This is a genomic window from Halovulum sp. GXIMD14794 (assembly GCF_054457455.1).
In genome coordinates, this window is sequence record NZ_JBTLNF010000004.1 from 839,496 (window position 1) to 950,252 (window position 110,757).

110 protein-coding genes (2 of these 110 running past the window's edge) are annotated in these 110,757 nt (G+C 67.2%); 54 read left to right on the plus strand and 56 right to left on the minus strand.

Annotated elements, in window-relative coordinates; all coding sequences use genetic code 11:
• Both ACW9UR_RS10730 and regB read right to left on the minus strand, forming a co-directional pair.
• On the minus strand, positions 1-1,150 hold the 5' portion of the coding sequence (locus ACW9UR_RS10730; RefSeq protein WP_458916955.1) for a PAS-domain containing protein. The gene continues 167 nt to the left of window position 1, outside the view; the window shows 1,150 of its 1,317 coding nt (coding positions 1-1,150); it begins with the start codon at positions 1,148-1,150; its stop codon lies beyond the left edge, outside the window.
• A 282-nt stretch (positions 1,151-1,432) separates the two neighbouring features.
• On the minus strand, positions 1,433-2,836 hold the full coding sequence (gene regB, locus ACW9UR_RS10735; protein ID WP_458916956.1) for a sensor histidine kinase RegB: 1,404 nt from the start codon (positions 2,834-2,836) through the stop codon (positions 1,433-1,435).
• A 94-nt stretch (positions 2,837-2,930) separates the two neighbouring features.
• Here regB and ACW9UR_RS10740 point away from each other — a divergent pair, with 94 nt between their 5' ends.
• Entirely contained in the window at positions 2,931-3,557 is a 627-nt protein-coding gene (locus ACW9UR_RS10740) for an SCO family protein (protein WP_458916957.1), read from the plus strand.
• A 22-nt stretch (positions 3,558-3,579) separates the two neighbouring features.
• Here the strand turns inward: ACW9UR_RS10740 and ACW9UR_RS10745 are convergent, their stop codons facing one another.
• Positions 3,580-4,341 carry an SDR family oxidoreductase gene (locus tag ACW9UR_RS10745; RefSeq protein ID WP_458916958.1) on the minus strand — a complete coding sequence of 254 codons (762 nt, stop codon included), beginning with the start codon at positions 4,339-4,341 and terminating at the stop codon, positions 3,580-3,582.
• Positions 4,342-4,423: 82 nt separating this feature from the next.
• Positions 4,424-4,903: an Lrp/AsnC family transcriptional regulator gene (locus ACW9UR_RS10750; protein ID WP_458916959.1), complete on the minus strand. Its 480-nt coding sequence runs from the start codon at positions 4,901-4,903 to the stop codon at positions 4,424-4,426.
• 138 nt (positions 4,904-5,041) lie between these two features.
• Between ACW9UR_RS10750 and cysG the strand changes: the two genes are divergently transcribed.
• The 9 genes from cysG to ACW9UR_RS10795 all read left to right on the plus strand — a co-directional run bounded on the left by cysG (position 5,042) and on the right by ACW9UR_RS10795 (position 14,185).
• Positions 5,042-6,439, plus strand: a complete 1,398-nt coding sequence (gene cysG, locus ACW9UR_RS10755; RefSeq protein ID WP_458916960.1) for a siroheme synthase CysG — start codon at positions 5,042-5,044, stop codon at positions 6,437-6,439.
• A complete protein-coding gene (locus ACW9UR_RS10760) occupies positions 6,439-6,747 on the plus strand; it encodes a DUF2849 domain-containing protein (RefSeq protein WP_458916961.1) in 309 nt (102 codons plus the stop codon). Before cysG ends, ACW9UR_RS10760 begins: the two co-directional genes overlap by 1 nt.
• A gap of 2 nt (positions 6,748-6,749) precedes the next feature.
• Positions 6,750-8,411: a nitrite/sulfite reductase gene (locus ACW9UR_RS10765; protein WP_458916962.1), complete on the plus strand. Its 1,662-nt coding sequence runs from the start codon at positions 6,750-6,752 to the stop codon at positions 8,409-8,411.
• On the plus strand, positions 8,401-9,141 hold the full coding sequence (locus ACW9UR_RS10770; protein ID WP_458916963.1) for a phosphoadenylyl-sulfate reductase: 741 nt from the start codon (positions 8,401-8,403) through the stop codon (positions 9,139-9,141). The genes ACW9UR_RS10765 and ACW9UR_RS10770 overlap by 11 nt, the downstream gene beginning before the upstream one ends.
• Positions 9,138-9,572 (plus strand): DUF934 domain-containing protein, encoded by a 435-nt coding sequence (locus ACW9UR_RS10775; RefSeq protein WP_458916964.1) that lies wholly within the window; start codon positions 9,138-9,140, stop codon positions 9,570-9,572. Before ACW9UR_RS10770 ends, ACW9UR_RS10775 begins: the two co-directional genes overlap by 4 nt.
• A 16-nt stretch (positions 9,573-9,588) precedes the next feature.
• A complete protein-coding gene (locus tag ACW9UR_RS10780; RefSeq protein WP_458916965.1) occupies positions 9,589-10,395 on the plus strand; it encodes a ferredoxin--NADP reductase in 807 nt (268 codons plus the stop codon).
• Between the two features lie 154 nt (positions 10,396-10,549).
• Positions 10,550-11,335, plus strand: coding sequence for a CE1 family esterase (locus ACW9UR_RS10785; RefSeq protein ID WP_458916966.1), 786 nt, complete (start codon positions 10,550-10,552; stop codon positions 11,333-11,335).
• 22 nt (positions 11,336-11,357) lie between these two features.
• Complete coding sequence (locus ACW9UR_RS10790; RefSeq protein ID WP_458916967.1) at positions 11,358-12,593, plus strand: CaiB/BaiF CoA transferase family protein; 1,236 nt, start codon at positions 11,358-11,360, stop codon at positions 12,591-12,593.
• The gene (locus ACW9UR_RS10795; RefSeq protein WP_458916969.1) at positions 12,590-14,185 is read left to right on the plus strand and encodes a thiamine pyrophosphate-binding protein; all 1,596 of its coding nucleotides are present in this window, start codon (positions 12,590-12,592) and stop codon (positions 14,183-14,185) included. The genes ACW9UR_RS10790 and ACW9UR_RS10795 overlap by 4 nt, the downstream gene beginning before the upstream one ends.
• Before the next feature lie 62 nt (positions 14,186-14,247).
• On the opposite strand, the gene ACW9UR_RS10800 is transcribed toward ACW9UR_RS10795, so the two are convergent.
• Positions 14,248-15,393 (minus strand): YeeE/YedE family protein, encoded by a 1,146-nt coding sequence (locus ACW9UR_RS10800; RefSeq protein ID WP_458916970.1) that lies wholly within the window; start codon positions 15,391-15,393, stop codon positions 14,248-14,250.
• 141 nt (positions 15,394-15,534) lie between these two features.
• Between ACW9UR_RS10800 and ACW9UR_RS10805 the strand changes: the two genes are divergently transcribed.
• From ACW9UR_RS10805 to mdoH, 4 genes are read left to right on the plus strand one after another with little or no spacing between them, the layout of a single operon-like run.
• The gene (locus ACW9UR_RS10805) at positions 15,535-16,911 is read left to right on the plus strand and encodes a tetratricopeptide repeat protein (RefSeq protein WP_458916971.1); all 1,377 of its coding nucleotides are present in this window, start codon (positions 15,535-15,537) and stop codon (positions 16,909-16,911) included.
• A gap of 22 nt (positions 16,912-16,933) precedes the next feature.
• On the plus strand, positions 16,934-18,199 hold the full coding sequence (locus ACW9UR_RS10810) for an OpgC family protein (protein WP_458916972.1): 1,266 nt from the start codon (positions 16,934-16,936) through the stop codon (positions 18,197-18,199).
• Positions 18,196-19,737 carry an OpgD/OpgG family glucan biosynthesis protein gene (locus ACW9UR_RS10815; RefSeq protein WP_458916973.1) on the plus strand — a complete coding sequence of 514 codons (1,542 nt, stop codon included), beginning with the start codon at positions 18,196-18,198 and terminating at the stop codon, positions 19,735-19,737. The genes ACW9UR_RS10810 and ACW9UR_RS10815 overlap by 4 nt, the downstream gene beginning before the upstream one ends.
• Positions 19,738-19,742: 5 nt before the next feature.
• The gene (gene mdoH, locus ACW9UR_RS10820) at positions 19,743-21,548 is read left to right on the plus strand and encodes a glucans biosynthesis glucosyltransferase MdoH (protein ID WP_458917181.1); all 1,806 of its coding nucleotides are present in this window, start codon (positions 19,743-19,745) and stop codon (positions 21,546-21,548) included.
• Positions 21,549-21,671: 123 nt separating this feature from the next.
• Here the strand turns inward: mdoH and ACW9UR_RS10825 are convergent, their stop codons facing one another.
• The 8 genes from ACW9UR_RS10825 to gap form a co-directional block, all read right to left on the minus strand.
• A complete protein-coding gene (locus tag ACW9UR_RS10825) occupies positions 21,672-22,052 on the minus strand; it encodes a response regulator (protein ID WP_458916974.1) in 381 nt (126 codons plus the stop codon).
• A gap of 127 nt (positions 22,053-22,179) precedes the next feature.
• Positions 22,180-23,250, minus strand: coding sequence for a protein-glutamate methylesterase/protein-glutamine glutaminase (locus tag ACW9UR_RS10830; protein WP_458916975.1), 1,071 nt, complete (start codon positions 23,248-23,250; stop codon positions 22,180-22,182).
• A complete protein-coding gene (locus ACW9UR_RS10835) occupies positions 23,247-24,077 on the minus strand; it encodes a CheR family methyltransferase (protein WP_458916976.1) in 831 nt (276 codons plus the stop codon). The genes ACW9UR_RS10830 and ACW9UR_RS10835 overlap by 4 nt, the downstream gene beginning before the upstream one ends.
• A complete protein-coding gene (locus ACW9UR_RS10840; RefSeq protein ID WP_458916977.1) occupies positions 24,074-24,532 on the minus strand; it encodes a chemotaxis protein CheW in 459 nt (152 codons plus the stop codon). The genes ACW9UR_RS10835 and ACW9UR_RS10840 overlap by 4 nt, the downstream gene beginning before the upstream one ends.
• Positions 24,529-26,409, minus strand: coding sequence for a chemotaxis protein CheA (locus ACW9UR_RS10845; protein WP_458916978.1), 1,881 nt, complete (start codon positions 26,407-26,409; stop codon positions 24,529-24,531). The genes ACW9UR_RS10840 and ACW9UR_RS10845 overlap by 4 nt, the downstream gene beginning before the upstream one ends.
• Before the next feature lie 3 nt (positions 26,410-26,412).
• A complete protein-coding gene (locus tag ACW9UR_RS10850; protein ID WP_458916979.1) occupies positions 26,413-26,769 on the minus strand; it encodes a response regulator in 357 nt (118 codons plus the stop codon).
• Positions 26,769-27,053 carry a hypothetical protein gene (locus tag ACW9UR_RS10855; RefSeq protein ID WP_458916980.1) on the minus strand — a complete coding sequence of 95 codons (285 nt, stop codon included), beginning with the start codon at positions 27,051-27,053 and terminating at the stop codon, positions 26,769-26,771. The genes ACW9UR_RS10850 and ACW9UR_RS10855 overlap by 1 nt, the downstream gene beginning before the upstream one ends.
• A 127-nt stretch (positions 27,054-27,180) precedes the next feature.
• Positions 27,181-28,182 (minus strand): type I glyceraldehyde-3-phosphate dehydrogenase, encoded by a 1,002-nt coding sequence (gene gap / locus ACW9UR_RS10860; RefSeq protein ID WP_458916981.1) that lies wholly within the window; start codon positions 28,180-28,182, stop codon positions 27,181-27,183.
• Between the two features lie 389 nt (positions 28,183-28,571).
• Between gap and ACW9UR_RS10865 the strand changes: the two genes are divergently transcribed.
• Together ACW9UR_RS10865 and ACW9UR_RS10870 are read left to right on the plus strand one after the other, a co-directional pair.
• Positions 28,572-29,309: a GNAT family N-acetyltransferase gene (locus tag ACW9UR_RS10865; protein WP_458916982.1), complete on the plus strand. Its 738-nt coding sequence runs from the start codon at positions 28,572-28,574 to the stop codon at positions 29,307-29,309.
• Complete coding sequence (locus ACW9UR_RS10870; protein WP_458916983.1) at positions 29,306-30,244, plus strand: OmpA family protein; 939 nt, start codon at positions 29,306-29,308, stop codon at positions 30,242-30,244. The genes ACW9UR_RS10865 and ACW9UR_RS10870 overlap by 4 nt, the downstream gene beginning before the upstream one ends.
• A gap of 218 nt (positions 30,245-30,462) precedes the next feature.
• Here the strand turns inward: ACW9UR_RS10870 and ACW9UR_RS10875 are convergent, their stop codons facing one another.
• The 4 genes from ACW9UR_RS10875 to ACW9UR_RS10890 form a co-directional block, all read right to left on the minus strand.
• Positions 30,463-31,389 (minus strand): LysR family transcriptional regulator, encoded by a 927-nt coding sequence (locus tag ACW9UR_RS10875; protein WP_458916984.1) that lies wholly within the window; start codon positions 31,387-31,389, stop codon positions 30,463-30,465.
• A gap of 137 nt (positions 31,390-31,526) precedes the next feature.
• Entirely contained in the window at positions 31,527-32,438 is a 912-nt protein-coding gene (locus ACW9UR_RS10880; RefSeq protein WP_458916985.1) for a LysR family transcriptional regulator, read from the minus strand.
• Between the two features lie 83 nt (positions 32,439-32,521).
• Positions 32,522-33,094 carry a transglycosylase SLT domain-containing protein gene (locus ACW9UR_RS10885; RefSeq protein ID WP_458916986.1) on the minus strand — a complete coding sequence of 191 codons (573 nt, stop codon included), beginning with the start codon at positions 33,092-33,094 and terminating at the stop codon, positions 32,522-32,524.
• 96 nt (positions 33,095-33,190) lie between these two features.
• Complete coding sequence (locus ACW9UR_RS10890; RefSeq protein WP_458916987.1) at positions 33,191-34,072, minus strand: AEC family transporter; 882 nt, start codon at positions 34,070-34,072, stop codon at positions 33,191-33,193.
• Between the two features lie 115 nt (positions 34,073-34,187).
• Here ACW9UR_RS10890 and hspQ point away from each other — a divergent pair, with 115 nt between their 5' ends.
• The 3 genes from hspQ to ACW9UR_RS10905 are packed head-to-tail and all read left to right on the plus strand — an operon-like array spanning position 34,188 to position 37,166.
• Entirely contained in the window at positions 34,188-34,514 is a 327-nt protein-coding gene (gene hspQ / locus ACW9UR_RS10895; RefSeq protein ID WP_458917182.1) for a heat shock protein HspQ, read from the plus strand.
• Positions 34,511-35,401: a fused DSP-PTPase phosphatase/NAD kinase-like protein gene (locus tag ACW9UR_RS10900; RefSeq protein WP_458916988.1), complete on the plus strand. Its 891-nt coding sequence runs from the start codon at positions 34,511-34,513 to the stop codon at positions 35,399-35,401. The genes hspQ and ACW9UR_RS10900 overlap by 4 nt, the downstream gene beginning before the upstream one ends.
• Before the next feature lie 4 nt (positions 35,402-35,405).
• Positions 35,406-37,166, plus strand: a complete 1,761-nt coding sequence (locus ACW9UR_RS10905) for an ABC transporter ATP-binding protein (RefSeq protein WP_458916989.1) — start codon at positions 35,406-35,408, stop codon at positions 37,164-37,166.
• Positions 37,167-37,271: 105 nt separating this feature from the next.
• Here the strand turns inward: ACW9UR_RS10905 and ACW9UR_RS10910 are convergent, their stop codons facing one another.
• Entirely contained in the window at positions 37,272-38,855 is a 1,584-nt protein-coding gene (locus ACW9UR_RS10910) for a gamma-glutamyltransferase family protein (RefSeq protein WP_458916990.1), read from the minus strand.
• A 268-nt stretch (positions 38,856-39,123) separates the two neighbouring features.
• Between ACW9UR_RS10910 and ACW9UR_RS10915 the strand changes: the two genes are divergently transcribed.
• Positions 39,124-39,474 (plus strand): DUF2794 domain-containing protein, encoded by a 351-nt coding sequence (locus tag ACW9UR_RS10915; RefSeq protein WP_458916991.1) that lies wholly within the window; start codon positions 39,124-39,126, stop codon positions 39,472-39,474.
• A gap of 51 nt (positions 39,475-39,525) precedes the next feature.
• Here the strand turns inward: ACW9UR_RS10915 and ACW9UR_RS10920 are convergent, their stop codons facing one another.
• From ACW9UR_RS10920 to ACW9UR_RS10930, 3 genes are read right to left on the minus strand one after another with little or no spacing between them, the layout of a single operon-like run.
• On the minus strand, positions 39,526-40,365 hold the full coding sequence (locus ACW9UR_RS10920; RefSeq protein WP_458916992.1) for a C40 family peptidase: 840 nt from the start codon (positions 40,363-40,365) through the stop codon (positions 39,526-39,528).
• Positions 40,362-41,756, minus strand: coding sequence for a leucyl aminopeptidase family protein (locus ACW9UR_RS10925; RefSeq protein ID WP_458916993.1), 1,395 nt, complete (start codon positions 41,754-41,756; stop codon positions 40,362-40,364). The genes ACW9UR_RS10920 and ACW9UR_RS10925 overlap by 4 nt, the downstream gene beginning before the upstream one ends.
• 60 nt (positions 41,757-41,816) lie before the next feature.
• Complete coding sequence (locus tag ACW9UR_RS10930; protein WP_458916994.1) at positions 41,817-42,200, minus strand: hypothetical protein; 384 nt, start codon at positions 42,198-42,200, stop codon at positions 41,817-41,819.
• Positions 42,201-42,322: 122 nt separating this feature from the next.
• Between ACW9UR_RS10930 and ACW9UR_RS10935 the strand changes: the two genes are divergently transcribed.
• Together ACW9UR_RS10935 and ACW9UR_RS10940 are read left to right on the plus strand one after the other, a co-directional pair.
• Positions 42,323-42,976, plus strand: a complete 654-nt coding sequence (locus tag ACW9UR_RS10935) for a carbonic anhydrase (RefSeq protein ID WP_458916995.1) — start codon at positions 42,323-42,325, stop codon at positions 42,974-42,976.
• Between the two features lie 512 nt (positions 42,977-43,488).
• Positions 43,489-46,002: a cation:proton antiporter gene (locus tag ACW9UR_RS10940; protein ID WP_458916996.1), complete on the plus strand. Its 2,514-nt coding sequence runs from the start codon at positions 43,489-43,491 to the stop codon at positions 46,000-46,002.
• Positions 46,003-46,005: 3 nt separating this feature from the next.
• Here the strand turns inward: ACW9UR_RS10940 and ACW9UR_RS10945 are convergent, their stop codons facing one another.
• Positions 46,006-47,079 carry a helix-turn-helix transcriptional regulator gene (locus ACW9UR_RS10945; protein ID WP_458916997.1) on the minus strand — a complete coding sequence of 358 codons (1,074 nt, stop codon included), beginning with the start codon at positions 47,077-47,079 and terminating at the stop codon, positions 46,006-46,008.
• 36 nt (positions 47,080-47,115) lie between these two features.
• On the opposite strand from ACW9UR_RS10945, the gene ACW9UR_RS10950 reads away from it, so the two are divergent.
• On the plus strand, positions 47,116-47,604 hold the full coding sequence (locus tag ACW9UR_RS10950) for a glycine zipper family protein (RefSeq protein WP_458916998.1): 489 nt from the start codon (positions 47,116-47,118) through the stop codon (positions 47,602-47,604).
• A gap of 3 nt (positions 47,605-47,607) precedes the next feature.
• Positions 47,608-47,748 carry a hypothetical protein gene (locus ACW9UR_RS10955; RefSeq protein ID WP_458916999.1) on the plus strand — a complete coding sequence of 47 codons (141 nt, stop codon included), beginning with the start codon at positions 47,608-47,610 and terminating at the stop codon, positions 47,746-47,748.
• A gap of 230 nt (positions 47,749-47,978) precedes the next feature.
• Here the strand turns inward: ACW9UR_RS10955 and ACW9UR_RS10960 are convergent, their stop codons facing one another.
• Positions 47,979-49,001: an aspartate-semialdehyde dehydrogenase gene (locus ACW9UR_RS10960; RefSeq protein ID WP_458917000.1), complete on the minus strand. Its 1,023-nt coding sequence runs from the start codon at positions 48,999-49,001 to the stop codon at positions 47,979-47,981.
• 174 nt (positions 49,002-49,175) lie between these two features.
• Between ACW9UR_RS10960 and ACW9UR_RS10965 the strand changes: the two genes are divergently transcribed.
• From ACW9UR_RS10965 to ACW9UR_RS11000, 8 genes are all read left to right on the plus strand, one after another.
• Positions 49,176-49,529: a hypothetical protein gene (locus ACW9UR_RS10965; protein WP_458917001.1), complete on the plus strand. Its 354-nt coding sequence runs from the start codon at positions 49,176-49,178 to the stop codon at positions 49,527-49,529.
• A gap of 138 nt (positions 49,530-49,667) precedes the next feature.
• Positions 49,668-50,675 (plus strand): ABC transporter substrate-binding protein, encoded by a 1,008-nt coding sequence (locus tag ACW9UR_RS10970; RefSeq protein WP_458917002.1) that lies wholly within the window; start codon positions 49,668-49,670, stop codon positions 50,673-50,675.
• A gap of 47 nt (positions 50,676-50,722) precedes the next feature.
• The gene (locus ACW9UR_RS10975; RefSeq protein WP_458917003.1) at positions 50,723-51,529 is read left to right on the plus strand and encodes an ABC transporter ATP-binding protein; all 807 of its coding nucleotides are present in this window, start codon (positions 50,723-50,725) and stop codon (positions 51,527-51,529) included.
• A 79-nt stretch (positions 51,530-51,608) separates the two neighbouring features.
• Positions 51,609-52,373, plus strand: a complete 765-nt coding sequence (locus ACW9UR_RS10980) for an ABC transporter permease (RefSeq protein ID WP_458917004.1) — start codon at positions 51,609-51,611, stop codon at positions 52,371-52,373.
• Positions 52,374-52,379: 6 nt separating this feature from the next.
• A complete protein-coding gene (locus tag ACW9UR_RS10985; RefSeq protein ID WP_458917005.1) occupies positions 52,380-52,940 on the plus strand; it encodes a hemerythrin domain-containing protein in 561 nt (186 codons plus the stop codon).
• Positions 52,941-52,992: 52 nt separating this feature from the next.
• Positions 52,993-54,300, plus strand: a complete 1,308-nt coding sequence (locus tag ACW9UR_RS10990; protein ID WP_458917006.1) for a cytochrome-c peroxidase — start codon at positions 52,993-52,995, stop codon at positions 54,298-54,300.
• Positions 54,301-54,355: 55 nt separating this feature from the next.
• A complete protein-coding gene (xylB, locus tag ACW9UR_RS10995) occupies positions 54,356-55,795 on the plus strand; it encodes a xylulokinase (RefSeq protein WP_458917007.1) in 1,440 nt (479 codons plus the stop codon).
• A 72-nt stretch (positions 55,796-55,867) separates the two neighbouring features.
• The gene (locus tag ACW9UR_RS11000) at positions 55,868-56,182 is read left to right on the plus strand and encodes a DnaJ family domain-containing protein (protein ID WP_458917008.1); all 315 of its coding nucleotides are present in this window, start codon (positions 55,868-55,870) and stop codon (positions 56,180-56,182) included.
• A gap of 54 nt (positions 56,183-56,236) precedes the next feature.
• Here the strand turns inward: ACW9UR_RS11000 and gndA are convergent, their stop codons facing one another.
• Both gndA and ACW9UR_RS11010 read right to left on the minus strand, forming a co-directional pair.
• Positions 56,237-57,631, minus strand: a complete 1,395-nt coding sequence (gene gndA, locus ACW9UR_RS11005) for an NADP-dependent phosphogluconate dehydrogenase (RefSeq protein ID WP_458917009.1) — start codon at positions 57,629-57,631, stop codon at positions 56,237-56,239.
• Positions 57,632-57,658: 27 nt separating this feature from the next.
• Positions 57,659-58,690, minus strand: coding sequence for an L-idonate 5-dehydrogenase (locus ACW9UR_RS11010; RefSeq protein ID WP_458917010.1), 1,032 nt, complete (start codon positions 58,688-58,690; stop codon positions 57,659-57,661).
• A 107-nt stretch (positions 58,691-58,797) separates the two neighbouring features.
• Here ACW9UR_RS11010 and ACW9UR_RS11015 point away from each other — a divergent pair, with 107 nt between their 5' ends.
• From ACW9UR_RS11015 to yghU, 3 genes are all read left to right on the plus strand, one after another.
• Positions 58,798-59,763, plus strand: a complete 966-nt coding sequence (locus ACW9UR_RS11015) for a ribonuclease T2 family protein (RefSeq protein WP_458917011.1) — start codon at positions 58,798-58,800, stop codon at positions 59,761-59,763.
• The gene (locus tag ACW9UR_RS11020) at positions 59,760-60,860 is read left to right on the plus strand and encodes a THUMP domain-containing class I SAM-dependent RNA methyltransferase (protein WP_458917012.1); all 1,101 of its coding nucleotides are present in this window, start codon (positions 59,760-59,762) and stop codon (positions 60,858-60,860) included. The genes ACW9UR_RS11015 and ACW9UR_RS11020 overlap by 4 nt, the downstream gene beginning before the upstream one ends.
• A 164-nt stretch (positions 60,861-61,024) precedes the next feature.
• Positions 61,025-61,885 (plus strand): glutathione-dependent disulfide-bond oxidoreductase, encoded by an 861-nt coding sequence (gene yghU, locus ACW9UR_RS11025; RefSeq protein WP_458917013.1) that lies wholly within the window; start codon positions 61,025-61,027, stop codon positions 61,883-61,885.
• Between the two features lie 80 nt (positions 61,886-61,965).
• On the opposite strand, the gene ACW9UR_RS11030 is transcribed toward yghU, so the two are convergent.
• The 10 genes from ACW9UR_RS11030 to ACW9UR_RS11075 all read right to left on the minus strand — a co-directional run bounded on the left by ACW9UR_RS11030 (position 61,966) and on the right by ACW9UR_RS11075 (position 73,761).
• Positions 61,966-63,693: a SulP family inorganic anion transporter gene (locus tag ACW9UR_RS11030; protein WP_458917014.1), complete on the minus strand. Its 1,728-nt coding sequence runs from the start codon at positions 63,691-63,693 to the stop codon at positions 61,966-61,968.
• A gap of 50 nt (positions 63,694-63,743) precedes the next feature.
• The gene (locus ACW9UR_RS11035; protein ID WP_458917015.1) at positions 63,744-65,432 is read right to left on the minus strand and encodes a bifunctional protein tyrosine phosphatase family protein/NAD(P)/FAD-dependent oxidoreductase; all 1,689 of its coding nucleotides are present in this window, start codon (positions 65,430-65,432) and stop codon (positions 63,744-63,746) included.
• Between the two features lie 57 nt (positions 65,433-65,489).
• Entirely contained in the window at positions 65,490-66,374 is an 885-nt protein-coding gene (locus ACW9UR_RS11040; protein WP_458917016.1) for an MBL fold metallo-hydrolase, read from the minus strand.
• Between the two features lie 26 nt (positions 66,375-66,400).
• Positions 66,401-66,610, minus strand: coding sequence for a YgaP family membrane protein (locus ACW9UR_RS11045; RefSeq protein ID WP_458917017.1), 210 nt, complete (start codon positions 66,608-66,610; stop codon positions 66,401-66,403).
• An 84-nt stretch (positions 66,611-66,694) separates the two neighbouring features.
• Positions 66,695-67,378 carry a Crp/Fnr family transcriptional regulator gene (locus tag ACW9UR_RS11050; protein ID WP_458917018.1) on the minus strand — a complete coding sequence of 228 codons (684 nt, stop codon included), beginning with the start codon at positions 67,376-67,378 and terminating at the stop codon, positions 66,695-66,697.
• A gap of 72 nt (positions 67,379-67,450) precedes the next feature.
• Positions 67,451-67,591, minus strand: coding sequence for a cytochrome bd-I oxidase subunit CydX (gene cydX, locus ACW9UR_RS11055; RefSeq protein WP_458917019.1), 141 nt, complete (start codon positions 67,589-67,591; stop codon positions 67,451-67,453).
• Between the two features lie 15 nt (positions 67,592-67,606).
• Positions 67,607-68,770: a cytochrome d ubiquinol oxidase subunit II gene (gene cydB, locus ACW9UR_RS11060; protein WP_458917020.1), complete on the minus strand. Its 1,164-nt coding sequence runs from the start codon at positions 68,768-68,770 to the stop codon at positions 67,607-67,609.
• A 4-nt stretch (positions 68,771-68,774) separates the two neighbouring features.
• Complete coding sequence (locus tag ACW9UR_RS11065; RefSeq protein ID WP_458917021.1) at positions 68,775-70,388, minus strand: cytochrome ubiquinol oxidase subunit I; 1,614 nt, start codon at positions 70,386-70,388, stop codon at positions 68,775-68,777.
• Positions 70,389-70,492: 104 nt separating this feature from the next.
• Positions 70,493-72,100: an ATP-binding cassette domain-containing protein gene (locus ACW9UR_RS11070; protein WP_458917022.1), complete on the minus strand. Its 1,608-nt coding sequence runs from the start codon at positions 72,098-72,100 to the stop codon at positions 70,493-70,495.
• Positions 72,097-73,761 (minus strand): ABC transporter ATP-binding protein/permease, encoded by a 1,665-nt coding sequence (locus ACW9UR_RS11075; protein ID WP_458917023.1) that lies wholly within the window; start codon positions 73,759-73,761, stop codon positions 72,097-72,099. Before ACW9UR_RS11075 ends, ACW9UR_RS11070 begins: the two co-directional genes overlap by 4 nt.
• Before the next feature lie 195 nt (positions 73,762-73,956).
• On the opposite strand from ACW9UR_RS11075, the gene ACW9UR_RS11080 reads away from it, so the two are divergent.
• Positions 73,957-74,211 (plus strand): hypothetical protein, encoded by a 255-nt coding sequence (locus ACW9UR_RS11080; RefSeq protein ID WP_458917024.1) that lies wholly within the window; start codon positions 73,957-73,959, stop codon positions 74,209-74,211.
• 117 nt (positions 74,212-74,328) lie between these two features.
• Here ACW9UR_RS11080 and ligD read toward each other — a convergent pair whose 3' ends face one another.
• The 4 genes from ligD to ACW9UR_RS11100 all read right to left on the minus strand — a co-directional run bounded on the left by ligD (position 74,329) and on the right by ACW9UR_RS11100 (position 78,918).
• Positions 74,329-75,240, minus strand: a complete 912-nt coding sequence (gene ligD, locus ACW9UR_RS11085; protein ID WP_458917025.1) for a non-homologous end-joining DNA ligase — start codon at positions 75,238-75,240, stop codon at positions 74,329-74,331.
• Between the two features lie 123 nt (positions 75,241-75,363).
• Positions 75,364-76,860, minus strand: coding sequence for a hypothetical protein (locus tag ACW9UR_RS11090; protein ID WP_458917026.1), 1,497 nt, complete (start codon positions 76,858-76,860; stop codon positions 75,364-75,366).
• A gap of 130 nt (positions 76,861-76,990) precedes the next feature.
• The gene (gene ychF, locus ACW9UR_RS11095) at positions 76,991-78,088 is read right to left on the minus strand and encodes a redox-regulated ATPase YchF (RefSeq protein WP_458917027.1); all 1,098 of its coding nucleotides are present in this window, start codon (positions 78,086-78,088) and stop codon (positions 76,991-76,993) included.
• Positions 78,089-78,150: 62 nt separating this feature from the next.
• On the minus strand, positions 78,151-78,918 hold the full coding sequence (locus tag ACW9UR_RS11100; protein ID WP_458917028.1) for a class I SAM-dependent methyltransferase: 768 nt from the start codon (positions 78,916-78,918) through the stop codon (positions 78,151-78,153).
• Between the two features lie 152 nt (positions 78,919-79,070).
• Between ACW9UR_RS11100 and trpA the strand changes: the two genes are divergently transcribed.
• Positions 79,071-79,862, plus strand: a complete 792-nt coding sequence (gene trpA / locus ACW9UR_RS11105) for a tryptophan synthase subunit alpha (protein ID WP_458917029.1) — start codon at positions 79,071-79,073, stop codon at positions 79,860-79,862.
• Between the two features lie 188 nt (positions 79,863-80,050).
• Here trpA and ACW9UR_RS11110 read toward each other — a convergent pair whose 3' ends face one another.
• Positions 80,051-81,253, minus strand: a complete 1,203-nt coding sequence (locus ACW9UR_RS11110) for an alpha-hydroxy acid oxidase (protein ID WP_458917030.1) — start codon at positions 81,251-81,253, stop codon at positions 80,051-80,053.
• A gap of 190 nt (positions 81,254-81,443) precedes the next feature.
• Here ACW9UR_RS11110 and ACW9UR_RS11115 point away from each other — a divergent pair, with 190 nt between their 5' ends.
• On the plus strand, positions 81,444-82,085 hold the full coding sequence (locus tag ACW9UR_RS11115) for a 50S ribosomal protein L25/general stress protein Ctc (RefSeq protein ID WP_458917031.1): 642 nt from the start codon (positions 81,444-81,446) through the stop codon (positions 82,083-82,085).
• Between the two features lie 82 nt (positions 82,086-82,167).
• Here the strand turns inward: ACW9UR_RS11115 and ACW9UR_RS11120 are convergent, their stop codons facing one another.
• Positions 82,168-84,162 carry an acyltransferase family protein gene (locus ACW9UR_RS11120; RefSeq protein ID WP_458917032.1) on the minus strand — a complete coding sequence of 665 codons (1,995 nt, stop codon included), beginning with the start codon at positions 84,160-84,162 and terminating at the stop codon, positions 82,168-82,170.
• Between the two features lie 169 nt (positions 84,163-84,331).
• Here ACW9UR_RS11120 and pth point away from each other — a divergent pair, with 169 nt between their 5' ends.
• From pth to arfB, 3 genes are all read left to right on the plus strand, one after another.
• Positions 84,332-85,024 carry an aminoacyl-tRNA hydrolase gene (gene pth / locus ACW9UR_RS11125; RefSeq protein WP_458917033.1) on the plus strand — a complete coding sequence of 231 codons (693 nt, stop codon included), beginning with the start codon at positions 84,332-84,334 and terminating at the stop codon, positions 85,022-85,024.
• A 79-nt stretch (positions 85,025-85,103) separates the two neighbouring features.
• Complete coding sequence (locus tag ACW9UR_RS11130; RefSeq protein ID WP_458917034.1) at positions 85,104-85,727, plus strand: queuosine precursor transporter; 624 nt, start codon at positions 85,104-85,106, stop codon at positions 85,725-85,727.
• A gap of 279 nt (positions 85,728-86,006) precedes the next feature.
• Positions 86,007-86,426 carry an alternative ribosome rescue aminoacyl-tRNA hydrolase ArfB gene (gene arfB / locus ACW9UR_RS11135; RefSeq protein ID WP_458917183.1) on the plus strand — a complete coding sequence of 140 codons (420 nt, stop codon included), beginning with the start codon at positions 86,007-86,009 and terminating at the stop codon, positions 86,424-86,426.
• A 77-nt stretch (positions 86,427-86,503) separates the two neighbouring features.
• On the opposite strand, the gene ACW9UR_RS11140 is transcribed toward arfB, so the two are convergent.
• On the minus strand, positions 86,504-87,052 hold the full coding sequence (locus ACW9UR_RS11140; RefSeq protein ID WP_458917035.1) for an EF-hand domain-containing protein: 549 nt from the start codon (positions 87,050-87,052) through the stop codon (positions 86,504-86,506).
• 146 nt (positions 87,053-87,198) lie between these two features.
• Between ACW9UR_RS11140 and ACW9UR_RS11145 the strand changes: the two genes are divergently transcribed.
• The 5 genes from ACW9UR_RS11145 (at position 87,199) to ACW9UR_RS11165 (ending at position 91,497) form a co-directional block, all read left to right on the plus strand.
• A complete protein-coding gene (locus tag ACW9UR_RS11145; protein WP_458917036.1) occupies positions 87,199-88,311 on the plus strand; it encodes an S-(hydroxymethyl)glutathione dehydrogenase/class III alcohol dehydrogenase in 1,113 nt (370 codons plus the stop codon).
• A 261-nt stretch (positions 88,312-88,572) separates the two neighbouring features.
• Positions 88,573-89,295 (plus strand): NYN domain-containing protein, encoded by a 723-nt coding sequence (locus ACW9UR_RS11150; protein WP_458917037.1) that lies wholly within the window; start codon positions 88,573-88,575, stop codon positions 89,293-89,295.
• Between the two features lies 1 nt (position 89,296).
• Positions 89,297-90,217: an AEC family transporter gene (locus ACW9UR_RS11155; protein ID WP_458917038.1), complete on the plus strand. Its 921-nt coding sequence runs from the start codon at positions 89,297-89,299 to the stop codon at positions 90,215-90,217.
• Positions 90,218-90,229: 12 nt separating this feature from the next.
• Entirely contained in the window at positions 90,230-91,060 is an 831-nt protein-coding gene (gene fghA, locus ACW9UR_RS11160) for an S-formylglutathione hydrolase (protein WP_458917039.1), read from the plus strand.
• Entirely contained in the window at positions 91,057-91,497 is a 441-nt protein-coding gene (locus ACW9UR_RS11165; RefSeq protein WP_458917040.1) for a YaiI/YqxD family protein, read from the plus strand. The genes fghA and ACW9UR_RS11165 overlap by 4 nt, the downstream gene beginning before the upstream one ends.
• Here the strand turns inward: ACW9UR_RS11165 and ACW9UR_RS11170 are convergent.
• A complete protein-coding gene (locus ACW9UR_RS11170; protein ID WP_458917041.1) occupies positions 91,494-91,934 on the minus strand; it encodes an NUDIX domain-containing protein in 441 nt (146 codons plus the stop codon). The genes ACW9UR_RS11165 and ACW9UR_RS11170 overlap by 4 nt on opposite strands.
• Before the next feature lie 110 nt (positions 91,935-92,044).
• On the opposite strand from ACW9UR_RS11170, the gene hslO reads away from it, so the two are divergent.
• The 3 genes from hslO to ACW9UR_RS11185 are packed head-to-tail and all read left to right on the plus strand — an operon-like array spanning position 92,045 to position 94,855.
• A complete protein-coding gene (gene hslO, locus ACW9UR_RS11175; RefSeq protein WP_458917042.1) occupies positions 92,045-93,031 on the plus strand; it encodes an Hsp33 family molecular chaperone HslO in 987 nt (328 codons plus the stop codon).
• A 1-nt stretch (position 93,032) separates the two neighbouring features.
• Positions 93,033-93,689 (plus strand): CoA pyrophosphatase, encoded by a 657-nt coding sequence (locus ACW9UR_RS11180; protein WP_458917043.1) that lies wholly within the window; start codon positions 93,033-93,035, stop codon positions 93,687-93,689.
• A gap of 47 nt (positions 93,690-93,736) precedes the next feature.
• Positions 93,737-94,855, plus strand: coding sequence for a CCA tRNA nucleotidyltransferase (locus ACW9UR_RS11185; protein WP_458917184.1), 1,119 nt, complete (start codon positions 93,737-93,739; stop codon positions 94,853-94,855).
• On the opposite strand, the gene ACW9UR_RS11190 is transcribed toward ACW9UR_RS11185, so the two are convergent.
• Positions 94,834-95,412, minus strand: coding sequence for an NAD(P)H-dependent oxidoreductase (locus ACW9UR_RS11190; protein WP_458917044.1), 579 nt, complete (start codon positions 95,410-95,412; stop codon positions 94,834-94,836). The genes ACW9UR_RS11185 and ACW9UR_RS11190 overlap by 22 nt on opposite strands.
• A 146-nt stretch (positions 95,413-95,558) precedes the next feature.
• Between ACW9UR_RS11190 and ACW9UR_RS11195 the strand changes: the two genes are divergently transcribed.
• Positions 95,559-95,939: a SnoaL-like domain-containing protein gene (locus tag ACW9UR_RS11195; protein WP_458917045.1), complete on the plus strand. Its 381-nt coding sequence runs from the start codon at positions 95,559-95,561 to the stop codon at positions 95,937-95,939.
• Here ACW9UR_RS11195 and soxR read toward each other — a convergent pair.
• Entirely contained in the window at positions 95,936-96,397 is a 462-nt protein-coding gene (gene soxR, locus ACW9UR_RS11200) for a redox-sensitive transcriptional activator SoxR (protein ID WP_458917046.1), read from the minus strand. The genes ACW9UR_RS11195 and soxR overlap by 4 nt on opposite strands.
• Positions 96,398-96,480: 83 nt before the next feature.
• Here soxR and ACW9UR_RS11205 point away from each other — a divergent pair, with 83 nt between their 5' ends.
• A complete protein-coding gene (locus tag ACW9UR_RS11205; RefSeq protein WP_458917047.1) occupies positions 96,481-96,684 on the plus strand; it encodes a hypothetical protein in 204 nt (67 codons plus the stop codon).
• A 5-nt stretch (positions 96,685-96,689) separates the two neighbouring features.
• Here ACW9UR_RS11205 and hemF read toward each other — a convergent pair whose 3' ends face one another.
• Entirely contained in the window at positions 96,690-97,589 is a 900-nt protein-coding gene (gene hemF, locus ACW9UR_RS11210; protein WP_458917048.1) for an oxygen-dependent coproporphyrinogen oxidase, read from the minus strand.
• Positions 97,590-97,848: 259 nt separating this feature from the next.
• Here hemF and ACW9UR_RS11215 point away from each other — a divergent pair, with 259 nt between their 5' ends.
• The 3 genes from ACW9UR_RS11215 (at position 97,849) to ACW9UR_RS11225 (ending at position 102,398) form a co-directional block, all read left to right on the plus strand.
• Positions 97,849-99,687, plus strand: a complete 1,839-nt coding sequence (locus ACW9UR_RS11215; RefSeq protein ID WP_458917049.1) for an ABC transporter ATP-binding protein — start codon at positions 97,849-97,851, stop codon at positions 99,685-99,687.
• Positions 99,688-99,816: 129 nt separating this feature from the next.
• Positions 99,817-101,658: an ABC transporter ATP-binding protein gene (locus ACW9UR_RS11220; RefSeq protein WP_458917050.1), complete on the plus strand. Its 1,842-nt coding sequence runs from the start codon at positions 99,817-99,819 to the stop codon at positions 101,656-101,658.
• Positions 101,655-102,398 carry a TlyA family RNA methyltransferase gene (locus ACW9UR_RS11225; protein ID WP_458917051.1) on the plus strand — a complete coding sequence of 248 codons (744 nt, stop codon included), beginning with the start codon at positions 101,655-101,657 and terminating at the stop codon, positions 102,396-102,398. The genes ACW9UR_RS11220 and ACW9UR_RS11225 overlap by 4 nt, the downstream gene beginning before the upstream one ends.
• Here the strand turns inward: ACW9UR_RS11225 and ACW9UR_RS11230 are convergent.
• From ACW9UR_RS11230 to trpS, 10 genes are all read right to left on the minus strand, one after another.
• Entirely contained in the window at positions 102,395-103,186 is a 792-nt protein-coding gene (locus ACW9UR_RS11230) for a purine-nucleoside phosphorylase (RefSeq protein WP_458917052.1), read from the minus strand. The two genes, ACW9UR_RS11225 and ACW9UR_RS11230, sit on opposite strands and share 4 nt — an antisense overlap.
• Position 103,187: 1 nt before the next feature.
• Positions 103,188-104,216: an ABC transporter permease gene (locus ACW9UR_RS11235; RefSeq protein ID WP_458917053.1), complete on the minus strand. Its 1,029-nt coding sequence runs from the start codon at positions 104,214-104,216 to the stop codon at positions 103,188-103,190.
• Positions 104,216-105,316 carry an ABC transporter permease gene (locus ACW9UR_RS11240; protein ID WP_458917054.1) on the minus strand — a complete coding sequence of 367 codons (1,101 nt, stop codon included), beginning with the start codon at positions 105,314-105,316 and terminating at the stop codon, positions 104,216-104,218. Before ACW9UR_RS11240 ends, ACW9UR_RS11235 begins: the two co-directional genes overlap by 1 nt.
• Complete coding sequence (locus ACW9UR_RS11245) at positions 105,313-106,896, minus strand: ABC transporter ATP-binding protein (protein ID WP_458917055.1); 1,584 nt, start codon at positions 106,894-106,896, stop codon at positions 105,313-105,315. Before ACW9UR_RS11245 ends, ACW9UR_RS11240 begins: the two co-directional genes overlap by 4 nt.
• A 5-nt stretch (positions 106,897-106,901) precedes the next feature.
• Entirely contained in the window at positions 106,902-107,903 is a 1,002-nt protein-coding gene (locus tag ACW9UR_RS11250) for a BMP family lipoprotein (RefSeq protein WP_458917056.1), read from the minus strand.
• Between the two features lie 136 nt (positions 107,904-108,039).
• Positions 108,040-108,468: a GNAT family N-acetyltransferase gene (locus ACW9UR_RS11255; RefSeq protein WP_458917057.1), complete on the minus strand. Its 429-nt coding sequence runs from the start codon at positions 108,466-108,468 to the stop codon at positions 108,040-108,042.
• Positions 108,458-109,102: a tRNA (adenosine(37)-N6)-threonylcarbamoyltransferase complex dimerization subunit type 1 TsaB gene (gene tsaB / locus ACW9UR_RS11260; protein ID WP_458917058.1), complete on the minus strand. Its 645-nt coding sequence runs from the start codon at positions 109,100-109,102 to the stop codon at positions 108,458-108,460. Before tsaB ends, ACW9UR_RS11255 begins: the two co-directional genes overlap by 11 nt.
• A 7-nt stretch (positions 109,103-109,109) precedes the next feature.
• Complete coding sequence (locus tag ACW9UR_RS11265) at positions 109,110-109,670, minus strand: NifU family protein (RefSeq protein WP_458917059.1); 561 nt, start codon at positions 109,668-109,670, stop codon at positions 109,110-109,112.
• A gap of 90 nt (positions 109,671-109,760) precedes the next feature.
• A complete protein-coding gene (locus ACW9UR_RS11270; RefSeq protein WP_458917060.1) occupies positions 109,761-110,219 on the minus strand; it encodes a universal stress protein in 459 nt (152 codons plus the stop codon).
• Positions 110,220-110,277: 58 nt separating this feature from the next.
• A protein-coding gene (gene trpS, locus ACW9UR_RS11275; RefSeq protein ID WP_458917061.1) for a tryptophan--tRNA ligase crosses the window boundary here: on the minus strand, positions 110,278-110,757 show its 3' portion. The gene runs 573 nt beyond the window's last position; only the last 480 of its 1,053 coding nucleotides appear in the window; its start codon lies off the right edge, out of view; the stop codon is at positions 110,278-110,280.

Here is a 110,757-nt window from a genome sequence, read left to right on the forward strand (position 1 = left end):
CGCTACGCTCGGCCGCCAGCGCGAAGGCCTTGAAGCCCTGCCAGATGCCGGGATCGCGGCATGTCTCGCCCGCCGCCACCGCGAGCGGATCGAGGCCCGCCAGCAGCAACTCGGGCAGGTCGTCAAGTCGCAGCGCTTGGGCAAATGCGTCATTGGTGAACAGCACCCGGCCCGAGCTGTCGAACAGCGCCACCCCCTCGTCCAGCCGTTCGAGCATGGCGTGCCCCAACTCGATCTCGGCACGGTAGCGCTGCTCGAGCGTGACATAGTCCGAGATGTCGTCGAACACGAAGGCCACCGCGCCGCGCGGATGCGGGCGCGCCGTGACCCGAAGGATCCGGCCCGAGGGCAGCGGCCAGTCTTCCTCGTAAGGTGTTTCCGATACGGTGGTCGCCGCCGCCGTGATCCGCTGCCGCCACGCGGCGAAGTCGGTCTGCTCGGGCACCATCCGGCGCTGGCGCAGCGCCTCAAGGAACTCCCGCAAGCTGGGCCGAAGCGCCAGCCCGACCGCATCGAGGCCGAACAGGTCATGCAGCGCCGGATTGAACAGGCTCAGCCGCCGCTCACGGTCGAAAACAGCGAGCGCGGTGTCGATATGGGCGAACGTGTCGGTCAGGGTCGAGGTGAAACTGTCCAGCGCCTCCTCGGCGCGGACCTGAGCGTCGATATCCTCGACGAAGACAAGTTGGCCGCCGCTGTCATTGGGTACCGTGGTGATCCGGCCCCAGCCCATCCGCGTTCCGTCCGAGGCGCAAAGCTGCGAGGCACCATCACCGCTGGCGATCAGGCCGGGGATCGCGCCCAGCCCGCCAGCCATACGGACCATCGGCCCCGCGGCACGGTTGTGCCATGTGATCCGCCCCGAGGCGTCGCTTTCGAAGGCCGGCACCGGCGACAGCTCTGCCCGGCGCGACACGGTTTTCAGCTCGTCCAGAGTTGCAGAAGCCGCCGTCAGCCGATCGTGCAGCGCCAGTTCGCCGGGCGGGGCGGGGGTGATGGTGATCCGCGCGCTCAGCCCCTCGGTCCGTCCGCTAATCCGGCAGAGGCCAAACCCCGCCATGCTGTGATGAGCGACGAATCCGCGTCCCTCGGCGATCAGGGCATCGAGCTGCGCGCAGATCTCAGGGCCGAGACACAGTACATCAGCCAACCCTCCAGCACTGGTGCCAACCAAGGTTCCGGCCCGCCGCGCGGTATTGGGCAGGCTGCCGGTGGCCACGGTGATCCGGTCCCCACTTATCCAAAGGTCGAGTCTTCCTGGCGCAGTGTCCCGTCCACGCAACGGAGAATGGCGCGTCAAGCCTTGCCAGAGGAAAGAAAGGATCTGCACCGGAGCGCTCCTGTGCCGGGATTCGGGAACAGTCCGGCGCAGACTGCGGGCGCAAGGTTAACAACTCGTAAACCCGGAAAGAAATCAGTCGCTTGGATGTAGCTAGTGCGCATCCAGGGGGATATTGTCGCCCAGCGCCGCTCGTGCCTCGCTGCGCGAGACCTCGAGATCCTCGCGCGGCCACACCACCTCGACGATGGCACCGCTGGGCTGCGCCCGCTCCGGCGCCAGATCGGCACCGTGTACGCCGTTAGCGAACGTCAGCCGCGCGCCTGTCCGCTCGAGCAGGGTCTTGGCGATGAACAGGCCCAAGCCCATCCCCGCGTAATCCGGCCGCTCGGGGTCGCGCGAACCGCGCCCGCCACGGCGGCGCAGAAACGGATCGCCGATCCGGCTGATCAGCTCGGGTGGGTAGCCGCGACCATCATCGCCGACCCGCAGGGTCAGCGTGGCCTCCGTCCAATCCAGGTCGATCCAGACCGTGTCCCGCGCGAAATCCACCGCGTTCTGCACCAGGTTGCGGACGCCGTGGATCACCTCGGACCGGCGTGAGATCTCGGGCTGCTCGGCCGGGATTTCTGGATTGCCCGCAACCCGGAACACGATGTGCTTGCCTCGGCTCAGGTGTGGCTCGGCGGCCTCCTCGACCACAGCCGAGAAGGGCGCGTGGCGCAGGTGTACGTCCTCTTTGCCCGACCGGCCCATCGACGCCAGGATGTCCCGACAGCGTTCGGCCTGCGCGCGGATCAGGGCGACGTCCTCGGCCAGTTCGGGGCGGTCGTCCAGCTCGTCACGCAGCTCGGAGGATACCAGCATGATCGTCGCCAGCGGCGTTCCCAGCTCGTGCGCCGCAGCGGCGACAAGCCCGCCGAGAGCGGTCAGTTTCTGCTCCCGCTCCAACGCCAGCTGCGTCGCGGTCAGCGCCTCGGACATCGAAAAGGTCTCGGTCGAGACCAGCCGCGCATAGACCCCGATGAACATGATCGACAGCGACAGCGCCGCCCATGAGCCCACCAGAAGCAGCGGCGGCACCGCCAGCACCTGCCCGTCGGCCAGCGTCAGCGGCAGGTGGAACACCGACAGGAAGGCCACGGCGGCAAGGCTGAACGCGCCAAGGATCACCGTCGCATCCAGCGTCAGCACCGTGGCCGCAATGATCGTCTGCGCCAGGATCAGCGTCGCAAACGGGTTCGCGATGCCGCCGGTCAGGTACAGCAGCGCCGTCAGTTGCCCCAGATCGTAGAGCAGCGTCAGCAGAGCCGCGCGCTGGTTCAACCGCTGATTCTTCGGATTGAGCAGCGTCGTGATGATGTTGAACGCCGCCGAAAGTCCGATCAGCATGACGCAGAGATCGAGCGGAAGGGCGATATCCAGGTACCATGTCGCGACGATGACCGCTGTCGTCTGACCGGCCACGGCCAGCCAGCGCAGGTAGATCAAGGTGCGCATCCGCACCCAGTTGGTGCGCGCGGGGCCGCGCCCGGACAGGCGGTCGAAGATCTCCATGACCATGGGTCATAACGCGCCCGTGCACGCGACAAAATGTTATTTTGCCCCGCCTGGCGTCGGCGCGCGATAAACCGATCCAAAGGAGAAACCCATGACACGCACAATCGCACTGCTGGCTGGCGCGGCGCTCGTCGGCCTGCTGGCCGGCACCGCCACCGTTGTTTGGATGTCGAATTCCGCCGAGGATCGTTTCGCCAGCTGCGGAGAGTCCTCGGTCGCGGGCGGCGGCGCCGCGATCGGCGGGCCGTTCACGCTGGTGGACCAGACCGGCACGGAAGTGACCGAGGCCGACGTGATAGACGGCCTGACGCTCGTCTATTTCGGCTACACGTACTGCCCGGACATCTGCCCGTTCGACATCGCCCGCAACGCCGAGGCGACCGACATCCTCGAAAGCCGGGGCATCATGGTGAAGCCGGTGATGATCACCGTGGACCCAGAGCGCGACACGCCCGAGGTCATGGCAGAGTTCACCGAGTACATGCACCCGCGGATGGTTGGCCTCACCGGCACGCCTGAGCAGGTGAACGTGGCCAAGACCGCCTACAAGGCCTACGGCGCGAAGGCCGCCGGGTCGGAGGGCGACGAGTACCTCGTCGACCACTCGACCTTCACCTACCTGATGGCGCCCGGCGAAGGCCTGCTGAACTTCTTCCGCCGAGATATCAGCGCGGAAGAGATGGCCGACCAGGTCGCCTGCTACGCAGAGAATCTGTAATGATAACCGCCTGACCGCCCGCTCATGCGGTCAGGCCGACCCGCGCGCGGATCGCCTCGTCCCTCAGCGAGACGTCCGTTCCGGCGAATTCGGCGGCATCCGGGGTCGCCAGCCAGACCAGCGCACGCGCAACCCATTCCGCCGGAATGTGCGCCGAAGGGTCGAGTTGGCTGACCGGGTTGATCCCGGACTTGCGGATCTGCACCTGCATCTCGGTCGCGACTGTGCCCGGGGACAGACCCACGACCCGAACGTCGCCCTGCGCCTCGCGGTCGGCGCATTGCGTCAGCATCGCGGCACCGGCCTTGGACGAGCAATAATGGCTCCACCCTTCGAGCGGGCTGTTCGCCGCGCCGGAGGAAAGGTTGATCACCACGCCCGAGCCCTGCGTCTGCATCACTGGCAGCGCCGCGCGCAGGCCGTAGTAGGTGCCCTTGAAGTTGATGTCGGTCGCGTGGGTCCAGGCCTCAGGGTCGGATTTGGCTAGCGGGCCGATGGGTTCGATCACGCCGGCGTTGTTCACCAGAACGTCGAGCCGGCCCCATTCACGCCGCGCGGTTTCCACCAGCGCCTGCACCTCGGCCCAGGACGATACGTCGGCGGCCTGAGCGATGGCGCTGCCGCCGTCCTTGCGGATCTCCCCGGCGATGGTCTCGATCGCCGCGGCGCTGCGGGCCGACAGAAGGACATGCGCCCCGGCCTTGGCGAAGGCCCGTGCGGCGGCCGCCCCGATGCCCCGGCTTGCCCCGGTGATGATGACGGCCTTGCCCGCGAAGTCTGACATGTTCGGCATTCCCTCGGTTATGCGTGACGGCCTTCGGGCCGCCTGAGTCCAGTAAAGAACGGCGCCCGGTGCGCCGCAAGCGTCAGTCCGCGTCGCCGGGGGGCAACGGCAGGACGGTGGTGTTCTTCATCTCTTCCATCGAAAGCGTCGAGGTGACGTTGAAGATGCTGACCTCTTTGATCAGCGCCCGGTAGAAGTCGTCGTATGCGCGCGGGTTCGTCACCCGCACCTTCAGAATATAGTCGATATCGCCGGCCAACCGATGCGCCTCCAGCACCTCGGGGCGGTTCAGGATCGCCTGCTGGAACCGGCCCAGCCACCCGGCGTCGTGTTCCGAGGTGCGGATTAACACGAAGAAACAGGCGTCCAGCCCCAGCGCGTCCGGGTCCAGCACGACGACCTCGCGCCGGATCACCCCAGCCTCTTTCAGCTTGCGGATCCGGTTCCACACCGGGGTCTTCGATGCACCCACTTCGCGGGCCAGCTCCTCAAGCGAGCGTGAGGCATCCTGCTGCAGCGCCTCGAGAATTTTCCGGTCCAGGGCGTCCAGCGCGACAGCCATTCCAAACTTCCTTCCGATCCCGGACAAGCGTCCCTCTGCGCCCAACATAGTGGGACAATTTCCTTATCTTCAAGCCCATATCGCGTTTTTCAGGAACATTTGCCTATATTGAGCCTCAAGAAAGAAGGGATTCCCATCATGCGGCATTTTCCGGTTTTCCTGAACCTTCGCGGTCGGCGTGTCGTCGTGTCCGGCGCAGGGGAGTGTGCCGTCGCCAAACTGCGCTTGCTGATGAAGACCGAAGCGGAGCTGGCGGTCTATGGCACCGACGCCGACCCGCTGGTGCGCCAGTGGGCCGAGGAAGGCCGCCTGACGCTTACCGAGCGCGCGATCCGCGACGGAGACGCCGACGATGCCGCACTGGTCTATGGCGCGAACGAGCATGCGGATGAGGACGCCCGCGCCGTCGCTATCGGCAAGGCCGCCGGTGCGCTGACCAACATCGTCGACAACCTAGACGACAGCGAGTTCATCACGCCCGCCATTGTTGACCGCGATCCGGTGACGGTCGCCATCGGCACCGAGGGCGCCGCCCCCGTGTTGGCGCGCCGCATCAAGGCGGATCTGGAAGAGCGTCTGCCCGCATCGCTGGGCCTGCTGACTCGCATCGGCCAGGCCTTCCGCCCCCGCGCCGAGGCGCTGCCGATGGGCCGCAAGCGTCGCAACTTCTGGTCCCGCTTCTATTTCGAGCGCGGCCCCGAGGCTTTGAAACAGGGCGAGGACGCCGCGCAGCTGGCGCTGGAAGAGCTGCTGTCCGAGGAACTCGCCGCCCGCCCCGAAGAAGGCCATGTCTGGTTGGTCGGCACCGGCCCCGGTGATCCCGAACTGCTGACGCTCAAGGCCCGTCGCCTGCTTCACGAGGCCGACGTGGTGATTCACGACCGCCTGGTGCCGCAGCCGATCCTCGAGCTCGCTCGCCGCGAGGCCACGGTGATCGAGGTCGGCAAGATCCCCTACGGCAAGTCCTGGAAGCAGGAAGACATCAACGATCTGCTGGTCGAGCATGGCCGCACCGCTCAGGTCGTGCGCCTAAAGTCCGGCGATCCGGGCATCTTCGGCCGGCTGGACGAGGAAATGGACGCGCTGGACCGCGCAGGCGTCGCCTTCGACATCGTGCCTGGCGTGACCTCGGCCTCGGCGGCCGCCGCCTCGATCAAGGTCAGCCTGACCAAGCGCGGCCGCAACGGCAGCCTGCGGATCCTGACCGGCCACGACGTGAAGGGCTTTGCCGAGCATGACTGGCGCGACCTCGCCAAGCCGGGCGCGGTTGCCGCGATCTACATGGGCGTGCGCGCCTCGGCCTTCCTGCGCGGGCGGCTGATGATCCACGGCGCCGCCGAGGATACCCCGATCACCGCGATAGAGAACGCCAGCCGCCCCGATCAGCGCGTCATCGCCAGCACCCTGATCGACCTGCCCGAGGCCCTGGAAGCCGCCGCGCCGCAAGGCCCGGTGATGCTGTTCCTGGGCCTTACCCCCCGCGCCGCGGAAATCGCCGCGCGCGAACCCGAATTCCAATTGAGTGAGGCGCTCTGATGGCCCGCAAGTTCCTGCCCAAGGTGGCCACCGCCAACGACCTGTTCGAAGGCGACGTGATCTACCTGACCGCCGATAACACCTGGACCCGCGAGCACGCCGAGGCCGCAGTCGCCGAGACGCCCGAGGCCGCCGACGCCCTTTTGGCCGCCGCCGAGAAGTTTCCGCTTCAGGTCGTCGGGCCGTACCTCGCCGATGCGCAGATCGTCGACGGCCGCCCCGCCCCGGTCCACTTCCGCGAGGAATTCCGCACCCGCGGCCCCTCGAACTACTTCCACGGCAAGCAGGCCGAACAGGCAGAGGTCTGAGCATGTACAGCTACACCAATTTCGACGCCGCCTTCGTCCGCGACCGGGTGAAGGAGTTCCGCTCCCAGGTCGAGCGCCGCCTGGACGGCAGCCTAACAGAGGACGAGTTCAAGCCGCTGCGCCTGATGAACGGGCTGTACCTGCAGCTGCACGCCTACATGCTGCGGATCGCGATCCCCTACGGCACGCTGAACAGCCGCCAGATGCGGCAGCTGGCCTATATCGCCGATACTTGGGACAAAGGCTACGGCCACTTCACCACGCGCCAGAACATCCAGTTCAACTGGCCGAAGCTGAAGGACGTGCCCGAGATGCTGGACGCGCTGGCCGATGTCGGCATGCACGCGATCCAGACCTCGGGCAACTGCATCCGCAACGTGACCGCCGACCATTTCGCGGGCGCCGCCGCCGACGAGATCGAGGACCCGCGCCCGACCGCCGAGCTGATCCGCCAGTGGTCCACCGACCACCCCGAGTTCGCCTATCTGCCGCGCAAGTTCAAGGTGGCCGTGACCGGCAGCCCGAACGACCGCGCGGTGACCAAGGCGCACGACATCGGCCTGCGCATGGTCCGCAACGAGGCCGGCGAACCCGGCTACGAGGTGGTGATCGGTGGCGGTCTGGGCCGCACGCCGATGATCGGCAAGGTCGTGCGGGAATTCCTGCCCAAGCAGGATCTGCTGGCCTATCTGGAAGCGATCCTGCAGGTCTACAACCTGTCTGGTCGTCGCGACAACAAGTACAAGGCCAGGATCAAGATCCTTGTCCACGAGACCGGCATCGACGAGCTGCGCGCGAAGATCGAAGAGACCTTCCAGCGCAACCGCCGCCTGCTGCCCGACGTGGACGCGGCCATCGTCGCCCGGATCGAGGCCGCCTTTGCTGCGCCCGAGTGGGCCGACCGCCCGGTACCCGACGCGCCACGTCTGGACGCGGGTCTGGCCTCGTTCATCGACACCAACGTGGTGGCGCACAAGCGGCCCGACTACGCCATCGTCTCGGTCTCGCTGAAGCCCACCGGCGGCACGCCGGGCGATGCGACGAGCGAGCAGATGCGCGTGCTGGCCGACCTGGGCGAGCGCTACTCCCACGACGAGCTGCGCATCAGCCACGAACAGAACGTGATCCTGCCCCATGTCCACCGCGCCGACCTGCCGGCGGTCTATGCCGCACTGCGCGAGGCGGGGCTGGCAACTGCCAACATCGGGCTGGTCTCGGACATCATCGCCTGCCCTGGCATGGACTACTGCGCGCTGGCCACGGCCCGCTCGATCCCGATTGCCCAGCAGATCTCCGAGGTGTTCGCCGACCTTGACGCCCAGCGCGACATCGGCCCGCTCAAGATCAAGATCTCGGGCTGCATCAACGCCTGCGGCCATCACCACGTTGGCCACATCGGGATCCTCGGCCTCGACCGCGCCGGCGTCGAGAACTACCAGCTGACGCTGGGCGGCGACGGGACCGAGACCGCGACCATCGGCACCCGCACCGGCCACGGTTTCGCCTATGACGAGATCGTTCCGGCCGTCGAGCGCCTGATCGAAGCCTATCTCGATATCCGCGAGACCGCCGATGAGACCTTCCTGGAAACCTACCGCCGCCTGGGCATGGAGCCGTTCAAGGCCGCGCTCTACGGCGAGGAGGAAAAGGCAGATGCTGCTTGAGCCATCCTTTCGCTTCGCGCCCGACAAGGGCGTGGGCGTTCTGAACGAGCGCTACGAGCAGGCGCCGCCCGAGGACGCGCTGCACGCCGCGCTCCGGCTCTATGCCGGGCAGATTGCCGTGGTCTCGTCCTTCGGCGCCGAGTCGGCGGTGCTGCTGCACATGGTCAGCCAGATCAATCCGCACACGCCGGTGCTGATGATCGACACGCAGATGCTGTTCCCGCAGACGCTGGACTACCTGCTGGAGCTTACGGAACTCTTCGGCCTGACCGACGTGCGCCGTATCGGCCACACGACCGAGGAGCTGAAGCGCCGCGACCCCTACGGCGCACTGCACCTCGCCAATCCGGACGCCTGCTGCCACCTGCGCAAGGTCGAGCCGCTGGAGAACGCGCTGAAGGGCTTCACGGCACATATCTCGGGGCGGAAACGCTTCCAGACCGGGCGCCGGGCCGAGATGCAGCTGTTCGAGACCGACAGCGCCGGGCGCGTGAAGGTCAACCCGCTGGCCGCGTGGAAACCCGCCGACTTGGGCGCCTACATGGACCGGCACGACCTGCCCCGGCACCCGCTGGTGAAGGAAGGCTACCCCTCGATCGGCTGTGTGCCCTGCACCAGCAAGGTCGCCGAGGGCGAGGACGCGCGCGCCGGTCGCTGGCGCGGCACAGACAAGGACGAATGCGGCATCCATTTCGGAGAAGATGGCCGCGTGGAAAGGATCGCATCGTGACCCAGATCGTGACCCGCGAGGGCTTCGTGCCCGAAACCTGGCCCGAAACCGGCGTGATCGTCAGCTTCGACTCGCTCTGGAACGGCCAGGACCTGCCCATCGAGCGCCCGATCGGCGTCCGGCTCGAGGTCGACAGCGACCCGGCCGACCTGGTGCCGTGGTTCGACACCATGTCGATGATCGTCGTGCCGTTCCCGAAAAGCGCCGACGGCCGCGGCTTCAGCCTGGCGAAACGGCTGCGCCAGCTAGGCTACGCCGGCACGATCCGCGCCGAGGGCCACGTGCTGGTCGACCAGTTCCGCGCCGCACTGCGCGTAGGCATCGACCAGGTCGCGATCCCGGACGACCAGGCCGCCCGCAACCCCGAAGGCCAATGGCTCGCCGTGCCGCATTTCGACGGCTACCAGACACGGCTCTTCGCCGCCGAATAAGACAGGAATTCCCGCCATGAACGTGCAGACTGCGGCAAAAGCCGCCGCCCCCGTATTGCCCGACGCGCAGACCGTGACCGAGGTCCGCCACTGGACCGACCGGCTGTTCAGCTTCCGCCTGACCCGGCCCCAGTCGCTGCGCTTCCGCTCCGGCGAGTTCGTGATGATCGGCCTGCCCGGCGACAACGGCAAACCGCTGCTACGCGCCTATTCCATCGCATCGCCCAGCTGGGACGAGACGCTGGAGTTCTACTCGATCAAGGTGCCCGACGGCCCGCTGACCTCAAAACTGCAGAAGATCGAGGTCGGCGACCAGGTGATCCTGCGGCCCAAGCCGGTCGGCACGCTGGTCGTCGACGCGCTGCTGCCCGGCAAGCGGCTCTACATGATCGCCACCGGCACCGGCATCGCGCCCTTCGCCTCGCTGATGCGGGACCCCGAGGTCTACGAGAAGTTCGACGAGGTCATCATCACCCACACCTGCCGCCAGAAGGCGGAACTGGAGTACGGCGCCCGGCTCGTCGGTTCGCTGCCAACTGACCCGCTGATCGGCGAGTTCGTCGGCGACAAGCTCAAGTACCTGCCGACGACGACGCAGGAAGACAGCGCCAACACCGGCCGCGTCACGGACTGGATCGAAAGCGGCAGGCTGTTCGACCACTTCGGCCTGCCGGCCTTAGACAAGGCCACCGACCGGGTCATGATCTGCGGCTCGATGGGCCTCAACACCGACGTCAAGGCGCTGCTGGAAAAGGCAGGCCTGACCGAAGGCTCCAACTCTGCCCCCGGCGAATACGTGCTCGAGAAAGCCTTCGTGGGCTGAGCAACACCACCGCTCCGGATCCCGCTAAAGGCGGGGCCGGAGCTGATGGACCTGGCGCGCCAGCGCCTCCGCAGGACAAGCTGCCTCAAGCGCCTGTGACTTCCCAGACCGCGCCCCGCATGCCAAGCAGGTCCTGTCAGAACAGGAGCCGCCCGTGCGCTGGATCGCCGCCCTCTTCCTTGCCGCCCTCGCCCAGCAGGCCCAGGCCTGCGGACGCGCCACCGACTGCGAGACGCCCTCAGGTACCTACCGCATCGCCCTGCCCGACGCCGAACCGCAAGGTGTCGTACTCTATTTCCACGGCTACAACGGCACCGCCGAGGCCGCCGCGCGCCCCGGCGGCCTCGCCGAAGGCCCTCTGTCGGAGGGCCTCGCCTTCGTCGCCCCGCAGGGCATCGGCAAGACCTGGGCCTTCAACGGCGCGCCCCGCGACGGTCGCGACGAAATGGCGTTCCTCGACGAGGTTATAGCCGACCTCAAAACCCGTTTCGACCTGCCGATGGACCGCATCATGGTTACCGGCTTCTCGATCGGCGGCACCATGGCGTGGGAAACCGCCTGCTATCGCGGCGCCGATTTCGCAGGGTTCGCGCCCATCGCCGGCGCCTACTGGCGGCCGCATCCGGACACCTGCCCCTCCCCCGCACCGGTTCTCCTGCACATCCACGGCACCGCCGACCGTACCGTGCCGATGCAGGGACGTCCCATTGGCCCCGCCCATCAGGGAGATGTCCGGCAGAGCATCGCGCAATGGACCTCCCAGGCCGCCTGCGGCACACCGGTCCCCCGCACCGAGGGCGCACTCGCCTGCGAACGCTGGAGCGATTGTTCGAACGGTGTTATCGAGTTGTGCCTGCACGATGGCGGCCATTCGATCCGCTCGGAATGGCTGCTGCGGGGATGGGACGAACTGGCAGAGATCAAGGGCTGGACCGGATGAACATGACCCAGGCAGCGGCCGTATGAGCGCCCCCCTGAACGGACTGCGCGTCCTCGACCTGTCCCGCATCCTCGCCGGCCCCTCGGCCACGCAACTTCTGGCCGATCTCGGCGCCGAGGTGATCAAGATCGAGCGCCCCGGCACCGGCGACGACACCCGCGGCTGGGGCCCTCCGTTCCTGCAGGACGCGGATGGCAACGACACCCGCGAGAGCGCCTACTACCTCTGCGCCAACCGGGGCAAGAAGTCCGTCGCCGTGGACATCGCCGCCCCCGAGGGCCAGTCGATAATCCGCGAGATTGCCAAGACCGCCGATATCCTGATCGAGAATTTCAAGGTCGGCGGGCTGGCCAGGTACGGGCTCGACTACGACAGCCTAAAGGATCTGAACCCGAGGCTGATCTACTGCTCGATCACCGGGTTCGGGCAGACCGGACCGCTGAAGCACCGCGCCGGTTACGACTTCCTGATCCAGGGCATGGGCGGGATCATGTCGCTGACCGGCAGCCCGGACGGCGAGCCGATGAAGGTCGGTGTCGGCATCGCCGACGTGATGTGCGGCATGTACGCGGCCACCGCGATCCTCTCCGCCGTTCACGCGCGCCACGCGTCGGGCAAGGGCCAGTACATCGACGTCGCCTTGCTGGACAGCCAGATGGCCTGGCTGATCAACCAGGGCTCGGCCTTCCTGATGGACGGCAAGGTTCCCCCCCGGCGCGGCAACGAGCATCCCACAATCGTGCCCTACGGGACCTTTCCCGGCGCCGACAAGCCGTTCATCCTGGCTGTCGGAAACGACGGCCAATTTGCCCGATTCTGCGCCATCGCCGGCCGCCCGGACCTTTTCGAGGATCCGCGCTTTGCCCGCAATGTCGACCGCGTCCGCAACCGCGACGTGCTGATCCCGATCCTGAACGGGATCACCGCCGCGCGGCCTGCGGCGGACTGGATCGCCGCGCTCGACGACCAGGCCGTGCCCTGCGGACCGATCAACGACCTCGCCGAGGCGTTCGACCAGCCGCAGGCAAAGGCGCGGGAGATGAAGATCACCCTGCCGCACCCGGTCTCAGGCAGCGTCGATCTGATCGGCAACCCGATCCGCATGAGCGAGACGCCCGTGGACTATGGCAACGCCCCGCCCACGCTGGGCCAGCACACCGCCGAGGTTCTGGCAGACCTGCTGGGCGCGGACGACAAGCAACTCTCCGACTGGGCCGCTTCCGGCGTGATCGGCTCGACTGACAAGGACCAGCAATGACCCAGACCACTGGCGCCGACATCATCGCCCGCGCGCTTGCCGCCGCCGGCGCCTCCCGCGCGTTCGGCGTTCCGGGGGGCGAAGTTCTGGCCCTGATGGACGGGCTCGACCGGGCCGGGATCGGCTTCACGCTGACCAAGCACGAAAACGCCGCCGGGTTCATGGGCGAGGGCCACTGGCACGCGACCGGCGACCTGCCCATTCTGGTCGCCACCATCGGCCCGGGCGTCGCCAACGCGGTCAACGTGATCGCCAACGCCCACCAGGACCGGGTGCCGCTGATCTTCCTGACCGGCTGCGTCGATGCGGATGTGGCCGAGACCTACACCCACCAGGTCTTCGACCACCAGGCGCTGCTGCGCCCCGTGGTCAAGGCCAGCTTCCGCGCGTCGAAAGGCGCGCTGGGGGCGATGATGGCCAAAGCGGTTGCGATTGCCACCTCGGGACAGCCAGGCCCGGTGCACATCGACGTGCCGATCGGCGTGGCCGAAGGCGCGGCGGACGAACCCGAAGCCCCGGCGCAGCCGCGCGCCGCGGCGGTCACGCCCGCCGGAGACACGCTGCACGCCGCACGCACCGCGCTGGCCTCGGCGAAACGGCCTATCGCCATCGCCGGGGTCGACGCGGTCAACGAGGAGGCGGCCGAGGCCATCGCCGCCTTCTGCCGCACCCGCGCGGTGCCACTGATCACCAGCTACAAGGGCAAGGGGCTGCTGGACGAGTCCGACCCGCTTGCCCTCGGCGGCGCAGGCCTCTCGCCAAAAGCCGATGCGATCCTGCTGCCGCTGCTTGCGCAGTCCGACTGCATCCTGCTGCTCGGCTACGATCCGATCGAGATGCGCGCGAACTGGCGCAACCCGTGGCCAGCAGGCGCCACGGTGATCGAGATCGCGAACGCGCCGCGCGTCCACGGCATGCATACAGCCAGCCACCTGCTGACCGGAACGCTGGCAGATACGCTACCACTGCTGGCGCCCGCAACGACCAACGCGCCGAACTGGGCGGCGGACGCGCGCCGCGCGCTGGCCGAAAGCTTCGCGCCCAGCGACTGGGGGCCCGCAGCGGTTTTCGACACGCTGCGCGAGATCGCCCCCGAGGATACCGTCATTACTGCCGACAGCGGCGCGCACCGGATCCTGCTGAGCCAGATGTGGCACTGCTCGGCCCCGCGCGCGATGCTGCAGTCGACGGCGCTTTGTACAATGGCCTGCTCGGTCCCTTTGGCAGCGGGCTACAAGCTGGGCGCGCCGCACAGGCCGGTGATCGCTTTCGTCGGCGATGCCGGGCTGGAGATGGGGCTGGGCGAGCTGGCCACGATCCGCGACCTGCGCCTGCCGGTGGTGATCGTGGTGCTGGTCGACGAAAGCCTCGCGCTGATCGAATTGAAGCAACGCGGCTCGCAACGGCCCAACCTCGGCGTCGACTTCGGCGGCACGGATTTTCCCGCAGTAGCTGCCGCGCTGGGCGGGCACGGGGTCTGGGTGGACGACGTGGACACGCTGCGCGCCGAGACCGAGGTGGCACTGGGGCGCGAGGGGTTCACAATCCTCGCCTGCAGGATCGGGCGGCGCGCCTATGACGGGACATTCTGAGATCCGGCCCTTGCGGGCCGGAGCCTCCGGCGGGGATATTTGAAGAAAGTGGAAGGCGGGCGCTAGGCCTGGGCCGCGCGCGGAACCGGCGGGCGCGGCATGCGCATCCGGGCGACGAGCGTGGAGCCAGCGAATGCGGCGATGGCCCAGACCCAGCCATGCAGCGAGCCCGAAGCGAGTCCGCCGAGGTAGCCGCCGATGTTGCAGCCATAGGCGAGGCGTGCGCCGTAGCCCATCATCAGCCCGCCCAGAACGGCGGTCCAGACCTGCTCGAAGCTGAGCTTCCAGACCGGGGCGAAGCGGCTGGCCATGCCTGCGGCGCCGAGCGCGCCGAGCATGATGCCGAAATCCATGACTGAGGTGCTGTCGGCGAAGACCGAGCGGGCGAGCGTCTGGTCCGACCACGGCGCCATGATCCAGCTTTCACGGGGCACTCCGATGGCGTTGCCGATCTTGGCGCCCCAGAGGCCGAACGCCTGGGTAATGCCCCAGGGACGGTTCAGCACCAGGAAGGTCAGCACGCCGACCACGGCCAGGGTGATCGCGCCGAGCCAGGGCGACCAGGGACCGCACAGGATCGAGCCGGTCTTCCGGGCCTCCTCGAGGCTGCCGTGTTCGCGGCGCTCGTACCAGACGGTGCCATAGGCCAGCGCGCCCAGCACGCCCAGCATGACGACGAGCGCGGGAAAGACGCCCAGGTTCTCGACCAGCGAATAGGTCCCGGCGGAGGGCAGGCCGCGCCAGAACGGCAGGTGCGCGACGCCGATCAGCGTACCGATGATGAAGAAGGTCAGCGTGATCACCATGCGCGTGCTGCCGCCGCCGACGGTGAACAGCGTGCCCGAGCCACAGCCGCCGCCGATCTGCATGCCGGCGCCGAACATGAACGCACCGACCAGCATGCCGACGCTCATCGGCTGCACCCAGGCATAGGCGCCGTACCAGGCGATCATTGGGTAGGAGAACAGGATCGTCAGCCCGATCAGCAAGAACTGCGCCCGCAGGCCTGTGCCACGCCCTTCGGTGACGATGCGGCGCCAAGCGGCGGTGAAGCCGAAGGCGGCGTGATAAAGCCCGACGCCCGCAAGTCCGCCGACCAGCGTGGCCAGCGCCAGCTTGATCCCCGAGGCGTTCCACGCAAGGCCTGCCACGGCCAGAAGGCCGATCGCCGAAATCGCGACCGGGAGGACTTGTTTTCTCTGCGTCATGGCGCAGTTTCTCCATCAAAGCGTACCGAACCACGAATAACAGCTTCGTGACATGACGGCCATGTGAGTTGCTCAAATGTTCGCTCGCCGGAACCCTTAGCCGACTTTCCAGCTTATTGTTCATCGCTGCAGGAGCACGACATGGCGCATACGACGGATCTAGGCGGTTGCGAGACGACGCTTCCAACGGCGGCCGTGACCCCTTGGAACGAAACCGTCCATGCGTTTCTTGCCCATGGCGCGGCGACACCGCAGCACCTGGGACGAACGCTCGAGGCCGCCCCGGACTTCGCTCAGGGGCATGCCGCGAAGGGTCTGTTCAGCCTGCTGCTCGGCCGGCGCGAACTGGTGCAAACCGCCCGCGATTGCCTGTCGGCAGCGCAGGACGCGGCCCGAAGAGTGCCGCCGAACGCGCGCGAGGGGGCCTATGTCACCGCGCTCGAGGCCTGGCTTTCGGGCCGCCCCTCGCAGGCGGCGGCGGTGCTGGAGGCGGTGCTGGCGGGCCATCCGCGCGATGCATTGGCGATGAAATTGGTTCAGGCGATCCGCTTCGTTCTGGGCCAGCCCGAGGCGATGCGCCGCTCGATCGAGGGAATTTCGAACGCCTGGGCCGACCACCCGGCGCTGGGCTACCTGAAGGGGTGCTACGCCTTCACACTGGAGGAGACCGGCGACTATGCCGCCGCCGAGACCGCCGGGCGCGAGGGCCTGCTGCTGGCGCGCGACGATGCCTGGGGGCTGCACGCGGTGGCGCATGTCTACGACATGACGGCGCGGGCGGGCGACGGGCTGTACTGGTTGTCCGGGCAGACCGACGCCTGGGAACATTGCAACAACTTCCGCTACCACGTCTGGTGGCATATCGCGCTGATGCACCTCGACCAGGGTGACTACGCCTCTGCACTGGATCTCTACGATAGCAAGATCCGCGCCGACCGGACCGATGACTACCGCGACATCTCGAACGCGACTTCGCTGTTGTCGCGTCTCGAGATCGAGGGCGTCGACGTCGGCACCCGCTGGGAGGAACTGGCGGAACTGGCCGCGCACCGCACCGACGATGGCTCGCTGGTGTTCGCGGACCTGCATTACATGCTCGCCCTGATCGGCGGCCATCGCGAGCACGCGCAAGCGGAATTGCTGGGCCGGATGGCACGCGACGCAGGCCGGGGAGAATCGGAAATCGAGCGACTCATGGCACGGCCGGGCCTGTCGGCCGCCAACGGGCTCGAAGCCTTTGGCGAAGGCCAGTACGCCGAGGCATTCCTGAACCTCAACGCGGCGCGGCGCGACATGCAATCGATCGGCGGAAGTCACGCTCAACGCGATGTTTTCGAGCGTTTGACCATAGAAGCGGCACTTCGGGGCGGTTACCTTAACGCTGCTGAGCGGATGCTTGCCGACCGGACCCGGAAACGTGGCGGCGCGGTAGATGGATATACATCAAGACGTATGGACTTGATTTGTGCGGCGCGACAAAACGCGCTGCACCGCAATGCTGAAGAGCGGCGCGCCTGAGGGCCGCCGCACAAGGAATAGAATGACAACAACCACTTCCAGACCCCGTGACCCGCGACTGGATTTTTTCCGGGGTCTGGCCATGTTCATCATTCTTCTGGCCCACACGCCGGGGAACGTATGGGCTCTCTGGATCCCCGCGCGCTTCGGATTTTCCGACGCGACCGAGATCTTCGTGTTCTGCTCGGGGATGGCGTCGGCCATCGCTTTCGGCAGTGTTTTCGACCGGGCCGGCTGGCTCATGGGGGCGGTGCGGATCGCCCACCGCGTCTGGCAGGTCTACTGGGCGCATATCGCCACGTTCTTCGTGATCGCGATGTCGATGCTGGCGGTGAACGCCGCCGGGATCGGAACCAAGGACTATGTCGGGCAGCTAAACCTCTGGCCGTTTTTTCGCAATCCCGAGGGGAACCTTCTGGGACTGATGACGTTGTCGTACGTTCCCAACTACTTCGACATTCTGCCCATGTACCTGGTGATCCTTGCAATGATCCCTTTCGCGATCGCGCTTTCCCGGATTTCGGTCCTGGCCGTGTTCGTCGCGATGGGCGCGCTGTGGGCGATGGCCAACGTCGCCGGCGTGGCCGAGGCCGGGGCGACCGCGCTCCAGCCTGCCGCGGACGCGTTATCCTTCCTGCACCTGCCCGCGCAATATTTCTTCGAGCCGCCCAACAACATCCGGGAATGGTTCTTCAACCCGTTCGCCTGGCAGCTGGTCTTCTTCACCGGCTTCGCCTTCATGCGCGGCTGGATCCCCGCCCCGCCGGTGCGCTGGTGGCTGGTCGCGCTTGCCGTCGCCGTGGTGCTGCTGACGATCCCCTTCGCCTGGTTCCGCATCATCCGCGAGGTGACCTGGATCAGCGATTGGCGTTCCGAGTGGGGCTTCCTGTTCGGCAAGACCAACTTCGGCGTACTGCGCTACGTCCACTTCCTCGCGCTGGCCTATGTCGCCTGGGTCTGCGCCGGGCCGGGCGGCGCGTGGCTGTCGATCGGGCGCGCATGGACGGCCGTGGTCGGCGTGATCCGCAAGGTCGGGCAGCAGTCACTGGCGGTCTTCGTGACCTCGCTGGTGCTGGCGCGCTTCCTGGGCATCGCCTTCGACGTGGTGGACAACAATTTCGTCACCGTGACGCTGATCAACCTGATCGGCTTCGGCATCCTGATTGCGACCGCGTACCTGGTTGCCTGGATCAAGGGCCAACCCTGGCGGAGACCGGCGCCTGCACCGGCCCCCGCCGGGACCGCAGGCGCGACCATGACCACGATCACCGGAGGTCGCGCGGCATGAGTGCACTGACTCGACGCCAGGCGCTCGCGCTGTCGGCAGCCTTTGCCGCCATGCCGGGCCTTGCCCGCGCCAACGGCACGGACGAGCCGGGGATGACCCTGGGCGAAGCCTCGCCCTTCGGTCCCGATTTCGTGCTGGAGAAGGCCCACGCGCTGGCCGCCAAGCCCTACGAGGCGCCGGCCCGTGTACCGCAGGAATGGCTGGATCTGAGCTATGACCAATACCGCTCGATCTGGTTCGACACCCGCAACGCCCTTTTCCGAGGCGAGGGGCGTCCGGTGCAGGCCGAGTTCTTTGCGCCGGGGCTCTATTTCCCTACGCCGATCCACGTGCACGCGGTCTCGGAAAAGGGCGATCAGGCGCGGCCGGTACTGTTCGACATGCGCGTCTTCGACAAGACCGACAAGTTCCCCGATCTGCCGGTGGACGAGACGCTGGGCTATTCCGGCGTTCGCTTGCACGCGGAACTGGAGAAGGCCGGGATCTACCAAGAATACACCGTCTTTCAGGGCGCCAGCTATTTCCGGGCGATCGGCGCAGGCCAGACCTACGGCCTGTCGGCGCGCGGGCTGGCACTGAACACAGCCGCAGCCGAAGGCGAGGAGTTCCCCGAGTTCCGCGAATTCTGGATCGAAACCCCCGAGGCCGGACAGCAGGATGTCGTCGTGCACGCTTTGCTCGACAGCCCCTCGGTCGCGGGCGCCTACCGGTTCCGCATCGAGGCGGGCGAGACCACGGTGATGGACGTCTCGGCAACGCTGATTCCACGCCGCGAGCTGGCGAATGTCGGCATTGCGCCGGAAACCTCGATGTTCTTCTTCGACCAGACCAACCGCGACCGGTTCGCCGACTACCGCCCCGCGGTACATGACAGCGACGGGCTGCTGGTCTGGAACGGCGCGGGCGAGCGCCTGTGGCGGGCGCTGGCCAACCCGGCCGAGCTGCAGATCTCGTCCTTCGTCGACGACAGCCCCAAGGGCTTCGGCCTGATGCAGCGCGCGCGCCGGTTCTCCGAGTTTGCCGACCTCTCGGCGCATTACCATCAGCGCCCCGGCCTCTGGGTCGAACCCGCCGAGGGCTGGGGTCCGGGCGCTGTGACGCTGGTCGAGATCCCTACGGATCGCGAGGTCTATGACAATATCGTCGCCTACTGGCGTCCGCGCGAGCCGCTGGCCCCCGGCGCCGAGCACCGTTTCACCTATCGGCTGCACTGGTGCGACACCGCGCCGGTCGAGGCCGACCGGGCACATGTGATCAACACCCGCATGGGCCCCAGTTTCTCAGGCCGGCTGCTGGCCGCGATCGACTTCGCGCCGCATCCCAGACTGCCCGAAGACCTCTCGCGGGTCACGGCGCATGCCTCGACCAACCTCGGGACCGTCAGCGACCCGATCCTGCAACACAACCCCGAGACCGGCGGCGTTCGCTTGGACTTCGGCTTCGAGCCCGACGAGGGCCGGCCGATGGAGCTGCGCGCGCAGCTTGTCACCGACGGCGAGCCGGTCTCGGAAGTCTGGCTTTACAGGTGGACCCAGTGACGCAGATGCCCCACATTCCCACGCCCCCGGAAGACGCTCCGCTGGCAATGCCCCCGCAGGACCTGCGCCGGGCGCCTGCCGCGCCGCGCCTGTCGCGCGACGGCTGGGCCGTGCAAGCGGCGCGGGCCTTCGTCTTCGGCTTCGCGGGCCTGACAACGGCGGCCCTCGGCCTTGTGATCTACGACTGGTTCAAGCTCTCGGGCCTGTCCTGGGTCGAGCTTGCGATCATAACCTGCGGCATGGCGACCGCGTTCTGGATCGCGCTTTCCGTCGCGACCGCGGTGCTGGGCTGCCTGCCCGCCCGACCGCAGCGCGCGCCCGGCCCGGTCGCGCCAATGGACGTCGCCGTCCTCATGCCGATGTATGGCGAGGACGCGCACCAGGTCTGCGGCAACCTGCGGCCCCTGTTGCAGGACCTGTCTCAGAACGCGCGCGGGCATAGGTTCACTCTCTACGTGCTTTCGGACACGCGAGACGAGCAGAAGGTCATCGCCGAGACCCGGGCGGTCGCGCGGCTCGATGCCAGCTTGCCGGACACGACGGTACACTACCGGCATCGGGCGCAGAACACGCGCTTCAAGGCCGGCAATATCGAGGACTGGGTCACCCGCTGGGGCGGTGCGCACGAGGCGATGCTGGTGCTTGACGCGGACAGCGTGATGACCGCCGAGACCGTTCTGGACCTGGCCGACGCGCTGGCCTCGGAACCCGAGGCGGGGCTGGTCCAGACCGTGCCGCGCCTGATCGGGGCGCAGACGCTCTGGGCGCGCACGCAGCAGTTCTCGAACACGATCTACGGTATGACGCTGGGCCGGGGCCTGGCGCTCTGGTCCGGGTCGGCGGCGAACTACTGGGGCCACAACGCGATGATCCGCGTGCGCGCGTTCGCCGACTGCGCCGGACTTCCTGACCTGCCGGGTCGTAGACCTTTCGGCGGGCTGATCCTGAGCCATGATTTCGTCGAGGCCGCGCTGCTGCGCCGCGCCGGCTGGCGTGTGCGCTTCCTGCCCACCGCCGACGGCAGTTTCGAGGAAACCCCGCCGACGCCCATCGGCCATATCCTGCGCGACCGCCGCTGGTGCCAAGGCAACCTGCAGCACCTGCGCCTGCTGGGTGCGGCAGGGCTGCACCCGCTCAGCCGCGTGCACATGCTGCAGGGTGCGGTCGGCTACCTGTCGTCGATCCTGTGGCTGGCGCTGATGATCTGCTGGGTTCTGGTCGGCTCCGGTCAGGGGGACGGGCCGATCCGCTATTTCTCGGACGCGAACCCACTGTTCCCTGCGTGGCCGGACATGGACATCGTCAGCCGGATCCTGATCCTGGCGCTGATCTACGGAATGCTCGTCGTGCCCAAGATCCTGGGCGCGCTGCGCTACTGGGCGACGGATCCGTCGCTGCGCGCGGTCGGAGGCGCGGGCCGGTTCGTCCTTTCGATCCTCGCCGAGATGGCGCTCTCGATCCTTCTGGCGCCGATGATGATGGTCCAGCACGTCGTTGCCGTCACCCGCACGCTGGCCGGGGTCGATACCGGCTGGAAACCGGCGGGGCGCGATGCGCCCGACCTGCGCACCTGCCTGCGCTTTCACGGCGCCGAACTGGCGCTTGGCACGGCGATGTGCGCGCTGTTCGCAATGGGCGAGCTGACCCTGTGGCTGCTGCCGATCGGAGCCTCGCTGGTGATCGCCCCGGTTCTGTCCTGGGCGCTGTCAGGCCAGCCCACCTGGGCACGGCGGCTGTTCCAGACGCCGCAAGAAAGTGCCGCGCGCCCGGCTGGCGAGCCTGCGACCGATCCGGCGTTGGCGGCGGCCTGACCCCGGTCCGCCCCCAATGCGCAACGTGATGGGCCAGCGATCTTCGCACCGTTGGCCCGTTTTCTCAGGAAGGCCGAAGTTGACTGAAGCTACCGTCCTGACGTTGGCCCTAACCAGGCTCCGTCAACTGAGAATCCCCAGGTGTTCCTCCAGCGCGTCGCGCATGTCGTTCAGGCTGAACGGCTTCGCGACAAAATGGTCCACCGCCTCGTCGCTCGCCCGATCCCGGTAGGATTCCGAAGTCGCCACGAAGACCGGCGTTCCTTTCAGCACCGGATGAGCCTTGATCCGTTGCGCCAGCTCCACGCCGGTCATGCCCGGCATGTTCAGGTCCGAGATCACAGCGTCGAACTTTTGCTGCCCCATAACCTCCAGCGCCTGCTCGGCCGAGGCAGCCAGCGCCACGTCGAGCACTCCCAGCCGCTTGAGGCACTGGCGCGCCAAGCCCCGCATGCTCTGCTGGTCGTCGACCACCAATATTCTCAGCGCACTCACCGCCGGCATCCTGCCGCCTCCTTTCGCGTTGACCACCGGAGGCTCCCGCCCGCCGGACTTACTGTTGACTGCCGCGCCTGGGCCTGTGTCCCGTACTTGCGCAGGGGTATCTCACGCCTTCCGTCCAACATCGGGTTCACACCGACGACTGTGGTGCGCGAACATGCGCCCCGGTCAGGCCTCGCAGCCGCTCGGCGATGGCCTCGAGTCCAAGTTCTTCGTGGCTCGCGCCAAGCAGCTTCGCCGCCCTCGGCATGCCGTAGACGACGCAACTCTCCTCGGACTGACCGATGCACCACGCGCCCGCGTTGCGCATCGCGCTAAGCCCCGCTGCCCCGTCGCGCCCCATGCCTGTCAGCAGCACCCCAACAGCGCCGCGCCCTGCGGAGGCGGCCACCGAGTTGAACAGCACATCGACCGAAGGACGGTGCCCCGAGATCGGCCCCGAACCGTCAAGCCGCAGCACCAACCCGATCCCTCGGCGATCGACGCAAAGATGGCGGTCACCGGGTGCGATCCGGACCTGGCCTGCCGCCAACACCTCGCCAGAGCGCGCCTCGGCCACGTCTTGCGGCAACAAGGCATCCAGCCGGGAAGCGAACCGCGCCGTGAAGTTCGCGGGCATGTGCTGCGCGACCACGACCGGCGGTCCGTCCGCGCGTAGTCCCGCGAGTACCGTCGCCAGCGCCGCGACACCACCGGTGGAGGCGCCCATGGCGATCACCTCCGGTCGAACCGTGACGCTGACATGCGCCAGGGGTCCGCTGTCCGGGGAACGCCCCGGCAGCACCCTCGCATCGCGCGCCACCTCGACCATCCGCCGCAAACGCTGAGCGAACGGCGCGATCGCCGCACGACCCGCCGGTTTGGGGATCGCATCGAGCGCGCCGATCCGCAAAGCCTCGAGCGCTGTGTCGGTGCCATGGGCGGTCAAGGTCGAGACCATCACCACCGGCATCGGCCGCAGGTCCATGATCCGTCGCAGGAACGCCAGCCCGTCCATGCCCGGCATCTCGACATCCAGCGTGATCACATCAGGCTCCAGAGCGCGGATCAGGGCGCGCGCCTCGGTCGCGTCGGCTGCGTCGGCGACGACCTGGATCGTCCCCTCGGCCTCGAGCGCTGCGGTCAGCATCCGGCGCATCAGTCGGCTGTCGTCGACCACCAGGGCCCGCACCGGTGCGGTGCGTTGCAAATGCCGGGTCATGGCGTTTCCTCCCTGCGATAGATGGTTCCGCCGCAGGATCGCAGGCCGGGCGTCCGGTCCAGCAGCGCCTCGGCGTGGCCAAGATAGAGATAGCCGCCGGGCACCAGTTGGGCCGTGAACCGTTCCAGCAAGCGGGCCGTGGTCGCGGCCGAGAAGTAGATCATCACGTTGCGGCAGAAGATCGCGTCGAACTGTCCGCGCATCGGCCAGGGTTCGAGAAGGTTGAGCCGCCGGAAGGCGATCGCTTGCAGTGCCGCGTGAGGCGGCGCCTTTCGCCCCCCCGGCGATGCGCGCATCAGCGCCACGTGCCGTTCCTCCATGCCCGTGCAGCGGGTTGAATCGACGGTGCCGGTTCGTGCCGTTTCGACCATTTTGCTGTCGATATCAGACGCCAGGATCCGCGTTCCGGGAGGCATGAACCCCCTTGCGCCCATGACCGTCAGGGCGATGGAGTATGCCTCTTCTCCGCTGGCGCAGCCTGCCGACCAGATCCGCAGGGATGTGCCGGATCGCATCGCCCGGACCGTGCCTTCCAGGTGCGCCAGGTGGTGCGGTTCGCGGAACATCGCGGTCTGGTTCGTTGTCAGGGCGTCGACGAAGGCCTGTAGTTCCGTCCGGTTCGCACGGTCGTCGAGCAGGTCCAGATAATCGCTCATCCGCCGCAGTCCGGTGTCGCGCAGGCGACGTTCCAGCCGGGTGCGGATCATCTGGGCCTTATGCGGCTCCAGCACGATTCCCGCCATTTCCTCGATCCGGCGGGCGATACGGCCGAAGTCGCTCTCGCTCAACGCTGGCGGGGGCGACAAGATCGGGGCGGAGGCGGTCATGCGGGCTCTGCCTGGAAGATGGCTGAAAGGTCGAGCAATGCGATCATTCTGGCGTCGGCGGTCACAAGCCCGGTCACGCCGGCGGCGGCTCGGTCGGGGCCTGGTGGCACGGCCTGAACCTCGGCCTCGGGGATCGACAGAATGTCCGAAACGGCATCGACCAGTACCCCGACCGGGCGCTCCGCGATCCAGGCGATCACGATCACATTTCCGGGCTGCGGGGCGGGTGCCGGAGCGCCGAAGCGAACCCGAAGGTCCTGCACCGGGATAATCGTTCCGCGCAGGTTGAGCAGGCCCAGCATGTGCGCCGCCTGATCCGGCAGCGCGGTTACCGGCGACCATTGCCGGATTTCGCGGACCTCGGTGATCGGCACGCCATAGACGGCATCGCCGACAAGGAAGGTCACGAAGCGCAGCGTCCGGGGTGCGCTGGCGGGGCCCGGGGTCGTGGTCATGATACTGCCTCTGGACTGGGGATCCGCCGATTCAGGATCCGGGCGACATCGAGGACAAGGGCGACCTGGCCATCGCCGAGGATGGTCGCGCCCGACACGCCCGCGATCGGCGTATGCGCCCCTTCGAGCGATTTGAGGACGACCTGTCGTTGGCCAATAAGTTCCTCGACCGCCACGGCCAGGCTGCCACCCTCGCCGGTGTCGATGATCAAGGCTACGCGCTCGTCCGCCCCGCCGCGATTCAGAGCGTCCGCGAGGCTGAAGAGCGGGATGTAGGCACCGCGGCGCTTGAGCATGCGGCTGCCATCGGGAAGCCGGTGTTCCGAGCAGGCGTCGCCCAGCCGGACCGCCTCGCACACGGACGCAAGGGGCAGGACGTATTTCTGTCCGGCGGTTCGGACGGTCATGCCGTCCATCACCGCAAGGGTCAGCGGCAGGGTGATCGTGAACCGGGTACCGCGCCCCGGCGTACTGGAGACGGCGCAGCGCCCGCCCAGCGCGATGATCCGGCGGCGCACGACATCCATTCCGACACCGCGGCCCGAAACCTCGGAGAGATCGCTTGCCGTCGAGAAGCCCGGATGAAAGACAAGTGCGTCGATCTCCTCGGGTGTAGGGCGGTCGCCGGATGTCAGGATGCCCCGCTCCAGCGCCTTCGCCAGCACCCGGTCACGGTCGATACCGCCGCCGTCGTCCGTCACGGTCAAGGTGACGTGATCGCCCCGATGCAAAGCGGTGAGGCGCACCTGCCCCTCGTCCGGCTTGCCGGCGGCGCGGCGTACGTCGCATGGCTCCAGCCCATGGTCCATCGCGTTGCGGATCATGTGCGTCAGCGGGTCGCTGAGTTCGGCGATCACCGTCGCGTCGACCTCGGTCCGGCCACCTTCGAGCGTCAGCCGGGCCGGCTTGCCAAGGCTGCGCGAGAGGTCGCGGACCAATGCCGGCATCCTGCGGAACACCGCGTCCACCGGTTGCGCGCGGATCGCCATCACCCGTTCCTGCAGCTCTCGCAACTGCCGCGAGCTGGTGTCGAGTGCCCGCACAAGGTCGCTGCCGGGCCGAGCGCCGGTGTCGGCCACGCGCTGGGCCAGCACCGATTGCGCGATCAGCACTTCGCCCACGAGGTTTACCAGCCGGTCTATCCGGGCGGTTTCGACCCGCAGGCTGCGCGCCTGATCAGGGGGCGGGGCGGTCGGTGCTGGCTCTGACACCGGTTCGGCAGGTGGCGCCGTGGCTGCCCCAAGGTCGCCCTCGATCCCGGCTCGATCGCGGTAGATCCAGAAGAACGCGTCGAGGTCCTCATCGCCGGTAAACGTGAGCACCCAGGTCAGGCCGGGGCGAGCAGCGTCGAGCCCGGCGGGTGCGGCAAGCACGCCCTCGACCGTCACCTCTGTCAGCCCGCAGGTGCGGGCGGCGCGGATCAGGCGTAGCATGTCAAACCCGGCTTCGTCGAAATCCGGACCGGGGGTGATGCGGACAACGCGGCGCGCTGCAGCAGCGGGATTTTTCCCCACAAGTTCGGCCAAAACGGTTGCCAGGTCCGCCTCTGGCACAGCCGGCCCGCCTTCCTCGGCGTCGAGCAGCTTGAGCAGCAGGTCACCCGCCCGGACAAGCGCCTGCAGAACGTGGGGTGTCGCACCCTCTCCCTCGCGCAGGCGGTCCATCAGGGTTTCCGCCTGGTGGGCGAGGCCGATCAGGCGCTCGAAACCAAAAGCCGCCGCGCCGCCCTTGATAGAGTGCATGGCACGAAATGCGGCGTGCACTGTTTCGGTATCGCCATATCCGGTGTCGAGCGTGCCGATATGGTCCTGGAACGCGTCCAGAAGCTCCCTCGCTTCGGCGAAGAACAGACTGCGGAAATCCTCATCCTCGTCCATCGCTCACCCCAGATGCGCAACAAGCGAGAGGATTTGCGCCGGATCGAAGGGCTTCGGCAGCCAACCGGTCGCGCGCAATTGCTCGGCCCTGCGCCGCAGGTCGGGCGAGGTTTCCGAGGTCAGCAACAGGATCGGTAGTCCTCGTCCCGCGGGATCCCTACGCGCCTTAGCCAGGAAATCGAGCCCGTCCATGACGGGCATGTTGAGGTCGGTAATGACAATGTCCGGGCGGTCCGTGCGCAGAACCCCCAGCGCCTCGTGCCCGTCCGAGGCGGTCGAGACCGTGTGGCCCGCACCCTTCAGGCAGTCGGTGAGCATCGCGCGCAGGGCCAGGGTATCGTCCACCGCCAGGACCTTCATCAGCGGAACTCCATCCGCATCAGGTCGGCATGGAACCCGAGGTCACCGAAGGCTTCGATGAATGGCTCGGACGCGCCGGTGACGGCAACGCCCGCGCCGGATCGCACGGCGGAGACCAGCCAGAGGACTGCTGGTGTGCGGATCCGCTCCACCGCGCTGGCGTCGATCACGAACGGCCCGGCGCCGCCGCGCAGTGCCGCGCCAAGCGCGTCTGCTGCATCGAGCGTCACATCGGCCGGCAGCGTGACCAGCGCATCTGTCCTGGAGAGCCCCTGCTCCGGCACGTTCGTCCCTCATGTCCATGGCGGCCCATGCCGCGCTCAGACCTGAGGTATCGCGCCCGAATCTTGAGGAGAGGTGAATGGCATCCGGGCCGCGCGGGCCCGGATGCCTAAAATCCGATGGATCGGATCAGATCAGCTTGGCCATTGCCCGGGCGGTGTCGAGCATCCGGTTCGAGAAGCCCCACTCGTTGTCGTACCAGCTGAGAACGCGGACCATCGTGCCCTCAAGCACCTTGGTCTGCGGCGCGGCGAAGATCGACGAGCGCGGGTCGTGGTTGTAGTCCGAGGACACCAGCGGCCCTTCCTCGTAGCCCAGCACGCCTTTCAGCTCGCCCTCGGCGGCGGCCTTCATCGCGGCGTTCACCTCTTCGGCGGTGACCGACTTGGAGACGACCGCTTTCAGGTCCACGACCGAGACGTTCGGCGTCGGCACGCGGATCGCCGAGCCGTCCAGCTTGCCCTTCAGTTCCGGCAGCACCAGGCCTACGGCCTTGGCGGCACCAGTCGAGGTCGGGATCATGCTCAGCGCGGCAGCGCGGGCGCGGTACAGGTCCTTGTGCATCGTGTCCAGCGTCGGCTGGTCGCCGGTGTAGCTGTGGATCGTGGTCATGTAGCCGTGGTCGATGCCGAACGCCTTCTGCAGAACATAGGCGACCGGAGCCAGGCAGTTGGTGGTGCAGGACGCATTGGAGACGACGGTGTCCTCGGCGGTCAGGCTGTCGTGGTTGACGCCATAGACGATGGTCTTGTCGGCCTCGGCACCCGGGGCCGAGATAAGCACCCGCTTGGAGCCGTTCTCGAGGTGCATCGCCGCTTTGTCGCGCGCAGTGAAGATGCCGGTGCACTCCAGCGCGATGTCGACATCGGACCACGGCAGGGCCTTGGGGTCACGCTCGGCGGTGACGCGGATCGGGCCGCGGCCGACGTCGATGGTGTCGCCGTCGACTTTCACTTCGCCGGGGAACCGGCCGTGCACGCTGTCATAGCGCATCAGGTGGGCGTTGGTCTCGACCGGGCCCAGATCGTTGATCGCCACGACCTCTACATCGGTCTGGCCGCTTTCGATCAGCCCCCGCAGTACGTTGCGGCCGATGCGGCCGAACCCGTTGATCGCTACCTTGATCGTCATCTGGGATCCTTTCCTGGACTTGCCGTCCGGCGGATGCGTGGCCGGACGTTGTCGCTGAAACATCTCGGGCGCGCCCCTTTCAAAGGGACGCGCCCGACTAACTACACGCTTGTGCGCGTCCTGCAAGCGCGACGCCACAGCGCATCAAAGGCCCTGCAAGGGATGTGTCCGGGGAGAGCCGCACGAGGCACCCCTTGCAGAAGGAAGGCAGCGACCAAGGCCCTGATAAGGCCGCGCCCCCTGTTACTGCCGGGCACGCCCGGCTTTGTTAGCGGTAACATGGCAATCTTTCCGCGCTGCGTCAAATGAAAGTTTCACGACTGGACGGCCGACCCTTTCCAATCCATGTCTGCCTCGCCATGATTGCCTGCAGAGGAGCCGCGATACCCGTGCCGGACACCGCCCAAACTGTTCAAATCGACGCGCCACGCGCCCTCGAGGCGATGGAGCGAACATGGCCGGCCGAACGCCGGACGGCGGTGGCTGGCTGGACCCTTCGCCTCGATCCAGGCGGTGGCAAGCGCGTCTCAGCGGCAACGCCCACGGATCCCGGCGCGAACATCGCAGTTGCCGAGGCCGCGATGCGCGCCGCCGGGCAGCAAGCGCTCTTCATGCTGCGCCCTGAGGACGGCGCCCTCGATTCGGCCCTGGCCGAGCGGGGTTACGCGGTGATCGACCCGGTGACGATCTACGCAGGTCCGGCCGAGGACATCGCAAGCGCCGCCGCGCCGAAGGATCCGGTCATCCGCTGCGATTTCCCGCTGGCAGTGATGGAGACCCTATGGGCTGAAGCAGGGATCGGCCCGGCACGGCTTGCGGTGATGGCGCGCGCCGCATCGCCCCGCTGCTGGCTGCTGGTGCGCAAAGACCATGCTCCTGCCGGGGTCGCCTTCGTTTCGTGCTGGGACGGACTGGCGATGATCCACGCGGTCGAGGTCGCGCCGGAATTCCGCCGCCAGGGACACGGACGCGCGCTGCTCGCGGCCGCAGCGCAATGGGCACTGGACGAGGGCGCAGAGGCCCTGGGCCTGGCCGTCACCGACGTCAACGGTCCCGCGAACGCACTCTATCGCCAGTTGGGAATGCGGCCGGTGACGCACTACCACTACCGCATCGCGCCGGAATGATCCGGACGCTGGCAGCATTGCTGATCACCGTCGGCGCGGTTTCGGCGCAGACTCCGCTCAAACTCCCCGCTGGCGCCGTCCGCACCCATCAGACTGTCGAGGATCCCGGCCAGTACGCCCTTCCAACCGGCCCGATAACCTTCGGCGAGACCTCCGCCGAGCCGCTCGAAGGGCGCATCGAAATTCGCACCTGGCGTCTGCCCGAGGGCGGCGCAGGCACGCTATCCATGATCCGAGCCCTGCGCCCGCAACTCGCCGAGGCCGGGTACGAGATCCTCTTCGACTGCGCGACCGAGGCGTGTGGCGGCTTCGACTACCGCATCGGCACCCGGGTCGTCCCGCCTCCGGCGATGGAGGTGAACCTGACGGACTTCCGCGTTGTCTCGGCCCGTAGCTCCGACGATCCACCGCGCCACATCAACCTGCTGGTCAGCCAGACCGGCGGCGGAGGCTGGGTGCAGGCGATCGAGGTGCTGCCCTCCGGCGCGGCGCCGATCGAATTGGACGCGCCGCCCGCCGAGCCGCCCAGCGGACCAACGGCCGAAGCCGCGCCCGCCATCTCGGACGATCCGCTGGCCGAGACCATCCGCATTCGCGGGCGGGTGGTGCTGGACGGCGTGACCTTCGCCTCTGGCACGCGGACGTTGGCCGAGGATGCCATCGCGGCGCTCGCCCCGCTGGCCGCGGCGTTGGAGGCCGAGCCGGAGCTTCGGATCATGCTCGTTGGGCACTCCGACGACACCGGTAGTCTCGAGCAGAACATCGCCCTGTCCCGCGCCCGGGCGCAGGCGGTTCGGCAGGTGCTTATCGACAGATTCGGAATCGGGGGCGATCGAATCGAGGCCGCCGGCGCCGGTTTCCTCGCCCCATTGGTGCCAAACACCAGCGACGAGGCCCGCGCCCGGAACCGCCGCGTCGAGGCGATCCTGCGCTAAACTGTTGCGCCGCAACATGATTTGCGGCACCGCAACAAACCCACGCCATCGCTGAGACATAAAAAAAGGGCCGCGAATAAACGCGGCCCAAGTCTAGGGAGGAAATGCCCGGAACGGGCACGTCGCCGAAGCGACATAGACTTGATAACAAACGCTGTTCCGGCTGTCCTTGACCGATTGGGAAAACCGGTTGTTCCCTCTCGTCACAGCCCCTTGCGTCAGGCGCTCGCCTTCTCGGCCGGGCGCTCCCACGGGGGAACCTTGCCGAAATGAGCGGTCAGGAAGTCGAGGAACGAGCGGATCTTCGGCGCCATGTTCCGCCGCTCGGGATAGATCGCGTAGATCGCCGAGCTGGTTTGCACATGCTCCGGCAGGACATGCACCAGCCTGCCGGCGGCGATGTCCTCGTTCACCAGGTAGGTCGAAATCCGCGACACGCCCATGCCCGCCAGCGTGGCGTGGTAGACCGCATCGGCGCTGTTCGCCTCGAAATTGCCGGTGACGCGGATCTTGTCCACGTCGCAACCGTCGCCGAAGCGCCATTCGTTCCACTTCTCGACCGTCGACAGCCGCAGGCAGTTGTGCTCGGCCAGGTCGGCGGGGGTCTTGGGCAGGCCATGCCGGGCGATGTAGCTGGGCGCGGCGACGAAGATCCGCCGGTTCGGCGCCAGCTTGCGCGCGATGACCTGGCTGCTGTCGATTTGCTCGGAAAAGCGGATCCCGACGTCGATATCCTCGGTGAAGATGTCCGAGTTGCGGTCGGTCAGTTCCAGATCCACGCTCAGATCCGGTACCTGCGCCAAGAAATTGGGGAGGATCGGCAGGATCTGCGCCTTGCCGAAGGCCACCGTCGCGCAGATCCGCAACTTGCCGCGCGGGCTGGCCGACAGCGACTCGAGCAATTCCTGCGTTTCCGACACGGTCTGCGCCACCTCGGCGCAGCGGTCATAGAAGACACGCCCCTCTTCGGTCAGCGAGATGCCCTGCTGCGTCCGCGTGAGCAGGCGCACGCCCAGACGATCCTCGAGCGCAGCAATCTGCTTGCTGACGGCCGAGGGGGAGTGGCTTATTTCGCGCGCGGCGGCCGAAAAGCTGCCCTTCTCGACGACGCGGGCGAACAGAATCATATGCGATGAAAGTTCCATGACTTTCCTCGGTTACCAGAACGATACGCCGCGCACCCCCGAAACGGCTCTTGGCTCAATTCTTTTTGCAGTGCACAAATTATGGTGCGCCGCAGCGCCGCCGACAAGGGTTCATGCATGACGAATCGGTGAAGAGGTCAAATCGGCCAGTTGTCCGGCCCTCGTCCCTTCAATCGGTCAGCCATGAAATCTATGAATGCCCGTAGCTTGGGCTGGGTGTAGCGACCCGGCGGATAAACCGCATAGATGCCCAGCAGGTCAAGGTCGAGATCGGGCAGGACCCGCGTCAAGCGGCCCGTCTGCAACGAATCTCCCAGCAGGAAGGCGGGAACCAGGGCGATTCCCAGCCCGCTCTCCGCCGCCCGGCGCAGGCTTTCGCCGTTGTTCGCGGTCAGCCGGCCGCCGACTCGGACATGACGCTCGGCACCGTTCTTGGCCTTCAGCCGCCAGAAATTGCCGGTCGAGAGGTTGGAATAGTGCAGCAGCGTGTGATCCGAGAGGTCGTCGATGTTGCCCGGCGCGCCGTTCTGCTCGAGGTAATCCGGGCTCGCCACCAGGAAGGCGCTGCTTTCGGTCAGCTTGCGGGCGCGCAAGCTGCTGTCCTCGAGTTTGCCGATACGGATCGCGACGTCGAACCCCTCGGCGACCAGTTCGACGAACCGGTCGTCCAGCACCATGTTGACCGAAACCTCAGGGAATTCCTTGAGGAATTCGCCGACCAGTCCCGAAACCTGGCTGATCCCGAAGTTTACCGGCGTCGACACCCGCAGCGCACCTCGCGGCGCAGTCTGCATGGCGTTCACCATCTCGTCCGCCTCGGTCGCGCCCGACAGCACCACGGTGGCGCGGTCATAGTAGGCAAGGCCGATCTCGGTCGGGTTCACCCGGCGCGTGGTCCGGTTCAAAAGCCGCGCACCCAGCCGCGCCTCGAGCGCAGAGACGTGCTTCGACACGGCCGATTTCGACATCCCAAGCTTCTTCGCCGCGTCCGTGAACCCGCCCTGGTCCACGACCGAGACAAAGGCCTCCATCTCGCTCAACCTGTCCATAAATCTACCCCGGCGTAACTATCGGGCGATATTTCATGCCGGAGAGGACATTATTCAAGATGGCGGCGACAATTGACGCCGCTTCAGGGACAATACCGCAGCTGTTCCGCGTAGGTGTCGGCCCGGCGCTGGACCTTCGCGGCGACGTTCTGCAGCCAGGCCTTGCTGTTGTAGCTGCCGCGCGCATAGCCGCTGTGCCCCTCGTGATAGGCGAGGTACTGACGGTAGGCGTCGTTCGGGTGCACGCCATTGGTCTTCACGGTCTTGGCCATGTACCAGCCCATGAAGTCCGAGGCGTCGTGGAACTTGTGCCGCTTGGCATAATTGCGCCCGGTCTCGTCCTGGTACCACTCCCACGTGCCGTCGATCGCCTGCGCATAGCCATAGGCCGATGACACGCGGCCCGTCGGAATGAAGCCCAGCGCGTAGGTCCGCGGCGTGCGGGCGCGCGGCTCGAACGAGCTTTCCTGGTAGAATGTCGCCAGTTGAACGGGGACCGGAGCGCCCCAGCGCTTCTCGGTCTTTTCCATCGCCTTGAACCAGGACGGCCGCTCGCGCTTGATCTCGCACGCGTTGTCGGCCCGGCTGGGCGGACCCTGACTAGCATTGGAACAGGCGGTCAAGGCCAGTGCCAGCAACAGGGCGTAACGGGACATCGTCCTCGCCGATTTCTTCGTCATGACTGCTCGATCCGTGCTTTGGTGCACTTGTATGTCCGGCAGAATGCCAAAGAAGCGTGACGTTTTCCAGTCTCAGATGAACATTGCCAGAAGTGCGGGGATCGCGGCGACCGCCATCAGGGTCGAAACCACCACCATGCCGGCGACCTCGTCCGAGTCCGCGCCATACTTCTCGGCCAGCATGAACGAGGTGACGGCGACCGGTGTACACAGCTGGATCACCAGAACTCCCGTGGCCAGAGGCTCCAGCTCGAACCAACGCGCCGCTGCGAGCCCCACTCCGAGGCACAGCGCCAGCTTAGCCGCCGACAGCCATATCGCCCGACCAATGCCGCCTGGGCGCAAGCGGGAAATCGCCACGCCCAGCGTGATCAGCATCATCGGGATGGCGATCTGACCGACGAGGGACAGCGAGTTCACCGTCCATTCCGGCAATGTCCAGCCCTGGATCATGAACAGCCCGCCCAGCAGCGATGCCCAGAGCATCGGCTCGCGCAGGATCCGCGCCGGGTTCGCGCTCCCCGAGACCACCCAGAGCCCGAGGCTGAAATAGATCACTGTCATCAGGGCGAAGATCACCACCGCGTAGTCCAGCCCGATCTCGCCAAAGGCGAACAGCGCCAGCGGCAAGCCGAGGTTGCCAGTGTTGCCGAAAGTGATCGGAGAAAAGAACGTCCGCTGGTTCAGGCCCAGCGCCCAGAGCGTCCCCGCTACGGCAAGCGCGATCACCCCGTAGCTGGCGATCGTCGCGAAGGCCGCGTCGCGCAGGCTGGCGGGGTCGATCTCGGTCTGCATCAGCGAAACGAAGATCAGGCAGGGCATCGCAAGGCTCATTGCCAGGCGGGTTACGAACTCGACGTCGTAGAACAGGCCCATGCGGACCCAGCCCCAACCGATGCCCGCCAGAAGGAACACCGGCGCCACGATCTGTAGCACCTGCAGGACCAGTTCCATGACAGTGTTCCCCATAGTGTTGCACCGCGCCCATTGTCTTCCGGCACGTGGGGGCCGATATGGACTCGGATGCCTTCAAGGTCTAGGAATGAAACACAACCCCACAGGTTTCGAAATGCTGACGTCGCGCGCGAAATTCACCATCGGAGAAGTGGTCCGCCACCGCATCCACCCGTTCCGGGGGGTGATCTTCGATGTCGATCCGGTCTTCAGCAATACCGACGAATGGTACGACTCGATCCCGGCCGAGAACCGGCCGTCCAAGGACCAGCCGTTCTACCATCTGCTGGCCGAGAACGAGACGTCCTATTACGTCGCCTATGTCTCGGAACAGAACCTGGTCCGCGACGACAGCGGCGATCCGGTCGACCACCCCGAGGTGGGCGAGATGTTCGGTCTTCTCAACGACGGCAAGTACGACCTGGACGGATTGCTTCATTGACACTGAGCCCCTCGAGCGAGGCCCTGACCGGCACCCCGGTGCCGGTTCGCGACGCCACGCCGCAGCAAGTGAAACCACAGGCTTCCGGGCCGCCATGTACCCAAACCATCCCGCCGCCAAAGGGGCCCAACGTCGAAAAGCACCGGCTCTGCGAAGCGGCGCACGCCGTCTACAAAGCGAACCCGCGTCACGGCTGGTTCCTGCGCCGCTACTGCCGCTGGCGCCACCACTGGGCTCACGACATGGCCCACCCTCGCGCCCGGCTGTACGCCTATTGCGATCTTCACTTCTCCGATCATGGTTTCGTCCGGGCGATCTGGACCAATCGCGACGAGGTCGCGCCGGGCATCTGGCGCTCGAACCAGCCCTCGCCGCGGCAGCTTCGCTGGCTGTCGGCCCAGGGCCTGCGCACGGTGCTGAACCTGCGCGGTGCCACCTCGATCGGCGCCTACGCACTGGAACGGGAAACCTGCGCCGAGGAAGGGCTGCGGCTGATCGACTTCAAGATGACCTCGCGCGCGCTGCCGACGGTCGAACAGATCCACGGCCTGCGGCGGATCTTCGAAACCGCCGAGCGGCCGCTTCTGATGCACTGCAAGTCCGGCGCCGACCGGGCCGGAATCGCCTCGGCGCTGTTCCTGCTGTTCAACGGCGCCTCCGCCGAGGATGCCGCGCGCCAGTTGAGCCTGCGCTACCTGCATCTCGACCACTCCAAGACCGGCATCCTGGACCATTTCGTGGAATGCTACCGCCAGTTCGACGCCCGCACCCCGACGCCGTTCATGGACTGGGTCGACAACCACTACGACCCCGACGCGCTGAACGCGACGTTCAAGCCCAGCGGGCCGGCGGAATTCCTCAACAGCACGATCCTGCGGCGGGAGTAGCGACATGACCCCGCAGACCGAAGCCGACAGCGCGGGCCTGCTCTCGCGCGTCTGGCACGATTACCTCAAGCGGCACATCCCGATCCTGCTCGTCGCGCTGGCGATGATGACGATCGAGGGCGGCATGCTGGGCCTGCTCAGCTACATGGTGAAGCCGCTCTTCGACAAGGTCTTCGTCGAGGCGGACAGCAACCTGCACCTGTTCATCGTGGTCGCGGTGTTCTTCATGTTCACCGCCCGTGCGATCGCAGGCTACCTGCAACGCTCGATCATCGTCGGCGTCGGCCTGAAGGTCGTGACCCGTATGCAGCGGGACCTAACCGCGCACCTGCTGTCTCTCGATACCTCGTTCTTCCTGCGCAACCCGCCCGGCGGGCTGATCGAGCGCGTGCGCGGCGATGCGCAATCACTGCAACAGGCGGCCTCGACCGCGCTTACCACGACGGGCCGCGACTCGGTCAGCATGATCTCGCTGCTCGCCGTGATCCTCTGGATCGACTGGGTCTGGGCGATTCTGGTCTTTGTCGGCGTGCCGGTGATCGTGCTGCCGGTCATCCTGCTGCAACGGGTGATCCGCGCCCGCAGCCGGTCGGCACGCGAATCCTCCGCCGACATCTCCTCGCGGCTGGACGAGATCTTCCACGGCATCACCGCAATCAAGGTGAACCGCCTCGAGGAACACGAGCGCGAGCTCTTCGGCCGCGACATCCAGCGCTACTACCGCGCCAGCAGCAGCACCCGCCGCGCGCAGGCGGCACTGCCGGCGACGATCGACGTGCTCGCCGCGATCGGCCTCGCCTGCGTGCTGCTCTACGGCGGGCAGGAGATCATCGCCGGCGACAAGACCGTTGGCGAGTTCATGAGCTTCTTCACAGCCGTCGGCCTGCTGCTCGACCCATTACGGCGGCTGTCGAATGTCTCGGGCCAGTATCACGCGGCCTACGCAAGCCTAGAGCGCCTCTACCAGCTGTTCGACACCAAGCCCGAGGTGGTGACGCGACCGCCCTCGACGCCGGGACTGATCCACACGGTGCCGTCGGGTGATATCCGCTTCGAGGACGTGCACCTCGCCTATGGCGGCCAGAAGGTCCTGCGCGGGCTCGATTTCACCGCCCGCCAGGGCGAGACCACTGCCTTCGTCGGTGCCAGCGGCGCGGGCAAGAGCACGGTGTTCAACCTGCTGACCCGGCTGATCGAGCCGCAATCGGGCCGCATCACCATCGGCGGTACCGACATCTCCGAGATCGACGACCAGGCGCTGCGCAACCATTTCGCCATGGTGGCCCAGGACGCCGCCCTCTTCGACGAGTCGATCCGGGCGAACATCCTGCTCGGCGACCTCTCCGCCCCCGATGAGCAGATCGTGGCGGCGGCCGAACGCGCCACGGTCATGGAGTTCGCGAACCGCATGGCCGAGGGGCTCGACAGCCCCGCCGGGCCGCGCGGCGCGAACCTCTCCGGCGGCCAGCGGCAGCGCGTGGCGATCGCCCGCGCGATGCTGCGCGACGCCCCGGTGCTGCTGCTCGACGAGCCGACCTCCGCTCTCGACGCCGAGGCCGAAGCGAAGATCCAGGAGGCGCTGGGCCGGCTGACCGAGGGCCGGACGACGCTGGTGATCGCGCACCGGCTGGCGACGATCCGCGGCGCCGACCAGATCCTGGTGATCGACCAGGGCCGGGTGGTCGAGCAGGGCCGCCATGATGAGCTGCTGGACCGCGGCGGGCTCTACCTCAACCTGCACCAGTTGCAATCCGGCGCCGCCTGAGCCGCCCGGCGGTCGAACAGCGCCCGGGACCCGCGCGCAGCGCGGGCCCGGCCCAACGGGCCGAAGCGATCCGCAGGATCGCGCCCGGCCGGGCGGGAGCCTCCCTCAATAACCCAGCGCGCAGCCGTCCTTGCGGGGATCCGACGCGCCCATCAGCACGCCGCGGGCATGATCTATGAAGATCGCCTGCGCGCCGCCGATGGGCGTGACCGGCACCGTCACACGGTGTCCCTTCGCCGCAAGCAGCGGGTGCTGCGCCGCCGCGTACCCGGCTTCCAGCCGCAACTCTCCGTCCTGCGGGAACGAGCGCGGCGCCTCGATCGCCGCCTGCGGGTCCATCCCGAAGTCCCGCATGTTCGACAGAAAGCGCACATGCCCCGCCGCCTGGTACTGGCCGCCCATCACCCCGAAGGCGGCGCTTACACGCCCGTCCTCGACCAGCATCGCCGGGATGATCGTATGCAGCGGGCGTTTGCCCGGCCCGGCCTCGTTCGGGTGCCCCGGCTCCAGGCAGAACCCCGAACCGCGGTTGTGGAACAGCACGCCGGTCTCCGGCGCCGCGATGCCCGAACCGAAGCTCTGGAAGGTCGAGTAGATCAGCGAGACCACCATGCCGTCGCCGTCGACAACGCACAGGTAAACCGTGTCCTTGTGCGCCGAGCCCGCCGCTTTCGCGGGTTCGGGCAGCGCCCGGTCCGGGTCGATCAACGCAGCCAGCCGCTCGGCAAGGCCCGGATCGGTCATCCGCGCCACGGCTTCTTCCGCCGTTGCCGGATCCGCGACGAACCGGTTGCGCGCGTCATAGGCCAGCTTCGCGGCCTCCGCCTCGAGATGCACCCGCGCCGCGCCCAGCGGATCGAGGCCCGCGAGGTCGAAGTGCTCGAGGATCGCGGCCAACAGCAGTGCCGTCGCCCCCTGTCCGTTCGGCGGCAGCTCGACCAGTTCGACCCCGCGATAGCTGCCCCGGATCGGCTCGACATAGTCGCTCGACTGCGCGGCGAAATCAGCCTCCACATGATCGCCGCCCGCAGCCCGAAGCGCGGCAACCATGTCCGCCGCCGCCGCGCCCTCGTAGAAGGCCGTGCGCCCCTCCGCCGCGATCCGCCGCAGTAGGGCCGCCTGTTTCGGCGCCCGGAACAGCGCACCCTCGGCAGGTGGCTTGCCGCCGTCAAGGAACAGATCCCGCGCGACGCCCTGCAGCGTGCCCTGCGCCTCACGCCAGTCGAAGGCGACGCGGGGCGCGACCGGCACGCCGCCCTCGGCATGGTCGATGGCGGGCGCCAGCACCCGCTCCAGCCCCAGCCGCCCGTAATCCTCGGACAGCCGCACAAACCCGTCGATCGCCCCCGGCACCGTCACCGAGCGCCCGTCACCCGGCGCGATCTCGGTCAGCCCCTCGGCGCGCATCCGCTCGGGGTCGAGCCCCGCGGGCGCCCGCCCGGAGGCGTTCAGCCCTAGAACGCGCTCGCCGCCTGCCGGCTTGACCAGTGCAAACATGTCACCGCCAATGCCCGTCGACTGCGGCTCGCAGATGCCCAGCAGAACCGCCGCCGCGATCGCCGCATCGACCGCGTTGCCGCCCGCCTTCAGCATGTCCAGCGCCGCCAGGCTCGCCAGAGGGTGCGAGGTCGCCACCATCGCCTTGCTGCCATAGACGAGGGACCGGTTCGGCTGGTGAAAATCGCGCATGAAAAGGGCTCCGGGACTGCTGTGTCCCCAGAGGGCTAGCGCATTGCCGCGATCTTGTCAGGAGGAACCGCCTGCCCCGAGCGTTGCTGCCGGTGCCGTCGGGCCACTTGGGGGCCGGACCCGGCGACACCGGTGCGAAGCTCGCTAAAGCAACAGGGGACATATGCACGAATCACTATGGCAAGCGGTTGCTGGAATCTTGGTCAGTTTCGGGCAGATGCACTCCGAAACGCTTGCCAACCGGGCGCGCTTCGGGAAAGCTTTCCCTATGGTCCAGTCCACCGGCGCTCCCGTCACCCGCCTGAACACCGCCCCGCGACAGGTCAGCTTCCACCGAAGCGAGCTGTCCGCGATCCTTCAGATCTACGGCCGCATGGTCGCCTTGGGCGAATGGCGCGACTACGGCATTTCTATGCTGCGCGACGTCGCCGTCTTCGCGATCTTCCGCCGCGCCGCCGAGCACCCGCTCTACCGGATCGAGAAGCGCCCCGCTCTCGCCAACCGGCAGGGGCAGTATTCGGTGATCGGCATGGACGGGCAGATCCTCAAGCGCGGGCACGATCTGCGCACCGTGCTCCGGGTGCTTGAGAAGAAACTCATCCGCGCCGTCGAGGACTGACGCCGGAGCCTCCGGCGGGGATACTTAAAGAAAATGGAAGACGGGTAGCGCTCAGGCCAGCCGGCGCGCCGCACGGACCGGGCCGGTGGAGGTGGCCGCGATCCGTGCCAGCGCAGGCTCGAGCGGCTCGGCCACAACCGCCATGTGGTACGCGTTGGCGTGAAGCAGCGTCGCCTCGTCCATCACGATCGCCACGTGACCAGGCCAGAACAGCAGATCGCCCCGGCGGTGCGGGCCGGTCGCTTCGGTCCCCAGCGCTTCCTGCTGGTCTGAGTCTCGCGGCACCGCGACCCCGGCCGCATCCAGCGACAACTGTACCAACGCCGAGCAATCCAGCCCGGCCTGGCTGCGTCCGCCCCAGAGATAGGGCACCCCGATCAGCCGGGCGGCGATGGAGACGAAATCCTCGGCCTCGCCCACCCGTGCAATGTGCTGCGCCGGACACCAGCGCCCGCAGGAGAGCCGCGCATACCCGTCCCGTTCCTCCGTCACCTGCACCCGGGCGAGCCAGGGCAGCGCGTCGACCGGGGCCTGCTTCAGGCCGGGCCCGGCATAAAGCTGCGTACCGCGCGCCCCGATCCGCGCATCGGAGGTCGCGCCGCCCGCCTCGGCCAGCCCATCGGCGGCGACATAGCCGACATAGCCGTCGGTCGCGTTCTGCACCCAGGCCATGCCGGTGCTCGCGTCGACATCGTAAAGGTCCACCGCCTCGCCATGCAGGAACTGCGTCGTCAGCCCGCCGAGGCGGTCGGGCGCTCCGAACACGTCCAGCAGCGGCGCACGGACCCGCATCGGCATTGGCCGCGCATAGGCCGGCGCTTCCACCACGCCGCGCAGATGCTCGGCCGCGAGGTCGGCGCGCGCCGGGGTGATGCGCGGATCGAGGCTCACGCCGCCGTCCCGTGCCGCCGGATCAGCACTTCGAGCAGCGCCCGCGCGCCTTGGCAGGCACCGCCCTTGGGCCGCGCGGGCTTGGGCGCAGGCGTCCAGCCGTAGACGTCGAAATGTGCGTATGCTCCGGCGCCGGACGTGAAGCGGCGCAGGAACAGGGCGGCGGTGATCGATCCGGCGAACCCGCCCTTCGGCGCATTGTCGAGATCGGCGATGTCGGGCTCGATCATTTCCTCGTAGGGCGCCCAGAACGGCATCCGCCACAGCGGATCGGCCCGCCCCGAGGCAGCCCCGGCCAGTGCGGCGGCCAGATCTTCGTCGTCGGTGTAGACCGGCGGCATGTCCGGGCCCAGCGCCACCCGCGCGGCCCCGGTCAGCGTCGCCATCGAAACCATCAGCCCGGGCTTTTCCTCGGCCCCCAGCACCAGTGCGTCTGCCAGCACCAGCCGCCCCTCGGCGTCGGTATTGTTGATCTCGACCGTCAGCCCGTTGCGGGCGGTCAGCACGTCGCCGGGCCGGAACGCGCCCGCCGAGATCGAGTTCTCGACCGCCGGGATCAGCACCCGCAGGCGCACGGGTAGCTTGAGCCGCATGATCATCCGCGCCAAGCCCAGCACGGTCGCCGCGCCACCCATGTCCTTCTTCATAAGCGCCATCGAACCGCCCGGCTTGATGTTCAGCCCGCCAGTGTCGAAGCACACGCCCTTGCCGACCAGCGTGACGGCCGGCGCGCCATCGTCGCCCCAACGCATGTCGATCAACCGCGGCGCCTTGTCCGAGGCACGTCCGACCGCGTGGATCATCGGGAAGTTCTGCTCCAGCAGATCGTCACCGCGGATCACCGAGATTTCCGCCCCTTCGGCGCCAGCCAAGGCGCGGGCAGCGGCCTCCAGCTCGTCGGGGCCCATATCGTTGGCGGGCGTGTTGATCAGATCGCAGGTCAGCGCGACACCGGCGGCCTCTTCTTCCAACCGGGTCGCATCGACGCCGTCCGGGGCGACCAGCATCGCCTCCTGCGGGGGCTTGGCCGAATAGCGGTCGAAACGGTAGGCCGAGAGCAGCCAGGACAGCGCCGCGTTCTCTAGCGCCGCCGCGTCCAGATCGCCCTTCAGCGCGTAGATCCCGGCCGGTACCGCCGCCGCCACCCCTCCCAGAGGGAACTGATGCCGCGCCCGGTCGTTCGCCGTACCCCAACCCGCGAGAACCATCGCCAATCCGCCCTCGGCCGAGAACAGCAGCCGCACCTCGCCCAGCTTGCCGGAGAAGGGCTGAACGGCCAACTGCGCGCGCAGCGGCGCGGGCAGGCCGGAGGCGAAACCTTCGACGTCTTCGGGCGGCAGGACGTGGATGGAAATGGCGTCGACGGTCTGGGCGGCGAACCGGGCGGTCATGGGAAACTCCTTGAAACTGCCCAGACCCTAGTGATTCCGGCGGATTTGCCAAGCCGCAGTTCAGGGATCGGCGGCCAGCGCCGCGCCCAGCAGCGCGTCCATCACCGCATCGCCGCAACGCGACAGCCGCTGCGCGGTAGCCGCCTGCGCCACCCGGTCGCCGCCCGCATGACAGTCTGCCGCCGCACGCGCCGCCGCCGACAGCTCCAGCGCGCCGATCCCGTCGGACAGCGCCGCGATCCCGCGCGCCAGCCGCGCGGCCCTGCGCACGTCGCCCTCGGCCACCACTCGGTCGAACCGTACCAGCCGGTCGGCGATCTCGAAGGTCGCGTCGGCCACCACCTGGCGGCAGCGCTCCGCCCCGACGCCCGCCCGCAATCGTGCAATCACCCCGCCATCCAGGCGGCCGGTCTCGGCCACGGGCAGAGCCAGTACCAGGGTCATCCACGCCTCCTTCCTCGCGATTTCGGGGAAAGATGCGCGGCAAACCCTGAACAACAGGTATAGAGCGCGGGCCGCGAACGGAAATTCTTGCCACGCGCTCCCGCAAGTGCATATTCCGCCGCATGAAACACGCCGCACGTCCCCTGCCGAAGTACCTGATCCAGCGCTACAAGGGCTGGAAGGCCACCGATTACGCCGACAGCTCCGCCTGGTACCAGCGCCTGGCGGACGAGGGGCAGCGCCCCCGCGCCATGGTGATCTCCTGCTGCGACAGCCGGGTGCACGTGACCTCGATCTTCGGGGCCGAGATGGGTGAGTTCTTCATCCACCGCAACATCGCCAACCTGGTGCCCCCCTACAGCCCGGACGGCAACCTTCACGGCACCTCGGCGGCGGTCGAATACGCGGTCGGCGCGCTGAACGTCGCCAACCTGCTGGTCCTCGGCCATTCGCAGTGCGGCGGCGTGCAGGGCTGCCTCGACATGTGCGAGGGCAATGCGCCCGAACTGGAAAGCGAATCGAGTTTCGTCGGCCGCTGGATGGACATGCTCCGCGACGGCTACGACCGGGTGAAGGGCACGGGCGATCGCCAGCAACAGCTACGCGCCCTCGAGAAAGAGGCCGTGCTGACCAGTCTCGACAACCTGATGACCTTCCCGCAGGTCGCCCAGCGGGTCGAGGACGGCACGCTCGCCTTGCATGGTCTCTGGCACGACATCGGCTCTGGCGGGCTCGAGTGCTACGACCCCGAAACGGACAGCTTCCGCGCTGTCTGAGGCGGAAAGACCAAGGCCCAGAACGCGGCCCTGAGCCGGTCGGCCTCGCGCACCGGCGCACCGCCCCGCGGCCCCAGAGCTTTGCGGACGGCCCGGGAAACCGCGCGTGCGGTCGCCAAGCAACGCCTCGAACTCCCCTGCCAAAGCTCCCATGTCCCGCGCCGCCTCGACCAGCACCTGCGGTGAGCGCACTTACATGCCGCGAATTGAGCCATCCGCTGTTCGGACAGCCCGAGGATCCACCCAATCAACCCCGCCGATAGCGGTCCCGCGACCTCCCCCAGGAAATCCACCTCGTCCGAGAGCCGTGCCCTGAGGCGCGCGCCGGTCGCATGAAGCAGCAAATGAGCCATGAACGCATGCAGCGGGCCGTCGCGAATCCCCTGAACCTCCAGCGTGACCAGCTCCACCTGCCGGGGAGGCCTCTCGGACCGCTCCAAAACAGCGAACCTCCGCCGATGACCGCGGGATCGGCAATGGCGTCCGCCACAAGACCCTGATTATAAGGCCGTATGGAGATCGTCGTCGTCACAGCAATCATCGCCGGGCTGTTCCTGGTGATCGGCCTCGCCGAGCCTTTGGCCGGCCGGCTGCGGCTGCCCTACAGCGTGATCCTCGCTGTCGTCGGCATCGCCATCGGCGGCGGCGCGGCCTTCTTCCTGAACACCGAGCTGACCGACGCGCTCAACTCGGTGGCCGAGGCGATTCTCGACCTGCCGATCCGCGCCAACGTGTTCCTCTACGTCTTCCTGCCAACGCTGCTGTTCCAGGTGACACTGGGCATGGATCTGAGGCGAATGCTCGACGACTGGGTTCCGATCCTGGTGTTGGCGGTTGTCGCGGTTGCGATGGCGACCCTGGTGATCGGTTATGCGCTCTACTGGGCCAGCCCGCTGCCGCTGATGGCGTGCCTGCTGATCGGCTCGATCGTCTCGACCACGGACCCCTCGGCGGTGGTCGGCATCTTCCGCTCGCTCGCCGCGCCCCGGCGCCTCGCAAGGATCGTCGAGGGTGAGAGCCTGCTGAACGACGCCGCCGCAATCGCGCTCTTCGGCCTTTTCATGGGCTTCGTGATGGCGGGCGTGCCGGACCCGACGCTGGGCTCGGCGCTGGGCCAGTTCCCGATGCTGATCCTCGGCGGCGCGGCGGTCGGCTGGTTCGCGGCGCGGCTCGCGGTCTGGCTGATGTCGCTGATGCGCCGCACGCCATTGGCGCAGATCACCATCTCATTGGCGCTTCCCTACCTCGCCTACATCGGCGCCGAGCAACTGGTCGGCGCCTCGGGCGTCATCGCGGTGGTGGCGGCGGGGCTGACCCTGAACCTGATGGGCCCGGGCCGGCTGGAGCCCGCCGCCTGGACCGGCCTGCGCGACACCTGGGACCTGCTGGCACACTGGGCCGGCGCGCTGATCTTCATCCTCGCCGCGCTGCTGATCCCGCGCCTTCTGGGCCAGGTGCGGCCGGTGGACCTCGGACTGATCGCGGTAACGGCGGCGGCGGCGCTCGCGGCGCGCGCGGCGATCCTCTACGCCCTGCTGCCGCTGCTTACGCTGGCGCGGCTCTCGCCCCCGGTCGAGCGGCCCTACCGGACGGCGATCCTCTGGGGCGGCCTGCGCGGCGCGGTGACCCTCGCCCTGGCCCTCGCGGTGACCGAGAACCTGCTGGTGCCGGACACCGTCAAGCGGATGACCGGCATCATCGCCACCGGCTTCACGCTCTACACGCTGCTGGTGCAGGGAACCACGCTGCGCTGGGTGATCGGCCGGCTCGGCCTCGACAGGCTCTCGCCGATCGACGCGGCACTCTCGAACCAGGTCGTCGCCGTCGCGCTCCAGCAGGTGCGCGAGGACGTGGCCAAGGCGACCGAAATCTACGAGCTGCCCCGCGAAACCGTCCGTGCCGAGGCCAAGCGCTTCGCCGAACGGCTCGACATTGCTGTGGCCGAGGCCGAAGCCAGCGAGGAAATCCTCGCCCGCGACCGCGTCACCCTGGGCCTGATCGCCCTTGCCGGGGCCGAGCGCGACATGATCCTCGACCGGTTCCGCGAACGGGTGATCTCGCCGCGCCTGTCCGACGCGATCCTCGCCGACGCCGACCGCCTGATCGAAGCCGCCCGCACCGGGGGGCGCACCGGCTACATGCGCGCGGCGCGGCGCGACCCGTTCAAGGGCAACGCCTTCCGGCTTGCCTGGGTGCTGCGCAACCGCCTGCGCTACTCCCGGCCGCTGGCCCGCATGACCGCCGACCGGTTCGAGATCCTGCTCGCCCAGCGCCTGATCCTCAGCGACCTGCACGGGTTCATCGACGGCCGCATCCGCCGCATCCACGGCCGCCGGGTGGCAGACGTGCTGCACGACCTGCTCGACCGGCGGCTCGAATCCGTGAACCAGTGGCTCGACGGCCTGCGCCTGCAATACCCGGGCTATGCCGAATCGCTCGACCGGCGATTCATCCGCCGCATGGCGCTGCGGCTCGAGGAGCGCGAATACGACACGATGCGCGCCGACGGCCTGATCGGCTCCGAACTGCACCTGACGCTGATGCAGGGCGTGGCGCTGCGCCGGAACCGCGCCGAGAAACCCCTCAGCCTCGATATCGCGGTGCGCAAATCCGACCTCGTGCGCATGGTCCCGCTCTTCGCAGGGATGGAGGACGCCGCCCTCGGCCGGCTGCAACGCGCCCTCAGGACCCGGCGCATCCGCCCCGGAGACGTCATCATGCGCCGCGACGACCCGGCGAAAAGCGTCTTCTTCATCGCCTCGGGCGCGGTGGAACTGCGCGTCGCGGGCCAGACCTGGCGGCTCGGCCGCGGCGAGATGTTTGGCCAGATCGCCATGCTGCAGCAGCGCCCCCGCAAGACCGAGGCGCAGGCCATCGCCCCCTGCACCCTGCTGGAGCTCTCCGAAGACCGCTTCCGCCGCCTTCTCGCCCGCAACGCCCGCCTGCGCGAGGCAGTGCGTGCCAGCGCCGAGGCGCGCGGTCTGGACCCCGACGAAATCCTCGGCGAGATCGAAACCACCGCCTGACCCCTACCCCTGCGGGATGGAGGGCGGGGCGACGCTCCGCAGGAGCGAGCGCGCCCCTCCATCCTCCCCGTCCCGCCAGACCCCCGGCGCCATTCCGGTCCACCGCTTGAAGGCCCGCACGAAGGACGAGGTCTCGGAAAACCCGACCAGGTAGGCCACCTGCCCGACCGCCAGCCTGCGCGCGCCCAGGTAGTCCTCGGCCATCCGCCGCCGCAGCGCATCCAGCACCCCGGCATAGCTTACGCCCTCGTCCCGCAGCCGCCGGTAGAGCGTCTGCCGGCTCATGCCCAGCGCCCCGGCGACCGCCTCCATCGGCACCTCGCCCCGGTGCAGCAGCGGCAACAGATGCGCCTCGACCCGACCCCGCACGGTCGCATCCCGCGCCAGCTCCTCCATCAGCCGATCCGCCTTCTCAGCGAAGATCCCGAAGACATAGGACCGGTCGCCCTCGTCATACTCGATCGCCAGCCACTCGGGGTCCATCAGCATCGCATTGCGCTCGGCCCCAAAGACCACGGGCACGCCCAGGATTTCCCGCACCAGCGCGCCATGCGCGGGCTCCGCATGGGTCATCCGCAACTCCCGCGCCATCGGCACGCCGAACTCGCGTCGAAACTCACCGATGAACCGAGCGAACCCGCTTTCGGTCAACTCGGGAAACGCATCCGGATCGGGCCGCCGGTCGATCAGCCACAGCCCGCCCGCGCCCGGCTCCACCGCGAAACGCGGCCCCTCGGGCATCACGTCGACCTCGACCATCAACCGGCTGTAGCGGTTCAGCTGCGCCATGCTCTCGGCCATCGAGGCGCAGGAATGCACGATCAATCCGACGATCGAGACCTCCTGCAGTTTCGTCCCGCAGCTATAGCGCAGCAGGATCGCCGGATCGCCCGAAGAGCCGGCCGCCGCCCGGATCGCCGCGCGATAGGCCTCCAGCGGCACCCGCGCATCCGGGTCCGAGAGCTCCTGCGCCGCAGCGCCCAGCGCCGCCAGCATCCCGGCACGCGCCGCGCCCCGGCTTTCCGCAAAATCCACGAAGCCGCGCACCAGCCCTGCCGCCACCGATCCCCGTTTCACCGCATCCCCCCGATCGTCCGCCTCCTGATTAGCAGGATGATCCCCAAAGCCAACGCTTTGATCTCCACGGCCATCGGCCCGCAGACCGCGCCGCGCTATCGAGCCGGCATCGCCGCATCGCGCGGCCATCCCGACACAAAGGACACCGCCATGACGTTCCAGCCGTCACTCCACGCCATATCCTTCGCCCTGGTGCTCGGCGCCTGCGCGGACACCGGGGCCAACTACACGCCTATCATCGACGGCAGCAAAAGCCCGGCCTTCGCCTCCGACCTCGGCGCCTGCCAAGGCCTCGCAGCCAGCCAGCGGCAATATGACAACGAAGCAAAGGCCGCAGCCGTTCTGGGCGCGGGCGTCGGCGCACTCGTCGGGCTTGCGGACGGCGGCGAAGCCGACGACGCCCTCGGCGGAGCCGTCGCGGGCGCGCTGATCGGCGGCGTCGCGGGCGGCGTCGAGGCGCAGGACAGGAAGAAGGCCATCGTCATCGCCTGCATGCGCGGACGCGGCCACAAGGTGGTGGGCTGATCCATGCGCCTGCCCTTCGCGATGCCGTTCTCACCGACCCGATGGCTCGAACGCCGGCTGACCCGGCGCAAACCGCCACGGGCGATACCCCGCCGCCCGAACCTGCCACCCAATTTCGACGCGATGGTCCGCCGGGCGGCCTGACCCACCGTCCGGACCAGACCCGGACGGGACGGCGGGCGGGGCGACGCTCCGCAGGAGCGAGCGCCGCGCCCGTCTCGCCATACCCCCGAACGCGAAACGGCGGCCCCTCAGGACCGCCGCTTCACGCGTTTTTCCGGCTTTAACGTTCCATCAAGAAACGTTTCACTTTTTATTTCATGGGCTTAAGGGGGTTTTCACGATGAAATCCCCCGTTTTCACCCCGACGGGCCTCAGCCCTTCTTCAGCACCCGGCGGCCCAGAAGCTCGGCGATCTGAACCGCGTTCAGCGCCGCGCCCTTGCGCAGGTTGTCCGAGACGCACCAGAAGTTCAGCCCGTTGTCGATCGTGCCGTCCTGCCGGATCCGGCTGATGAAGGTCGCGAAATCGCCGACGCACTCGACCGGGGTCACGTAGCCGCCGTCCTCGCGCTTGTCGACGACCATGATCCCCGGCGCCTCGCGCAGGATCTCGCGAGCTTCTTCCTCGTCGAGAAAATCCTCGGTCTCGATGTTGATCGATTCCGAGTGGCCGACGAAGACCGGCACGCGGACGCAGGTCGCAGTCACCTTGATCGACGGATCGACGATCTTCTTTGTCTCGGCGACCATCTTCCACTCTTCCTTGGTCGAGCCGTCGTCGAGGAACACGTCGATATGCGGGATCACGTTGAACGCGATCTGCTTCGGATAAACCTTCGGCTCGACCTCCTGACCCGGCACGAAAATGCCCTTGGTCTGGTTCCACAGCTCGTCCATCGCGTCCTTGCCCGAGCCGGAAACCGACTGGTAGGTCGACACCACGACGCGCTTGATCTTGGCACGGTCATGCAGCGGCTTCAGCGCCACCACCATCTGCGCGGTCGAGCAGTTCGGGTTCGCGATGATGTTCTTCTTGGAATAGCCGTCGATCGCATCCGGGTTCACTTCCGGCACGATCAGCGGCACGTCCGGGTCGTAGCGGTAGAGCGACGAGTTGTCGATTACCACGCAACCGGCCTTGGCGGCGACGGGCGCGTATTTCTTCGTCGCGTCCGAGCCGATGGCGAACAACGCCATGTCCCAGCCGGTGAAGTCGAACGTGTCCAGGTCCTCGGTGGTCAGTGTCTTGTCGCCGAAGCTGCACTCGGTGCCCAGCGAACGACGGCTGGCCAGGGCCACGATCTCGTCCACGGGGAACTGGCGCTCGGCCAGGATGTTCAGCATTTCGCGGCCCACGTTGCCCGTGGCGCCGACGACGGCGATACGATAGCCCACTTTGGTCTCCTGTTTGTGGGAATGAGTGGGCGGACACCTAGCGTTTCCTTCCCGGATTGAAAAGGGCCGCCGCCCAAATCCCTGGTCTTGTCCCGCCGGGATCACGTTTCCGCCACCCCGGCAGACGCATGCGCCCGGGAGCGCTACCCTCACCGCAAACCGATAGGAGGCCCCATGTTCCGCAGCACCCTCGCCCTCGCGCTGATCGCCCTGCCCGCCGTCGCCGGAGAGGCCGAGATCACGCAGGTCTCCGCCAGCAAGTCTGGCGACAACTGGCGGTTCGACGTAACCGTCCGCCACGACGACACCGGGTGGGACCACTACGCCGACGGCTGGCGCATTTTCGCGCCCGACGGCACCGAACTCGGCTACCGCGAACTGCTGCACCCGCATGTCGAGGAACAGCCCTTCACCCGCAGCCTGTCCGGCGTCTCGATCCCCGAAGGTACGACCGAGGTGATCCTGCGCGCCGAGGACTCGGTGCACGGCGCAGGCCCCGATTTCCCCTTCACCCTGCCTGCGGACTGATCCGCACGCCGGAAGAACTGGCGCAATTTCAGGCACCTTACCCCCACCGTTCAGGCCCTACCGCTTACGTCTTGACCCGAACGGCAAGCAAGCGAAGAGTTGGACAAGGCATAACGACCAAAAACAGGGAGCCTTCTCATGCTGAAATCACTGGCGCTCGCCGCTGCCGGCGCGGTGCTGTCCGTCGGCGTGGCCGCGGCACAGACCGAAGTTCCGTTCGCGCTCGACTGGAAGTTCGAGGGACCGTCCGCCGCCTATTTCGCCGCCGTCGACAACGGCCACTTTGCCGAGGAAGGTCTGGAGGTCGAGATCTCGGCCGGGACCGGCTCGCTCGACGCGATCCCCAAGGTCGCGACCGGCGCCTTCGCGATGGGCTTCGCGGACATCAACAGCCTCATCAAGTTCCTCGACCAGAACCCCGGCGCGCCGGTGACGGCGGTGATGATGATCTACGACAAGCCGCCCTTCGCGGTCGTGGGCCGCGCCAGCCAGGGCGTGTCCGAGCCGAAGGACCTCGAAGGCAAGATCCTCGGCGCTCCACCGCCCGACGGCGCCTGGGCGCAGTTCCCGGCCTTTGCCACGGCGAACGATCTGGACATGTCCAAGATCACCGTCGAGCCGGTCGGCTTCCCGACCCGCGAGCCGATGCTGGCCGAGGGCAAGGTGGACGCGATCACCGGCTTCTCGTTCTCGTCCTACCTGAACCTGGTGCGCCTGGGCGTGCCCGAGGACGACATCACGACGATCCTGATGGCGGACTACGGCCTCAGCCTCTATGGCAACGCGATTATCGTGAATACCGACTTCGCCGAAGCGAACGCCGAGCTTGTCACCGGTTTCCTGCGCGCTGTCGCGAAGGGCTGGAAGGACGTGATCGCCGATCCCGCCGCCGGGGCGCAGATGGTCGTCGACCGCAACCCCGCCGCCGATGCGGATCTGGAGCAGCGCCGCCTGCAACTGTCGATCGACGCGAACGTTGTGACCGACTGGACCAAAGCCAACGGTCTGGGCAACATCGACCCCGCCCGGCTTGAGAAGTCGCTGGAACAGATCGCCGAGACCTACGAGTTCCAGAACGCACCCGACGCGAGCCTCTACTTCACCGACGCCTACCTGCCGACCGACGGCAGCTTGTCGCTGGAATGAACCCTGTGCCCGGCGCGACCCACGCGCCGGGCATCCCCGGAGGCCGCATGACCGACACCCCTGAATCGCTGCCGAAGCCCCTGATCGAGCTTCTCGACATAACCCACGCCTACCAGACCCAGGCCGGCCCGCTGCCGGTACTCGATCACCTGACCATCACCGCCGAGGCCGGCAGCTTCACCGCCGTCGTCGGCCCCTCGGGCTGCGGCAAGTCCACCCTGACCCGGCTGATCGCCGGGCTGATGTTCCCCGACCAGGGCGAGGTGCGCCTGCACGGCGAGAAGGTCACCAGCCCACGCAAGACCGTCGGCATGGCCTTCCAGAACCCGGTCCTGCTGGAATGGCGCTCGATCCTCGACAACGTGCTGTTACCGCTGGAGATCGTCGGCAGCGACCTGAGCAAGGCGCAGCGCCGAGACCGCGCGCGCGAGTTGCTGAAACTGGTCGGGCTGGAAGGCTTCGAAGACAAGCGCCCGTCGGAACTGTCCGGCGGGATGCGGCAGCGGGCCTCGCTCTGCCGGTCGATCGTGCACCGCCCCGAGGTGCTGATCCTGGACGAGCCCTTCGGCGCGCTGGACAATTTCACCCGCGAGGACCTCTGGCAGACCATGCACGAGTTGCGCCACGCCGAAAGCTTCACCTGCGTCCTGATCACCCACGATTTGCGCGAATCGCTGTTCCTTGGCGATCAGATCGTCGTGCTCTCGGGCCGACCGGCGAAGGTGCAATACGTCATGGACGTCCCCCTGGGCCGAGAGCGGGCGCTGGATGACCTCTATACGCCCGAGTCGGCGGAGAACCTGCACATCCTGCGCGACCAGATCCGGATCGCGCAGGGGCGAGCGGCGGCATGAGCGGGGCTTGCGTGGCGCGGGCTGAAGCGGGGGCCTCCGGCGGGGATATTTTTCGGAAAGTGGAAGGCGGGGGCGCGCGATGAGCGGCATGCGCAAGGCAATGGTGCCGCTGGCGGCGATCATCGTGTTCCTGCTTTTCTGGGAATGGCTGGTCTGGGTCAACGGCTGGCCGAACTACAAGATGGCGTCTCCGTCGGACCTGGGGCCCGCGTTCTGGAAGTTCCGCTGGCTGTTTCTGGAATACGGCTGGGACACGCTGTGGCGGACAGTCGTCGGCTTGTTGCTGGCCATTGTCGTGGGCGTCGCGCTTGGCGTGGTCATGGGTTTCTCGCGCACCATGCGCGAGGCACTTTACCCGCTGCTGGTGGGGTTCAACGCGATCCCCAAGGCGACCGTGGTTCCGGTGATCGCGCTGATGTTCGTGGGCATGCACGATTTCAACACGATCCTGATCGCCTTCATGATCTCGTTCTTTCCGATCGCGGTGTCGATCTCGATCGGCCTGTCGACGCTGGAGCCGGAGTACCGTGACATCCTGCGGGCGCTGGGCGCCAGCAAGATGCAGATCTTCTGGAAGATCGCCCTGCCCAAGACGCTGCCCGAGTTCTTCGGCGCACTGAAGGTCGCCGTCACGCTGGCCTTCATCGGCACCAACCTGATGGAGATCGTCGAGCCGCATGGCCGCGGCCTCGGCCACCTGTTCGACAGCGGCAAGATCAGCGCCGACTACCCGCTGATGTTCGCGGTTCTGATCGCCTTGGCGTTCCTTGGCATCGTCCTCTACTACATCGTCGTCCTGCTCGAGAAGATCTTCGCCGGCTGGGCGGAGCGCGCCGAGAGCTGAAGGCGGATGGACGAGCTGGCGCTGGACCGTCGGACCGGGCTGCCCGCGCATCTGCGCGTGCTGGCGGACCGCTACCCGCGCGAAATGTGGACGGGGCATCCGAACTTTTCGGGGATGACCAGCTTCTGGCTGGACCGTCACCTGATGTTCCGAGAGTTGCAGGCGCGGTTGGAGCAGGCCGCCGAAGGGTTCCTCGACGGCCAGATCGAGCCACGGGCCTTCGGCAGCGCTGTGCACCGGCTGGGCGGCATGTTCATCACCCAGCTGCACGGGCATCATCAGATCGAAGATGCGCATTACTTCCCGATGCTCGCCGCAAAGGAGCCGCGGTTGCTGGCCGCCTTCGATCTGCTGGACGCGGATCACCACGCCATCGACCCGATGCTGCACGACATGGCGGGCGACGCGAATGCGCTGCTGGCGGCGCTGTCCGAGGGGCGGCCGGCGGACGCGGCGGCGGGCGCGTTCCACGGCCGGGTGCGTGGCTTTGCGAGGCTTCTGGACCGGCACCTTACCGACGAGGAGGAGATCGTCGTACCGGTCATCCTGGAACACGGCGAACCCTGAGGCTTTCGCGCCTCCCGCTCCGCCGCTAGTCTGCCCGGCGGAGGACTTGCCGATGCGAACAGCCGCCCTTTTTCTGGCGCTTGCGGGGCCCGCACTTGCCGGGCCGCCCCCCCCCGTGACCGACGCGATGTATGTCGAGACGCCCGAGGCCGAGGTCGCGCTGGGCCGGCTGCTGTTCTGGGACCCGATCCTGTCGGGCAACCGGAACATCAGCTGCGGAACCTGCCACCATCCGCGCTTCGGCACCGGGGACGGCGTTTCGCTTGGGCTGGGCGAGGGCGGCGTCGGCCTTGGGCCGGATCGGGTGCCGGATGCGGACAACTTGCCCGAGCAGCGGATCCCGCGGAACGCGCCGGCGCTGTTCAACCTCGGTGCGCGGGAGTTCACCGTGCTGTTCCACGACGGGCGGATCGAGGCGGACCCGACGCGCGCCAGCGGGCTGCGCACACCGCTCGAGGACGACATGACACTGGGCTTTTCCGGCGTGCTCTCGGCGCAGACCATGTTCCCGGTCCTCAGCGGCGACGAAATGGCCGGGCATTACAGCGAGAACGAGATCTCCAGCGCCGTGCGGCTGGGCCGGATCACCGGCGAGGACGGCGCCTGGGATCTGATCTCGGCCCGCGTCGCGGCACTCCCCGAATACGCGGTACGCTTTGCCGAGGTCTACCCCGAGATCGCCGACGGGCGGGAGATCGCGTTCACCGACATCTCCAACGCCATCGCGGCCTTCGTCGCCTTCGAATGGCGCTCGGACGGCAGTGCCTTCGATGCCCATCTGCGCGGCAAGGCTCCACTACAGGGCGCGGCTGCCGAGGGCATGGACCTGTTCTACGGCAAGGCGGGCTGCGGCGATTGCCATTCAGGCGCCTTTCAGACTGACCACGATTTCCACGCGATGGCCGCGCCTCAGCTTGGCCCCGGCAAGGCGGCGCGGTTCGAGGATCACGCCCGCGACGTAGGGCGGATGCGGGTGACCGGCGATCCGGCGGATGCCTACGCGTTCCGCACGCCGTCGCTCAGGAATGTCACCGCGACCGGGCCCTGGGGGCATGCGGGGGCGCACTCGGACCTGCGGGCGTTCGTGGTGGACCACCTCGACCCCGCCCGGGCACTGGAGCGTTGGGAGCGGGCGGCGGCGATGCTGCCCGCGTTTGAGGCCGAGGACTGGCGCGTGGCGGACGATCAGGCGGAGCGCGCAGCCATCGCCGGGGCGGTCACGCGCCCGGCGGTTCATCTGAGCGACGCCGAGGTTGATGCGCTGATCGCCTTCCTGCATGCATTGGACGACGAACAGGCATTGCGCGGCCGCCTCGGAATACCCGATACCGTTCCCAGCGGGCTGCGCGTGGATCACTGACCCCGAACCGGGGCTTCCCGTCGGCAGACGGGTTCTAGGGCAAGGAAAGCAAGACATGTTCATAGGCATCGACCTTGGCACCTCCGGCGTGAAAGCCGCCTTGATAGACGTCAATCAATTGCCACTGGCCGAGGCGAACGCGCCGCTCACCGTCTCGCGCCCTCACCCGGGTTGGTCCGAGCAGGCCCCGGCGGACTGGGTCGATGCCGTCTCGCAGGCGCTGGACAAGCTGGCCGCCGCGCATCCGCTAGACGGCGTGCGCGGCATCGGCTTGTCGGGGCACATGCACGGCGCGACGCTGGTCGACGCCTCGGGCGAGGTGCTGCGCCCCTGCATCCTGTGGAACGACACCCGAAGCCATGTCGAGGCCGCCGAGATGGACGCTGATCCGGACTGGCGGCAGGTCTCAGGCAACATCGTCTTTCCGGGTTTCACCTCGCCCAAGCTGGAGTGGGTGAGGCGTAACGAGCCCGAGATCTTCGAGCGCACTGCCAAGGTGCTGCTGCCCAAGGATTACCTGCGCCTGTGGCTGACCGGCGAGGCGGTTGGCGAGATGTCCGACGCCGCCGGGACAAGCTGGCTGGATACCGGCGCTCGAGACTGGTCCGAGGCCCTGCTGGCCAAATCAGGCCTGTCGCGCGATCACATGCCCCGGCTGGTCGAGGGGTCCGAGGTTTCCGGCACGCTGCGCCCGGCCCTGGCCGAGCGTTGGGGCATGACCGGAGAGGTCGTCGTCGCGGGCGGCGGCGGCGACAACGCGGCCTCGGCCATCGGGGTGGGCGTGGTCCATGCCGGGCAGGCCTTCGTCAGCCTCGGAACCTCGGGCGTGCTGTTCGCCGCCTCGGACGCGTACAGCCCCGATCCGGCGACGGCCGTCCACACGTTCTGCCACGCGGTGCCGGGGACCTGGCACCAAATGGGCGTGATCCTCGCCGCGACCGACGCGCTGGAATGGTACGCGAAGCTCACCGGCGCGACAGCCGCCGACCTGACCGGCAGCCTGGGCGACCTGCAAGCCCCCGGCCGCGCGCTGTTCCTGCCCTATCTCGGTGGCGAGCGGACGCCGCACAACGACGCACAGGTGCGCGGCGCGATGATCGGGCTGGAGCATGCCGCAGACCGTCAGGCGCTGACCCGCGCCGTGCTGGAGGGCGTCACCTTCGCCTTGGCCGACTGCCACAAGGCGCTGGCTGCGACCGGCACCCGGATCGACCGGTTGATCGCTGTTGGCGGCGGAAGCCGCTCGGACTACTGGCTCGCCGCCATCGCGACCGCGATGGGCGTCCCGGTCGAAGTTCCGGCGGCAGGTGATTTCGGAGCGGCCTTTGGCGCGGCCCGGCTGGGCCTGATGGCGGCGACCGGCGCAGGTGCCGAGATCGCCACCCCGCCGCAGATCGCCCGCACCGTCGAACCGGTGCAGGCCCTCGCCCCCGCCTTCGCCGACGCGCACGAGCGCTATCGCGCGGCCTACACCGCGCTCAAGGACCTTTCCTGAACCACGACCGCTTGCATCGCCGCCGCCCCGCCACCAAGTTTTCCCGGAAACCACATGGAAGGAGCCGGGGCCATGTCTCACCCGCTCAACAGCGTGATCGACCGGTTCCTGGGGCGGATGGCCGCGAAAGGCGAGCTCAGCGACCTCGAGGGCGCGGGCAAGCCTCTGCCTGAGCGGGGCAACCCGCGGGACGCCGTGCTCAACCGTCTGATGACGGAATCGCGGGTGAAACCAGCGGCCGTTGCCGTGATGGAGCAGATCCGGGCCTCGCAGGCCCGGCTCAAGACCCTGAACGACCCGGCAGAGCGCAAGGCCGAGATGAAGGTGCTGGCCGATTTGCAGATGCGGCTGGCGATGGAGAAAGAGGCCTACCGCCGCTTCGGCTGAGCCCCGATCAGGACCGGCAGCGCCGCGACCGATCCTGCACCGATCCTTTCAAGCTCATCCTGCCCAGGGGCCGTGGTGCGCGCCTTCTGCGTCCAGCCGCTGGAAGCTGTGCAGGCCGAAGAAATCGCGCTGCCCCTGGATCATGTTCGCCGTGCCGCGCGCGGTGCGCATGGTGTCGAAATAGGCCAGCGCAGCGCCCAGCGCCGGGGCCGGGTTGCCCGACAGCGCGGCGGTCGAGACGACCTTGCGCAGCGCACCGTGGCTGTCCTTCAGCCGCTGCGCGAAGAAGGGCGCGAACATCAGGTTCTCGTCCGGGGTCTCGGTCAGTGCGGTGGCCATGTCGTCCAGCATCGACGAGCGGATGATGCAGCCCGCGCGCCAGACCCGCGCCACCTCGGGCAGCGGGATGTTCCAGCCGAACTGCTCGGACGCGGCCGACAGCAGGCCGAAACCCTGCGCATAGCAGGCGATCTTGCCCGCCAGCAGCGCCTGCTCCAGATCGTCCACGATATCCCCGTCGATCTTCTGCGGAGCGGCCCCGAATATCGCCTCGCCCTTCTTGCGCTCCTCCAGCCGCGACGACAGGTTGCGCGCGGCGACGGCGGCCTCGATCGCGGTTGCGGGCGCGGCCAGATGCAGCGCCTCGATCGCGGTCCAGCGGCCGGTGCCCTTCTGCCCCGCGCTGTCGAGGATCACGTCCAGAAGCGGCTTACCCGACGTGGCGTCGGTGGTGCCCGCGACCTTGCCCGAAATCTCGATCAGGTACGACGCCAGCGGCCCCTCGTTCCAGCGCTGGAACACCTCGGCAATCGCGGCTGCATCCATGCCCAGACCATCGCGCATGATGCCGTAGACCTCGGCGATCATCTCCATGTCGGCGTATTCGATGCCGTTGTGCACGGTCTTGACGAAATGGCCCGCGCCATCCTCGCCCATCCAGGTGGCGCACGGCGCGTCGCCGAACTTGGCCGAGATCGCTGTCAGGATGTGCGCAACCCGGTCCCAGCCGGATTTCGCACCGCCGCCCATGATCGACGGGCCATGGCGCGCGCCTTCCTCGCCACCCGAGACGCCGATGCCAAGGAAGGGCACGCCCTGTTCCTTCGCGTCTGCTGCGCGGCGGCGGGTGTCGTGGAAGTTGGCGTTGCCCGCATCGATCAGCAGGTCGTCGTCATTCAGCAGCGGGCGCAGCTGGGCCATCATCGCGTCGACCGCCTCGCCCGCCGGGACCATAAGTATGATCGCGCGGGGGCTGTCGATGGCGGCGACGAACTCTTCCAGCGTTTCGGTGCCGGTCAGCTTGGACGACAGGTCGCCCGCCCCCGCCACGAACTCCTTCGTGACCGAGGTGGTGCGGTTGTAGACGGCGATGTCGAACCCCTTCTCGGCAATGTTCGACGCCAGCGCGGCACCCATGGTGCCCAGCCCTACCAATCCGATCTCGGCCATGTCTTTCCTCTTGGTGTTGTCGCCCGGTCAGGCGAAGTCGATCTGTACCTTCATCGCCTGCGCACGGTCCGAGGCCAGCTCGAACGCCTCGCCGGCGCGGTCCAGCGGCAGGGTATGCGAAATCAGCGGCGCGGTGTCGAGCAGCCCGGAGCGCATCATCGCGACGGCGGTGGCAAACTCGGCATGAAAGCGGAACGAGCCCTTCAGCATCAGCTCCTTCGCGGTGATCTGCTGCATCGGCAGGGCCATGTCGCCGCCCATACCCAGCTGGACGATAACGCCCCGAGGCCGCATCGCGGAAATCCCGGCGGCCAGCGCGGGCGCGGCGCCCGAGCATTCGAACAGTACGTCGAAATGGCCCTTGTCGGCGGTGAACGGCTCCAGCGCGCCGGGCTCGTCTCTGGTATTCAGGGCCAGGTCCGCCCCGGCCTTGCGCCCGTACTCCAGCGCATTGTCCGACAGGTCCGTGACCACGATCTGCGCGGCACCCGCGCGGCGCGCGACAAGGATCATCAGCGCCCCGATCGGCCCGCAGCCGGTGACCAGCACCCGCTTGCCCAGCATGTCGCCCGCCTGTTTCGCCCCGTGCAGGCAGACCGAAAGCGGCTCGGCAGTGGCGGCCTGCCCAGCAGTCAGCCCGTCGGCCTTCACGCATTGTGCGGCATCGGCCACAAGGTGCTGGCGGAACGCGCCCTGGATATGCGGGAACGGCATTGCCGAGCCATAGAAGCGCATGTTCAGGCAGTGGTTCGGCAGACCCTCGGCACAGAACTTGCACACCCCGCAGGGCCGAGAGGGCGACACGGCGACCAGATCGCCGACCGCCAGACCGTCCACCCCGTCGCCCAGTGCCGCGATGTGGCCTGAGACCTCGTGACCCAGGATCATCGGCTCGCGCAGACGCACGGTGCCGAAACCGCCGTGGTTGTAGTAATGCAGGTCCGAGCCGCAGATGCCGCCGGTCGCCAGCGTGACCGAAACCTCGCCCGGTCCCGGCGCGGGCGCGTCCTGATCCTCGATCCTCAGATCCTTGGCGGCGTGGATGACGATGGCGCGCATGGGCTCTCCTGCAAATTCGGCGCGATCCTAGGGCGGCAGGGCGGGACAGGCAATGGCGCGCGGACGCCCGCTGCGCTATGGCTGGCCCGAACCGACCCGGAGAGCCGATGCGCCTGCTTGCCCTGCTGATCGCCCTGATGCCCCTGCCTGCCGCCGCCTTCGAGGCGCTGGAAGGCCAGCTGACCGCCACAGGTGCCTGCGAGGCTTTCCTGTCGAAGAACAAGGGCACCAATCCCGGCGATGTGCGGCTGGAGCCGGGGCAGGACTATGCTCTGCTGGGGCTTAACGCCAAGGGCGGCGATCATTACCAGGTACTGGTGCCGGATGCGCCGACTTCCGAGAAACGCTGGGTGCATGTGGAGTGCGGCACGCGCGAGGCCTCGGCCGCGCCCGCGGCCCCTGCGGCCCCGGACGAAGCGCGTACGCATGTGCTGGCGCTTAGCTGGCAGCCGGCCTTCTGCGAGTACCGCACCCGAGTGCCCGAGTGCGAGCGGCTGAACTCCGGCCGCCTTCCCGATGCTTCGGTGCGGCTGTCGGTCCACGGGCTCTGGCCCGAGGGCGAGTATTGCGGCGTCTCGCGCCGCGACCGCGCCACTGACGAGAATGGTCGCTGGCGCGACCTGCCGCGCCTCGCGATCACACGCGGCACCGCCGAGCGGCTGGTCCGCGCCATGCCGGGCGCCGAAAGCTACCTGCACCGCCACGAATGGATCAAGCACGGCACCTGCCACCGTGCGGCGGGAGGGGCCGAGGAATATTTCACCGATACGTTGCTGCTCTGGGACCAGCTTCAGGCTTCCGAGGTGGCGGATTTCCTCGAGCGCCGCTCGGGCGAATACGTCGAGACCGACGAGTTGCGCGATGTGTTCGACAGCGCCTTCGGGCGCGGCGCGGGCGACCGGGTGCAGGTGGACTGCGACCGCGACGGGGGCCGCACGCTGATCTCCGAGGTCAAGCTGCACACGCGCGGCCGGATCCACGAGGGCGCGGACCTCGGCGACCTGCTGCGCGACGCCCGCTCCGTTTCGCGCGGGTGCCGGGGCGGCGTGCTGGATCGTGCAGGCCTGCAATGAGCTTCGAGATCTTCCTGTCCGCCCCTCCGGGGCTGGAGAAAGCCCTGTGTGACGAGACCCGCGCGGCAGGCTTTCCCGATCCGCAGACCGTCCCCGGCGGAGTGACTTTCCAGGGCGGCTGGCCGGATGTCTGGCGCGCCAACCTGGAGCTGCGCGGCGCGGGCCGGGTCCTGGCCCGTTTCGCAGAGTTCATGGCCTTCCACCCTGCGCAACTGGACAAGCGCGCCCGCAAGGTGGCCTGGGCCCAAGTGCTGCGCCCCACCGTGCCCGTGCGCGTTGAAGTTACTACCCGCAAGTCCAAGATCTACCACGCGGGCGCGGCGCAAAGCCGGATCGAGACGGCCATCGCCGAGACCCTCGGTACCACCATCGCCGCCGATGCGCCCCTGACGGTCCGCGCGCGGATCGACGACAACCGGGTACAGCTGAGCATCGACACCTCTGGCGAGCCGTTGCACAAGCGCGGCCACAAGCAGGCGGTCGTGAAGGCTCCGATGCGCGAGACGCTGGCGGCCCTGTTCCTGCGCGAATGCGGCTACGACGGGGCCGAGCCGGTGCTCGACCCGATGTGCGGCTCGGGCACGTTCCCGATCGAGGCGGCAGAGATCGCGCTCGGCCTGAAGCCCGGCCGCGCTCGCGAGTTCGCCTTCCAGCAGCTTGCCAGCTTCGATCCGGACGCCTGGGCCGAGATGCGCGCCGAGACCACGCCGCGCCAGACCGGCCTGCGCTTTTACGGCTCGGACCGGGACGATGGCGCGATCCGTGCGGCGACGCAGAACGCCGAGCGGGCAGGCGTCGCCCATGTCACCGACTTCCAGCGCCGCCCGGTGGGCGAGATGGTGCGCCCCGAAGGCCCTGCCGGGCTGGTGATCGTCAACCCGCCCTACGGCGCGCGGATCGGCAACCGCAAACAGCTTTTCGGGCTCTACGGCTCGCTCGGGCAGGTGTTGATGGAACGCTTCAAGGGCTGGCGCGTCGGCATCGTCACAAGCGACGGCGGATTGGCCAAGGCGACCGGCCTGCCGTTCCTGCCGTCGGGGCCGCAAGTGGCGCACGGCGGTCTTAAGGTGACACTGCACCGCACCGATCCACTGTAACGCTTACCCATGTAGCAATGTTGACCTCAACGTGAACCGCCGCGCGGAATGCTTGAGCGGTCAATCGGTTGAAAACCGCCCGATCCTGCACAGCTATCACGCGTCAAAGGGCGCGCGTCCGCCGCGTCCGTTCCACAAGATGATCTAGGAAAGCGAAGGCCTGAATGACCGCTAACGACTATACTCCGCCGAAAGTCTGGTCCTGGGAAAAAGCCAATGGCGGCCAGTTCGCCGGCACCAACCGCCCCGTCTCGGGCGCGACCCACGACAAGGAACTGCCTGTCGGCGAGCATGCCTTGCAGCTCTATTCGCTGGCGACGCCGAACGGCCAGAAGGTCACGATCCTGCTGGAAGAGCTGCTGGCAGCGGGGCATGCCGATGCCGACTACGATGCCTGGCTGATAAAGATCGCCGACGGCGATCAGTTCGGCAGCGGCTTTGTCGAGATCAACCCGAATTCCAAGATCCCCGCGCTGGTGGATCGCAGCGGTGACGAGCCGATCCGGGTCTTCGAATCCGGCCATATCCTGCTCTACCTCGCCGAGAAGTTCGGAGCCTTCCTGCCGAAGGACCCAGCCCAGCGCACCGAGGCGATGAACTGGCTGTTCTGGCTGCAGGGTTCGGCCCCGTACCTGGGCGGCGGCTTCGGCCACTTCTACCATTATGCGCCGGTGCGGATCGAATATCCGATCGACCGGTTCTCGATGGAAGTGAAACGCCAGCTGGACGTGCTGGACAAGCTGCTTGCCGACCGCGACTACATCGCCGGGGACGAGTACTCGATCGCCGATATCGCGATCTTCCCCTGGTACGGCCGGCTGGTCCTGAACGAGGTCTACAACGCCGCCGAGTTCCTGTCGGTCCAGGACTACCCGAACCTGCGCCGGTGGGTCGACCGCGTCGCAGCCCGCCCCGCCGTCCAGCGCGGCCGGATGGTAAACCGCCCGTGGGGCGACGAGTCCGAGCAGGTGCCCGAGCGTCACAGCGCCGCCGATATCGACGCCAAGGTCATCAAGGCCGCCTGATCCGCCCATCCGCAAAAACGAACGGCCGCCCTTCCCCCGGGGCGGCCGTTCTGCATGGGCGGCCTGTGGCCGGCACCTCGTCACTCCGCCGCGCGGTTGACGCCCCCAGTACCGGTCAGCTCCGCCCAGGCATCGTATTGCGAGAGGAACACCCTGCCGTTCAGATGCTCCAGGAAGTGCGTGGACTTCAGCCGGTCCATCACCGGGCCCTTCACCTCTGACAGGTGCAGGCCGATCCCCTGCTCGGTCAGCCGCTCGTTGATCGCCTCGAGGCTTTCCAGCGCCGAGAAGTCGATCTCGTTGATGGCCGAGCACATCAGTACGACGTTGCGAATTTCGGGGCCCTCGGCCACACGTCGCACCAGCAGGTCCTCGAGGAACCGGGCGTTCACGAAATAGAGGCTCTCGTCCACGCGCAGGGTCACCAGCGAGGGATCGGTCTTCACCTTGTGCCGATTGATATTGCGGAAATGCTGGCTGCCGGGGACCAGCCCGACCTCGGCCACATGCGGCTTTGAGGTCTTCAGCAGGTGCAGGATGATCGAGGCCAGCACGCCCGCCGACACGCCTATCTCGACCCCGAAGGCCAGCGTCAGCGCGATGGTCGCGGCGACGGCGGTGAAATCGGCCTTCGAATAGCCCCAGGTCTTCTTGAGGATCGACAGATCGACCAGGCTCAGCACGGCGACGATGATCGTCGCGGCCAGCGTGGCGTTCGGCAGGTAGTAGACCAGCGGCGTCAGCGCGACGGCGGCGATCGCCAGGCCCACCGCGGTGAACGCACCTGCCGCCGGGGTCTCGGCGCCCGCGTCGAAGTTCACCACCGAGCGCGCGAAGCCCCCGGTGACCGGGTAGCCGCCGGTGAACGCCGCACCGATGTTGGCGGCACCGAGGCCGATCAGTTCCTGGTCCGGATCGATCCGCTGGCGGCGCTTGGCGGCCAGTGTCTGCGCGACCGAGATCGACTCGACGAAGCCGATGATCGAGATCAGTAGCGCGGGCAGCAGGAGCTGCTGCACAAGCTCCGGCGCGAAACTCGGCAGGGTGAAGGGCGGCAGACTTTGCGGGACGCTGCCGACGATCTTTACCCCCTGCCCGTCCAGCCCGAAGGCCCAGACAGCAGCGGTGCTTGCGGCGACGGCGGCCACCGGCCCGGCCTTGGCGATCACGTCGGCAAGACGCGGCGAGAGACCCATGCGCGACAGCGCCGGCTTGAGGTTCTTGCGAACCCAGAACAGGAAGCCGGTCGCCAGCACGCCGATCAGCAGCGTGATCGGGTTCAGCTGCCCGATGTGCGCAATCAGCGAGCGCACCAGCTCGATCAGCGTGTGCCCCTCGGCCGAGATGCCCAGGATATGCTTCAGCTGGCTGGCGGCGATCAGAATCCCCGAGGCCGAGATGAACCCCGCGATCACCGGATGGCTGAGGAAGTTCGCAAGGAACCCCAGCCGGAACAGACCCATGACCAGCAACATCGCGCCCGACAGCCCCGCCAGCGTCAGCGCGGCGACGGCGTACCCGGCCGTGCCCTGCTCGGCCACCTGTCCGATCGCGGCGGCAGTCATCAGCGAGACCACCGCTACCGGCCCGACCGCCAGTGCGCGGCTGGTGCCGAACACCGCGTAGAGCATGATCGGCACGATCGAGGCATATATCCCCGCCTCGGGCGGCAGACCGGCCAGCAGCGCATAGGCCAGCGACTGCGGGATCAGCATGATCGTCACGATCACGGCGGCCAGCAGGTCATTGGACAGCGCGCCGCGGTTGTAGCTGCGGCCCCAGTCGAGAATCGGCAGATAGCGGGTCATGGGTTACGTCCTGAAACGTGCCGGGCGGAAGTATCCGCCCGGCCTGATTGTTACTCTGCGGCCTTCGGCGCGACCGAGATCTTCTCGGGTTTGGCCAGCCATTCATGGCCGCGCAGCATGCCCTTCCAGTAGATCGGCGGCAGCATCTTCTCTTTCAGCAGCCAGGCGGCACGGGTCGGCTTGGTGCCGTCCACCATCCATGCCGGGAAACTGGGCTTGAGAACCCCGCCATAACCGAACTCGGCCAGGACGATCTTGCCGCGCTCGACGGTCAGCGGGCAGGAGCCGTAGCCGTCGTACTGCGCCACCGGATTGCGGCCTTCGATGTCGGCAACCATGTTCTCGGCCACCACCGGCGCCTGCTTGCGGGCCGCCGCCGCGGTCTTGGCGTTGGGGGCGTTCATCACGTCGCCCAGGCTCCAGACGTTGTCATAGGTGGCATGGCGCAGCGTCGCCTGGTCCACGTCGACCCACCCGGCCTTGTCCGCCAGCGGCGAGACGCGGATGAAGTCCGGCGCTGTCTGCGGCGGGCAGACATGGATCATGTCGAACTCGACCTCGACCCGACGCGGCTCCGTCTCGGGCTCCTTCACCTCGAAGGTGGCCTTGCGGGCCGGACCGTCGATGGCGACGAGGTTGTGGAAGAAGTTAAGCTTCGCGTCGTACTTCTGCACATAGTCCATCAGCGCCGGGACATAGTCCTTAACGCCGAACAGCACACCGCCAGCGTTCATGAACTGGATGTCGATATTCTTCAGCACGCCCTTGCGGTGCCAGGCGTCGCCCGACAGGTACATCGCCTTCTGCGGCGCGCCCGCGCATTTGATCGGCATCGGCGGCTGCGTGAATATCGCCGTCCCCGAAACGAGGTTCTGCACCAGTTTCCAGGTATAGGGCGCCAGATCGTAGCGGTAATTCGAGGTCACGCCGTTGCGGCCGAGCGTCTCTTCCAGACCCTCGACGGCCTCCCAATCCAGTTTCAGACCGGGGCAGACCACCAGCCGGTCGTATTTCACGACCCGGCAGCCATCCAGCACCACGGCGTTGTCCTTGGGCTCGAAGGCAGCGACCGCTGCCTTGATCCAGTGCACGCCGCGCGGGATCAGACTGCCCATGGTTCTGGCGGTGTCCTGCGGATCGAAGACGCCGCCGCCCACCATGGTCCAGCCGGGCTGGTAATAGTGGATGTCGGCGGGATCGATCACGGCGATCTCCAGCCTCGGCTTGCGAGCTTTCAGGCTTGCCGCCACCGAGATGCCGCCGGCGCCGCCGCCGACGATCACCACGTCGAATTTCGCATCGCCGGTGTCCGTTGGCGTCTTGCCGCCGTTGGCGATCCGCCGCGCGACGCCGTTCATGTCATAGCCCGCAGCCGCCGTCGCTCCGAGGATTTCGGGCAACGGACGGTCGGAAGCCTCGGACAGTGACCAGAGCGTCGCCGAACGGGTGCCCGTGCGGCAATAGGCCAGCACCGGACCGGGAAGCTGGTCGAGCGCCTTGCCGAACTCGGCGGCGGTCTCGTCCGTGACCACGCCCGGGGTGACGGGCAGATAGCGGAACTCCAGCCCCGCGTCGGCGGCGGCCGTTGCGACCTCCTCGTGGCTGGGCTGGTCTGCACCCTCGCCATCGGGGCGGTTGCAGATCACCGCGCGGAACCCCGCTTCGCGAAGTTCCGTCAACTCGGCCGGGGAGATCTGGGGCGACACCGAAAGCCGGTCGTCGATCCTGCGAATGTCCATTTGCATTCCCTCACAAGTGTTGGGCCGCGGCAGGGGATCCGCCGCGGCCGTTCGCCCTCAGAGCGTGTTGACCGGCACCTTCAGGAACGTGCGACCGTCCTTGTCCTTGGGCGGCAGCTCACCCGCGCGCATGTTCACCTGCAGCGAGGGAATGATGAGCTTGGGCATGTCCAGCTGGGCATCCCGCTCGGTCCGGAACTTGACGAATTCTTCCTTCGTCTTGCCCGCGCCCACGTGGATGTTGTTGGCCTTCTCCTCGGCCACGGTAGTCTCCCACTGGATCTCGCGGCCGCCGGGGGCGTAGTCGTGGCACATGAAAAGCCGCGTCTCGTCCGGCAGCGCCAGCACCTTCTGAATGCTGTCATAGAGCGTGGCCGCGTCGCCGCCCGGGAAGTCCGCGCGGGCCGAGCCGCCGTCCGGCATGAACAGCGTGTCACCGACGAAGGCCGCATCGCCCATGACATGCGTCATGCAGGCGGGAGTGTGGCCCGGCGTGTGGATCGCGAAGGCGGTCATGCCGCCGATCCGGTAGGTGTCGCCATCGTCGAACAGCCGGTCGAACTGGCTGCCGTCGCGCTGAAACTCGGTGCCTTCGTTGAAGATCTTTCCGAACGTGTCCTGCACGACGGTGATGTTGCGGCCGATGCCCAGCTTGCCGCCCACCTTTTCCTGGATGTACGGCGCGGCCGACAGGTGGTCGGCGTGGACATGTGTCTCGATCAGCCACTCCACCTTCAGATGGTTGTTTTTCACGTAGGCGATGATCTCGTCCGCGTGCTCGTAGCTGATGCGCCCGGCGGCGTAGTCGATGTCCATCACCGAATCGACGATCGCGCAGGCGTTCGAGCCTGGATCCTTCACGACATAGCTGATGGTGTTGGTCGCCGGATCGAAGAAGCCGGTGACCTCGGGTTTGACTTCGGTGTTCACGTCATAAGGCATGGCAAATCCTCCTTGTCCCGCGGCGCTTACTTGGCGCTGCAGGTCTTGATGCCGATGATCGAGTAGAGCGGGCAGTTGCCGATCAGCGCGGTGACGGTAAAGACCGCCGCCACGGCAAGAGCCAGCCAATGCAGGATGCCCGCGGCGGCGATGCCGGAGCCGAAGGCGGCAACGACCAGAAGAGCCGCCACGATCAGGCGGATCACGCGGTCCAGTTTACCCATGTTCGTCGTCATCTTTTCCTCCTCGGGAATCAGCGATGACGGTCTTTTCTCACATGGGGTCCGGAACCGACGGTGACTTGGTCACCTAACCGGAAATCACCTCTCTCCGGCCGAGCGTGCCAGCCGTTCCAGTCCGGTGCGACCGACCAGACGGATCTCGCCCCGGGCCTGTTCGACCCAGCCGCGGCGGTGGAATTCCGCGAGCGTGCGCGAGATCACCTCGCGCGCGGTGCCCAGCTCGGTGCTCAGGAACTGGTGGGTGGCGTGCACCACGTCGTCCTTGTCGGCAAGCTCCAGCAGGCGCGCGGCCAGGCGCACGTCCATGCGCTGGAAGACGATATCGTCGATCAGCGTGAAAAGATCGGTGATCCGGCGCGAATAGGCCTTGAAGATGAACTGCCGGAACTCAGCGGACTTGCCGGCCATCGCGTCGAAGGTGGCGCGCGGGATCGCCACGGCGCGCACGTCGGTCTCGGCGACGCCGTCGGCCGAGTAATCCTCGAACGCCAGCATGCAGGCGGTGGTCAGCACGCAGCTTTCCCCCGCGTGCACCCGGTAGAGAAACACCTCGCGCCCGGTGTCGGACTGCTGCTGCACGCGCACGGTGCCCTCGAGCAGCAGCAGCAGATTGTCTGCAGACTGGCCCGGCGCGAAAACCTGGGTGCCGGCGGGCACCTCGACGATCTGGCTGCCGTCGATCAGCTCCCGCCGCAGGTCGGGAGGCAGCTTGGACAGGCCCTGGAAGCGGTCGATCCAGCTCTCGGAGGTCGTGGTGCTCATCGGTAGTCCCCGCAACGACAATAACCGGGGGCGATCCTAGACCGCCCCCGGCAACTCATAAAGTCCCCGCGGTCAGGCGCGGCGGCTTGGATCGTCCGCCTCGTCGCCCCGCTCGATCATCTCGCGATCGCGCTGCATTTCCAGCCACATGGCGTTGACCACGGCGAACATCGCGGCCAGGGGCAGTCCCAGGATCCAGGCGAAATACCACATCTGTCAGATCCTCCTTCAGTAAAGCGTGCCGCTGTTGGCGGTGACGTCGTCCTCGGTGACCTTGCCCCACAGCACCTTGTAGACCCAGGCGGTGTAAAGCAGGATCAGCGGCAGGAAGATCACCGTCGCGACCAGCATGACGAACAGCGTCTGGTGCGAGGACGAACTATCCCAAACCGTCAGCGAGCTGACAGGGTCGACGTTCGACGGCAGGATGAACGGGAACATGGTCAGCCCCACAGACGAGATCGCGCCGAAGATCCCCAGCTGCGACCACAGCAAGGTCGAGACTTCGCCCCCCTCGCGCAGCCCGCGCACCGCCATGCCCATCCCCAGGAATCCCAACACCGGGGCGATGGCGATCCATGGCCGCTCGGCATAGGCGGCCAGCCAGGTCCCACCGCGCACCACCTCGTGGTAGAGCGGGTTCGACGGCCCGTCGGGGGTCACGTCGCCGACCAGCGTGTAGCCGTCGATCCCGACCGCAAGCCAAAGCCCGGCCAGAGCATAGCCCGTCATGGTCACGAGCCCGGTCCGCGTGCCGATCGCCCGCGCCCGCTCGGCGATGACGCCCTCGGTCTTCAGCGACAGCCAGGCCGCGCCATGGGTGACCAGCATCGCGAGTGAGACCAGCCCAGTCAGCAGCGCGAAGGGCCGCAGCAGGCCGAGGAACTTGCCGTAGAACGAGCCCTCGTAGATCGAGAACAGGTCCGGGGTCAGCCGGAACGGCACACCTAGCAGCACGTTGCCGACCGCGACGCCGAAGATAAGCGCCGGCACCGCGCCGCCGACGAATAGCGCCCAGTCCCAGTTCCGCCGCCAGCGTTCACCCTCGCGTTTCGACCGGTACTTGAAGCCTACGGGCCGCAGGATCAGCGCTGCGAGGATGGCGAACATCGCCAGGTAGAACCCCGAGAAGCTGACCGCGTAGAGCGGAGGCCAGGCGGCGAAGATCGCGCCGCCTCCGAGGATGAACCAGACCTGGTTTCCCTCCCACACGGGGCCGACGGTGTTGATGACCACCCGTCGCTCGACATCCGTCCTTGCGACGAAGGGCAGCAGCGCGCCGACACCCATGTCGAACCCGTCAGTCATCGCGAACCCGATCAGCAGCACGCCCAGCAGGGTCCACCAGATCACGCGAAGCACGTCATAGTCGATGAATTCGTAAAGGATCATGATCTCACTCCGCCGGGGTGTATTCGGCTTCGGGCATGCCGCGCCGGGCGGTCAGCCGCTGCTCGTGGCGCTGCATCCAGGTCTCGGTCGCGTCCACGTCCTCGGACGGACCCTTGCGGATGTACTTCAGCATCAGCGCCATCTCGATGACGAAGAGCACGGTGTAGAAGGCGACGAAGCCCGCCAACGTCAGCAGCAGGTCCCCCACGCTGAGGTGACTGACCGACATCGCCGTTGGCAGCACGCCGTCCACGGTCCACGGCTGGCGGCCGTACTCGGCCACGAACCAGCCCATCTCGGCGGCGATCCAGGGCGCGGGGATGATGACCACAGCCAGCCGCAGCGCCCAGCGCGGGTACTCGCCCCGCCGGAAGCTCGACAGCCAGAAGAAATAGGCCATCACCGCGATGAACAGGAACCCGAGCCCGACCATGATCCGGAACGACCAGAACAGCGGCCAGACCGTCGGCACCGTATCCCATGCGGCCTGAACGATCTGCTCGTCCGAGGCGTCGCGCGGATCGTCGAGATAGCGCTTCAGCAGAAAGGCGTAGCCCAGGTCGCCGCCATGCGCCTCGAAGGTTTGGCGCACCTCCAGCGGGGTCTCGTCCCGCTGCTCGCGGATGGTCATCAGCGCGTCATAGGCGATGATCCCCGAGCGGATGCGATCTTCGGCCTCGGCCTCCAGATCGTTGATCCCGGGAATTTCCGTGGTCAGCGAGCGGGTACCGATCAACCCCATGACATAGGGAACGTGGATCGCGTAATGCGTCTCGCGCGCCTCGGTGTCGGGAAAGCCGAAGGCGGTGAACGAGGCCGGGGCCGGCTCGGTCTCCCACATGCCCTCGATGGCGGCCAGCTTCATCTTCTGGCTGTGGGTCGCAGAGTAGCCCGACTCGTCGCCCAGAACCACGACCGACAGCGCCGAGGCGAGACCGAAGGACGCAGCCACGGCGATGGACCGCCTCGCCAGTTCCACGTGACGGCCCTTCAGCATGTACCAGGACGAGACGCCCAGCACGAACACCGCCGCCGTGACATACCCGGCGGATACCGTGTGCACGAACTTGGCCTGCGCCACCTCGTTGAACATGACCTCGTAGAAACTGGTCATCTCCATCCGCATGGTGTCGGGGTTGAACGCGGCCCCCACCGGGTTCTGCATCCAGCCGTTGGCGATCAGGATCCACAGCGCCGAGAAGTTCGAGCCGATGGCGACCAGCCAGGCCACCACCATGTGCTGTACCTTGGAGAGCCTGTCCCAGCCGAAGAAGAACAGGCCGACGAAGGTGGCTTCGAGGAAGAAGGCCATCAGGCCCTCGATCGCCAGCGGCGCGCCGAACACGTCGCCGACATAGTGGCTGTAGTAGGACCAGTTCATGCCGAACTGGAATTCCATCGTGATGCCCGTGGCCACGCCCAGCACGAAGTTGATGCCGAAGAGCGTGCCCCAGAACTTGGTCATCTGCCGCCAGATCGGGCGGCCGGTCATGACGTAAACGGTCTCCATGATGGCCACGACGACGGACAGCCCCAGCGTCAATGGCACGAAAAGGAAATGATACATCGCTGTCATCGCAAATTGCAGGCGAGACAGTTCGACGACGTCGAGCTCCATCCGAAATCTCCTGGTTCAATGCGCAAGCCGATCCCCCGCCGACTCGCGCGCGATTTCACGGTAGCACCCATGGCGGCGGTGTGGGGTGAGTCACGGTGACATGGTCACACAGGGCCGGGTGCCGCCGAAGACAGGGCAACGCTCCGGTCGAATACCGCGTGCTCGGCGCCCCGGTGCAGCGCTGCCAGTATCGCCGCCCGCGGCAGTTCCTGCCGAATGCCATGAAGGACCCGGCACGCGGTTGCCTCATCGAGCCCTTCGGTCGGCTCGTCTAACAGCAATATCAATGGCTTGCGCAGCAGCGCACGGGCCAGGCACAGCCGCCGGGTCTGCCCGCCGGACAGGCCCGAGCCGCCCTCGCCAAGCCGCGAGTCCAGCCCGCCCCGCGCCTCGATAGCGGCCTCCAGCGCCACCGCGCGCAGCGCCTGCCACATCGCCGCATCCTCTGCGGGCCCGGCCAGCGCCAGATTGTCGCGCACGGTTCCGGCCAGCAGCGCACTGCGCTGCGGCACCATCGCCAGCAGGTCGCGCAGGGCCGCCTCGTCCCAGTCACCGGGCGCATGGCCCAGCACCCGCACTCCCTGCGGCGCGGGCAGCAACCCCGCCAACTGCATTAGAAGTGTCGTCTTGCCGACCCCGCTTGGTCCCGTCAGCGCCACGGTCTCGCCAGCGGCCAGCGAGAGCAGCCCGGGCACCTCGACAGCCGTACCTTCCGCCAGCACCTGGACCGAGCCGGGAACCCTCTCGGGTCCGCCCCCAGCCACCCGCCGCGCGGCCGCGCTCATCCGGCCCAGTTCCGCCACGCCTCGGCGCAGCGGCAGCACCGCCTCGGCCAGCGCCAGCGCGACAAAAAAGCCAATCGCCGCCGCCGCCGGTCCAGCTTCGCCGCCGGCCACCATCCCGCCCCCGACCAGCAGCGCCAGCGCCACCGCTACCGCGATCACCAGTGCCAGCGCGGCCGACGCGACCCGCTCCTGCCGGTCCAGCGCCCGCGCCGCCGCACGAGCCCGCGCCTCGGTCGCTGCCAGTTCCGCCTCGCGCGCGGGCAGCGCCCCCGCGACGATCAGCGCCTCGCGGTCGCGGACCATGTCGATCACGCCCCGGCCCAGCGCCTGCGCCTCGGCCTCAGCCCGCGCCGAGGAGTCGCGGCTGCGCACCCCCAGCCATGCCAGCACCAGAACCGAGGCCGGAACGAAGCCCAACACCACCGTCCACCCCATCGGCCAGCCGACAAGCCAGGCCAGCATGAAGAACGCCACGCCGAAGGTCAGCAGCGCGGCCCCCGCGGGAAGCGCCAGCCGCAGCACCAGCCCGTCGAGCGCATCCACGTCCGAGACGATCCGCGTCAGCGCCGCCTCGCTGCGCAGCCGCTCCATTTCACGCGCGTCGCGGCGTACCAGCCGCCGCAGCAGGTCGACACGCAGCACCGCAAGCGCCCGTAGGGTCGCGTCATGGGTCAGCACCCGCTCGCCATAGCGCGCGGCGGTCCGGCCCAGCGCCAGCATCCGAACGCCCGCCGAAGGCCGGAACACGTCGAAGGCGATGCCCACGCCCGCCGCACCGGCCAGCGCCGTCGCGGTGATGAACCAGCCCGACAGGCCCAGCAGCGCCGCACCCATCAGCAGCACCACGACGGTCAGCGCCGCGCCCCGCGCCATCGCCCAGGGTGAAGCGCTCAGCAGCAGCCGAAGGATGCGCAGCAGCGGGGTCATGCGCCGACCTCCACCGCGCGGTCCATGGCGGCGATCAACGCCGGATCGTGCGTCGCGACCAGCAGCGTCCGGCCTTCGGCGCGCAGCCGTGCCAATGCCTCGATGACGGCCCGCGCGGTGTCGGCATCAAGGTCCGCCGTCGGCTCGTCCGCCAGCAGCAGATCGCCACCGGCCATGACCGCGCGGGCGATCATGAGCCGCCGCGCCTCGCCACCGGAAACACCGCTGCCGGTCTCGCCCAGCCGGGTTTCGAGCCCCTCCGGCAAAGCCTCGACCACATGCGCGGCCCCGGCCAGCCCCAGCGCCGGCCAGGGGTCGTCCCCGGTGCCACGCGGATCCAGCCAGTCCGCCAGCCGCCGGTCCGGGAAATGCGGCCGCTGCGGCAGAACCGCAAGCCGCGCCCGCCACGCATCCGCGTTTCCAGCACTCAAAGGTACGCCACAGACCTCGACCTGCCCTTCGGCCAGCGGCACCAACCCAGCGATGACCTGCAGCGCGGTCGTCTTTCCCGCCCCGCTCGGCCCGGTCAGTGCCACGGCTTCGCCCGCGCGCAACCGCAACTCCGGCAGACGAAGCCCGCCCGGCAGGTCCGCCACCGCCTCCGTCAGCCGCACCGACAAGGGCCCCGGCAACGGCCTCGCGGCAGCGCCGTCGCCCAGCAAGCGCGCCCCGGGCGCGGCGTCCAGCGCGTCCAGTTCCGCGACCACGGAAAAGCCCGCCGCCCGGTCGTGCCAGGCGGCGGCCAGATCGCGCAAGGGCTGGAAATACTCCGGTGCGATCAGCAGCAGGAACAGCCCCGAGGCCAGCGTCATCGGCTGCCCCCAGGTGCCGAAATTCAGCTCGCCCAGCAGCGAAAACCCGACGAAGACCGCGACCATCGCGACACCGATGGCGGCGAACAGCTCCAGCACGGTCGAGGACAGGAAGGCGATGCGCAGCACGGCCATCGTCCGCTGCCTGAGCGCCTCGGCCCGCGCCGCGAAATCCCCGGCAGCGCGCTCTCCGGCGCCCAGAAGGCGGATGTCTGGCAGGGCGCTCAGCCGTTCCATCAGCATCGCGTTCATGCCGCCAATCTCGTCCAGTTGCCGGCGCGAGGCGTCCTCGGCGGCCATGCCGACCAGCGCCATGAACACCGGGATCAGCGGCCCGGCGACCAGCAAAACCAGCCCCACGGCCCAGGAGTGCCAGAACGCCAGCGCCAGCAGCAGCAGCGGCAGGACCGAGGCCCGGAGCATCGCGACGTGATAGCGCGTGATCCAGGGCTGGAGCATCGGCAGTTTCTGCACCATGAGCGCGGCCATCGCCGCCGACCCATCGGGTCCCGGACTGCGTGCCGCCCGCGCCAGAAGGGCTGCACGCTCCCGCGCGATGGTCCGGTCGGCGGCCTCGAACAACAACGCCCCGGCGCGGTGCTCCAGCGCAGCCCGCAGCGCCGCGGCCAGCAGGAAGCCGAGCGCGGCCCAAATGGTCCGCTCCGCCCAGGCGCCGGACACCCACCCATCCACCGCCCAGGCGAGCGCCGCCGCCTGTACCGGCCACAACACGCCAGAGGCGAGCGATACCGCGCCCGCGCGGCGCAGAACCGGCGCCACCGGATCGAAGATCCGCGCCCGTGCGCGCGCCCGAGCGACCGCGCGTGAAGGAGGTTCCTGATGGGTCACGAGGGCTATTCCTGCAGAGGTCCGCGCGGCTGCGCAATCGCGCCCGAAGGGCCAATCGCCGCAGCGGTAAATCGGCGATGGAAAGTGTCCAAGTGACGCAGGTGTAAAAATTTTTCCAGCAAATCAACGAATCATGTAAGCTTCTCAAGCCGATCCACGTTGGGCCGGCCCTAAATTACCAGGGGGAATACCATCATGAAGACCATCGCGCTCGCTACGGCCATCACTTGCGTGTCGTTCACTTTCGCGCTTGGCCAGGCTGCGTCGCCGGCTCAGATCAACCAGGTGCAGAACGACATCGCGTCGTGCTGCGTCAACATCACGCTGCCGGATGATGTCACGCCCGAGCAGCTGGCCCAGATCCAGGCACTGCTCGAGTCGGAGCAGGCCGCGAGCGGCAACACCGATACTCTTGAGCACTCGATCAAGGACATCCTCGGGATGAACTGAGGTCATCCGGGCGGACCGGCTCGGCCGGTTCGCCCGGAGCGCACGGGCGCTGTGGGGAGCGCCCGGGCTACGCATCTCCTTGAAACAACCATTTACCGGCTCCGTCCGGATTAAAGCTCATTGTTTCGAGAACCTGTCGTTTAACGCCTCCACAATGGTCACGGTCAGCGTTTGTGCGGCCAGACCCTCATGCGGGTCTGCGACAGCCGCCCGCTTTTTAGCAGCGTTCATGTCGAACCCGTTTGGGGCTTTCAGCATCGCAAGTTCGTCCCAGCCGACCGGAACCGCAACCGGAGCCCCGGGGCGCGCCCGCACGGACCAGGGCGCAACCGCCGTCGCGCCACGCTCGTTCCGCAGCCAGTCGATGAAGATCCGCCCCTTGCGACGAGCCTTGGACATCGTCGCGACGAACCGCTCCGGCTGATCCTCGGCGAAGCCTTGCGCAACGGTCCTCGCGAAGGACTTCAGCCTGTCCCAGCTGACGGTCCGCCGCAGCGGAGCGATTAGATGCACGCCCTTTCCGCCGGTAAGCAGCGGCCGGGTTTCGATCCCGATCTCCGCCAGAAAATCCCCGATCTCCTGCGCCGCCGCCTGCACTTCAGCGAACGTCAGCCCCTCGTCCGGATCGAGGTCAAGCACCAACCGGTCCGGGCGATCCAGTCGGTCGATGCGGGCGGGCCAGACGTGAAATTCGATCGCCCCCATCTGCGCCGCGGCGAGCAGCCCCTCGGGCCTGTCGATCATCAGGTAGTCTGCCGTGGTGCCAGATTCCTCCTCGATCGCAACGCGTCCCACCTCGGCCGGGAATCCCTTGCCCGCGTGCTTTTGAAAGAAGCAGGCGCCGTCGATCCCCTCGGGGCAGCGCAGCAGCGACACTGGCCGACGGGCCATTCCCCAAAGCATGCGCCCGCCGACCGCATCATAGTAACGCGCGACATCGCCCTTTGTGCACCCGGCCCTCGGGAACACCACCCGCCCCGCGTTCGAGATCCGCACGCCTTGCAGCGTCAGGCCGTCGGTCGTCACCATCTCGACCTCCCCCGGGCCGCCAGCCGCCGCGAAGCGCCGGCTTTGCCCTGTGCCAACCTTAGGCCTGACCAGCTCCTTCGGCGAGCCCTTCGGTCGGCAGCCATCGGATGCGACGGCACACGCTCAGCCGAAGATGAACATGTCGTCCTTGAAGTCCTCAAGGTACCAACGTCCGCCCTCGGGGTTGGTCAGGCGGATAATATCCTCGCCCACGATGATCACCGCGCCGTTGATCCGGTCGCCGAGGAACACGCTGTCGGGATGATCGACCCGGTCGAAGTTGCTCAGATCGATCAGGTCGACCCCAGGCTCGAAGTCCAGGATCCAGTCGGTACGACCGTCGGGGATGAACTCGAACACGTCCGGGCCGGGCCCGCCGGTCAGCTGGTCGCGACCGCGGCCATCCACCAGCCTGTCGGCACCGGCGCCGCCGAACAGCTCGTCCGACCGGCCCATGCCCCAGATCACATCGTCGCCTCGTGTTCCGTGCAGCACCTCGGGCACCGGGCCACCGTGCACGACCTCGCCCGAGCGCGAAAGATCCACGATGAGTTCCGTGACCCCATGCTCGGCGCTAGACCCGGCGTAGATATGCGCGGTCTCACCGTCGACGACCACCTCCAGCGACGACACATCGGCGAGCGTCGTGAAGAACTCGTCCCGCACCGATTCCAGGTGCACCAGCCGCCCGCGATAGTTCAGCTCGAACAAGGTAATGCCATCGTCCGAGCCGGCGGCGACAACGAAGACCCGTCCGCCCGCCTCGAACACCTCGATCTCGTGCACGCCCTCAAACCGGGTGTGCAGCGTATCCTCCTCCTCGTCGACGAGCTTCATCATTCCGGCCTGAGAGACCCGCACCACAGAAATCGTGTCCGACTGTGCCGAGGCCATCAAGACGAACGCCCGTTCGGCAATCTGTGCCGACTCGATGTCCTGAGGCGCAGCGAACTGATCACCGACGTAAGGAATGAAGCGATCCACTAGCGAGGTGGCTCCCCAAGTGCCGAGCAGGTGGGAATGCATCCCGCCATCCAGCGCTGAGGCAGCAAAGAACATGTCGATACCGTGCAGCGACGTTACATGGAGCGCTGTCACGTCACCCAGCACCCGCCAGGGCGTGTCGTGAACCGTGCCCTTGAACTTGAATGCCCCGTTGTTGAACACCCGGTACTCGTCGAATCCTCCCGCACCGAACCTGGATGTGTAGAGGTATGTCCGACCATCTATGGTGACGGTCTCGCCCGTCAGTCCGCGTTCAAAGATCGGGTCGCCGGTCAAAACGGCAAGCTCGACAAGAGCCCCGGCCTCATCGACGTCATAGAGCGCGAAACTATCGCCATATCGGCCGAGAGGCAGGAGATGCTGCGACCCGTCCAAACCAACCTGGACCAGGTCGCTCAACCCCTCGGTCCCGAAGGCATCCTCCGGTTTCAGCACCGAGGCGAGTTCGGGAAATGCACCCGGCGCGATCCGGTAGGAAACGATGGCCCCGGTCAGCCCGGAGCCGACGAACAGGAAGTCGCCCCCGTCGGTCGAGACATACTCGACATCCGCCACGCCCATCATCGGCGCGCTGCTGTCAGCGGTCAGGACGAACCCGAACTCCACGATCGACACGATGCCCCCACGACCTGTTGGTTGTGGGTCTGATCGTCCGCGCCAAGACTGAAGCCCGGCCTAACCGAAGCTTTCGGTCACCTTAAATCTCCGTCGAATTGAAGATTAACGAATCCTCAATTCGCGCCCGTCAGGTGTTGAACAGGAAGTGCATCACGTCGCCGTCCTTGACGACATATGACTTGCCCTCGGCGCGCAATTTGCCGGCCTCGCGGGCGCCGGACTCGCCGCCGTTGGCGACATAATCGCCGAACGCGATCGTCTCGGCCCGGATGAAGCCGCGCTCGAAATCGCCGTGGATCACGCCTGCGGCTTGCGGCGCGGTGGCGCCCTGCGGGATGGTCCAGGCGCGGGCTTCTTTCGGGCCGGCGGTGAAGTATGTGGCAAGGCCCAGCAGTGCGTAACCCGCCTCGATCAACCGGTCGAGCCCCGCGCGCTCAAGCCCCATCTCGTCCAGGAACTCGCGCCGCTCCTCGTCGTCGAGCTGGGCGATCTCTTCTTCGATGGCGGCCGAGATCACGACCGTCCCGGCGCCCTGTTCCTCGGCCATCTTCGCGACGGCAGCGGACTTGTCGTTGCCCTCCGACGCGCTGGCCTCCTCGACGTTGCAGACGTAAAGCACCGGCTTCGCGCTCAGCAGCTGGAGCATGTTCCAGGCCTTCCGCTCCTCGTCCGAGACCTCGACCGTGCGCGCGGGCTGACCGCTTTCGATGGCGGCCTTGGCACGCTCCAGCAGCGACTGGGCCTGTACGGCCTCCTTGTCGCCGCCCTTGATCTTGCGGACCAGCCCGGCCATGCGCTTCTCGATGCTTTCCAGGTCGGCAAGCATCAGCTCGGTCTCGATCACGTCGGCATCTGCGATCGGGTCCACCCGACCGTCGACATGGGTGATGTCGTCATCCTCGAAACAGCGCAGGACATGGGCGATGGCGTCGCACTCGCGGATGTTGGCCAGAAACTGGTTGCCCAGACCCTCGCCCTTGCTGGCACCCTTCACGAGGCCCGCGATGTCCACGAAGGTCATGCGCGCCGGAATGATCTGCTGCGACTTGGCGATCTGGGCCAGCTTGTCGAGACGCGGATCGGGCACCGCGACCTCGCCGACGTTCGGCTCGATGGTGCAGAAGGGGAAGTTCGCGGCCTGCGCCGCGGCGGTCCGCGTCAGCGCGTTGAACAGGGTCGACTTGCCGACGTTCGGCAGGCCGACGATACCCATCTTGAAACCCATGCTACGTCTCCCGGAAACTGACGCGCCTACCTAAGGGCAGCTAGCGACAAGGGCAAGAGCGCTCACCGCTTGCGCAGCTTCCAGACCTGCTCGGCCGGGTACTGCTTGCCCCAGTCCGCCGGGACCGCGAAGGTCACGCCGGTCGCATCGTCGGGGGCATAGACCTCGCGGTAGTCCTCGACCTCGAAGCCGATGCGGCGGAACAGGGCGAACCAGTCGCCGATGGTGCGGTTGAACTCCACCCCGCCGGGCTCGACCAGCGCGTCGGTCCAGTCGACGCTGTTCATGCCACGATAGGGCCGGTGGAACACCGGCTCGACCGCATCGCCATTCGGCGGCGTGCCGACATAGGCCAGCGGGTGATTGGCCATGAACACCAGCCGCCCGCCGGGGGCCAGCAGCCTGTGCGCCTCGGGGATCCACAGGTCCGGGTCACACCAGATCGCCGCGCCGTATTCCGAGATCGCGAAGTCGAACGCCCCGTCCTGCAGCGGCACCGTCTCGGCGTTGTCCTCGATGAAAGTGATGTCCACGCCATGCTCGGAGGCCAGCCGCCGCGCGGTCGACAACTGCTCGGCCGACACGTCGATGCCGGTCGCCGACGCGCCGCGCTTCGCCATCCAGCCCGAGACATAGCCCGTTCCGCAGCCCAGTTCGATCGTGCGCATACCGGTCATGTCGGCGGGCAGCATCTCCAGCTCGGTCTCGGGGCATCCCCAGAAACCCCATTCCGGCGCGGGCGCGGCCCACAGCCGTTCGCCGGGGGCGACCCAGTGCCCGGCATAGCTGTTCCAGTAGTCGCGGTTGATCGAAACGTGCCCGCCAGTCATCGCCAGCCCCCCAAAAGCCTTTCCATTCCGCGCGCAGCCTAGCCGCAATCCGCGCTCGGGCAAGCCGTGCGGACCACGCGAGGCCCATCGCCACCTTGATTTTCCGCGCGTCATGCCGCAAACCGCCAAGGTTCCAACCAAGAGGGCCGGGCATGAGCAGGATCGAGGCACGTTTCGCCGAGCTGAAACGCGACGGGCGCAAGGCCTTCGTCGCCTATGTCATGGCGGGCGATCCGGATTACGAGACCTCGCTGGAAGTCGTGCGCGGCCTGCCCGCCGCCGGGGTCGACATCATCGAACTGGGCCTTCCGTTCACCGACCCGATGGCCGACGGGCCGGCGATCCAGCTGGCGGCCAGCCGTGCCCTCGAAGCCGGAATGACCCTGAAGAAGACGCTCGATCTGGCCCGCGCCTTCCGCGAGCAGGACGACAGCACCCCGATCGTGCTGATGGGCTATTACAACCCGATCTACTCGATGGGCGTCGAGACCTTCCTGGTGGAAGCGAAAGAAGCCGGGATCGACGGGCTGATCATCGTCGACCTGCCGCCCGAAGAGGATGACGAGCTGTGCCTGCCCGCCGCGAAAGCCGGGCTGAACTTCATCCGGCTGGCGACGCCGACCACCGACGACAAGCGCCTGCCCAAGGTGCTGCAGAACAGCTCGGGCTTCGTCTATTACGTCTCGATCACCGGGATCACCGGCGCGGCGGCGGCGAACGCCGCCAAGGTCGGCCCCGAGATCGCCCGGATCAAGGCCGCCAGCGACCTTCCGGTCTGCGTGGGCTTCGGCATCCGCACGCCCGAGGCGGCGCAGGAACTGGCCTCGGTCGCCGATGGCGCCGTCGTCGGATCGGCCATCGTGCAGGAACTGGCAGCGGGAAAATCCCCGGCCGAGGTGCTGGCATTTGTCAGGACACTGGCCGACGGCGCCCACAAGGGCTGAGGCCGCGCGCTGGGCTGGCGGGGGGCCTCCGGCGGGGATATTTTTCGGAAAGTGGAAGGCGGGCGCGCGCCCGGATTTCGGGCCCCGAAAGTGGCGCCGTGGCGCGTTAACGAAGTTTTCAGGAAGTTTTCAACTTAAATATCATGGGCTTAAGGGGGTTTTCACGATGAAAACCCCCGTTTTCATGCCTACTCGGCGGCCAGTTTGCCGTGTGGCTGCCACTGCATCGGGCCCAGCGGCGCCGGGACCTGGTGCTCGAAGATCAGGTTCGACAGGTCGAGGTCGTGAACGTCGTTCCGGCCGCACAGGGCGAGGGTCAGTTCCAGCTCGCGGCGGATGACTTCTAGCGTGCGGGTCACGCCCTCGCGGCCCATCGCGCCCAGCCCGTAGAGGAAGGCGCGGCCGATATAGGTGCCCCGCGCGCCCATTGCGACGGCCTTCAGCACGTCCTGCCCCGAGCGGATCCCGCCGTCGATATGCACCTCGGTCCGGTCGCCCACCGCGTCGACGATCTGCGGCAGCACCGTCAGCGAGGACATCGCGCCATCGAGCTGCCGCCCGCCGTGGTTCGAGACGACGATCGCGTCCGCGCCCTTGTCGGCGGCGATGCGGGCGTCCTCGGGGTCGAGAATGCCTTTCACGATGAACTTGCCGCCCCAGTGGTCGCGGATCCAGTCGATATCGTCCCAGGTCAGCGTCGGGTCGAACTGGGCAGCAGTCCATTCCGCCAGCGTGCCCATGTCATCGACCCCCTTGGCGTGGCCGACGATGTTTCCGAAGCTCCGGCGCTTGGTCTGCGCCATGCCGAGGCACCAGCGCGGTTTCATCGCCATGTTCACGAGATTGGCCAGCGTCAGCTTGGGCGGTGCACCGAGGCCGTTCTTCAGATCCTTGTGCCGCTGCCCCAGCACCTGAAGATCAAGCGTCAGCACCAGCGCCGAACAGCCCGCCGCCTTGGCGCGGTCCAGCAGGCTCGCTGCGAACTCGCGGTCGCGCATCACGTAAAGCTGGAACCAGAACGGGCTGGAGGTCGCGGCCGCCACATCCTCGATCGAGCAGATCGACATGGTGGACAGGGTGAACGGTACGCCGAACGCCTCGGCAGCCTGCGCGGCGAGGATCTCGCCGTCGGCGTGTTGCATGCCGGTCAGGCCGGTCGGGGCCAGAGCCACCGGCATCGAGGCCGCCTGCCCCGCCATCGTGGTCGCCAGATCGCGCCGCTCCATGTTGACGGCAACTCGCTGGCGCAGCCGGATCTTGCTGAAATCCGAGGAATTCTCGCGGTAGGTCTGCTCGGTCCAGGAGCCGCTGTCGGCATAATCGTAGAACACGCGGGGCACGCGGCGTTCGGCCAGCTTTCTCAGATCCTCGATGCATGTGATGACGGGCATGGTCATCGTCCTCCCGGCCGGCCTTTTTCTGAAACGCGCGCATCCTGCGCCCGGCAGCGGGGGAAGGCAAGAAGCGGCGGGCGCGGCGAATCCGCCTTGCAATCCGGCGGAGATGGCGTAAAAGGCAGCCTTCGCGCGAGGGTTCCACCCTTGGAGGGCCTCGCGTCGTCATATTTCTGGAGGTAAGACCATGGCCGAGAACAACGTTCTCAACGCCACGGCGCGCGCGGGGACAGGCAAGGGGGCCGCCCGCTCGGCACGTCGTGAGGGCCTTGTGCCCGGTGTGATCTACGGTGGCGGGACCGATCCGCAGCCGATCAACGTCAAGTACAACGAGCTGTTCAAGCGTCTGAAGGCGGGCAAGTTCCTGTCGACGCTGCTGACCATCTCGGTTGACGGCAAGGAAGAGAAGGTCATCTGCCGCAACGTCCAGCGCGACGTCGTGAAGGACCTGCCGACTCACGTCGACTTCCTGCGCCTGAGCGCCCGCTCGCGCATCAACCTGCTGATCCCGGTCGAGTTCGTGGGCGAAGACGAGTGCCCCGGCCTGCGCAAGGGCGGCGTGCTGACCATCGTGCGCAACGAGGTAGAGCTGAAAGTGACCGCCGGGAACATCCCCGAGAGCGTCACCGCCAACCTGGCTGGCCTGAACATCGGCGACACGCTGACCATCTCGGCGATCGATCTGCCGGAAGGCACTCGCCCGATGATCACCGACCGCGACTTCATGATCGCCAACATCTCGGCTCCGTCGGGCCTGGCTGCTGCCGACGACGATGAAGATGGCGAAGGTGCCGAAGCCGAAGCGGAAGAAGCACCCGCCGAGGGCTGAGGTCTTTGAGACCACGAGAATCGATGATGCGCCGCCCATACTTGGGCGGCGCATTTTCTTTTGCGGGTCTCAAAGGGGCGGTTCAGCCCTCTGGCCCTTCCCAAATCTTGGGCCCAACCGCTGGAAGCAGCCGGCGAGCGGTCATACTGCTGATATGATCGTCATCGACGAAAAGCGGCACACCATGCTCGTCGTGGAGGGCGCAGGCGTACTGGTCGCAGAACAGGTCGGCCAGCGAGACATATTCGACGTTGGGGTTGGAGGCCGCGACGCGTGCCAGGATTGCCTCGGAGCGCCCCGCCCGCCTGTCGTAGTCCGACCGGCTCAGGGTTCCCAGTTCCGGCCAGCCCAGCAGACTGTTCAGAAACGTGACCCGCGGCACGTTCCAGCCGACTTCCGGCGTCGGCCCGAGCAAGACGACATCCCGCCCCGCAAGGCGCAAGCTCTCGGCGAGGTCGAGCAGCCCGGCCTCCACCAGCGCCGGATTGCCATCGGCAGCCGGGGCGTGTTTGGGGTCGCCCGCCCATTCCAGAACCACCGTCCGCTCGGCCTCGCCGCCGTAAGTCTCGCCTTCGACGGACAATGGCCAGCGCGCAGCCAGTATGACGAGGCCCAGATCGTCTCGTTCGGCGAGGAACTGCGCCACAGCCTGGTTCATCGCCGAGCAATCGCGATCTGCCGGTTGGCGCCGAACAGCAGGAATCGGCGGGCAGGCGATCTGACCGACGAAGAGCCCGCGCCGTCCCGCGTTTCGGGCCGCAAGGTCTATCCCCGGCAGCATCTCTGCGGCGTGGCTGTCGCCCCAGAAAAGGAAATCGACCGGCGCACCGGTCTCGCCCGCGACGCCGATCTGACAGAGCCCGACCTCGGGCAGTTTGCCGAAGCACTCGGCCCGGCGCGGGTTGCGATCCTCGGCTGCGGCGATGATGTCGAGGGCGGACGCCTTGTCCGGCAATGCCGCCCCCGAGGTTCTCAGGTAGACCATGCCACCGGCGAGCATGACCACCGCACCGGCCGTCGCGATCATCGGCGCGGCGGCCTTGCGCACCGGACGGTCCCGGTGCCGGAACGGAGCTTCGATGTAGCGGTAGGACAGCCATGCGGCCGCGAACGCGGCGGCGACTGCCGCAAGCTTGACCGTCAGGGGCAGGAACACGCCGCCGTAGGCGTTCCTGAGGAAGGCCAGGATCGGCCAATGCCAGAGGTAGAGCGAGTAGGAGATGAGACCCACCCAGACAAACGCGCGCCAGGAGAGAAGGGTGACAATGCCGCTCGGCTTGCCGTTTCCGCCAGCCCAGATCAGGACGGCGGTTCCGAGGACCGGCGGCAGCGCCGCCAGCCCAGGGAACGGAGTCCTCGCGTCATAGAGCGTCGCCGGCAGGAGGATCGCCAGCAGACCCACGAGCCCGAGCCAGAACCGAACCCGGCGGCGTCGGGGCGGACCAGCGCGGACGAGGGCCACGCACGCGCCCGCCCCGAGTTCCCAGGCGCGAAAGAAGATCAGGTAGAAGACCGAGTCGGGTATCCGAGGCAATGCCACGACTGCTGCCAGAAACGACAACACGGAGAGGCCCGCGATGCTCCAGAGTGCGCCCGCGCGGCCATACCGGCCCAGAAGCGCGACCAGCAGCAGCGGGTAGAAGATATAGAACTGCTCTTCGACCGCGAGGGACCAAGTGTGGAGCAGGATCGCAAATTCGGCAGAGGTGCCAAAGTAGTCCAGACTGTTCAGGAAATAGACGTTGGACAGGAACAGTCCCGTAGCGAGTGCCGACGATCCGAGTTCGTTGAAGTCGCCGGGAAGCAAGAGGAAATAGCCCGCCAGCAGGGAGAACGCGACAACCGCCGCCAGTGCAGGCAGTATCCGCCGCGCCCGCCGGCGGTAGAAGTTGGCGAGCGTGAAACGGCCCGCCGCCACGTCCTCGCGTATCAGGGAGGTGATGAGATACCCAGAAATGACGAAGAAGACGTCAACGCCGACGTAGCCTCCGGAAAACCCCGGAAAGCCCGCGTGAAACAGCACCACCGGTAAAACCGCCACCGCGCGCAGCCCGTCAATGTCAGCCCGATACTGCAATCACGCTCCCCGTCTCGCGCGCCGCGGCGGCGTATCCCTCTGGCGCACGGCCGGAACGCCGCGCCTGCCGGCGAAGATTGCAGTCGGGCGACCGGCTCGCAACCGCTTCGAAGATTGCGCGACGGCCGCAAACTTGTATACCCACGCACAAAATCCGGATGAGGAAACCATGCTGATCTTCGCCGGGCTCGGCAATCCCGGGCCGAAATATGCCGGGACGCGGCACAATATCGGTTGGATGGCCGTCGACGCCATCGCCGAGGCCCACGGGTTCCAGCCCTGGCGGTCCAAGTTCCAGGGGCAGGTCGCCGAAGGGCGGCTGGGCACCGAGAAGGTGCTGCTGCTGAAACCCGAGACCTTCATGAACCTTTCCGGCCAGTCGGTGGGCGAGGCAATGCGGTTCTACAAGCTGGAACCGTCAGACGTGACCGTGTTCCATGACGAGCTGGACCTTGCCCCCGGCAAGGTCCGGGTGAAGACTGGCGGCGGGCATGCCGGGCACAACGGGCTGCGCTCGATGCACCAGCACCTCGGCGCCGAGTATCACCGCGTGCGGCTGGGGATCGGGCATCCGGGCGACAAGAAGCTGGTCTCGAACTACGTGCTGAACGATTTCGCCAAGGCCGAGCAGGACTGGCTGGACGATCTGCTGCGCGGCGTGGCCGACGGCGCGCCCGCGCTGGCTTCGGGCGACAGCGGCAAGTTCATAAACGCTATCGCGCTGCGCATGGGCAAGGACCGCAACGCCGCGCCGAAAGCCGGGCCGAAGCCCTCACCGAAGGCGGACAAGCCCAAGACGCCCGAGCCTGAGGTGGACGACCGCTCGCCCCTGCAGAAGTTGGCGGACAAGTTTCGCCGGTAAAGCTTGCGGGAACGGGGCGATTACGGTAATCGGCGCGCCTGAAGTCTCCGCAACCTTCTAAAAAACGGAAACCAAATCCATGAACAAGGGCCTTTGGGCCGGCGTCGCGGCAATGGCCGCGATCGTCGTACTATCCAACATCCTCGTGCAGATCCTGCTGGGCGACTGGCTGACCTGGGGTGCGTTCACCTATCCGTTCGCCTTCCTGGTGACGGACCTGATGAACCGCCTGTATGGCACCGCCGCCGCGCGCAAGGTGGTCTTCGTCGGGTTCGCCGTGGGCGTCGTCTGTTCGATCATCGGCAGCCAGATCCCGGGCGAGTTCGGCCCGCTGGTCAGCTTCCGCGTCGCCATCGCCTCGGGCACGGCCTTCCTGGTCGCGCAGATGATGGACGTCGGCATCTTCGCCGCCCTGCGCAAGGGGGCCTGGTGGCCCGCGCCGCTGGTCTCGTCGGTGATCGGTGGGGCAGTGGATACGGCGCTGTTCTTCTCGCTGGCGTTTTCGGCGCAGTACACGGCGATCAACCCGGCCGAGGACGTGTCCTGGGCGAACGAGGCGCTGCCGCTGCTGGGCATGGGCCCGGTCGCGCCGCTGTGGGTCTCGCTGGCGGTCGCGGACTATTTCGTGAAACTGGGCGTGGCGCTGGTGGCGCTGGTCCCGTTCCGCGCGGTCGTCCTTCGCCTGCGTCCCGCGGCCGTCTGACGGGGCGCGCGAAAAAGCGTTTTGACATTCGGATCACCTGTGCAAGGCTGAAGGCAACCGCAACAGCTGAAAGGAGGTGATCCAATGTCGATTGAGATTTTGGAGCAAGGTGTCGGGTTCAAGCGGGAGTGGTCGTCCTGACGGACAGCTCCGGCAGTTCTGGCCGCGCCGCTTAAGGTACGACCTGCCAGGCCCTGCCTCCGAAACTCAAGCCAATGACAGGCCGCGCCCCGTGCGCGGCCTGTTTCTTTTTGCCGCGGCGGCGATATGTTCACGGCCATGTTGCGCATCAATGACGATATCGAGATCCAGGACTGGGAACTGACCGAGCAGTTCGTGCGCTCTTCCGGGCCCGGCGGGCAGAACGTGAACAAGGTGTCCACGGCGGTCGAGCTGCGCTTCGAGGCCGAGCGTTCGCCCAGCCTGCCGCAGCATGCCAAGGCCCGGCTGCGCCGGCTGGCCGGCAGCCGCTGGACCAAGGAGGGCGCGGTGGTGATCTTCGTCGACACCCACCGTAGTCAGGCGCGCAACCGCGAAGAGGCGCGGGACCGGCTGGCCGAGTTGGTGAAGAAATCGCTGACGCGGCCCAAGAAGCGGATCCCGACGCGGCCCACGCTGGGCTCGAAACGTCGGAGGCTCGAGGCCAAGGCGCGGCGCGGCGTCATAAAGGACCTGCGCGGCAAGGTCGATCCGGACTAGTGGCCGCCACGAAGAAGGGGGCCGCGGACGGCCCCCTTCAGGTTTTCTGCCCATAGGTCTGCCTTTCTCGGCAGGGCTTACTCGGCGGGGGCGGCTTGCACACCGCGGTTCATCGGCCCGCGGCGCTGCATGTCATCGGCGTTCAGCACACCGTCGCCGTTGCGGTCGCGGCGCTCGACGATGTTGGTGAACTCCTCGCCGAACTCCTCGACGGTCACGGCGCCGTCGCCGTCGTCGTCATGGGCCTGGAAGCGGTCCACCATGCGCTCGCGCATGGCGTCGAGCCAAAGGGCCTCGTACTCCTGCAGGTTCAGCGATCCGTCGCCGTCGGCGTCGAACTCGGCCAGTTGGGCGGCGCGGGCGGCGTCGATCTCGTCCTGGGTGATGTCGCCGTCGCCGTTGGTGTCGAACTGCTCGGCGAAACGCTCCATCATCATGGCGCCGCGATCGCCGCGCATGCCCTTGCCGCCGCGATGGCCGCCATGGTGCCCGCCATCCTGCGCCGCGTGCGCCATCCGTTCGCCACCGCCGCGCGGGCCGTCGCGGTCTTGCGCAAGCGCGAATCCGGCGGTTGCGATCACGAGGGCCGAAGCGGTGACGGCAAGGATGCTGCGATAGGTCTTCATTGGTCTTGTCCTCCAGTTTGCGCGGCCGGCACTGCCCGCCGCTTGCATGGAGTATTACGGAGGCCGCCGGGGTTTCCGTCGCTTGCCAATCTCGGCCCGGCACGGCAGGGTGCCCGCAACTGACGCGCCGGAAAGGGAGAGCCGCCATGAGAACCCGTGCCGCCATCGCCACCCAGGCAGGAGCCCCGCTCGAGATAACCGAGGTCGAGCTTGACGGCCCCCGCGCCGGCGAAGTCCTGGTCGAGGTCAAGGCCACCGGCATCTGCCATACAGACGAATTCACCCGCTCGGGCGCGGATCCGGAAGGCATTTTCCCCGCGATCCTGGGCCATGAGGGCGCAGGCGTGGTGGTCGAGGTCGGGGAGGGCGTGACCAGCCTGAAACCGGGCGATCACGTGATCCCGCTCTACACCCCCGAATGCCGCGAGTGCGAGTACTGCCTGAACCCCAAGACGAACCTCTGCCAGAAGATCCGCTCGACGCAAGGCGCGGGCCTGATGCCCGACGGAAGCTCGCGGTTCCGGACGCTCGATGGCGATCCGATCTTCCACTACATGGGCTGCTCGACCTTCGCCAACCACACGGTGGTGCCCGAGATCGCGCTGGCCAAGGTGCGCGAGGACGCGCCCTTCGACAAGATCTGCTACATCGGCTGCGGCGTGACCACGGGCATCGGCGCGGTGATCAACACCGCCAAGGTCGAGATCGGTTCGCGCGCCATCGTTTTCGGGCTTGGCGGTATCGGGCTGAACGTGATCCAGGGCCTGCGGCTGGCGGGCGCGGACCAGATCGTCGGCGTTGATCTGAACGCCGACAAGAAGCCGATGGCGGAACGCTTCGGCATGACCGATTTCGTGAACCCTGCAGAGGTCGAAGGCGATCTGGTGGCTTACCTGGTGAACCTGACCAAGGGCGGCGCGGATTACACCTTCGACGCCACCGGCAACGTCAACGTCATGCGCACGGCGCTCGAGTCGGCCCACAAGGGCTGGGGCGAGAGCATCATCATCGGCGTGGCGCCGGCAGGGGCCGAGATCTCGACCCGCCCGTTCCAGCTGGTCACGGGCCGGGTCTGGAAAGGCACCGCCTTCGGCGGCGCGCGTGGCCGGACCGACGTTCCGAAGATCGTCGACTGGTACATGCAGGGCAAGATCGAGATCGATCCGATGATCACCCACACGATGCCGCTGGAGGACATCAACAAGGGTTTCGACCTGATGCACAAGGGCGAGAGCATCCGATCGGTGGTACTTTATTGATCTGCGCCGCGCGGGCTGAAACGGGGGCCTCCGGCGGGGATATTTATCGGAACATGGAAGGCGGGGCGCGGTCGGCCCCCCGCGGCGCTATGGCCGGGGGCGCCTTCCACGTTCACGGTCATCGGCGTCCCCGCCTGTACCGCAGTCTCAGCATTGCCCGCGTTTACTTAACAGCGCGTTACCGCCTTCCATGTTCTACAAATATCCCCGCCGGAGGCGGCGGCGCGACTGCCACATGCGAACCTTCGGGAGATGGCACCCATGGCTGACCAACCCACTCCGCTGCTTGCGGTCCTGATCGATGCCGACAACACCTCGTACAAGGCCGCGACCGCGATATTCGAGGAGATCGCAACGCTGGGCGAAGCGAGTGTGCGGCGGATCTACGGAGATTTCTCGTCCTCGGCGATGCGCGGCTGGTCGAACGAGCAGGCCGCGCTCGGGATCGTGCCGCATCACCAGCCGGCGAACACGGTCGGCAAGAACGCCAGCGACATCGCGCTGGTGATCGATGCGATGGACCTGCTGCACACCGGGCGGTTCGACGGGTTCGTCCTTGTCAGTTCGGACAGCGATTTCACCCGGCTGGCGCAGCGCATCCGCGAGCAGGGCAAGGATGTCTACGGCATCGGCCAGCAGAAGACACCCGAGGCGTTCCGCATGGCCTGCAAGCGCTTCATCTTCATCGAGAACCTCGGTGGGCAGTCCGAAGCCCCTGCGCCCGACACAAAGGGCGAGACCATCGCGCGCGGCCTGCAACTTCTGCGCAACGCCTTCCGCGACGTCGAGGATGACGAGGGCTGGGCGAACCTCGGGGTCGTCGGGCAGCAGCTGTCGAAGCGCTATCCCGATTTCGACCCCCGCACCTATGGCTATCGCAAGCTGATCGACCTGGTCCGGGCGGCCAACGAGTACGAGGTCCGCTCGGAGGGCAATGCCCATTACGTCAAGCTGAAGCCGCGCCGGCGCAAGTCCGGCGGCTGACATGCTGGAGATCTTCCTCAAGACGCTGCCCTTCTTCCTGGTGGTGGGCTGCGGCTATGGCGCGGCGCGGATCCGGCTGTTCGGGCCCGCCGAGGTGGCAGCGCTGACGAAATTCGTCTTCTACTTCGCGCTGTCGGCGATGCTGTTCAACTTCGCCTCGGAGCTGCCCTTTGAGGAGATCTTCAACCGCGACCTCGCGCTGGCCTATTTCTTCGCCACTCTGACGCTGTATCTGGTCGTCACCGTGGTCGCACTGCGCCGGGGTGTCGGTTTCGCCGAGGCCGCGATCGAGGCGCAGTGCGGCGTGATCGGTAACGTGGGCTTCCTTGCCCTGCCGATGCTCACCGTCCTGTTGGGCCCACAAGCGGCCGGCCCCATCCTGATGATCCTGAGCGTCGATCTGATCTTCTTCGGTTCGCTGATCGTGGTGATCCTCGTCGCCGCGCGCGGGGGCGTCGGGTTGGCTTTGGCGGGTCGCGTGATCACGGGCCTGCTGAAGAACCCGATGGTCATGTCGATGGCGGCGGGCCTGCTCTGGTCTGCGCTGGCGCTGCCGATCCCCGGCGCGGCGGCGGATTTCCTGGACCTTCTGGGCGGCGCGGCGACCCCTGGTGCGCTGTTTGCCATCGGCGCCTCGCTCGCTGCGCAGTCGGCAGAGCGGTTGAGCGTGGCGCTCTGGCTGAGTGCGTCGAAACTGGCGCTGCATCCGCTCGCCGTCGGGGCGCTGGCCTGGTACGTGTTCGCGCTGCCCGCCGAGCTGGTCGGGGTAATGATTGCCGCCGCCGCCATGCCGACCGCAGGGAACGTCTATATCATCGCGCAGCATTACGGGGTTGCGCCGATGCGCGCCTCGTCCACCATTCTCGTGTCCACGACGATCAGCGTCGTCACCCTGTCGGCGGTGATCGCGCTGGTGAACTGAAGGAGCCTGCCCATGGAAACCCTTTCGGAGATCCGCTGTTTCGAAGGCGTGCAGGGCGTCTATCGCCATGACAGCGACGTCTGCGGCTGCCCGATGACCTTTGCGGTCTACCTGCCGCCCCAGGCCGCGCTGCGCCCGGTGCCCGTGCTTTGGTATCTGTCGGGGCTGACCTGCACGCACGAGAACGCCATGACAAAGGCAGGCGCGCAAGGCTGGGCGGCGGAGCATGGCGTCGCCGTGGTCTTTCCCGATACGTCGCCGCGCGGCGAGGAGATCGCCAACGACACCGCGTTCGATCTGGGTCAGGGGGCGGGGTTCTACGTCGACGCGACCGAGGCGCCCTGGGCGCCGCATTTCAACATGTACAGCTACATCACCCAGGAGCTGCCAACGATCCTGTTCCGGAACTTCGACCTGGAAGAGGGCGCGCAGTCGATCTGCGGGCACTCGATGGGCGGGCACGGCGCGCTGACCATCGCCCTGCGCGAGCCCGAGCGGTTCCGCTCGGTCTCGGCGTTCGCGCCGATCGCGCATCCGACGGCCTCGGACTGGGGGCGCAAGCAGTTCTCGGCCTATCTCGGCGCGGACGAGAGCAAATGGGCGGCGCATGACGCGACCCTGCTGATGCGTGAGAGGGGCCTGGACCTGCCGTTGCTGATCGACCAGGGCACCGACGACCAGTTTCTCGACCTCCTCAAGCCGGAGGCGCTGGCCGCCGCGATTGCGGAACGCCGCCAGCCGGCGATCCTTCGGATGCAGAAGGGCTATGACCACAGCTACTTCTTCATGTCGTCGTTCTTCTCGGACCACATGGCGTTCCACGCCGAGGCGCTTTACGGGTGACGATCTACGTCGATGCCGACGCCTGCCCGGTAAAGGCCGAGGTCCAGCGGGTGGCCGCGCGCCACAAGCGGGCCGTGAAACTGGTCTGCAATGGCGGGCTTCGGCCGGTCGCCGATCCGCTGGTTCAGGTGGTCGTTGTGCCCGACGGACCGGACGAGGCCGACAAGTGGATCGCCGATCATGCCGGGCCGGGGGACGTGTGCGTGACCGCCGACCTGCCTCTGGCCGCCCGCTGCATCGAGGCGGGCGCCAGGGTCATTACCCATGACGGGGAGCTGCTGACCGAGAAGAACATCGGGCCGCGGCTGGCGACTCGGGACCTGATGGCGGATCTGAGGGCCTCGGACCCGTTCCTGCAGGGCGGCGGGCGACCATTCTCGAAGGCGGACCGCTCGCGGTTTCTCGACCGGTTGGAAATGCTGCTACGGCAGTCCTAGCCCAGGCGGAAGTGACGGGCGACGTGCCAGGCGTCGCCCGAGCTGCCGAGGACCTCGGCGGCGTGCGCGGGGTCGAGCCAGAGCGCGCGGTGGCCTGCCTCGTGCGGCGGGCCGAGGCGCAGGCCAGGGGCGCACAGGTAGACGTGGCAGACCTTCCGGGCCCAGAGCTTGTACTCCGGCATCCAGGTATAGCGCTGGTATATGCCGAGGCGGCGGCGGATGCGGATCGTCCAGCCGGTTTCCTCGCGCGCTTCGCGGACCAGGGCCTGCACGGGCGTCTCGCCCGGATCGATCCCGCCTCCGGGCAGCTGGATCTCGAGCCAAGGCTGCGATTGTTCGGTCACCAGTAGGCCCTCACGGCCCGCGATGATGCCGTATGCACCGGGGCGGTCGGTGTAGCGGATGCCCGGTCTTGGGGGCTGGCCGAAACGTCTCATGGCGCAAGCCTGTGCCCCGAACCTGCCCGCGGCGCAAGGGTTGGCAAGCCGCTCTCAGGTTACTATCTGGGTGACTTCCTGGCGATCTTGCGCCAGTAAGGAGCTTAGCCATGACCACCGCAGAAGCCATCGCGTGGGACGACACCGTCCTGCCGTTCCAACTTGACCGGGCGGATATCCGCGGCCGGGTGGCCCGGCTCGACCGTTCGCTGCAGACGATCCTGGACCAGCACAGCTACCCTGTGCAGGTCGAGGCGCTGGTGGCCGAGGCCGCCTTGCTGACGGCGTTGATCGGGCAGACCATCAAGCTGCGCTGGAAGCTGTCGCTGCAGATCCGCGGCGACGGGCCGATCCGGCTGATCGCGACCGACTATTTCGGCCCAAAGAAAGAGGGCCAGCCGGGCCGCGTGCGCGCCTATGCCAGCTATGACGAAAGCCTGATCTCGCTGCACCCCGGCGAGCCGTTCGAGATGCTGGGCAAGGGCATGTTCGCGATCCTGATCGATCAGGGCGAAGGCATGGTGCCCTACCAGGGGATCACGCCACTGACGGGCGGCTCGCTCGCCGCCTGCGCCGAGACCTATTTTGCGCAGTCCGAGCAGCTGCCGACGCGGTTCGCGCTGGCGATGGCGCAGGCCTCGGTACCCGGTGGCGACAAGGCCGCGTGGCGCGGCGGCGGGGTGATGGTGCAGCACATGCCCAAGGCCTCGCCCTCGGTCGCGCAGGAAGGTTCGGGCGAGGGCGGCCTGCTGACGCGGGACGACCTGCTGGACGGTGGCGATGCCGAGAACTGGAACCGGGTGAACACGCTGCTGGACACCGCCGAAACGACCGAGCTCATTGGGCCGCATGTCACGCCCGACAGCCTGCTGGTCCGGCTGTTCCACGAAGAACAGCCGCGCGTCTTCGACGTGCAGCCGGTGCATTTCGGCTGTACTTGCGGACCTGAGAAGGTGGTGCAGTCCCTGTCGATCTACTCGGCCAAGGACATCGCCCATATGACCACTGACGAGGGCAAGGTCACCGCCGACTGCCAGTTCTGTGGCGCACACTATGAATTCGAGCCCGAAACGCTCGGGTTCGAAGCGAAAGAGTGACATGAGCGGGGCCGCCCGAATGGCCGCCCCCGTTTCCGGCGCGGCTTCGGTCGCGCCGGACTTCCGCACGCTCGAACGCGCGCTGCGCGGTCCCTGGCCCGGCGATTCCTCGGATTTCGACCTGGCGCCGGACGTGAAGGCCGCCCTGCCCCCCAATCGCAAACTCAAGCCCGCCGCCGTGCTGATTGCCCTGGTCGAGCGCCCGGACGGGCCCGGGGTTCTGCTGACCCGGCGCTCGCGCCGCCTGAAGGCGCATCCGGGGCAGATCGCCTTTCCCGGCGGACGCGTGGACGATGACGACGCCAACAACTGGGCCGCCGCCCTGCGCGAGGCCGAGGAAGAGATCGGGCTGGACCCGACCCTCGTGACCTCGCTGGGTGTGATGCCGCGACACGAGACCGTCACTGGCTTCGACGTCGAACCGCACGTGGGCCGCGTTGCCCCCGGCTTTGCCGTGCGCGCGGCCGAGGCCGAGGTCGCCGAGGTGTTCGAGGTGCCGCTGGCCTTCCTGCTGGACCCGAGCAATTTCCAGGTGCACGAGCGGGACTGGCAGGGCCGCAAGCGCGCCTACTACGCTGTGCCGTATGGCCCCTATTACATCTGGGGCGCGACCGCCCGCATCCTCAAGACGCTGTCGGACCGGGTCAACGCGTCGTGACGCGGATCACCGCAGACTGGGTGACCGCCCCCGGCACGTCCTCGGTGATGCGGGTGCTGACGGACGCCGGACATCAGGCGTATTTCGTGGGCGGCTGCGTGCGGAATGCACTGCTGGAACGCCCGGTCTCGGACATCGACATGGCCACCGACGCCCACCCCGAGCAGGTGCTGAAACTGGCCGAAGCTGCCGGGATCAAGGCGGTGCCGACCGGCATCGACCACGGAACCGTCACGCTGGTCACCGACGAGCCGCATGAGGTGACCACCTTCCGCCGCGACGTCGAGACCGACGGGCGGCGTGCGGTCGTCGCCTATTCCAAGGATATCGCCGAGGACGCCGCGCGGCGGGACTTCACCATGAACGCGCTCTACGCCGACGGAACGGGCACGGTGGTCGACCCGATCGGCGGACTGCCGGACCTCAATGCGCGTCGCGTGCGCTTCATCGGAGACGCTGCCGAGCGCATCGCCGAGGACGGCCTTCGCGTGCTGCGCTTCTTCCGCTTCAGCGCAATCTACGGCGATCCGGCGCAGGGGCTGGACCCCGAGGGGCTTGCTGCCGTGGCCGAGGCCGACGAGGCACTGGTCCCGGTCAGCCGGGAGCGAATCGGCAGCGAGGTCGCGAAGCTGCTGGGCGCGGAAGACCCGGCTCCCGCTGTCGCCGCCATGGCGCAGACCGGGATTCTGGCGCGGGCGCTGCCCGGCGCCGTCGCGGACACCCTGCCGGTGCTGGTGCATCTGGAGGGGCGGGCCGGGGTGCCGATCCGCTGGCTCCGGCGACTGGCGTCGCTGGGCAATGGCGACCGGGCCGATGCGCTGCGCCTGTCCCGCGCCGATGCCCGGTACCTGGAGCATGTACGGGAGTGCCTTGACGGCGCCCTTCCCGACCACGCCGCCGCCGAACGGTTCGGGGCCGAGGTCGCCGAGGATGCCGCGCTGATCCGCACCGCTTCGCTTGAAATGCCGCTGCCGCCGGACTGGCGCGACGGAATCGAGGTCGGCTCTACAGCGGTCTTCCCGCTGTCGGCGCGAGACCTGATGGATGTCTACCACCCGGGGCCGGAGCTTGGCGCGGAGCTGAAGCGCCTGCATTCAGCCTGGGTCGAAAGCCAGTTCACATTGGACAAGGCGGCGCTGCTGGCTCAGGCGGCGCGGCGGCCATAGCCCTCCATCCGATCGAGCCATTTCTGGCGACCCGAGGGGTCCTCGGCCTCGACGGTACCGACCAGCGAGTCGCGGATCGGACCAAACCCGGCGAAGCCCAAGATGTTCCGGCGCAGGCTTTTCAGGCTGTGGGCGAAGAAGAAGTAGCGATAGAAGAACGCCGGCATGCCCATCGTCACCACCACCCGCGCCGAGCGGCCCTTGAGCTTCGGCGTCCATCCTTTCGCGGTGATGTCGAAGGCGAACTCTTCGGTGAAGACACGCTCCAGCCAGGCCTTCAGATGCGCTGGCATGGTTCCCATCCAGAGCGGATAGATCAGGACGACATGCTGCGCGGCGATGATCGCCCGCTGCGCCTCGGCCGCGTAGTCCGGACCGCCGCCCGCCTTCCACTCCGCCGGATCGCGCAAGGGCACGACATCGACTGCGCCCACGTCGAGCATAGTGACCCCATGCCCCGCCGCCTCGGCGCCCTTGCGGTAGGCCTCGGCCAGCGCGTGGCAGAAGTGCGGATGCGTGCTGTCCGGATGGCCCTGTATGATGACGATGTCGGTCATTCCGTCCCCCTCGGCTGTCAGGGGGTGACAGTACAGATGCCAATCCGGTCCCCCATGATCTGGGTCAAGCCGCTTCGCCGTTGTTCGAATCGCATGCATCGGGTAGCGTGAACATATAGCGAACATCGTTAATCATGGGGGATACGATGCCAAGCGATACTCTGAAATCCGTGGCCAATCAGCTGGTCGAGAACTGCCGCACCCAGAACGAGGAAAAGGGCCTGAACGAGCTTTACGCTTCGGACGCCGTATCGGTCGAAGCGTCCGATTTCAGCGGAGCGGGCCGTGAAACGAAGGGCCTTGAAGGTATTCGCGGCAAGCACGCCTGGTGGGCCGAGAATTTCGAAGTGCATGGCGGCAGTGTCGATGGCCCCTACCTGCATGGCGACGACCAGTTCTCGGTGATCTTCGAGATCGACGCGACCGAGAAGGCGTCGGGCAATCGCACCCAGATGAAGGAGGTCGCGGTCTATACCCTGAATGACAAGGGCAAGATCGCGCACGAGGCGTTCTACATGCAGGTCTAGCCCTGCGGGTCGGGGTCCAGCCTGCGGGGGCCCGACCCTTCCGTGCCCAGATGATCGTCCGCGTTGTAGAGCGGGCAGTGCTTCACCGAGAGGCATCCGCAGCCGATGCAGTAGTCGAGCTTGTCGCGTAGCCAGACAAGCTTGTCGATGCGTTCGGTCAGCGACGCACCCCAGCGCTCCGACATGGCCTTCCAGTCGTGGGTGTCGGGGGTGCGGTCCTGCGGCAAGGCCTGAAGCGCCTCGCCGATCTCGGCCAGCGGCACGCCCAGTTTCTGCGCGACCTTGATGATGGAGACATGACGCAGCATCGCCCGGTCATAGCGGCGGTGGTTGGCCGCCGTGCGCCAGCTGCGGATCAGGCCGAGGCTTTCGTAGTAGTGCAGCGCCGAGACCGCCACACCGGTGCGGGCGCCCAGCTCTCCGACAGAAAGATCGGCGCTGCGGCGTTTCGTGGACACATTCCGGGGCAAAGACGCTTGACCTCAAGTGGACTTGAGGAAGCAGGTTACCCGCCAAACGATTCGATGCAAGGAGCATTCCGATGACGCATGTCGCCCGCAGCCGCCCTGCCCGCTTCGGCTGGACCGCATGGCTCGTGACCCTCTTGCAGGACTGGGTGGCACGCCGCCGCCACCGGCGCACGCTGGTGCGTGCATCCAGGCTGGACCCGTACCTGCGCAAGGACATGGGGCTACCAAGTGTCGAGGACCATAGCCCCCGCGACAGGTTCCACAGCTTATGGTGAGGGGGTCAGGGCCATTTCGCGACGGGCGGCAGGCTCATCAGTACGGCCTCGGGGTTGTGCCCGGTGTGAAGGCCGAACTGGGTGCCGCGGTCATAGACCAGGTTGAACTCGGCATAGCGGCCGCGCCTGACCAGCTGCCACTCGCGGTCAGCCTCGGTCCAGGGCTCCCTCAGATGCCGCTCGGTGACCGGAATGAAGGCGTTGAGGAACGCTTCGCCGACATCGCGGGTGAAGGCGAAGTCCGCCTCCCAGTCGCCAGTGCAGTGATCGTCGTAGAAGATACCGCCGACGCCGCGCGGCTCGTTCCAGTGCTTGATCATGAAGTACTCGTCTGCCCAGGCCTTGAAGCGTGGGTAGTAGCCGGGGTCGTGCCGGTCGCAGGCGGCCTCGAGCGCGGCGTGGAAATGGGCGGTGTCTTCGGCGTCCTCGACCATCGGGTTGAGATCGGCACCGCCGCCGAACCACCAGGCGCCGGGGGTCCAGAACATCCGCGTGTTCATGTGGACCGCGGGCGTCTTGGGGCTGCGCATGTGGGCGACAAGGCTGATGCCGCTGGCCCAGAAGCGCGGGTCCTCCTCGAGACCGGGGATTTCCTTGCGGGCGGTCAGGCTTTTCTGCGCCCGGTCGCCCAGTTGGCCGTAGACGGTCGAGATGTTGACGCCGACCTTCTCGAACACCCGGCCCTCGCGCATGACGGACATCACGCCGCCGCCGGCGTCGGCCTCGCCGTCCGAGGCGCGGCGGGTTTCCTTGCGCGTGAACCGGCCGGCAGGAAGGTCCTTGTGCGGCCCCCAGTCCTGCGCGTCCTCGATCGCCTCGAACGCGGCGCAGATGCGGTCGCGCAGCTCGGTAAACCAGGCAGAGGCGCGTGCCTTGCGGTCGTCGAAGATGTCGGTTTCCGTCATGCTCGGCCCCTTCCGTCGGATCGGGCGGCACTCAAGTCCGCCGGTTGCGCGCTGTCAACCGGATTGAAGGCTGACAGGTCGTCGCATTTCGTGTATCAGCAAATCGACTCAAGACGGAGGTATGTTGATGATAAACTGCTGGATCCCAAAGCGACGCTGACAAGCCGCTCCAGCAGGGGCGCGTCCGCCGCCCTTCTTTCATCAACCTGAGCCTTTTTCCAAAGACCGCTGTCGTCTTTCCGCCCGTCCGGAGTCTGTCATGTTCCGCCGTTTCGAGAACCTAGTCGATCCTTTCCAGCCATTCGAGGCGCACACGCCGCCTTCGACCCTATGGGCCTACTTGAAAACGCAGTATGGCCCGTTCCGCAAGGTGCTGGTCTGGCTAGCCTTCTCCGGCGCGCTGGTCGCGCTGATCGAGGCCGGGCTGATCTTTTATTCCGGCCGGGTCGTCGATCTGCTTTCGGCGACGCCCGCCTCCGAGTTCTGGTCCACCCACGGGCTCGAGCTGCTACTGGCGACCGCTTTCATCCTGCTGCTGCGGCCGATGGCGATTACTTTGAATCACCTGCTGCTGGACCAGACGCTGGCCTCGAACATGCAGGACCAGGTGCGCTGGCGCGCGCACAAGCACCTGCTGGGCCAATCGACCTCGTTCTTCCAGAACGATTTCGCGGGGCGGCTGACGAACCGGGTCATGCAGATGGGCCCGGCGGTCGAGGATTCGACCTACATGGCGTTCGAGGGCATCTGGTTCTCGGTCACCTATGTGCTGGGCGCACTGATCGTCCTGGGCGAGACCGACTATCGGCTGGCGATCCCGCTGGCGATCTGGCTGGCGATCTACATGCTCTACGTCCGGTCCGTCGCGCTGCGCGTCGCCTCGGCGTCGGAGAAGACCTCGGACGCGCGGTCGATGGTGACGGGCCGGGTGGTCGACGCCTATGCCAACATCGAAAGCGTGAAGCTGTTCGCAAACGGCGACCGCGAAGAGCGCTATGTCCAGTCCGCCATGCGGCGGCACCGGCTGCGGTTCCAGCGGTTCTTGCGGCTGATGACCGAGTTGTCGCTGAGCCTGACCGTCCTGAACGGCCTGCTGATCGTCGGCGTGCTGGGCCCGGCACTGTGGCTGTGGACCGCTGGGATCGTGACCGTGGGCGAGGTGGCCGCCGCTTCGGCGCTGACGATCCGGCTCAACGGCATGAGCGGCTGGATCAGCTGGGTCACCATCCGCCTGTTCGAGCATTCGGGTGTGATCCGCGAGGGGCTGCGCTCCATTGCGCATGCACACACCGTGACCGACCGGCAGGAGGCACCACGCTTGCAGGTCACCGAGGGTCGGATCGCGTTCCGGGGCGTCAGCCACCACTACGGCAAGGGCCAGGGCGGACTGGACGGGATCGACCTGACCATCGAGCCGGGGCAGCGCGTCGGGCTGGTCGGCCGTTCCGGCGCAGGCAAGTCGAGCCTGGTGAACCTGCTGCTGCGGTTCCGCGACCCCGAGCGGGGCGAGATCCTGATCGACGGCCAGCGGATCCGCGACGTCACCCAGGACAGCCTGCGGGCGCAGATCGGCATGGTGACGCAGGACAGCTCGCTGCTGCACCGGTCGGTGCGGGCGAACATCCTCTACGGCAACCCCGGCGCGACCGAAGCCGAGATGATGCGCGCCGCGCGGCGGGCCGAGGCGGACCTGTTCATTCGCGACCTGGCCGATCCGCAGGGCCGGCGCGGCTATGACGCCCATGTGGGCGAGCGCGGCGTGAAGCTTTCGGGCGGCCAACGGCAGCGGATGGCGATTGCCCGGGTGATCCTGAAGGACGCCCCGATCCTGGTGCTGGACGAGGCGACCTCGGCGCTGGATTCCGAAGTCGAGGCCGCGATCCAGGACACGCTCTACGGCGTGATGGAGGGCAAGACGGTGATCGCCATCGCGCACCGGCTGTCGACCATCGCGCGGATGGACCGGATCGTCGTGCTGGACCAGGGCCGGGTGATCGAGGACGGCACCCATGACGTGCTGCTGGCGCAGGGCGGCATCTATGCCGGGCTGTGGGCGTGGCAGTCCGGCGGGTTCCTTGGGACCGAGGCTGCCGAGTGAGGCGGCTGGACGCCGCCCGCCCCGCGCTAGATAGTGATCCGTGCGCCCCAATGCGCGCGGATCGCCAGCGACCGGCCAGCCACGCCGCACCTGCCAAATCTGACTATCCCTAGGCCCGGAATTTTCCGCATGTTCGCATTCTCTAGCCTGATTGCCCCATTCCAATATGCCGACGGCCCGCCGCCGGGCGGCAGTCTCAGGGGATTCGTCACCTGGGCGCTTGCCGGTGCATGGCGGTGGATCGGCGCGGCCGCGGTTCTCAGCGGCCTTTCGGGACTGACCGAGATTGCCTCGGCCTTTCTGATCGGCTGGGTGATCGACGATGCGCTGGCGCATGAGGGCGGTGGATACCTGGCCCAGCAATGGCCGATCCTGCTTGCCGTCGCCGCGTTCTACCTGTTCCTGCGCCCAGCGATCCTGGGACTGAGCGCAGCGATGTCCTCGCTGACACTCGGCCCGAATATCACGCCTTTGGTGCTGACCCGGCTCTACCGGCATGTCCTGGCCCAGCATATCCAGTATTTCGACGACGATTTTGCGGGGCGGATCTCGCAGAAGGCGATGCAGACCTCGCGCGCCGTAGCCGAAGCGGCGATCGAGATATGCAACACGGTCGTTTTCGCAAGCGCCACGCTTATCGGCGCCGCGCTGCTGGTCGGCGGCATGGACTGGCGGCTGGCGATCCTGCTGCTGGTATGGCTGGCGGCATATTTTGCCCTGATCACCTATTTCCTTCCCCGTATCCGCACGCGCGCGAAGGCGCGGGCCGGGGCACGGGCCGGCGTGACCGGGCAGGTCGTCGACACGCTTTCGAACATGAAGACGGTCAAGTTGTTCGCGCACACGGATCGTGAAGAGCATGCCGCCCGCCAGTCAATTGGCAGGTTTCGAGGCACGGCACTGGACTTCGGGCGGCTGTCGACACGGTTCCGCATCCTGCTGAACATCATTGCCGGGGCCCTGCCCGTGCTGATGATCGGCGGTGCGCTGATGTTGTGGGAAAGCGGTGCCGCAACGGCGGGTGAAATTGCGACTGCCGGGATCATCTCGTCCCGGATCGGGCAGATGACGGGATGGGTCAGCTTTACCGCCATGGGCATCTTCTCGCATATTGGCGAGATCGAGGACGGGATGAAGACGCTGACCCCGCCGCCCGCCGTCATCGACAAACCCGATGCGGTCGAGATCGGCGCGCTTTCAGGCGAGATCGTCTTTGATGACGTGACCTTCCACTATGGGCGCGGGCGCGAAAGTGGCGGGCTGAACGGCCTCAGCTTTCGGGTCGCCCCGGGCGAAAAAGTGGCACTGGTCGGCGCCTCGGGCGCAGGCAAATCCACCGCGCTTTCGCTTCTGCTGCGGCTCTACGACCGTGAGGGCGGGCATATCACAGTGGACGGGCGGGATGTCTCGGACGTGCAGCAGGAAAGCCTGCGGGCGCAGATCTCGATGGTCACGCAGGAAACCGCAATGTTCAACCGCTCTGCGCGAGACAATATCCTCTACGGTCGCCCCGATGCCACTTCGGAGCAGGTCGAGGACGCCGCGCGCCGCGCCGAGGCACACGAGTTCATCGAGTCCCTGCGCGACATCCAGGGGCGCGAGGGTTATGGCGCGCACCTGGGCGAGCGCGGCGTGAAGCTGTCAGGCGGGCAGCGGCAACGCATCGCGCTGGCCCGTGCGATCCTGAAGGACGCGCCCGTGCTGCTGCTGGACGAGGCGACCTCGGCGCTGGACAGTGAGGTCGAGGCCGAGATCCAGTCGGCGCTGGAACAGGTGATGGAGGACAAGACCGTGATCGCCATCGCACACCGTCTGTCCACCATCGCACGGATGGATCGGATCCTGGTGATCGACGAGGGCCGCGTGGTCGAGGAGGGCACCCATTCCGATCTGTTGAAGAAAGGCGGTCTTTACGCGCGCTTCTGGAACCGGCAATCGGGCGGCTTCCTGAACCTGGAGGCTGCCGAGTGAACGACGCGTTCGATCCGCCCGTTCGTCTGGATCAGGCACTGGTCGCCCTTGGCCTTGCCGACAGCCGCGCCCGCGCCGCCGAGATGATCCGCGCAGGCGCCGTGACCGTGGACGGTCAAACCGTGTTGCGCGCCTCGGCCAAGGTGGGGCGGCAAAAGGTGGCCGTGACCGGCGAGACCAACCCGTGGGTTTCGCGCGCGGCGCTGAAGCTGGTCCATGCGCTGGACCGGTTCATGCTGTCGCCACAAGGCGCGCGGGCGGTGGACGTAGGCGCTTCGACCGGGGGCTTCACCGAGGTGCTGATCGCGCGCGGCGCGGCGCATGTGATCGCGGTGGACGTGGGCCGGGGGCAATTGCACCCGAAGCTGCGGGATCACCCGAAGATCGACTTGCGCGAGGGTGTGAACGCCCGCGATATGGATCAGGCCATATTGGGCCATCCCGACTGGGTGGTGAGCGACGTATCGTTCATCTCGGCGACCAAGGCTCTCGGTCCTGCATTGACCGCCGCACGGCAGGGCGCGACGCTGGTCACGCTGGTCAAACCGCAGTTCGAGCTGACACCTCAGGACATCGGCAAAGGCGGCATCGTCAAGGACGAGGGACTGCGGCGCAAGGCGCTGGACGATGTCTCGGCCTGGGTCGAGGCTCAGGGGTGGGAGCTGCTGGGCAGCACGGAAAGCCCGGTGCCCGGCAGCGATGGCAATGTCGAGTGGCTGCTGGCCGCGACGAAACGCTAGAGCCGCTTGAGATAGGCGCGCAGCACCTGCTCCAGCTTGGTTGCGCCGATCGGGGCCATCTTCTTGGTGTGTTCGTGGCTGAGCACCTCGGTCGACATGCCGGCGGCCATGTTGGTGATGTTGCTGACAGCGGCAACCCGCAGACCCAGGAACCGGGCGATGATGACCTCGGGGACGGTCGACATGCCGACGGCGTCGCTGCCGAGGATGCGCAACGCGCGGATCTCGGCCGGGGTCTCGAAGCTGGGGCCCGAGTACCATGCATAGACGCCGGTGTGCAGGGTGACTGAGGCGCGGCGGGCGGCATCCGCCAGCGCGCCGCGCATCTGCCGGTCATAGGCGTCGCCCATGTTGACGAAGCGCGCGTCGGTGGTTTCGCCGATCAGCGGGTTCAGCCCCGAGAAGTTGATATGGTCGGACAGCATCATCAGCTCGCCCGGCCCCATGCCGTCGCGCAGCGAACCGGCGGCATTGGTCGCGATCAGCTGCTCGGCGCCCAGTGCCTTAAGCACCTCCAGCGGTAGGCGCATGGCGGTGGGATCGCCCTTTTCGTAGTAGTGCGCGCGACCGCCGAAAACGGCGACGCGCACGCCTTCGAGATTGCCGATCACCAGCTTGGGTGAGTGCCCCGAGACACCCGCATGCGGGAAGCCGGGCAGGTCGGCATAGTCGATCGCCACCCCGTCCACGCTGTCGGCCAGCCCGCCGAGGCCCGAGCCCAGAATCAGGCCCAGGCGCACGGGCTCGCTGCCCGCCCTGGCGGTGATCGTGTCCAGCAGTTGCTGCATCCTAACGTTCCTTTACATAAGGCACGCCGCCGGCCTTGGGCGGGATCGCCTTGCCGATGAACCCCGCCAGGATCACCACGGTCAGGATGTAGGGCAGCGCCTGCATGAACTGGACCGGGATCACGAACAGACCGATATCGACGTTCTGGTATTTCGAGCCGATCGCCTCGAGCAGGCCGAACAGCAGACACGCGCCCAGCGCCGGATAGGGCCGCCACTTGGCGAAGATCAGCGCCGCCAACGCGATGAAGCCGCGACCGGCGGTCATGTCCTTCACGAACCCGGCCGCCGATGTGCCCATCGACAGATAAGCCCCCGCGATGCCGCACAGAACACCCGCGATAAGCACCGCCGAATAGCGCATCCGCACCACCGAGACGCCCGCCGTGTCCACCGCACCGGGATTCTCGCCCACGGCGCGCAGGCGCAGGCCGAAGCGGGTCGAGAACAGGGTCCAGGCGGTCAGCGGCACGGCCAGAAGCGCGACGTAGACCAGGATCACCTGCCCCGACAGCACGTCGCGATAGAACGGGCCGAGGATCGGGATGCCGCCGAGCGTGTCCGCCAGCGGCAGGTCGAGGCCCGAGAACCGCGCGTTGCCCGTCAGCTGCGGCGTCTGCCCCCCCATCGAGAACAGCGACTCGCCGATCAGCACTGTCGCCCCGGCGGCCAGAAAGTTGATCGCCACACCCGAGATCAGCTGGTTGCCCCTGAGCGTGATCGACGCGAACCCGTGCAGCAGCGCCATCAGGATCGAGGCGAAGATCCCCGCCAGGACGCCCATGATCGCAGCGGTCCACCCAAGACCCAGCCCGGAGATCTGACCCGGGAACGGATCGGCCACGTAGGGCGCGGCGGCCCAGGCGGCGACGGCGGCGGCGGCGAAGGCGGCGGCCAGCATCTTACCCTCGAGCCCGATGTCGAAGATCCCAGACCGCTCCGAGAATAGGCCCGCCAAGCAGGCCAGCAGCAGCGGCGTCGCGTTGCGCAGGGTGCTGTCGAACAGCTGGAATATCTCGGCCAGTTCCATCAATTGGCCTCCTTCCGCATGCGCAGGAACAGGAACAGACGCTCCATCGGGAAGCGGACCATGTTCTCGAGGCTTCCGGTGAACAGGATCACCAGCGCCTGGATGGTCAGGATCATCTGGCTGGGGATCGAAGGGATCTCGAACGCCAGTTCCGCGCCGCCCTGGTAGAGCACCCCGAACAACAACGCCGCGAGGATCACGCCAACCGGGTGCGAGCGACCCATCAGCGCCACCGCGATCCCGACGAAGCCCGCGCCCTGCACGCTGTCGAGGTTCAGCCGCTGCAACTCGCCCAGCACGACGTTGATCGCCATCATCCCTGCCAGCGCGCCCGAGATCAGCATGGTGACCATGATGATCCGGAACGGCGCAATACCGGCATAGACCGCGGCCGGTTCCGACTGGCCGAAGGCGCGCAACTCATAGCCGAAGCGGGTGCGCCAGATCAGCAGCCACAGCAGGAAGCAGGCCAGCAGTGCCAGCAGCAGGCTTATGTTCGCAGGCGTGCGCGCCATCTCGATCCCGATCCAGTCCGCCATCTGGTCGAGCCGCGGGATATGCGCCCCTTCGGCAAAGCGGCGGCTTTCCGGCGCCATCGAGCCGGGCACCTTGAAATAGGCGTTCAGCACATAGATCAGCAGCGCGGCGGCGATGTAGTTGAACATGATCGTGGTGATCACGATATGGCTGCCGCGCTTGGCGTTGAGATAGGCCGGGATCGCCGCCCAGGCGGCCCCGAACAGGCTGGCCCCGATGACCGCCAGCGGCAGAACCAGAAGCCAGTGCGTCTGGTCCAGTGACAGCGCGACGATGGCGACGCCGATGCCTGCGACGCCGGCCTGCCCCTCGCCGCCGATATTGAAGATCGACGCGTGGAAGGCCACCGCGACGCAAAGCCCGGTAAAGATGAAACTGGTCGTGTAGAACAGCGTGTAACCGATGCCATAGTCCGACCCCAGCGCGCCCTGGATCATGATCCGCATGGCCCGCAGCGGATCCTCGCCAATGAACAGCACCACTAGGCCCGCGACAAGGAAGGCCAGGAACACGTTGATGGCCGGGATCAGGAACAGGTCCACCCAGCGCGGCATCGTCTTCATGCGGCGCCCTCCTTCGGGTCGATGCCGGCCATCAGCAGGCCCAGTTCGTTCTGGTCGGTTTCGGACGGCAACCGCTCGCCGCTGATCTTGCCGTCGAACATCACGACGATCCGGTCCGAAAGGCCCAGGATTTCGTCCAGTTCGACCGAGACCAGCAGCACCGCCTTGCCCCGGTCACGCAGGGCGACGATCTCGTTGTGGATGAACTCGATCGCGCCGATGTCCACACCGCGGGTGGGCTGGCCGACCAGAAGCACATCCGGGTCGCTCTCGACCTCGCGCGCGATGACGATCTTCTGCTGGTTTCCGCCCGAGAAGTTGGCCGCCGCCAGGTCGCAACTGGGCGGGCGGATATCGTATTTCTCGATTTTCTCGCGGGCGTCGTCGCGCATCGCGCGGCGGTCCATCAGGAAGCGGTTCTTCTGGTACTGCGGACGATCATGATAGCCGAAACAGGAATTCTCCCATTCGGCGAAGGGCATGATCATGCCCAGCCGATGCCGGTCCTCGGGGACATGGGCGATGCCCCGGTTGCGGCGGTCCTTGCCGTCGTCGCCGCCCTTCAGGTCCAGCGTCTCGCCGTTCAGCGTGACGGTGCCACCCGACGCCTCGGTGATGCCCCCGAGCACTTCCAGCAGCGCGGACTGGCCATTGCCGGCAACCCCGGCGACCCCGAGGATTTCACCGGCGCGCAGATCGAGGTCGATGCCCTTCAGTCGCTCGACTCCGTCGCGGTCGGTGACGCGAAGGCCCCGGATTTCCGCCAACGTCTTGCCAGGCTGCGCCGGTTTCTTGTCTACGCGCAGCAGCACCTGGCGGCCAACCATCAGCTCGGCCAGTTCCGCAGGGCTGGTCTCGGAGGTCTTGACCGTCGCCGTCATCTCGCCGCGCCGCATCACGCTGACCGTGTCGGTGATCGCCATGATCTCGCGCAGCTTGTGCGTGATCAGGATGATCGTCTTGCCCTCGCGGCGCAGGCCCTCGAGGATGCGGAACAGGTGGTCCGCTTCGGCGGGGGTCAGCACGCCGGTGGGCTCGTCGAGGATCAGGATGTCGGCCTGACGGTACAGCGCCTTGAGGATCTCGACCCTCTGCTGGAAGCCCACGGCGAGGTCGTGGATCACCGCGTCGGGATCGACCTCAAGCTCGTATTCATGGGCCAGTTCGGTCAGCAGCTTGCGCGCCTTCGAAAGCGAGGGCTTCAGCAGCCGCCCGTCCTCGGCCCCGAGGACGACGTTCTCCAGCACGGTGAAGTTCTGCACCAGCATGAAATGCTGGTGGACCATGCCGATGCCCGCCTTGATGGCATCGTCGGAATTGTGGATCTGGGTGGGGACCCCGCCGATGCGGATCTCGCCCTTGTCGGCCTTGTAGAAGCCGTAGAGGATGGACATCAGCGTCGATTTACCGGCGCCGTTCTCGCCCACGATCCCATGTATCGTGCCGCGCGCCACTTTCATCGAGATGTCCTTGTTGGCCTGAACCGGGCCAAACGCCTTCGAGATGCCGATCAACTCGATGGCGGGTGCGGAAGGGGCAGCCGTTTCCGGCTGCCCCGAGATGTCTTCGGTGACGCTCATCTGCCTCAGTTCACCGGGCAGCTGTCGTCGGCAGTGTAGTCGTGGACCTCGACCTCGCCGGAGATGATCTTGGCCTTGGCCTCTTCGACGGCGGCGGTCATCTCGTCGCTCAGCAGTTCCTCGTTGTTCTCGTCAACGGCATAGCCGACACCATTCTCGGCAAGGCCCAGGACCTGCACGCCCGGCTCGAAATTGCCGTCCATCGAGGCCTTGAACGCGTCATAGACGGCGACGTCCACACGCTTGAGCATCGAGGTCAGGACCTGACCCGGATGCAGGTAGTTCTGGTTCGAGTCGACGCCGATCCCCAGCGCGCCGTTGTCGGCGGCGGCCTGCAGAACGCCGCGGCCGGTGCCGCCGGCGGCGTGGTAGACCACGTCAGCGCCCTGATCGATCTGGCTTTTCGCCAGCTCGCCACCCTTCACAGGGTCGTTCCAGGCCGCGCCGGTCGTGCCGGTCATGTTCTGGATCACGGTGGCGTCCGGGTTCACCGCCTTGACGCCCTGAACGTAGCCGCAGGCGAACTTGCGGATCAGGCCGATGTCCATGCCGCCGACGAAGCCGACGGTACCCGACTCAGAGGCCATCGCCGCCAGAACGCCCACCAGGTAAGAGCCCTCGTGCTCTTTGAAGACGACCGAGCGGACGTTCGGCAGGTCGATCACCGCGTCGATGATCGTGAACTGGGTGTCCGGGAACTCGGCGGCAACCGCTTCCATGGCGGACTGCTGCGCGAAGCCGGCGGCGACGATCGGGTTGTTGCCCTGCTGGGCGAAGCGGCGCAGGGCCTGCTCGCGCTGCGCGTCCGACTGGATCTCAAACTCGCGATATTCGATGTCGAACTCTTCCTTGAAGCGCTCGGCGCCCTCATAGGAGGCCTGGTTGAACGAGCGGTCGAACTTGCCGCCCAGGTCGAAGATCACGGCAGGATTGAAGTCCTGCGCGTAGGCGGCAGTCGTCGCGCCCAGTACGGCAGCAGCGCCCACGAGCGCGGATACGAATTTCATCGGTCAACCTCCACAGTTGGTTTCTGCCGTCGCCCTTCCGTGTGCGGATGGTGTCTCTGGCGGATGCGAAACTGTGCACAGTAAGGCCGAGAGGCCAAGGCCGGTCAATGACTTTTCAAGCGTATCCCTGCGGCAATCAGGGCTTGGCGGCCAAAGACTTGCCCATCACCAGCGCATGCACGCGAACGGTGCCGCGATCAATGTAGTAGTCCTTGCGATGCCCCCGCTGCACGAAGCCCGCGGCAGCATAAAGCGCCCGGGCCGCCGCATTGGTTTCGGCCACCTCCAGAAACAGTTCCTCGACGCCTTGGGAAACGAGGTGCTCGTCCAGCCGGGAAAGCAGGCCGGCCCCCACGCCGCGGCGGCGCGCCTCGGGTGCGGTGCAGATCGTCAGCAGTTCGGCTTCGGGACCGGCGATGCGCGCAACCAGGAATCCGGCCTCGTCCTCGGTCAGCAGCAGGACCGACGGACTTGCGAGCAACTCGATGAACTCCTCGGCGGTCCAGGGGCGAGGCGGGCCTGGAAAGGCTTTGGCGTGCAGAACCGCCAGCGCCTCAGGCGTCATCGAGAATTGGCGGAGGCGCTTCGGATGGCAGCGCCGCATCGGCCGCGCGCATGTAAAGCGGCGCCGGGGCGGAAGGATCCTGTATCATCGCCGCAGCGAAGGCGAAGGCTTCGGGGTCGGGTACCTCGGTGTCGGGTCCTGCCTTGAGCGAAAGATCGTCCGCGATCTGCTGCGCCCTGTGGCCCAGAACCAGCGTGTTCTCGGGCAGGTCGAACCCGCGCAGTTCGATCGGATCGGCGATGCGCGGGTTCATCTCGGCCGAGCCGTAACCCTTGAGGTAGAAGCGGCCACGGCGCCCGTCGAGGACGACCAGCAGAGGCCCGGAGTGCTCATGGGCGAGGGCATCGAAGGTGCTGACCCCAATGGATGGAATATCCAGTGCGAGCGCGAGGCCCCGCGCGGCGGCGACGGCGATGCGGATGCCAGTGAAGTTGCCGGGGCCGATCCCGACGGCGATCGCGTCAAGCTCGCGCCAGCCCAGCCCCGCGATTTCCAGCGCGGTCTGGGCCATCGGGACCAGGCGTTCCGCCTGGCCCCGGTCCATGCCCTCGGAAAGGGAGCAGAGCACTTCGTCCCGCTCGGTCACGGCTACCGCGCAATGGGGTCCGGCCGTGTCGAGCGCGAGGATCTTCATCGTCGGATCAGGCCGCCACCGGGCGGACTTCCGTCACTTCGGGGATGTAGTGCCTGAGCAGGTTCTCGATCCCCATTTTTAGCGTCATGGTCGACGACGGGCAGCCCGCGCAAGCACCCTGCATGTGCAGGTAGACCACGCCACGCTCAAACCCGTGGAAGGTGATGTCGCCACCGTCCTGCGCCACGGCGGGACGCACGCGGGTATCCAGCAGCTCCTTGATCTGGCTCACGATCTCGCCGTCGGGGCCGTCATGGTCCGCATGGCCGACCGAGCCGCTGTCGCCCTGCATCACAGGCTGACCGGACTGGTAATGCTCCATGATCGCGCCAAGGATCGCCGGCTTGATATGCGCCCAGTCCACGGTGTCCTGTTTGGTCACGGTCACGAAGTCGGGGCCGAAGAACACGCCGGTCACGCCGTCAACGCCGAACAGGCGGCTGGCAAGCGGCGAAGAGCCCGCGGCCTCGGCCGACGGAAAATCAGCGGTCCCGGCGGGCAGGACGGTCTCCCCCGGAAGAAACTTCAGCGTCGCCGGGTTCGGCGTCGATTCGGTCTGGATGAACATCGTCTGCCTCCAATCTCACAGGCACCCAATCTGGGCATCTTGAGAAATTAAGTCAAGCATCTTGGAACGTTTCTAAACTGACCCGCGGGATCACGTCACCGCGATGATGTCTTCCTTGGTCATGTTGCCCGGAACGATGGTGACGGGCACCGGCATTTCGCTGACCCGGCGTCCGGCAAGTTCCGTCACGAGCGGGCCGGGCCCGTCGCCCTTGGTGCCCGCGCCGAGCACGAGAACACCGATCTCCGGGTTCTCGCGGATGTGCTCGATGATTTCTCGGGCCTTCTCGCCCTCGCGGATCACCAGCGTCGGGGTCACGCCCTCGACCTTTTCCATACGGTCGCGGAACACCTCGAAATGCGCCTCGATCTTCTCGCGGGCTTCGGCCCGCATGACCTCGCCCACACCGATCCAGTGCTGGAACTCCTCTGGGGCGATCACCCCGAGTAGTTCCACACCGCCGCCAGTCTTGGCGGCGCGCAGCGCGGCGAACCTCATGGCGTTGAGGCACTCGGGCGTATCGTCGAGCACCACCAGAAACTTGCGCATCCCCGTCTCCCTCACTTCCGGCGCATCGTGGTCGAAGCGGGCGGGATGCGCAAGCGGCTCACCGGCTTCGGATGAAGCCGACGATCTCGTAGGTCCGGTCGAGGATCGGTTCGGCGATTTCGGCGGCGCGGTTGGCGCCATCGCCGAGGATCCGGTCCAGTTCGGCCTTGTCGCCCAGCAACTCGTCCATCTTCGCGGTGATCGGCGACAGTTTCGCCACCGCAAGATCGGCCAGAGCCGGCTTGAACGTACCGAACTGCGCGCCCGCGTACTCCGCGATCACCGCCTCTGCCGAGGTCTCGGCCAGCGCGGCGTAGATGTTGACCAGGTTCCGCGCCTCGGGCCGGTCCTCGAGGCCCTTCAGGGTCTCGGGCAACGGCTCGGGGTCGGTCTTGGCCTTGCGGAATTTCTTGGCGATCGTGTCCGCGTCGTCGGTCAGGTTGATCCGGCTCATGTCCGAGGCGTCGGACTTGGACATTTTCTTGGTGCCGTCGCGCAGGCTCATCACGCGGGTCGCCGCGCCCGAGATCATAGGTTC

What these genes read in the sequence shown, in the direction of transcription:
- ACW9UR_RS10840 (WP_458916977.1), bottom strand. Translation starts at nt 24,532, where the DNA reads ATGACCACGACCCCGGGCCCCGCCAGCGCACCCCGGACGCTGCGCTTC.
- ACW9UR_RS10825 (WP_458916974.1), bottom strand. Translation starts at nt 22,052, where the DNA reads ATGCCGGCGGTGAGTGCGCTGAGAATATTGGTGGTCGACGACCAGCAG.
- arfB (WP_458917183.1), top strand. Translation starts at nt 86,007, where the DNA reads ATGTTGCGCATCAATGACGATATCGAGATCCAGGACTGGGAACTGACC.
- cydX (WP_458917019.1), bottom strand. Translation starts at nt 67,591, where the DNA reads ATGTGGTATTTCGCCTGGATCCTGGGACTGCCCCTGGCCGCGATGTTC.
- ACW9UR_RS10935 (WP_458916995.1), top strand. Translation starts at nt 42,323, where the DNA reads ATGAAACACGCCGCACGTCCCCTGCCGAAGTACCTGATCCAGCGCTAC.
- ACW9UR_RS10925 (WP_458916993.1), bottom strand. Translation starts at nt 41,756, where the DNA reads ATGACCGCCCGGTTCGCCGCCCAGACCGTCGACGCCATTTCCATCCAC.
- ACW9UR_RS10770 (WP_458916963.1), top strand. Translation starts at nt 8,401, where the DNA reads ATGCTGCTTGAGCCATCCTTTCGCTTCGCGCCCGACAAGGGCGTGGGC.
- ACW9UR_RS11245 (WP_458917055.1), bottom strand. Translation starts at nt 106,896, where the DNA reads ATGAGCGTCACCGAAGACATCTCGGGGCAGCCGGAAACGGCTGCCCCT.
- ACW9UR_RS11215 (WP_458917049.1), top strand. Translation starts at nt 97,849, where the DNA reads ATGTTCCGCCGTTTCGAGAACCTAGTCGATCCTTTCCAGCCATTCGAG.
- ACW9UR_RS11100 (WP_458917028.1), bottom strand. Translation starts at nt 78,918, where the DNA reads ATGACTGGCGGGCACGTTTCGATCAACCGCGACTACTGGAACAGCTAT.
- ACW9UR_RS11010 (WP_458917010.1), bottom strand. Translation starts at nt 58,690, where the DNA reads ATGCGCGCCATCGTCATCCACGCCGCCAAGGATCTGAGGATCGAGGAT.
- hemF (WP_458917048.1), bottom strand. Translation starts at nt 97,589, where the DNA reads ATGACGGAAACCGACATCTTCGACGACCGCAAGGCACGCGCCTCTGCC.
- ACW9UR_RS11000 (WP_458917008.1), top strand. Translation starts at nt 55,868, where the DNA reads ATGTCTCACCCGCTCAACAGCGTGATCGACCGGTTCCTGGGGCGGATG.
- ACW9UR_RS10800 (WP_458916970.1), bottom strand. Translation starts at nt 15,393, where the DNA reads ATGACGCAGAGAAAACAAGTCCTCCCGGTCGCGATTTCGGCGATCGGC.
- ACW9UR_RS10905 (WP_458916989.1), top strand. Translation starts at nt 35,406, where the DNA reads ATGACCCCGCAGACCGAAGCCGACAGCGCGGGCCTGCTCTCGCGCGTC.
- ACW9UR_RS11170 (WP_458917041.1), bottom strand. Translation starts at nt 91,934, where the DNA reads ATGAGACGTTTCGGCCAGCCCCCAAGACCGGGCATCCGCTACACCGAC.
- ACW9UR_RS11230 (WP_458917052.1), bottom strand. Translation starts at nt 103,186, where the DNA reads ATGCAGCAACTGCTGGACACGATCACCGCCAGGGCGGGCAGCGAGCCC.
- ACW9UR_RS10975 (WP_458917003.1), top strand. Translation starts at nt 50,723, where the DNA reads ATGACCGACACCCCTGAATCGCTGCCGAAGCCCCTGATCGAGCTTCTC.
- cydB (WP_458917020.1), bottom strand. Translation starts at nt 68,770, where the DNA reads ATGATCCTTTACGAATTCATCGACTATGACGTGCTTCGCGTGATCTGG.
- ACW9UR_RS10845 (WP_458916978.1), bottom strand. Translation starts at nt 26,409, where the DNA reads ATGGACGAGGATGAGGATTTCCGCAGTCTGTTCTTCGCCGAAGCGAGG.
- ACW9UR_RS11265 (WP_458917059.1), bottom strand. Translation starts at nt 109,670, where the DNA reads ATGTTCATCCAGACCGAATCGACGCCGAACCCGGCGACGCTGAAGTTT.
- ACW9UR_RS10795 (WP_458916969.1), top strand. Translation starts at nt 12,590, where the DNA reads ATGACCCAGACCACTGGCGCCGACATCATCGCCCGCGCGCTTGCCGCC.
- ACW9UR_RS11190 (WP_458917044.1), bottom strand. Translation starts at nt 95,412, where the DNA reads ATGACCGACATCGTCATCATACAGGGCCATCCGGACAGCACGCATCCG.
- ACW9UR_RS11240 (WP_458917054.1), bottom strand. Translation starts at nt 105,316, where the DNA reads ATGAAGACGATGCCGCGCTGGGTGGACCTGTTCCTGATCCCGGCCATC.
- ACW9UR_RS10910 (WP_458916990.1), bottom strand. Translation starts at nt 38,855, where the DNA reads ATGCGCGATTTTCACCAGCCGAACCGGTCCCTCGTCTATGGCAGCAAG.
- ACW9UR_RS10990 (WP_458917006.1), top strand. Translation starts at nt 52,993, where the DNA reads ATGCGAACAGCCGCCCTTTTTCTGGCGCTTGCGGGGCCCGCACTTGCC.
- ACW9UR_RS11270 (WP_458917060.1), bottom strand. Translation starts at nt 110,219, where the DNA reads ATGCGCAAGTTTCTGGTGGTGCTCGACGATACGCCCGAGTGCCTCAAC.
- tsaB (WP_458917058.1), bottom strand. Translation starts at nt 109,102, where the DNA reads ATGAAGATCCTCGCGCTCGACACGGCCGGACCCCATTGCGCGGTAGCC.
- ACW9UR_RS10740 (WP_458916957.1), top strand. Translation starts at nt 2,931, where the DNA reads ATGACACGCACAATCGCACTGCTGGCTGGCGCGGCGCTCGTCGGCCTG.
- ACW9UR_RS10835 (WP_458916976.1), bottom strand. Translation starts at nt 24,077, where the DNA reads ATGACCGCCTCCGCCCCGATCTTGTCGCCCCCGCCAGCGTTGAGCGAG.
- trpA (WP_458917029.1), top strand. Translation starts at nt 79,071, where the DNA reads ATGAGCAGGATCGAGGCACGTTTCGCCGAGCTGAAACGCGACGGGCGC.
- ACW9UR_RS11195 (WP_458917045.1), top strand. Translation starts at nt 95,559, where the DNA reads ATGCCAAGCGATACTCTGAAATCCGTGGCCAATCAGCTGGTCGAGAAC.
- ACW9UR_RS11115 (WP_458917031.1), top strand. Translation starts at nt 81,444, where the DNA reads ATGGCCGAGAACAACGTTCTCAACGCCACGGCGCGCGCGGGGACAGGC.
- ligD (WP_458917025.1), bottom strand. Translation starts at nt 75,240, where the DNA reads ATGGTGACGACCGACGGCCTGACGCTGCAAGGCGTGCGGATCTCGAAC.
- ACW9UR_RS10815 (WP_458916973.1), top strand. Translation starts at nt 18,196, where the DNA reads ATGAGTGCACTGACTCGACGCCAGGCGCTCGCGCTGTCGGCAGCCTTT.
- ACW9UR_RS11040 (WP_458917016.1), bottom strand. Translation starts at nt 66,374, where the DNA reads ATGCCTTATGACGTGAACACCGAAGTCAAACCCGAGGTCACCGGCTTC.
- ACW9UR_RS10985 (WP_458917005.1), top strand. Translation starts at nt 52,380, where the DNA reads ATGGACGAGCTGGCGCTGGACCGTCGGACCGGGCTGCCCGCGCATCTG.
- ACW9UR_RS10955 (WP_458916999.1), top strand. Translation starts at nt 47,608, where the DNA reads ATGCGCCTGCCCTTCGCGATGCCGTTCTCACCGACCCGATGGCTCGAA.
- yghU (WP_458917013.1), top strand. Translation starts at nt 61,025, where the DNA reads ATGACCGCTAACGACTATACTCCGCCGAAAGTCTGGTCCTGGGAAAAA.
- fghA (WP_458917039.1), top strand. Translation starts at nt 90,230, where the DNA reads ATGGAAACCCTTTCGGAGATCCGCTGTTTCGAAGGCGTGCAGGGCGTC.
- ACW9UR_RS10880 (WP_458916985.1), bottom strand. Translation starts at nt 32,438, where the DNA reads ATGGACAGGTTGAGCGAGATGGAGGCCTTTGTCTCGGTCGTGGACCAG.
- ACW9UR_RS10870 (WP_458916983.1), top strand. Translation starts at nt 29,306, where the DNA reads ATGATCCGGACGCTGGCAGCATTGCTGATCACCGTCGGCGCGGTTTCG.
- ychF (WP_458917027.1), bottom strand. Translation starts at nt 78,088, where the DNA reads ATGGGTTTCAAGATGGGTATCGTCGGCCTGCCGAACGTCGGCAAGTCG.
- ACW9UR_RS11110 (WP_458917030.1), bottom strand. Translation starts at nt 81,253, where the DNA reads ATGCCCGTCATCACATGCATCGAGGATCTGAGAAAGCTGGCCGAACGC.
- cysG (WP_458916960.1), top strand. Translation starts at nt 5,042, where the DNA reads ATGCGGCATTTTCCGGTTTTCCTGAACCTTCGCGGTCGGCGTGTCGTC.
- ACW9UR_RS11070 (WP_458917022.1), bottom strand. Translation starts at nt 72,100, where the DNA reads ATGACCCCGCTGCTGCGCATCCTTCGGCTGCTGCTGAGCGCTTCACCC.
- ACW9UR_RS11250 (WP_458917056.1), bottom strand. Translation starts at nt 107,903, where the DNA reads ATGAAATTCGTATCCGCGCTCGTGGGCGCTGCTGCCGTACTGGGCGCG.
- ACW9UR_RS11155 (WP_458917038.1), top strand. Translation starts at nt 89,297, where the DNA reads ATGCTGGAGATCTTCCTCAAGACGCTGCCCTTCTTCCTGGTGGTGGGC.
- ACW9UR_RS10915 (WP_458916991.1), top strand. Translation starts at nt 39,124, where the DNA reads ATGGTCCAGTCCACCGGCGCTCCCGTCACCCGCCTGAACACCGCCCCG.
- ACW9UR_RS10930 (WP_458916994.1), bottom strand. Translation starts at nt 42,200, where the DNA reads ATGACCCTGGTACTGGCTCTGCCCGTGGCCGAGACCGGCCGCCTGGAT.
- ACW9UR_RS10765 (WP_458916962.1), top strand. Translation starts at nt 6,750, where the DNA reads ATGTACAGCTACACCAATTTCGACGCCGCCTTCGTCCGCGACCGGGTG.
- ACW9UR_RS11035 (WP_458917015.1), bottom strand. Translation starts at nt 65,432, where the DNA reads ATGGACATTCGCAGGATCGACGACCGGCTTTCGGTGTCGCCCCAGATC.
- ACW9UR_RS10780 (WP_458916965.1), top strand. Translation starts at nt 9,589, where the DNA reads ATGAACGTGCAGACTGCGGCAAAAGCCGCCGCCCCCGTATTGCCCGAC.
- ACW9UR_RS10810 (WP_458916972.1), top strand. Translation starts at nt 16,934, where the DNA reads ATGACAACAACCACTTCCAGACCCCGTGACCCGCGACTGGATTTTTTC.
- ACW9UR_RS11045 (WP_458917017.1), bottom strand. Translation starts at nt 66,610, where the DNA reads ATGACGACGAACATGGGTAAACTGGACCGCGTGATCCGCCTGATCGTG.
- xylB (WP_458917007.1), top strand. Translation starts at nt 54,356, where the DNA reads ATGTTCATAGGCATCGACCTTGGCACCTCCGGCGTGAAAGCCGCCTTG.
- ACW9UR_RS10890 (WP_458916987.1), bottom strand. Translation starts at nt 34,072, where the DNA reads ATGGAACTGGTCCTGCAGGTGCTACAGATCGTGGCGCCGGTGTTCCTT.
- ACW9UR_RS11220 (WP_458917050.1), top strand. Translation starts at nt 99,817, where the DNA reads ATGTTCGCATTCTCTAGCCTGATTGCCCCATTCCAATATGCCGACGGC.
- ACW9UR_RS10875 (WP_458916984.1), bottom strand. Translation starts at nt 31,389, where the DNA reads ATGGAACTTTCATCGCATATGATTCTGTTCGCCCGCGTCGTCGAGAAG.
- ACW9UR_RS10760 (WP_458916961.1), top strand. Translation starts at nt 6,439, where the DNA reads ATGGCCCGCAAGTTCCTGCCCAAGGTGGCCACCGCCAACGACCTGTTC.
- ACW9UR_RS11150 (WP_458917037.1), top strand. Translation starts at nt 88,573, where the DNA reads ATGGCTGACCAACCCACTCCGCTGCTTGCGGTCCTGATCGATGCCGAC.
- ACW9UR_RS11050 (WP_458917018.1), bottom strand. Translation starts at nt 67,378, where the DNA reads ATGAGCACCACGACCTCCGAGAGCTGGATCGACCGCTTCCAGGGCCTG.
- ACW9UR_RS10805 (WP_458916971.1), top strand. Translation starts at nt 15,535, where the DNA reads ATGGCGCATACGACGGATCTAGGCGGTTGCGAGACGACGCTTCCAACG.
- ACW9UR_RS10965 (WP_458917001.1), top strand. Translation starts at nt 49,176, where the DNA reads ATGTTCCGCAGCACCCTCGCCCTCGCGCTGATCGCCCTGCCCGCCGTC.
- ACW9UR_RS11205 (WP_458917047.1), top strand. Translation starts at nt 96,481, where the DNA reads ATGACGCATGTCGCCCGCAGCCGCCCTGCCCGCTTCGGCTGGACCGCA.
- gap (WP_458916981.1), bottom strand. Translation starts at nt 28,182, where the DNA reads ATGACGATCAAGGTAGCGATCAACGGGTTCGGCCGCATCGGCCGCAAC.
- ACW9UR_RS10745 (WP_458916958.1), bottom strand. Translation starts at nt 4,341, where the DNA reads ATGTCAGACTTCGCGGGCAAGGCCGTCATCATCACCGGGGCAAGCCGG.
- ACW9UR_RS10950 (WP_458916998.1), top strand. Translation starts at nt 47,116, where the DNA reads ATGATCCCCAAAGCCAACGCTTTGATCTCCACGGCCATCGGCCCGCAG.
- gndA (WP_458917009.1), bottom strand. Translation starts at nt 57,631, where the DNA reads ATGGCCGAGATCGGATTGGTAGGGCTGGGCACCATGGGTGCCGCGCTG.
- ACW9UR_RS11235 (WP_458917053.1), bottom strand. Translation starts at nt 104,216, where the DNA reads ATGGAACTGGCCGAGATATTCCAGCTGTTCGACAGCACCCTGCGCAAC.
- ACW9UR_RS10885 (WP_458916986.1), bottom strand. Translation starts at nt 33,094, where the DNA reads ATGTCCCGTTACGCCCTGTTGCTGGCACTGGCCTTGACCGCCTGTTCC.
- ACW9UR_RS11030 (WP_458917014.1), bottom strand. Translation starts at nt 63,693, where the DNA reads ATGACCCGCTATCTGCCGATTCTCGACTGGGGCCGCAGCTACAACCGC.
- hspQ (WP_458917182.1), top strand. Translation starts at nt 34,188, where the DNA reads ATGCTGACGTCGCGCGCGAAATTCACCATCGGAGAAGTGGTCCGCCAC.
- ACW9UR_RS11080 (WP_458917024.1), top strand. Translation starts at nt 73,957, where the DNA reads ATGAAGACCATCGCGCTCGCTACGGCCATCACTTGCGTGTCGTTCACT.
- ACW9UR_RS10940 (WP_458916996.1), top strand. Translation starts at nt 43,489, where the DNA reads ATGGAGATCGTCGTCGTCACAGCAATCATCGCCGGGCTGTTCCTGGTG.
- ACW9UR_RS11130 (WP_458917034.1), top strand. Translation starts at nt 85,104, where the DNA reads ATGAACAAGGGCCTTTGGGCCGGCGTCGCGGCAATGGCCGCGATCGTC.
- regB (WP_458916956.1), bottom strand. Translation starts at nt 2,836, where the DNA reads ATGGAGATCTTCGACCGCCTGTCCGGGCGCGGCCCCGCGCGCACCAAC.
- ACW9UR_RS10970 (WP_458917002.1), top strand. Translation starts at nt 49,668, where the DNA reads ATGCTGAAATCACTGGCGCTCGCCGCTGCCGGCGCGGTGCTGTCCGTC.
- ACW9UR_RS11020 (WP_458917012.1), top strand. Translation starts at nt 59,760, where the DNA reads ATGAGCTTCGAGATCTTCCTGTCCGCCCCTCCGGGGCTGGAGAAAGCC.
- hslO (WP_458917042.1), top strand. Translation starts at nt 92,045, where the DNA reads ATGACCACCGCAGAAGCCATCGCGTGGGACGACACCGTCCTGCCGTTC.
- ACW9UR_RS10830 (WP_458916975.1), bottom strand. Translation starts at nt 23,250, where the DNA reads ATGACCCGGCATTTGCAACGCACCGCACCGGTGCGGGCCCTGGTGGTC.
- ACW9UR_RS11180 (WP_458917043.1), top strand. Translation starts at nt 93,033, where the DNA reads ATGAGCGGGGCCGCCCGAATGGCCGCCCCCGTTTCCGGCGCGGCTTCG.
- ACW9UR_RS10980 (WP_458917004.1), top strand. Translation starts at nt 51,609, where the DNA reads ATGAGCGGCATGCGCAAGGCAATGGTGCCGCTGGCGGCGATCATCGTG.
- ACW9UR_RS10750 (WP_458916959.1), bottom strand. Translation starts at nt 4,903, where the DNA reads ATGGCTGTCGCGCTGGACGCCCTGGACCGGAAAATTCTCGAGGCGCTG.
- ACW9UR_RS11185 (WP_458917184.1), top strand. Translation starts at nt 93,737, where the DNA reads ATGCGGGTGCTGACGGACGCCGGACATCAGGCGTATTTCGTGGGCGGC.
- ACW9UR_RS11140 (WP_458917035.1), bottom strand. Translation starts at nt 87,052, where the DNA reads ATGAAGACCTATCGCAGCATCCTTGCCGTCACCGCTTCGGCCCTCGTG.
- mdoH (WP_458917181.1), top strand. Translation starts at nt 19,743, where the DNA reads ATGCCCCACATTCCCACGCCCCCGGAAGACGCTCCGCTGGCAATGCCC.
- ACW9UR_RS10850 (WP_458916979.1), bottom strand. Translation starts at nt 26,769, where the DNA reads ATGAAGGTCCTGGCGGTGGACGATACCCTGGCCCTGCGCGCGATGCTC.
- pth (WP_458917033.1), top strand. Translation starts at nt 84,332, where the DNA reads ATGCTGATCTTCGCCGGGCTCGGCAATCCCGGGCCGAAATATGCCGGG.
- ACW9UR_RS11015 (WP_458917011.1), top strand. Translation starts at nt 58,798, where the DNA reads ATGCGCCTGCTTGCCCTGCTGATCGCCCTGATGCCCCTGCCTGCCGCC.
- ACW9UR_RS11065 (WP_458917021.1), bottom strand. Translation starts at nt 70,388, where the DNA reads ATGGAGCTCGACGTCGTCGAACTGTCTCGCCTGCAATTTGCGATGACA.
- ACW9UR_RS11145 (WP_458917036.1), top strand. Translation starts at nt 87,199, where the DNA reads ATGAGAACCCGTGCCGCCATCGCCACCCAGGCAGGAGCCCCGCTCGAG.
- ACW9UR_RS10790 (WP_458916967.1), top strand. Translation starts at nt 11,358, where the DNA reads ATGAGCGCCCCCCTGAACGGACTGCGCGTCCTCGACCTGTCCCGCATC.
- ACW9UR_RS11255 (WP_458917057.1), bottom strand. Translation starts at nt 108,468, where the DNA reads ATGACGCCTGAGGCGCTGGCGGTTCTGCACGCCAAAGCCTTTCCAGGC.